Raw genomic sequence first — 109,137 nt, 5'->3', positions numbered from 1 at the left:
AAGCATTTGAACTGGAGGCGGATCAACTGGGAACGATCATCACCCACAACGCCGGGTACAATCCCTTGATCGGCGCAAAGTATTTCGACCGCCTTCCTGATCCGGGGGATAGGTTTCTGGGCACACATCCCCCAAATGCAGCGCGGGTTCAGATCGTTCAGGATACAGCAAGACAGTTGGGTCTGACACAATGACGTCTTTGACACGACTGGGCGTGATCTTGACGGACCGGGGATCCAAATATGCAGTGACGGGTGCACGCGTCAGAACGCGTGCGGATGTTGACGCGGCGTTGCAGGACCTCAAGTCGGACAAGGCCTATGCCAAGGCCACGCACAACACCTGGGCGGCTGTTTTGCCTACGGGTGCGCTCAAGGCGGATGACGGCGAAAGCGGCGCGGGCATGGTGATCCTGCGTATGTTGGAACGTGCAGGGATGGATGATCACGTGGTGATCGTCACCCGCTGGTATGGCGGAAAGAAGCTCGGTGGGGACCGTTTCCGCCGCGTGCAGGATGCCACCCGGGCCTATCTGGATCACATCGGAATGGGGTCTTGACCTGAGTCAAAGGCCCGTTTGGGGCGTTGAGCTATCCTGTTCTGGACGCGTGACAGAAAGGATCTTCGATGCCCAACCGAGAAGTTCTAAAACTCCATGCCGGTCTGGTGGACCGGATGGCCTCCAAACTGGGGGTGGATTTGCAAGAGGCGGCTATCGGTGGCGACGTGTCGATCGACCAGTTGTCCGACGCTGTACTGAATTGCACGGACTGCCCGAACCCCGGTCATTGCCTACGTTTTCTGAACCAGCCCGCCTTGGTGACCCGAACGCCGGAGTACTGTCGTAACCAGGAACTGCTCGGTAAACTTGCCACCTAACTACCGGAGAACTCGATGCCGCATCTCGGAGAGATCATGACCCATCTGCGTCTTGTCCTGCATATGGGACGGTTGACCGGAACGGATATGGTCGAGGCGCACCAGAAAGGGCACCTGACCCAGCAGGACTGGGCGGAGATGATTCAATATTGTAGGGGCTGCAGTTGGGCCAACCGGTGCCCCGACTGGCTGGATCAACATGAAACCGTTGCTGGCGCTCCGCAAACCTGTAAGAACCGACAACGGTTTTCGGCGCTCAAAGCAAGACTAGTGCAGGAAAACGCATGAAACGGGTTGCTCTGGGAGATGTTGAGAAACACTTTTGGCTCAGCCGGTCTGTGGCGAGGTGTATGAATATCTCGCTGACCGAAGCAATGGCCGAAGGTCGGTTGTCACCGGACCGATACGCTGAATTGGTGACACGCTGCCGGGCATCGAACTGCAGTGGCCCATGCGCAATCTGGTTGTCTGAACAACAATCCGAGGCCCACGCGGCCCCGGATTTCTGCGCCAATGCCGATCTGTTGAACGCGCTGAAGTCCTGATCAGACCTTGGAGTGAGTCCCGTCGCACAGCGGTGGATTTGCGCTGTGTTTGCACCCACAGAAAAAGACCTTTTTGCTGCTGTCTGCGGTGTACTTGACCGGTTCGAAGCCGGTCCCCTTGTGCGATCCGTCGCAAAACGGTTGCCGTTTGGATTGGCCGCACGCGCACCAGAAATAGCTTTTTCCTTCGGTTACCTCGACCGGGAAGGGGCCTTTTTGCGCGATGATGGGGCTGTCTGACATGGGGCTACTCCGTCTTTGGCTGATGTAATCCCAAGAGTGTAGACCGATGCGTAGAAAACGGTAGCTTTTGCTCATTAATCCGCTGTTTCTGAGGGGGTTACCAGCGTGGTTCCGCCTTTACTCACAAACCTGTGATTGAATTCGTTGCAATAATACCATCAAGGCCCTATTCTATGCCCGGCCCCGAATTCTTGGGCAATATCAGGAAATTAATAGAGGAACGACGGACATGAAACTAAAATTTGCTGCCGTAGGTGCATTTGCCCTTGTTTTGGCTGCTTGCTCTCAGCAGGAAGAGCCGGCACCGGTATACATCACGCCTGAGTATGACAAATACGGCACGCCGAGCTGCCCGGCAGGGACCGAGTTGGCCACGACTGAAGCTGGTCAGACCGTCTGTAACCCGGTCGCTCAATAAGAACTTCGCGGGCGGCTTATTGCCAAAGCCGCCCGCACAAACATCAGCGACATGGCCGCCGTTGGGCGGTTTTTTCTTGTCTGCCGCGCACTATTCCGGTTTCTGTTTCAGCCATAAAAAGTCGAGGGCAGATGAGAACATTTATTACCCGTCTCAAGGACCGCACCCGTTGGAGCTGGCAGGGCGTCGTCGCCACATGGCATGCAGAATACTCGTTCCGGTCGTGGGTCTGGGCGAACCTTGTGTCCGCAGCATTGGCGCTGTGGTTGCCGTTTGCCGATGGATTACGCGCATTGATACTGGCTTTGGGGCTGCTTGTTCTGGTGACCGAATTGCTCAACACCGCGATTGAGCGTGCCGTTGACCACACCTCAACCGATCACAGCGAACTGGCCGGTCAGGCAAAGGACGCAGCCAGCGCAGCAGTTGCCTTGACGGCTGTTGCCACAGGGGTGGCCTGGATAGTCGGGTTGGTCAGCCTTTTCTGAGGCAAGCCGCAGCTTTCCTACCAGCCAAAGCGGTAACCCTGCCGCTGAATGCCATAGTTTTGTGGAATGTGGTAAGGCGAGGTGTGTCTCTTTGGGAACCCTCGCGCCGAGCGGTGGTGTCGTTTCGTCGGTTTCAGGTAATACGCTTTGGGCTTGGTCTTTTGGTAGTAGACCTTGGGTTTCGCCTTGTGATGATAAATCTTGGCCTTAGGTTGATGAACCCTGGCCTTGGAATGGTAAGCCTTGGGCGCGCCATAGAATCTATGCACGTGGTGCTTGCTGCGAAGATGAAGGCTCAGCTGTTTGGAGCCGATGATAATGAACCCGCCCGAGCTGACGCTATCGGCAATGGCGGGCACAGGACAAAGCTGGGCGGCAAGGATCGCTGCTATGCATTTCAGGCCGAAGGGGCGCGGACAGGACATCGAACCCTCCTTCACACAAGGCGGAATGTCCTTTCATCATCCACGAATCGCGTTGTAAACGCCAATAAACTTGGCTCACGCTTTGTACAGACAGGGTGAATGGATCAGACCAGTTTGCCCCACAGGTCGTATTCGCCGGACTCATCGACCTCGACCGAGACGATATCGCCGGGTTTGAGGGTTTCAAAGCCTTCGTCGATGAACAGATTGCCATCAATTTCGGGCGCGTCCGACTTGGTCCGGCAGGTGGCGGACTCGTCATCGACCTCGTCCACGATTACATTGATCGTCCGGCCAACCTTTGCGGCCAGCTTGGCCTCAGAGATTGCTTGCGCCTTTTCCATGAACCTTTCCCAACGATCCTGCTTGACCTCGGTCGGAACGTGATCAGGCAAGTCGTTCGACCGCGCACCATCCACGTTTTCGTATTGGAAGCACCCCACACGATCCAGTTGCGCCTCGTCCATCCAGTCCAGAAGGGTCTGGAACTCGGCTTCGGTCTCGCCGGGATAGCCAACGATGAAGGTCGACCGCAAGGTGATGTCGGGGCAGGTCGCGCGCCACGCGGCGATTTCGTCCAGCGTCCTGGCGGCCGCAGCAGGGCGGGCCATGCGCTTTAGCACGTCCGGGTGGGCGTGCTGAAAGGGAATATCCAAATAGGGCAGGATGTTGCTGCCCGCATCCGCCATCAGCGGAATCAACTCGCGTACATGCGGGTAGGGGTAGACGTAATGCAACCGGACCCAGGCATCGAGTTGCCCAAGCTCACGCGCGAGATCCGTGATGTGGCTGCGCACCTCACGGTCTTTCCACGGGTTCACATCGTATTTGCGGTCGAGCCCATAGGCCGAGGTGTCCTGCGAGATCACCAGCAATTCACGCACGCCATTGTCGACCAGCTTTTCAGCCTCGCGCAGCACCGCATGAGCCGGACGGCTGACCAGTTTGCCGCGCATGTCCGGGATGATGCAGAACTTGCACTTGTGGTTACAGCCCTCGGAGATTTTTAGGTAGCTGTAATGGCGCGGGGTCAGTTGCACGCTGGCGGCGGGCAGCAGGTCCACGAAGGGGTCTGGGTCGGGTGGAACAGCGATGTGTACAGCATCCAGTACCTGTTCGTACTGATGTGGCCCCGTCACGGCCATGATACGGGGATGATGTTCGCGGATGTAATCCGGCTCGGCCCCCAGACATCCGGTCACGATGACCTTGCCGTTTTCCACTAAAGCTTCACCAATAGCATCCAGAGATTCAGCCTTTGCGCTGTCGAGGAACCCGCAAGTGTTCACAATCACGGCATCAGCCCCGGAGTAATCCGGCGAAATACCGTATCCTTCTGCCCGCAGGCGGGTCAGAATCCGCTCGCTATCGACCAGCGCCTTGGGGCAACCCAGTGACACCATACCAATGGTCGGCTGGTTCAGGCGCGGCGTGTCGGTGATCCGGGCAGTAGGTGCCAGGTCGGGGCGGAGGTTTGGAGGGTTCGAGCTCATGGCGCGGCATATAGTGGGGAAAGCTTCCCCTTGCAAATGGGGGTTAGGCTTTGAATGATCTTTTCAACGCATGCCCAATAAGCGGAGAGCAGAAAAATGAAGTGGCTGTTGCGCATTCTATTCCTGTTTGTGATCGCCTTCGGCCTTGTCATCGGCGTATTGTTGCTGATGCCGGGCGACAAGCTGGCCGCGATCCTGGTAGAACAGGTCAAAAAGGAGACGGGCCGCGAGTTGACCCTGTCCGGGGATGTTAACCTGTCTTTTTGGCCGGTTCTGGGGGTTGAGACCGGCCCTGTTACGTTCGGCAATGCGCCTTGGGCAGGGCCGGACCCGATGCTCAGTGCCGAAAGCCTGGCGGTTGGGGTTGATGCTGCCGGATTGTGGAATGGTGATTTCCGGATACGACGAGTCATTGCAGCCAAGCCGGTCCTACGGTTGGAACTGTCAGACGGGCGTGGGAATTGGGAGCTAAGCGCCCCAAGCCCTCAGCCGACCTCTGGTGGCGGCACTGCATCTTCCGAAGCGACTTCGCAAGGGGTGGTGACTCTGGACCGCTTGGAACTGACCAACGCGCGCCTTCTTTATATCGAGGATGGCACGACGACGTATGATTTTTCGAATGTTGATCTGTCTGCCAACTGGCCTGACCCGACGGCTCCCATGATAATGGAGGCGCGGATGGCCGTTCCGGGCGGCAAGGTGAAGGTGAATTTGGAAATCCCGGACCTGCCCTCCTATGCCTCGGGCGCTGTAACGCCGCTGCAACTGGCCCTGACAGCGCCGGGAGGGGAGTTCGGGTTTGACGGCCGCGTCAACATTGCAGGTGAGATGGACGGCAATCTGGAGGTTAAGACCAAAAGTACAGAAAAGATGCTGGCCGCATTCGGGCAGGACGGTGTTGGTGTGCCACTGGGGTTGGGTCGTGCCGCCGATGTGTCAGGGCATATGACCTATACGGGTGATGGCCGGATATCGTTGCGAAATTTGGTGGCGCAGCTGGATCACAACCGATTCACCGGTGAGGCAGATATCGAGATTTCGGATCCACCCAAAATCACAGCACGGCTGAAGGGCGGCGATATCGACCTGTCCCGCTACAACGACGCACCTGCATCGACCGGGGGTGGATCCGGTAAGACTTCAGCGCCGGAAAGCGGTTGGTCAACCGATCCAATCGATGCTTCAGCCTTGGCCTTGGCGAATGGAGAGATCCGCCTGACGGCTTCATCCATTGCCGTACCAGAGCTGACGTTGGGGCCAAGTGACCTGACGCTCAGCCTTGATCGGTCCCGGGCGGTGCTGCGGATGAGTCCGGCCACTTTGTTTGCGGGTCAGGTGAACGGGCAGGTGGTTGCCAATAACAGGAACGGTCTGTCCGTCGGCGGTAAGCTGAACGCCCAAGGCATCGACCTGCAACAAGCCCTGTCCGCAGTGGCCGGGATAAACCGTTTGACGGGTGCAGCTTCAGGTGAGTTCGAGTTTTTGGGCGTCGGGCAGACCGAGGACCAAATTATGCGATCCCTCAGCGGCCAAGGTAGCCTGAATGTAGGACAGGGTGTAATTTCGGGCTTTGACCTGGACCGCCTGATGGGGCGGGGCAAGGGGGCCGGCGGGACGACGGTGTTCAACAGTCTGACAGCCAGCTTCATCATCGATCAGGGTATTCTGACCAATAATGACTTGTTGATGTCGCTGGATAATTTCCGGGCGGACGGAACCGGGCAGGTCAATATAGGGGCGCAAACGATTGACTATCTGTTCACGCCTACCGCTCTCAGGGCCAATTCCGGGCAGGGCCTGTCGGTACCGGTTCGTGTTGTAGGACCGTGGAGCGATCCGTCCATAAAGCCTGACCTGACCAAAGTGATCGAAGCCGCAGCCGAGGGGCAACTCAAGGATCTGGAAGACGATGCCAAGCAAAAGGTGCTGGACAAGGTCAGCGATGAACTGGGCACCGTGGTGACCGACACCGAAAGTGCCGAGGACGCTTTGAAAAACAAGTTGGAAGAAGAGGCCAGGAAAGGCCTGCTCAAACTATTGGGCGGAGACTAAAACGGGGCGCCCGCAGGCGCCCCAATTCTGTTTCGGATCAGATAGTCTGGTCGTAATCGCCGACGCCGGGTTCGGTACGGATCACGGCATCGATATCGGCGAAGATGGCACGCATTTCGTCTTCACTGTCGCTGCTTTCGCAGACCACAACTAGGTTGGGTGTGTTCGAAGACGCGCGCACCAGACCCCAGCTGCCATTGTCCAGAATGACCCGCGCGCCGTTGACGGTGACGACCTCCTTGATCGCGCGACCCGCAAACGCCTCGCCAGCGTCCGCCTTGGCGACCAGCTTGTCCACCAGTCGCTTGAGAATGTCGTACTTTTCGGTGTCGGCGGCATAGGGAGACATGGTCGGGGTCGACCAGGTTTTCGGAAGCGCCTTGCGCAGGTCCGACATGCTCTTGTCCGGATTGCGATCCATCAGCTTGCAGATTTCAACTGCAACCCGCATGCCGCAGTCGTAACCGCGCCCGATCGGCTCGGCCAGGAAATAATGTCCCGATTTCTCGAACCCGGCCAGAGCGTTGATTTCCTTGACCCGGCGCTTCATGTGGCTGTGACCGGTTTTCCAGTAGTCCGCCTTGACGCCATGCGCCTGCAACTCGGGGTCGCTGGCGAACAGGCCAGTCGATTTCACGTCGGCCACGAAGGTCGCGTTGGGATACAGCTTGGCCAGATCGCGGGCCATGATCACGCCGACCTTGTCGGCAAAAATCTCTTCACCCTCGTCATCCACAACGCCGCAGCGGTCGCCGTCACCATCAAACCCCAGCGCCAGATCGGCGTTGCTGGATTTCACGGTACCGGCCATGTCGTGCAACATCTCCATGGCTTCGGGGTTGGGGTTGTAGTTGGGGAAATTGTAATCCAGCCGGTTGTGGCTTGGCACCACTTCAACGCCCATCCGTTCGAAAATCTCAGGGGCAAAGGCCGAGGCCGTGCCGTTGCCGGTTGCGCATACAACCTTGAGCGGGCGGGACATTTTGAAGTCCCCGACCAGATCGGCGATGTAAGCCTCTTTCACGCCATCGACGAATTCGTACGAGCCGCCCTCGTGCGGAACACCTTCGCCGTTCAGAACGATATCGCGCAGTTCCGACATCTCGTCCGGGCCATGGGTCAGCGGACGGTCAAAGCCCATTTTAACACCGGTCCAGCCGTTCGGATTGTGGCTGGCGGTGACCATGGCCACCGCCGGAACGTCCAGGTGGAATTGGGCGAAATAGGCCATAGGGCTAAGCGCCGGGCCGATATCCTTGACCTGAATACCGGCCTGCATCAGGCCCAGGATCAGCGCGTTCTTGATCGCCAGAGAATAGTCGCGATAGTCGTTGCCGACTGCGATCACAGGCTCGATCCCGCGTCTGCGCATCTGTGTGCCCAGGCCCAGACCCAAAGCCGTCATGCCAGGCAGGTTGATCTCTTCGGGGTATTTCCAGCGGGCGTCGTATTCGCGAAATCCCGTAGGTTTGATCATCGCGTCGCGCAGAAAGCTCCAGGTGTTCGGGGTCACCTCGGGGATGGGTTTGGTCATACTATCGCTCTTAATTAAATCTGAATTGGATTGGCTTTGGCCAATGCATCAAAGCGCATCAATGTGTCAATTAATTGAGGCATTTGGTCCATATAGATCATGTTCGGACCATCGCAAGGCGCGTTGTCCGGGTCCTGATGCGTTTCCATGAACACAGCGCCAGTACCAACGGCGACCGCGGCCCGTGCCATGACCGGAGCGAACTCTCTTTGACCGCCAGACGAACCACCCTGTCCGCCGGGTTGCTGCACCGAATGGGTGGCGTCCATCACCACCGGGTAACCTGTCTGGGCCATCTGCGGCAGCGAACGCATGTCGGCAACCAGCGTATTGTATCCAAACGACGAGCCGCGTTCCGTCAGCAGGATTTTTGTGTTCCCGGTGCTTTCGATCTTGGCCACGATGTTTGGCATTTCCCACGGGGCAAGAAACTGACCCTTCTTGACGTTTATCACAGCACCGGTGTTGCCCGCAGCCAGAAGCATATCGGTTTGGCGGCACAGGAAAGCAGGGATCTGCAGTACATCAACCGCATCGGCTACAATGGCGCACTGGGCCTCGGTGTGAACGTCGGTCAGAACCGGAATGCCCATCGTTTTACGAATGTCGTCCAGAACCTTCAGCCCGGCATCAATCCCCATACCGCGCGCGCCGGACAATGATGTCCGGTTGGCTTTGTCATAAGAGGCCTTGAAGACATACTGCGCACCGGCGGCATCGCAGGCCTCTTTCATTTTACCGGCGATCATCTGGGCATGATCCGCGGTTTCAAGCTGGCAGGGACCGGCAATGATCGTCAGAGGCAGATCATTACCGACCGTGAGATCGGAGATTTTTACATGTTTCATGTGTCTTACGAGGATACCTGTTCACGAAGGACTGACGCGGTAAGCGAGATCATCAGGTAGATACCAGCAAACAACAGGAAAGCCAAAATCGTATTTTCGAACTTGCGCGGATAGGTAGGTTCTTCGCTGGCGACGGGGTTCACCGAAACAGTCAGGTAACGCACTTTGCGGTTTGCCTCGGTACGCGTGGTTTCCATCTGCTCCATTGCGGTTTGCAGCATCATATCGCGTGCCACAAGATCGGCCTGGGCCATCTGAATCCGTACACTCAATCGCGCCAAGGAGTTTTCGCCCGCCGAAACGTCCAGCATTTCTTCGTTCAGCTCAGCCAATACGACCTCAAGCCGTTTGATGTCCGCGCGGACACCGTCAACCTTGGCCTGGTTCGGCCGCAGGTTGTCCAGAAGGGCCGCCAGCTGCAGTTCCTTTTCCTGCAACTCGATTTCGATCGCATTGATCCGCGCCCGCAGGCCGGCCAGGACATTTTCCGGGTCCAGCACTGCCCCCTGCAGCTGCAACTCGATCAATTGTTCCTGCGCTTTTCTGCGTTCTTCCTGCGCCAATTCAAATCCGGCGCGGGCGTCGCGCATCTGGTCTTCACGCTTCAGTTCAGTCAAACCGTTGATGGTTTCCTCGGCGTAGGACAGCAGAAGAGAGGACAGCTCGACCGATATTTCCGGGCTTGGGGCCGCTACCTCCATACGGATGATGCCGTCACTTGGGTCATACCCGATGGTGATCATCCGTTTGTACAGTTTATAGGTATCCTCCAGCGTCGCGTCCTGAGGCAGGCGCTGAATCGGGTCTATCCACTCCTGCTTGAAAATCTCCGAGAAATTGGTGTCGTTCTCAAGCCGGACCAGCGCGTCTTTGGATTCCAGAAATTCCTGTGTGGCGACCGAGTCTTGCGCAGTGGCGTATTGGGTGCCTGCCAGAAACCCGCCAAAGGACGCGCCACCGCCATCTGCCTGCAGGATCGAAAAGGCCGAGTCGCTTGCGTACATCGGTGTCGCTACCCGGTAGAAATAGACGCCGACGATCACGGTCGGAAGCAGAACAAACACCGCCAGCCGAGCAAAAAGCGCAAACAGTTTGCGTCTGCGGCGGCGTGCGATGTCCTTTTGGATTTCACCGATTTCCAGATTGCGCCGTTCCGCAGGGCTCAACTCGGGGCCCGGCAGGGTTTGGGGCGTTTCCTTGACCGTCTGCGGCAGCTGGATGGTGATTTTGTCCCTGGCCTTGTCTTCCACATCTTTTTTTTCGGCCGCCAAGTCCAGCAGATTGGCTCTCTCGAAGGGGTCGATGCCCTTTTGACGCAGCAGTCGCACCGCGTCGTAATCCGACGTCGCCGCAAGGCCGTTTTTCTGGGCCAGGCGCCGCGCTACACGCAGTTGCCGCCCGGTCAGGCCCTCGCGCTTGATCGCATTGATATCGGTCGAGGGCTGAGGATCATTTGCAACCTCAGGTGATTGTGTTGCTTTTCTGATGCGCGAAATAGCATCGGCACGCGCGGCCGCTGAGCTCGCGCCCTGACGGTCGCGTCGCCAGCGGTATTTCTTAGCCTTGGGCTTGGTAGTCATATAGCTGTCGTGCCTCTTCCAAGGTTTCGAACATGTAAAGCTGGCCGTCCAGAAGAACGGCAGCCTGCTGTGCAAATTTCTCAAGAACGGTGGGGCTGTGCGATACAATGACCAGAGTCGTGGTGCGCAACCGCTCTTTCAATATGTCGCCCGCCTTTCGGTTGAATTCCACATCCGTTGTTGCCGGCATCCCTTCGTCAATCAGGTACATGTCGAAATCCAACGCCAACATCAGGGCAAATGTAAAGCGTGCCCGCATACCGGATGAATAGGTTCCAAGCGGTTGGTCGAAGTATTCACCCAGGCCACAGAGCCATTTACAATACGCTTCGACATAATCAGGGTCCATTCCATAGATTTTCGCGATGTAGCGGGCATTTTCCAGGGCGGAAAGTTTCTTTGCCACGCCGCCGGAGAACCCCATTGGGAACGAGATTCGGCAGGATTTGCGGATTACACCCTCGTCGGGTTTTTCCAGTCCGGCCATCATGTTGATCAGCGTGGTCTTGCCGGTGCCATTGGGGGCCAGAATGCCAATCGATCGGCCAAGCTCAATCCGGAACGAGACCCGGTCCAGGATCACCTTGCGGCGTGTCCCGGTCCAGAAGGACTTGCTGACATTCTCGAACTCAAGCATTCAAAGCCTGCTGCTCTTGCATTTGTTGCACCGATCCGGCCGGTGAAGGAACGGAAAACTTACCGATCCATGTTGGCTACATTATGTCGAATTATGAAACAAATGATCAATGCGCGTGAAAGCGACCAATCGGCACTGTAACTAATGCATCGGTTGGACCGGGGCAACGCGTTGACTATCTTTCACTTCGACCGTCAACCAGTTTGATACAGGGAATCTTGCGATCTGATGAATTCGCTGCAGAAAGAGATTGAAGCCTGTCGCATCTGCGCGGACAGATTTCGGGCCACGCAAACCGCGCATGAACCGCGCCCAGTGGTCTGGTTTCGACACGGCACACCGCTGCTGGTTGCAGGGCAGGCGCCGGGCGCGCGGGTCCATGCCTCGGGCCGTCCGTTCACCGACCCGTCCGGCGACCGCTTGCGCGACTGGCTGGGGATCGATGCGGCGGTGTTCTATGACCGTGCCCGTGTGTCGATCGTGCCGATGGCGTTCTGCTTTCCGGGGTATAACGAACGCAAAGCCGACCTGCCGCCTCCGCCGGTCTGTGGGCGAACGTGGCACAACAGGGTGATGGACGAACTGGGGCAGGTACCGTTGACCATTCTGGTCGGTGGTCACGCGCACAAGTACCACCTTGGTGCACGCGGTTCGGTTACGGATACGGTGCAGCGCTGGCAAGACTATGCGCCGCAGGTCTTTCCCTTGCCTCATCCGTCCTGGCGGAATACGGCATGGTTGAAGAAATACCCGTGGTTCGAAACTGAATTGTTGCCGGTTCTGCGCGCGCGGGTGCAAGAGGTTCTGAATGACTGACACAACCGCCCTTGATACCGCCCACGCCGCTATGGAAGCCAATCGACAGGACGATGTAGCGCGGTTGCGCTTCTTCGAACGGCTCGCTGACAGCGAACTGTTTTTGTTGCTGGCCGAAGAGGCACAGGGTGAAAACATCACGCCCGAGCTGTTCGATGTCGCCGATGGCCGGTTCGTTCTGGCCTTCGACCGCGAGGACCGGCTGGCCCGCTTTGCCGAACGCCCGGTGCCCTACGTGGCGCTTTCGGGGCGGGTTCTGTCCGGGATGCTGGCGGGGCAGGAGGTCGGTCTTGGGCTGAACCTAGAGGTCGCGCCGTCCTCGATGCTGATCCCGGCCGAAGCGCTGGGCTGGCTGGCTACAACGCTGGAACATGCGCCGGAAGAGGTGCAGCAACGTCTGGCCGAATTCCTGCCTCCGACCGGCCTGCCGGATGACTTGCTGAAAGCGCTGGACACGAAGCTGGCCACCGCCGTTGGTTTGGCCGAGGCCGCGTTTCTGGTTGGAACTATATCAGAGGATGGAGGCGCGGGGCATTTGCTGGGCATTGTCGGCGCGGTTGAAGGGGCCGAGCCTGCGCTGGCCAAAGCGGCTTCGGAGGCGCTGACCTTTTCCGGTATCGAGGCCGGGGCGATGGATGTCGGGTTCTTTGGCCCGCATGACCCCGCCGCGGCGGCATTGGCACGAGTCGGTCTGAAGTTTGACCTGCCGCAGCCCGAACAAAGGGTAGTTCAACAGATCACACCGGGCCGCGACCCGGACAAGCCGCCAATTCTGAAATAGGCAAACCCCGCAACCCGTTGGGTCGCGGGGCCGCGTGTTGTTATTCTGCGGCGGCTTCGAGTTTGTCCTGCGTGCGGGTTTCAAAGTCGCTGGCGTCGTGGCGCTCGTGCAGCTGAGTGTGCGCCTCACCAAACGCGCGGTTGACCATACGACCCCGCTGAACCGCAGGGCGCGCATCGACGGCCTTGGCCCAACGCATCACATTTTTATAGGACTCTACATCCAGGAACTCGGCCGCGCTGTACAGACGGCCCAGAACCAGCTGGCCATACCAGGGCCAGATCGCCATGTCAGCGATGGTATAGTCTTCACCCGCGATATAGGTGTTCTCGGCCAGTTGACGGTCCAGAACGTCCAGTTGACGCTTGGCTTCCATGGCGAAGCGGTTGATCGGGTATTCCCATTTCTCGGGCGCGTACGCGTAGAAGTGGCCGAACCCTCCGCCCAGATAGGGCGCGCTGCCCATCTGCCAGAAGACCCAGTTCATCACCTCAGTCCGCTTGTGGCCGGATTTCGGCAGGAAGGCGTCGAATTTCTCGGCCAGGTGGAACAGGATCGAAGCGCTTTCGAAAACGCGCACAGGCGCGTCACCCGAGCGATCCCACAGCGCGGGGATTTTCGAGTTCGGGTTCGCCTCGACAAAGCCCGAGCCGAACTGGTCGCCCTCGCCGATATTGATCAGCCATGCATTGTATTCAGCACCTTCATGACCCAGCGCCAGCAGCTCCTCCAGCATGACGGTCACTTTGACACCATTCGGGGTCGCCAGCGAATACAACTGCAGCGGATGGCGTCCGACTGGCAGGTCCTTGTCATGGGTGGCACCAGCGATGGGGCGGTTGATATTGGCAAATTGGCCACCGCTTTCGCTATCCCATGTCCAGACTTCGGGGGGCGTATATGGGGATTGCTCGGTCATCTGTCGTCTTTCTCAGCAAAGTTCGAGTGAATTGTCCGTCCGCCATAACAGCTAATGTTGCAATGCCCTGAGTCCAACCCCGGATGTGAAAGAGGTTTTGTAACAATCGGGGGCGAACTTCTCACGATTTTTCATCCGACCTCACAGCGGCGCGAGCAGGACTGCCCATCGGAGCGAAAATACCTATTCTCTCTGCAACGCCATACCCAAAGGACAAAAGGATTGACCCTATGAAACGCTTTGCCCTGACTTTCGCGACTGCTCTGACCCTTGCCGCTCCGGCTTTTGCCGGGGATCAATATGTGGACGGCACCGGCTTTGCCGTGTCAGGTTATGACGTAGTTGCCTATCGCGGACTGGATCAGGTGCCAGTTGGCCAGTCCCAGCCCGATGCGGTGCGCGGCCATGCGGATATCACGGCGGATTACAACGGTGCGACCTGGGCGTTTTCGTCTGAAGAGAACCGCGACAAGTTCCTTGAAAACCCGGCTTATTACGCACCGCAATACGATGGCCACTGCGCCTATGGCGTCTCGAAAGGCGGTAAGGTTCCGGCGAACCCGAACCTGTGGCGGATCGTTGATGACAAACTGTACCTGAACATTACGGATGTGGTTGTCGGGTTCTGGGAAGAGGATGTCCCTGGGAACATCAATCTTGCTGAAGGAAACTGGCCGGGGATCGAAGCCGATGGCGCATCGACAAGCGTTATTCCAAAATTCACCTCGGAAGGTCCGGTTGCGAACTAAACCGACACTGGTTAAAGATTAACCCGGTCTTCACAAGGCCGGGATTTTTTCATTCAGCTGGCCAGCCAAAAGTCATCCCTCATTTGCTGATCCGCATCAAACTTGATGCGCACGCTTTTTGCTCCGGGGAATTTTCGTGCTGTGATCGTTTCCGGAACCACGACCTCACCCGCGCCGGAATCATTGGACTGAAAGCTTAGCACCTCGGTTTCCAATCGCCGGGCCGCAGCCAGAAACGAGGTCGGCAGCGCCACACGATTCGACCCTTCCTGCACCGGGGTCGGAACGAAATAAGTCAGATGACGGCCATAGAAACCGACCGCATCAGGGACATGGTCTGCTTCTGCGATGCCGTGTGGGTCTGGGTTTGGATCGGCACCGTCCGGGCTGTGTGCCAGAGCGGTGTTAAGCAATACGCGACAGGCGTCTATGTCGGTGCTTTCCAGTTCGATCACGCGTTTGCGCAACTTCGGCCGTCGGGGCGCGCCGGCGGTTTTCCCTTTGGTGGTCAGTCCTTCGCGGCGCAAAAAGTCATACGCCTCTTTGGCACGTGCAAAATGGGTGCAGTCGCCATTTCTATGATCTGGATGAGCGCGAAATGCGATGTGGCGCCAGGCGTCCCGGATATCGTCGGAACCTGCAGTCTGGTCCAATCCCAGAGCCGCCAATGCATCAGCACGTGCATTTATCTTCTCAACTGGCTCCATGCCCAAGTAACTCTTTAAACAAACACAACAACCTCAGTTTGAGGAGGCGCAGGGTTTTGTCAAATTTTGCGAAAATTTATTGCGGCTCAAGGGACAGTTTGCCCCAGAGAAGACTATTGTTCTCGCATGAGCTGCGGCTTCCAAACGCGCCGCAACCCCACGAAAAAAGCCCGGAGCCTGAGCGGGATCCGGGCGAAGGTAACTAACAGGAAGACTCAGGCGACGTTCTGCAGTTCGGCCCGTGGTGTGATACCCAGCGCAAAGCACACGTCACGTGTCAGCTCTGGCCGGTTCAGCGTGTAGAAATGCAGCTTGTCCACGCCGCCATCGATCAGGTCGGAACACAGCTCAGTACACAGGGCGGTGGCCAGCAGATCTTCACGATCGTCGCGTACCGCCTTTTCAAAGGCGTGTTCGATCCAGTCGGGAATATGTGTCCCACACCGGCGCGCAAAGTTGCGGGCACCTTTCCAGTTCTCGATCGGCAGGATGCCGGGCACGATGGGCTTGTCGATGCCAGCCTTTTCGCAGGCGTCGCGGAACCGGAAATACGTCTCGGCTTCGAAGAAGAACTGAGTCAGTGCTTCGTCCGCACCGGCGTCCAGCTTGGCCTTGAGCCAGTCAACATCCGCCGCAAAATCACGCGCTTCCGGGTGCTTGTCGGGATATGCCCCAACGCGAATGCTGAACATCTCGGTTTCCGACAGCGCTTCGATCAATTCAACCGAATTGGCGAACCCTTCTGGGTGTGGCTGGAAGCGATCCTGGCCCTTGGGCGGGTCGCCTCGCAGGGCAACAATACTCTGTACTCCGGCTCGTGCGAAGGTATCCGCGATTTCAAGTGTCTCTTGGCGTGACGCGTCAACGCAAGTCAGATGCGCGGCTACCTGCAGGCCAGACGACTTGTGCAGCGTCGCCACTGCCTCGCGCGTCAACTCTCGCGTTGTGCCCCCTGCACCATACGTGACCGAGACAAAACGCGGCTCCAAAGGTGCCAGAGTCTGAACCGTGTCCCAGAGGCGGAACGACGCCTCAAGAGATTGCGGAGGGAAGAACTCGAATGAGATTTCTGGTTTTGTCATAGTTGCCTCACAGGTCCAAACTGAAACACTTGTGCCAGTTTCCGCATTGTGAGACAAACTCATATTACTCAAGAACAACATGAGTCACATTGCAATGCACATTGAATTTCGCCACCTGCGTACGATCAAAGCTATTCATGAATGCGGTGGCCTAGCCCGTGCGGCGGACCAGTTGAATATTACGCAATCGGCTTTAAGTCATCAAATCAAAGGATTAGAGGATCAAGCCGGAGTCGAGCTGTTTCTGCGCCGGTCCAAGCCGATGAAGCTGTCGGCGGCAGGGTTGCGCCTGTTGCGGTTGGCGGAACAGATTCTGCCGCAGGTCGAAGCGACGCAGCAGGAGTTTTCGTCGCTGCGCGATGGCCGCACCGGGCGAATGCATATCGCTATCGAATGCCACGCCTGTTTTGAATGGCTGTTTCCGGTGCTGGAGTCCTTCCGTAAATCCTGGGGCGATGTAGATGTCGATATCCGTCCGGGCCTTGCTTTTGATGCGTTGCCCGCATTGCAGAAGGAAGAGGTCGATCTAGTCGTCTCATCCGATCCCGAGGATCTGCCGGGCGTCGAGTTCATCGAACTGTTCGACTATGACGCGGTTTTTGTTGCGGCTTCGTCGCATCCTTTGGCGCAGAAGGATTTCATTGAGGCCGAGGATTTCCGTGGCCAAACCCTGATCACCTATCCGGTCGAACGCACCCGTCTGGATATCTTCAGCCAGTTGCTGATCCCCGCACGGGTCGAACCTGCCGCGATCCGACAGGTCGAACTGACTGCGGTAATCCTGTTGCTGGTGGCGTCGAACCGGGGTGTTTCAGTGCTGCCCGATTGGGTCGTGCGCGAAGTAAAGTACAATTCCGACTACGTCACCCGCCCGCTGACAAAAGATGGAATCACCCGCAGGCTTTACGCTGCGGTGCGCACCGAAGATCTTGAAAAACCCTACGTGCAAAAGTTAATCGAACTGGCGGGAACCGAGGCGCGCAAACTACAGAAGCAATAGGTGCGAAATGCGGATCTGCTATGCGCATCATTCCTCTTGGCAAGGGCGCATTGCCCCAGTATACGCGCGGTTTGACCGAACAGGAGCCGTTGGACAATGGTAGGCAGTGCAAACCTCAACATCATGATCAAGGCCGCGCGTAAGGCGGGGCGTTCGTTGGTCAAGGATTTTCGCGAAGTCGAGAACCTTCAGGTGTCGATGAAAGGCGCGGGTGACTTTGTCTCCAAGGCAGATATTGCAGCCGAGGAAATCCTGAAAGAGGAACTGCTGGGCGCGCGGCCGACCTACGGCTGGCTGGCCGAAGAGGGCGGTTCCATCGCTGGCGAAGATCCGACCCGCCGCTGGATCGTTGACCCGCTGGACGGCACTACAAACTTCCTGCACGGCCTGCCGCATTGGGCGATCTCGATCGCGCTGGAGCACAAGGGCAAGATTGTCGCCGGTGTGATCTACGACGCCGCCAAGGACGAGATGTTCTTCGCTGAAAAAGGCGAAGGCGCATGGATGAACGACACCCGAATTCGTGTCTCGGGCCGTCATCGCATGATCGAATCGATCTTCTCGACTGGCCTGCCGTTTGGTGGCCGTTCGGACCTGCCTGCCACGCTGCAGGATCTGGCCCGCCTGATGCCCGTGTGCGCCGGTGTGCGCCGTTGGGGCGCTGCGGCGCTGGACATGGCCTATGTGGCCGCGGGTCGCTATGAAGGGTTCTGGGAACGTCGGTTGAACGCCTGGGACGTGGCTGCAGGGATCATCATCGTGAAAGAGGCCGGTGGCTTTGTGCAGGCCCTGAACTCTGAAGGCAGCGTGCTGGAGGATGGTGAGGTGATCTGTTCGAACGAACCGATCTTCGATCAGTTCTCCAAGGTGATCCGGGGCTAATACCCCGATATACCCGTTGAGCAAGCGCGCCCCGTTGGAGGTGCGCTTTTTCGTTTCAGAGTGTGGCGCGCAGCGCCGGGCCTGTCGCATCCGCAAAACGCGCGGCACCGGAGGCGATGGTTAGGCCCTTTAGCCCGACGCCGGTTCCATCAAACAGGATGATCTCACCCTAGCTTGTCCGCCCGGGGCGATCGCGACCGATGACCGCGTCGGTGGGGTAACTTGCGCGGCCTTCAGGTCACCGCTGCCGACGACATGTTGTGCCTCGCTGATGGATATCGATTGGACGACCTCGTCGGCGAATACAGAGGCGTGCGCCACTGGTGCGATGTCGACCATATGCTTGCCTTTTGTGCCGGTGATTTAGCCTCCAAACTGAATTGGTCCACCGCTGTGTTTCGTAAACGGAGGACCAAGAATGGCAAACAAGCGACCACAGCTCGAAGGGATTGTCTTGAAGGTAAGGCAAGTTGAGGTGCCGATAGGGCAGGATATGTCCCGACTGGACGCGATCGGACAGATCGGAGTTGTGGATCAAACTTATTAACGCTGGTGTAAACAATATGGTGGAATGGGTGAAGATCAACTGATGGAACTGAAGTGCCTTCAGCTGGGGAATGACAGGTTGAGGTGATTGGATTTGAGACCGGCGCTCGACAAGTTGATCTTAAGGGAAGCTGCGAAGGGAAAATTCTGAGCCCCGCTCGTCGTCGCGCTTGCATCGATCATGTGCGCAGCCAGTTAAAAGAGTCTGAACGCAGGGCCTGCCATGTTATGGGGCAACATTGTTCGACAAAGGTGCATGTTCCAAGAGACCGAGCAGATGAGGATCGGTTGGTTGCCGATGCGATCGAGCCGGCGAGACAATATGGTTGCAATGGCTACCGTCGGATTACGGCCAGAGTATCGAAACTAAGTCTGGACACATGGTTTCGTTCATTGCCGGTTAGATGATGGGAAGGTGTTCCGCAATAAAAATGTCCTTGATGGACACAGCCGGGAATGTCTGGCGAACCAGTTGAAGCGCAGGCTGAACTCCACTGATGTAATTGATGTTCTTTCAGACCTGTTCATCCTGCGTGGCGCTCCCGACTTCCTCCAGTCAGACAATGGCCCTGAATTCGTTGCACATGCTGTCCGAAATTGGATCGCCGCCGCCTGCGCAATGATCGCTTGCATAGAACCAGGGGCACTTCGGGAGAACGGATATTGCGTGACCTTCTACAGATTGCTCGAGGCTCAATTTCTGATCGAATTATTAGGGAAACACATAGCAAAAAAGTGCGAAGTGCATTGGGCTGCCGCCCACCGGCCCCTGAAACCGACATCCTGATAGAACTGAGGCCAATCACACACAAAAACCAGTTTGGACCACTCAGATGAGACCGCTCATTGAAGGCCCCGGCCTCCTGATAGTTCTCGCTTTTGAAGAACCGTTGCGCGCCGGTTAGCTCGTCCGGATAGTCGGACCGCAGGGCAGATGTGCGGTTGAAATGGGGTTCGATCCGCTCATTCGCCTCGTGAAATTAGGAGAGCGTCAGGCAGCCGACAGTGGTTAGCGCGTTCAAGATTAATCTCTTTTTTACGCCGCCCGGTTCGATAGGTTAGTTCAGATCGGCCATGGTCATTTTGATCCTAGCGAGGCCGGACAGCACCATAACGTCCGTCAGGTTGCCCAGATCGCAGATGCGGAAGGCCTTGCCATTCATCTCGCCCAGCCAGATGCTAAAACTGACGCCATCCGCGTTGAAGGCATATTCAGTCGGGTATTGCTGTTAAAGTCCTCAGGGTTGACGCAGAGAATTGCAAACCTGTCGCTAGAAGGAAGCCCTTTTGCGATGCCGGCAAAGCGATATCGATGCCCAAGTCATCATAGTCGAACGGCATTGAGGGCAGCGAGTTGGTGCAATCCACGAACAGGATCGCAGGTTGGACACTGGCATCCATCGCCCTGCGCTTCGCTGCCATGTCTGAGCGCACCCAGGGGACTGTTTCGCTATGGGTGACCAGGACTGCCTTGATCTCATGGTCCGTGTCTGCTGCCAGAGCATCGGCAAACTTCTCCGCCGGCGCTCTGCTGCTCTAGGGGCTCCCGATGATCCGCACGTCCAGACCGTGATGCTGGCACAGATTGATCAAAGGATGGATGTACATCCCATACCGTGCCATCAGAACCGCATCCTTGGGGCTGAGTGTGTTGATCACCGCAACCTCCCACTCACTCGTTCCGCTGGCAGGTAAAGTGATGACCTGACCCGTGGTTGTTTCAAAAACCTTTTTCTGTCCTCTAGCGGCGGTGAGAATGTCCCAACAAAATCCGGAGTGCAGAGGTCCTGGGTCTGAACGTGTATCGCCTGCCGCAGCCGGTTCGGGATGTCCGCCGGGCGCGCGTAAGACGATACTGGCTGCGATGAATCCGCATGCGGCCAGTATGTTCCTCAGTTCGGTCAATCCCGATCGTTTTATGGGCCGCAGGCAGATGCCAGGCTCGGACCTGACGGTGGATTTAGACAAGTTCGTGGCTGGGGATGGTCGTAGGACCACGAAGAACAGTACGAAGGAATGCTCGGTATCGGAGCCGTCATCAACAACGACCGTGCCGCACCCTGCGCCGGGATTTCCGTTTCTGGCCCGTCTGTCCGTATTCACGGGAACAGGGCACTGGAATTTGGCGCTTTGGTGAAAGATGCGGCGCAGGAAATCACGCGCTTCAGCGGCGGCTGAGTACCGTATCAAGCAAAGGGTTGCCCTTTATTTACGCGGTATCCGCGGGATACGGGATTGCGACAGTTTGTAATTGTGCTCGGGGTGGGGCGGGTGGCCGTGGGTACGGCTCCAATATGCCGGCCCACCGCGTTTCAACCAAAGCGGGATGCACAGGATCAGGCCGACAAGGAAGCCGCCGGTATGCGCCCAATAGGCGACGCCGCCTTCGTCCGGGTTGCTGGCGAAGCTGCCGACGAACTGGATGCCCAGCCAGATGCCCAGCATGATAAAGGCCGGAATTGTGAAGACCCGGAAATAGACGATCAGGATCAACAGGACGTCCACGCGGGCCTTCGGGAACAAAAGGAGATAGCCCCCCATCACTCCGGCGATAGCGCCTGACGCGCCAATCGTCGGCACCACCGAGGCCGGAGCGGTGATGACGTGGATCAACCCCGCGCCTACGCCGGCGACCAGATAGAACAGTAAGAAGGGCAGGTGGCCCATCTCGTCTTCGAGGTTGTCGCCGAAAATCCACAGAAACAGCATATTGCCCGCCAGATGCATCCAACCTCCGTGCAGGAACATCGAAGTCACGAGTGTTTCCAGCGCAAACCCGTCAGTGATCCGCGACGGGATGACCGCGTAGTCGAAATAGAGCCGACTTATCAGCCTCTCGTTACCCATGAACCCCACATAGCTGAGAAAAATCAGGATATTGGCCGCCATCAGAAGATAGACGACATATGGCGTACGCCCCGAGGGGTTATGGTCACGGATCGGAAACATGCGGCGACGCTGGGCTTTTCGCAGCCCAGCGTCAAGATACGGTTACGCCGCACCTCCCAACAGGGCGGCGTTACCGCCTGCGGCGGTAGTATCGACGCAGACGTGGCGCTCGCCCAATACGCGCGCGCGGTCAGGGTGCCCCGGGATCAGCGGCAGGATGGGACCGTTGCGGCGGGCCAAGCGACGTTCGATTTCACGCGCTGTGTCTTCGTCGCCCCACCAGAGTACACCTGAAAACCCGGTGGCGTTCTCGAGCCGGTGCAGATCCATCATGCCAGTTGCCTGGATGGCCGTGCCACCCAGAGATTTAACGGCCTCGGCTTGTGCTCGTGTCGCGTCCGGTCCCGGACCCATACATAGTAGGGGTGCACGAGGGGTTTCGCTCAGCCGGTTGGATTCGCCCGTCGGGCCGGGCAGGGACTGAGTGCGGATGGCGACGGGTTGGCCCTGCGGGGCGGGCAGGTCACCCATGGTACTGTCCCATTGCGCCGTGCTGTTCTGCCGATCCGGCGCGCAGAAGCGGGCCATGTAGTTCGGTCCACCCGCCTTGGGTCCGGTGCCCGACAACCCTTCGCCGCCGAATGGCTGAGAACCGACGATGGCCCCGATCTGGTTGCGGTTGACATAGATGTTGCCCGCGTGAACGGCCTCGGTGATGTGCTGCACACGGTCGTCGATGCGGGTGTGCAGGCCAAAGGTCAGCCCATAGCCGGTTGCGTTGATGTCGGCGATGACCTGATCGATCTCTGACGCCTTGAATCGCGCCACATGCAGAACAGGGCCAAAGACCTCGCGTTCCAGCGCAGCAATTCCAGAGAGTTCGATCAGGGTAGGGGCGATGAAGGTGCCCTCGGGCGGCGTGGCTAGTTCCTTCAGAACCCGCCCTTCTGCACGGGCCTGTGCGATGTGATCCGCGATTCCCTGCAATGCGTCCTGATCAATGACCGGGCCGCAATCGGTGGTCAGCATCCATGGGTCTCCGACCTTCAACGCCCCCATCGCACCGGTCAGCATGGTCAGCAGGTCGTCGGCGATGTCTTCTTGCACGTAAAGGCATCGCAGGGCCGAACACCTTTGCCCCGCCGATTGAAATGCGCTTTCTATGATGGACTGTACGGCCTGTTCGGGCAGCGCGGTACTGTCCACGATCATCGCATTCAACCCACCGGTCTCGGCGATCAAAGGCGTTCCGGGCCGCAGGTTGTCCGCCATGGCTGCGCGGATTTTCATCGCCGTCGCGGTCGAGCCGGTGAACGCCACGCCTGACACGCGCGGGTCAGACGTCAGCGCAGCACCAACCGATGGTCCACCAGGCAGCAATTGCAGCACGTCGCGTGGTACGCCAGCCTCGTGCAGCAGTTGCACGGCCCGGTGTGCGATCAGAGGGGTCTGCGGCGCTGGTTTTGCGAGAACGGCGTTGCCAGTGGCCAATGCGGCGGAAATCTGGCCGGTGAAAATCGCCAACGGGAAGTTCCACGGGCTGATACATGTGAACGTTCCCGCCGGTTCGGCCTGCGGGATGTTGGCCGCATAGTACCGAAGGAAATCCACAGCCTCGCGGAGTTCGGCCACCGCGTCGGGAACGGACTTGCCTGCCTCACGCGCCAGCAGGGCGAACAGTTCACCGTAATGCGCTTCGTACAGATCAGCGGCGACGTTCAGGACGCGCGCGCGATCCGCGGCAGGAACCTGCCACAGGCTGGCCGAGGCCAGAGACAGTTCGACATCTTGTGCGCTGGCCGCAGCGACGGCACCGGGCCGGTCCTGCGGGTTTGCAGGGTTGGTAACCGGCTGGTCTTCTCCGGGACGCGCATCTTCCGACAGCAGCGGTTGTGCGTACCAGTGATGGGCCCGGAATTCGTCCCGGGCTGCGTCGATCCGGTCGAGCGTCGGCGTATGGTGCAGGTCGAATCCCATGGAGTTCGGACGTTCGGGCTGAAACAGTTCAGGCCCGGTTGGCAGGCTGGGTTTCGGTTCCTGAATGGTAACGAACGGGTCCGAAGCGACCTCTTCCGGCGGCACGGCCTCATCCACGATCTGGTTCACGAAAGACGAGTTCGCACCGTTTTCCAGCAGGCGCCGGACGAGATAGGCCAGAAGGTCCCGATGCGCCCCAACGGGGGCGTAAATCCGGCAGCGCGTGTTGCTCTGGTTCTTGACGATCTGGTGCAGGGTTTCGCCCATGCCATGCAGGCGCTGAAACTCGAACGGCTGATCATTGGCCATATGCAGGATGGCACTGACCGTATGCGCGTTGTGAGTGGCGAATTGCGGGTAGATTCGGTTGGTCATTCCCAGCAGTTTGCGCGCATTGGCGATGTACGAGATGTCGGTCGCCTCTTTGCGGGTAAACACGGGGAAGCCTGTGACACCCTCGACCTGAGCGCGCTTGATTTCGGTGTCCCAATAGGCACCTTTGACCAGCCGCACCATCAACTTGCGGTCATGGCGCTCCGCCATGTTATAGAGCGTATCCAGCACGATCCCGGCGCGCGGGCCGTAAGCCTGCACCACGATCCCGAACCCGTCCCATCCGGCGAGGGCGGGCTCGGCCATCACCTCTTCGATCACCTGCAAGGACAGCGACAGACGGTCGGCTTCCTCGGCATCGACGTTCAGACCCATTCCGGCCGCCTTGGCCAACAGGCAGAGCGCGCGCAGGCGGGGCACAAGCTCATCCATCACGCGCTGTTCCTGTGCGAGTTCATAGCGAGGGTGCAGCGCCGAAAGTTTTACTGAAATTCCGGGATTGGCGCGAATGTCATCATGGGTACACGCATCTGCAATGGCGGCAATCGCGCGCGAGTAAGACAGGTGATAGCGGGCGGCGTCGGCCTCGGTGCGTGCTGCCTCGCCCAGCATGTCGTAGGAATAGGTGTAGCCCTTGGCTTCCATCGCGTTGGCGCGGTCCATGGCAGATCGGATCGTCTCGCCTAGAACGAATTGGCGGCCCATCTCTTTCATCGCACGGCCTACGGCGGTGCGGATCACCGGCTCACCCAGTCTTTTGATCGCCCCGCGCAGAGCACTGACCGGCGAGGCTCTGCCCTCATCCAGTACCTTGCCCGTCAGCATCAGCGCCCAGGTCGATGCGTTCACCAGAGACGATGAGGACTGACCAAGATGCTTTCCCCAATCCGACGGCGCGATCTTGTCCTCGATCAGCGCGTCAATCGTGTCGGCATCCGGGACCCGCAGCAGCGCTTCGGCCAGACACATCAGCGCGACGCCTTCATCGGTGGACAGGCCATATTCAGCCAAAAACACCTCCATCATACCGGGTGAGGTGCTGGACCGGATATCGCGCACCAACTGCGCTGCCGCCGCGCAAATCGCGACGCGGTCGGGTTCGCTCAGTTCCGACTGTGCGATCAGGACATCCAGAATTTCGGACTGATCGGCATAGGTCCGGCTGTCGATATGGGTGCGCAGGCTGTGTGTCATGTATCCTCCGAGCTTTTGTTAAATATAGGATCGATTTTGCGGGATGATTGCCTTAATTTTGAGTTGAGAGAGGCGAATGGACTGAAATTTTGTGAGGTTTCGATGCAAATGAACCGCCCCGATCTGGACCGGTTTGACCGGGCGATCCTGACGATTCTGGCCGAGGACGGGCGTATCTCGGTCGCAGATCTGGCGCGACGCATCGGGTTGTCGAAATCCCCGACTCAAGCCCGCGTAAAAAGGCTTGAGGCCGAAGGGATCATCACCGGATACCGGGCTCTGCTGGACCCGATCCGTCTTGGGCTGGACCATGTCGCCTTTGTCGAGGTGCGCCTGACCGACACGCGCGAAAAGGCATTGGCCGAGTTCAACTCGGCGGTACGCAAGGTCGCCGAGATCGAGCAAGCCCATATGATCGCGTCGAATTTCGATTATCTGCTGAAAATCCGCACCGGTTCGATGTCGGAATATCGCGCCGTTCTGGCCGAGAAAATCTCCTCCCTGCCGCATGTGGCCAATACTTCTACTTTCGTGGCCATGGAGGCCGTTAAAGAAACCGGTGTATCAGGGGCCCTCGAAGGGATGGGTTGACGAAACGTTCGGTGGCGCCACCATTGGATCATGAAACAGATCGCTTTCGCCTTCATCCTGTTGACCGTTTATACACCCGCGCAAGCCGGGGAATGCCCGGCTGCACCAGATCACAGCGCGGGTGTCAGCGGAGTTATCGCGCAAATCCAGAAGGCCGAGACCGAGCGGGCCGCCCGAACCCTATCGAGTCAGTTGTGGGAGTTCTGGGCGGACGCGCCTGATGCAAGTTCACAACGGTTGCTGGACCGTGGAATGGCGCGTCTCAGGGCGTCGGACTTGCTGGGTGCGATTGAGGATTTCGACAAGCTGATCGCCTACTGCCCTACCTATGCCGAAGGGTATAACCAGCGCGCCTTTGCGTATTACCTCGGGCAGGATTTCGCCGCCGCCCTGCCCGATCTGGACAGGGCTATCGAACTATCGCCGAACCATGTGGCCGCGATCAGCGGGCGTGCGTTGACCTTGTTGGGACTAGAAAGGTTGGATGAGGCGCGAGAGACTTTGAATAATGCGCTGCAACTGAACCCGTGGCTGTCGGAACGCCATCTTTTGGGGCCGGGCGGTCCACTGGAGCCGCCCGGTCAGGATATCTGAGGAAAAAACGCCCCCGAACCGCTAGGTCGGAGGCGTTTTCGTATGGCTTACCCAACCAGACCGCTGTCGGCGCGTTTGATCGTGATCACCGAGGAGCGAGGTGTGCCGCCATCGGGCCAGTTGCTTCCCGGGTGCTGGATACCGACAAACATGGTGCGCAGGTCACTGGACCATGCCAGACCGGTGACTTCGCAGCCATTCGGGCCGGTCATGAAGCGCGCGATCTCGCCGGTGACCGGATCACCAACCAGCATCTGGTTGTTGCCGTGACCTGCAAAATCATCCTCGTTGTCGTCATTGCCGTCGGTCTGGATCCAGACCAGGCCGGTCGAGTCGATGGCCATGCCGTCGGGCGAATTGAACAGGTTGCCCTCGTTCACGTTCTGCGAACCGGCGCGATCGTCGGAATGCACGGTCGGGTTTCCGGCCATGACATACAGGTCCCAGTCAAAAGTTTCGGCGGCGTGGTCGTTATTCGCCGGGCGCCATCGCACGATCTGACCGTATTTGTTGGCCTCGCGCGGGTTAGGTCCGTTGACCGAGGTATCGTCACCCCCGGCATTCGGCTTGACGCCCCGGTTCTTGTTGTTGGTCAGGCAGCAGTATGCCTCGACCACGACCGGGCTGGAGGCGACCCATTCCGGACGATCCATGGTGGTGCCGCCGGCCTTGGATGCGGCCATTCGGGTAAAGATCGCGATCTCTGCCTCTTCCATGCCGGTTGTTTCCGGTGTCAGGGGCAACCACGCACCGGTCGCGTCATCAATGAACTTGGCAACGTAAAGCGTGCCATCGTTCAGCAGACTCTCGGTCTCGCCACCCGGCTGGTAGGTGCCGTTCGAGACAAACTTGTACAGGTATTCACCGCGCTCATCGTCGCCCATATAGACAACCACGCGGCCATCGGCAGCAAGTGTCACTTCGGCATTTTCGTGCTTGAAGCGGCCCAGACCGGTGTGCTTGACCGGTGTGCTGTCCGGATTGGTCGGGTCAATTTCAACGATCCAGCCGGCGCGGTGCGGCTCATTGGGGTTTTTCGAGGTGTCGAAACGCGGATCAAAGAATTCGTAGCCGTTCCAGCTTTCGGCCTTGATACCGTACCGTGCCATGCCATCCGCGACCTTCTGATCATAGCTGGCATTCCCGTCAGACGAGCCGAAATAGCCATTAAAGTTCTCTTCGCAAGTCAGGTAAGTGCCCCAAGGTGTCTTGCCCGCACCACAGTTATTCATTGTCCCCAGCGATGTGGTCCCGGTCGGGTCGGCCTCGGTCTTCAGCAGATCGTGACCAGCCGCCGGGCCAACGATCTTCATGGGCGTGTTATGGTGGATGCGACGATTGAAGGGGCTGTCCTTTACAACTGACCAACCATCGGGGCCTTCGGTGATTTCCATGACGGTGACGCCCTGGATGTTTTGCAGCTTCAGAACGTCATCGGCATTGGCTGGCACGCCTTCATTCGCGGCGGGCAGGTTGATCTTGCGGTTCGGGTATTCGTGGTTGATCGCGATCAGTTCGTGACCCTGGAACGAGAACGTCTCCATTCCGTCGGTGTTTTCACCAAACACGCGGTCTGATTTCTCGATCGCACCACCGTCGGTCAGGTCATAACCATCGGCGTCGGAAAACAACGGGTCGCCCCAACGCATCAGCATTTTCCATTCGTACCCTTCCGGGACGTGCACGGTGCCGTCGGTTTGCGCTGCAATCGGAGTGAACGCAAAGCGCGAGGCGGTTTGCGCCTGCGCCGAGGTGGACCCCATCAGGCCCGCCCCCATGGCCGCTGCACCCGAGCCAAAGGCCAACACGCCGCCCAGAAAACCACGCCGCGATATGGCGCTTTCAACAACGTGGTCAAAGTCGTTTTCTTTTGGGCGGGGAAAGTGCAGTTCGTCCCAGTCGTCGGCAGACAAAGTGGTGGGGTCAACGTTGTTCATGGATGGCTCCTGGCGGTCATATGAAAAGTGTTGAATCGGATGTAGTGCGTCTTTGTGACAAGTTGTTGACAGCACTAGTTAGGACGCTGCTTGGGTCATCGGGAAAGGGGTTCTTTCAGGTTTATAAAACAAGCCAAAACCCACCCACTGCATGGTGGATGAGGGCATCGGACAAAGATCACCTTTGCGCGTAGCCGCTTCTCGGCGCAGTTGTTGGTCTTCCGGGGCGATTCGATAGGCCTTGTCGGCCGAAATGCCGAATCTCAGTTCCTGACTTTCCGCGATTGCGAGTTGACCGAACCGTTGTGCCGTTGCTGTATGGTCCCGCAACCTTGTGATGACGTTTGTGTCTCTTCTCAGTTTTTCGGCATGGTTTACGCAAACAGCCAACGGACCTTCATCGAACAGGAACAAGTCTTCGGGTTGGCTGCCGATGGTGTTCAGCCTTTCAGCAGCCATTTGGGCAGGAAGTTCCTCGACAGAGACCTCGGAAAACCGGCAACAAACTGGTTGGAGAGGTTGTTGTACAGCTCCGTCAGGTGCCGACCTGTGCCACCCGCCCGTCTTGTAGTACGACCAGCGTCATTAACTTGGTTCGGTCATGGGTGACACAAATCATGGGGATATCCAATGCTCAGTACTGGTTCGCAAATTCGATCCGCGTTCACACACAAAAGCTGGATTTGCCGCAGCCCGACAAAGACGACAAGTTTTCCGTCCTCGACCGTCAGGAATATGTCCTTCAGGACATGCACATTGCCGAAGCTTTTTTCACGTTTGTCCAGGCCAGAGTGGGCATGATTTGTACACTTGTAGAGAAACGGGTTGACCGGCGCGGGTACCTTCATCGCCGCCCAGACAAATGGAGAGGGATTGGACGGTGTCAGTCTATGGCGCGTCAAGTCGTTGTTTACAGCATTGGTGCGCAGAAAACTGGCCTGCTCGGCGTCACTCAGTTTCTGATGGTCGGGTTCATCGGGTATTTCGATGGTACGGTCTCGGTCGATTTTGTGGATCAGCAATCTGCCGACCTTGGTATGGTTGTTGATATCGGTCGATGCGCCCTTATTGCTGACGGTGATTGAAACAGAACCGTTGGTCTAGGCAATACCTGTCACGAGAAATGCGGCCTCTGACATCACCAGGGACCTTCTGGCCTCGTACCAACCGACCGAGCTTTTATCGAAGGCCATCTGGAACGGGCCGCGCGTCGGTGATCTGGTTCATCGTGTCCACATAATGCACTTTACAGGCCACGGCAGGCGAGGCGGTTTGCATCAACGCGTTTCGCAACTCCCGATCCGGACTCGAGGATTGTTGATTCCGGTACAGGCGGAATATCAGGGTCTGCATAGATCGCATGCCTTGGCGATCAGGCGCATCCACGAGGGATGGTGGCGCAGGATATACCCTACGCCGGCTTGCGGTTCAGCCAAATGGATGTTTCGACCATGCGCCGTGCACGCCATGTCGGAAAAATCTCAGCGGCTTTGAATTTCTTGGTGTCTTCGTTCATGCCGATACAGATTTCGGTGTTGTCCGAGAAACAACAGGTGACACCCGCATCGCGGATCAACGGCTTGAATGCGCCATACTGAAATCGGCCTTCGTATTGAAGCCCAAGATTTGCCACGACCCGGCGGGAAAGATTGCAGCCCGGTCCTTATCGGTCATTATTTTGCTAAGCGGTGAACAGCACCTGACGGCTTGCCTCGCCCTTCCATTCGTTCGGGCCGATGGCGGTGGAGATGGGTTCCGTTCTCAGTGATCTTGTCAAGTGCGGCAAAGAACTCATCCTCAGTGGTGCTGGGAACTTCACTGTGGATTTCGGCGAGGGCATTCCGGTAGATGAAACCGTGGATCGCCGAGGCCATCGGAACGCAGATACTTACTGCGCATCATCTGTCTGTCACGCCAATTTCGCCACGTCCGAGAGATTGCTCATCGCCTCGACCTCGGACAGATCGATCAGGTGGCCGCCCCAAACAGTGCCAGAAAGATTTAGAACGGGCGGCAGGTGATCAGGCCGCCGACCGAATCCGCGTCGCGTTTCGAGTTCAGAACGGCGTTGTATTCTGCCGGGGCCGAGGGGATGAACTGATCCTAGATGCCGGGGTGTTTGGCTTCGAATGCGGGGAGTATCTGGTCCTGCCGCGGGGTCAGGTCATCGTTGCGCCAGCTTCCGTTGGTCAACGTCAAGTCCTTGGCAAATGCGCTTGTGGTCATCTGGGTTGTGTCCAGCGAGGCCAGCATAAGGCTTCAGTGTGTCATTGTCCTTTGGATTTGCTTGTCGTTTTCAGTTTTGCGCCAGTAATGCGGACACAACCCCGTCGGGTACTTGCAATAGCATACAGGCATCCGTGGGCGACAAGCCTACGCGTCACGGACGTGGTGGCCTCAGCGATCTGCGACTCGGTCAATGCGCGCCATGCGCTGACCAGATTGCATGAGGTCAGCTATTTTTCGTCAAGGTGCAGGTGTCCAAATTGCGGGGGCATCAAGTGCCCCCGTTTGTTCGCCATAAGATATCTATGTGACACCACCTGTCCTGGTTCTTCTTTCTCCTTGAAATTTTGGAACTATTTTTGCCAATTTTCGGGAAAAAAACTGTGGCTTTCGGGACGCGTGGGCATTCTTAGTCTTAAAAGGTATTGTAATGGTATTGTTCTGGCCGAGTCTTGAGATAGGGCGGAATTAGCGGTTGATGGCGGCGGAAGGCGCTGCCGGGTGGCTTGTGAGGTTAATGACATGAACCGTTGTGTTGAAGCCGGGGCCGCCAATGTCTCACCCAGTTTTGACAGGATGCTCGCGCATATTCGGGGCGGGCTTGATGCCTTGTCCCGGCAGATCGGTGGGGTTGCTGCCGCAATCTCAGCTGCCGCACAGGCTGGTAACTCTGTTGCCGTAGAGGTTTTGCAAGCCATGGCCGATTGCATCACCGAAACCGCGAAATGGCAGGGCTGGCAATCGGGTGAGGCGATCTGCCCGGCCGGTGGCGGAATCCCGGAAAAAGCCCGCTTTATGTCCAGTTGCGTCTCCGGCTGCAAGAGGGGCTCGATACCAGAGTGCTGGCTCTGAACGCCGAGCTGCCCTCGGAACGGTAACTGGTAGAGATCACCGATCTGTCACGGGTTACCGTGCGCAAAGCGATAAAGGACCTGGTTCAGAAGGGCGTGACTGAGTAGCGGCAGGGCTCGGGCTCGTTCATTCGTGAGCGCGCGCTGCGGGTGGAGCAATCGCTGACGCATCTGACATCTTTTTCCGAGGGCATGTCGATTCGAGGTGCGCTACATCCTCGTAATGGCAGGAGCGCGGTGTCTTTACGCCCCCCCCGGAGAAGTTGAGGCGTTGAGCCTGAAAGACGGTGAACAGATTTTCCACATCCATCGCCTGCGTGAGGCCGAGTTGCTGCTGAACCTGCTTGCTGCCCCGGTCGGGCCGTCGGTCAGCTCGATCTAGGGTGTGGGTCTGCGGGTCAAGGGGCGTTGTGCCTGTCGGTGCCCGGTTGGGACAAAGCAAGGGTTTTTTAGGCATGACACGGTTCTTGAAATCCGGGGGCGGGTAATCGTCGCCATCACCAATGACGAAAGCTCGCGACTGGCCGGGATGACCGACGCGGTGCTGCCTGTGCACGAGGGGCCGGAACTGAGCGTGGCCGCGACCAAGACTATTGTCACCCCTTTGGTGGTTGGGCTTTGGTTACAGGCAGAGATCAGGGGCGACAGTGAATTGTCCGGCGCGATCCAGTCCATACCGGGGCATTTGGCGCGGGCCGCGCCATGTGACTGGACGGAGGTGGCCGAGGCGATAACGGGTGTGTCGCTGTTCACGCTGGGCTGCGGTCCGTCCTTTGCGATGTCCAACTAGGCCGCGCTGAAAATCAAGAAAACCTTCCAGATTCAAGCCGGAAGTTATTCGGTCGCCGAAGTCTTGCATGGGCCGGTTTCGATCGCGGAAAACGGGCTCCCCACTATTGTCTCCACTGCATGAGATGCGGCAGAACAGACTACAGCCGATGCTGCAGATACTCTGGTGGTCAAAGGGGCTGCGGTTATTGCGTCAACCGACAAGGCGAAACGCTCTCAGAGCCTGCCAGTCACACGAACCGATCATTGGCTGACGGATCCCATTGCCACCATCACCTCTTTTTACGGTATGGTCGAGGCCTTGGCCCGCGCCGGTGGAATCGACCCTGACGCGCCGCGCCATCTGAGAAAGGTGACAGAGAAAGTATGACCTCAGGTTCAGTGACATTTCGCAATGGGGCCCTGTTTGATGGCGGGCGCCTGCATTTCGGCCAGGCGATTGTTTTTCGCGACGGTGCGCTGGCCGCGCTAGTGCCTGAGGAGCAGGCAACATCCGAAGGGCAGGTTATTGATCTGAACGGGGATATCCTATGCCCCGGGTATGTCGATCTGCAGGTCAATGGCGGCGATGGGGTGATGTTCAACGACGACCCCTCGGTCGGCACGATCCGACGAATTGCCGAGGCGCATCGCCGGTTGGGTGTGGCGTCTTTGCTGCCTACCCTGATTACAGACACGCCCGAGAAGACAAGGGCCGCCATCCAGGCCGCGATAGAGGCGGTGCATTCGGATGTTCCGGGCGTGGCCGGGCTGCACCTGGAGGGGCCGCACCTGTCCGTTGCGCGTAAGGGAGCACATGACTGGGCGATGATCCGCCCGATGGAGGATGCAGACGTGGCGGCCCTGATCGCGGCGGCGGGGGAACTGCCGTGCCTCATGGTGACCGTCGCGCCCGAATCCGTGTCCGAGCAACAGGTAAAGGTTTTATTCGATGCGGGTGTTCTGGTGTCGTTGGGCCATACCAACGCAGATTTCGCGACGTGCCAGCGTTATGCCATGGCAGGTGCGCGCTGTGTGACGCATCTGTTCAATGCCATGAGCCAACTGGGCAGCCGCGAACCGGGTCTGGTCGGTGCGGCACTGGCCAATGGCGGCTTGTCAGCGGGGCTGATCGCCGACGGTATCCATGTTCACCCCGAGGTGATGCGCGCTGCGTGGGCCGCTAAAACCGCGCCAGGTCAAATCTTTTTGGTCAGCGACGCGATGGCCGTTGCGGGCACGGATCAGAACGCGTTCGAACTGGAAGGCCGCCGAATTGCGCGGACAGATGGGCGGTTGACGCTTGGGGACGGAACACTGGCCGGGGCCGATCTGGACCTGACTACGGCCATCCGCAATCTTGTTACTCAGGTGGGGGTGCCACTGCAGGAGGCGCTGGTCGCTGCAACGACCTATCCGGCGTCACTGATCGGCCAAACGGCTGCGCAGCCGCTGCAATATGAGTCGATGATCCGGATTTCGTCTGATCTCGACACATGTGACTGGCTTCCGGCGCAGGCGTAGCACGGCCACTATTCACGGTTCGCCAAGGCTGTGCACAGAAATTGGAATCCACCGTCGAACGGCGCTTGACGGCGTCAGGCGCATCGCTTAAACCGACCTGCGCTGAGCGGGCGTCGTATACTGGCTATTACCTCAGCCTTCCAAGCTGATGAAGCGGGTTCGATTCCCGCCGCCCGCTCCAAGTCAGCCCTGAAATTCTGCGTCAAATGGCCCTGAGAAGGGATCAATTTGCGATGCGCAGCTTGACCCGGCGGTGCGCTGCCGCCAAGAAGCGGGCAAACGAACGCGAACATGAGTTAAGGGCCAAGCATGGCAAGAAGAGCCTCAGCCAGTCCAGCACAACAATCCGCACCGGGCGCCAGCGAAGAGCGCGCGGGCTCCAAGAAAATTGGCGTTCTGGCTTCACTCTGGCCGTTCATGCGGCCATACCGGTTGTTGATGATCGGTGCGACGCTGGCGCTGGTGTTGACCGCCAGCATGACGCTGACGCTGCCGCTGGCCGTGCGCCGCGTGGTCGATAATTTCCGTATCGAAGATGGAGAACTGCTGGATTGGTACTTTCTGGCGGCGCTGGGCATTGCCGCCGTTTTGGCCGTAGGCACAGGCTTGCGCTATGCGCTGGTGACCCGTTTGGGGGAACGCGTGGTGGCCGATATCCGCAAGGCGGTGTTCGATCGCGTTATCGGCATGAGCCCCGAGTTTTATGAACGCATCATGACAGGAGAGGTTCTGAGTCGGATCACCACCGACACGACCCTGATTCAGTCGGTTTTGGGCTCGTCCGTCTCTATCGCGTTGCGGAACGTGCTGTTGTTCCTGGGCGGTCTGGTGCTGATGTTGCTGACTTCGGCCAAGCTGACCGGCATGGTGATGTTGCTGATCCCGATTGTGGTGGTGCCGATTCTGCTGCTGGGGCGGCGTCTGCGCGTGATCAGTCGGGAAAACCAGGACTGGATCGCGGCCTCGTCCGGCAACGCGGGCGAGGCGCTGAGCGCGGTGCAAACGGTGCAGGCCTTCACCCACGAGCAAGCCAGCCGCAAGCAGTTCGATGACATGACCGAGACCTCTTATACTGTCTCGCTGCGCCGAATTCAGACCCGCGCGGTTCTTACGGTCATCGTAATTTTTCTGGTGTTCACCGGCATCGTCGGCGTGCTGTGGATGGGTGCGAATGACGTTCGCAACGGCGTAATGACCGAAGGTGTTCTGATCCAGTTCGTGATCTACTCGATCATCATGGCGGGGTCCGTCGCAGCCCTGTCGGAAATCTGGAGCGAGTTGCAGCGCGCCGCCGGCGCGACCGAGCGTCTGGTCGAGCTTCTGAACACGCAGGACACGGTCAACGACCCGGCCAACCCGACCGCGCTGCCGTCGCCGGTTCGTGGCGAGATTCGATTTGACGATGTGACTTTCCGCTATCCGTCGCGCCCCGATGTCGTGGCGCTTGAGCATCTCACGCTTCAGGTCAACCCGGGTGAGACTGTTGCGTTTGTTGGCCCATCTGGGGCGGGTAAGACAACCGTCATCCAGATGATTCAACGGTTCTATGACCCGGCCTCGGGGCAGGTCAGGCTGGATGGCGTCGATTTGCGAGACATCGACCGGGCCGACTTCCGCCGCTATATGGCGCTGGTGCCGCAGGACCCGATCATCTTTGCCACCTCAGCGCGCGAAAACATCCGCTTTGGCCGTCTGGATGCCTCGGATGCCGAGGTCGAGGCCGCCGCCCGGGCCGCGGCTGCGCATGATTTCATCTCGGCGCTGCCCGAGGGCTATGACAGTTTCGTCGGTGAGCGCGGCGTTATGCTGTCGGGCGGGCAGAAACAGCGTATTGCCATCGCCCGCGCGATCCTGCGCGACGCGCCGGTTCTGCTGCTGGATGAGGCAACCTCGGCGCTGGATGCGGAAAGCGAACGTGCCGTTCAGGGGGCCGTAGATCAAATGCGCGCGGGCCGTACGACGCTGATCGTGGCACACCGGTTGGCCACGGTGAAAAAGGCCGACCGGATCGTAGTGATGGAGGCAGGCCAGATCGTGGCACAAGGTACCCATGACGATCTTGTGGCGCAGGATGGGCTCTATGCCCGTCTGGCGCGCCTGCAATTCACCGACGGATTGGCTGCCGAATAAAGTGACGCTGGGGCAAAACGGCTAAGTCCGCAGCGTCATTCTACCTCTTTGCTGCCTTCACAGCTAATGCCTTTCTTGAACCTGCGTGGTTTTGCTTCCATCTTGGCGTGGATACGAAACCCGTGCGGGACACGGGAGAGATAAGGGAGGAACCACATGGCCTTTGTGGGTTTGGAAGACAAGGCGAGGATGGAGCAGGAAATGTCGTGGGAGGACCGCGATGTTCCGGTCACCTTCCACCAGTTGCTGTCGCGCACAGCAGACAAGTTCCCCAACAGCAACGCGATCAGTTTTCAGCTTTTGTCCGGCCCGACCGACAAGGCTGAGACGCTGACATGGTCCGAACTGCTGGGCAAGGTCAACCAGGCCGCCAATCTGTTCCGGTCGCTGGGTGTGGGCGAAAAGGACGTGGTCGCCTACGTGCTGCCCAATTGTAACGAGACGCTGATCACCATGATGGGCGGCGCGGTGGCCGGGATCGTCAACCCGATTAACCCGCTACTGGAACCCGAACAGATCGCCGCGATCCTGCGCGAGACCGGCGCCAAGGTGGTGGTGACGCTGAAATCCTTCCCCAAGACCGATGTGGCGCAAAAGGTCGAAGAGGCGGTGCGACACGCACCCAAGGTCAATACCATTCTTGAGATTGACCTCAACCGGTATCTGACACCGCCGAAATCCTGGCTCGTGCCTTTCCTGCGCCCCAAGATGGGTGACAAGGAACATCTGGCCCATGCGGATTATAAGAATTTCAATCAGGAGCTGGCCAAGCAACCCACGACGCTGACCTTCGAAGACAGCAAGGAAGACCGTGTTGCCTGTTACTTCCATACCGGCGGTACCACGGGTATGCCCAAAGTGGCGCAGCACAAGTATTCGGGTCTGATCTATAACGGCTGGCTTGGTCATACACTGCTGTTCTCGGACGAAGACGTCATCATGTGCCCGCTGCCCATGTTCCACGTGTTTGCCGTCCATGTGATCGTGATGGCGGCGGTGTCGTCGGGCGCGCATGTGGTCTTCCCGACCCCTGCCGGCTATCGTGGCGACGGCGTGTTCGATAATTTCTGGAAGCTGATCGAACGCTGGAAAGTGTCCTTCATCATCACCGTGCCCACAGCTATTGCCGCCAAGATGCAGCGCCCGGTGGACGCGGATATCTCAACCGTGAAAACAGCGTTCTCGGGCTCGGCTCCGCTGCCCGTCGAACTGTTCCGCCGCTTTGAAGAAGCCACGGGCGTGACCATCGTCGAAGGCTATGGTCTGACCGAGGCAACCTGTTTGGTGTCATGCAACCCGGTGGATGGGGAAAAGAAAATCGGCTCGATCGGGATTCCGTTCCCCTATACGGATGTCAAAATCCTACAAAACGGGCCGGACGGCCCCAAGGAATGCGATGCAGATGAGATTGGTGAGATCTGTATTTCGAATCCCGGTGTCTATGCGGGCAACACCTATACCGAGGTCGATAAGAATGTGGACCTCTATCATTTCGACAAATACCTGCGCACCGGTGACCTGGGCCGGTTTGACGAGGATGGGTATCTGTGGATTACGGGTCGTGCCAAGGATCTGATCATCCGTGGCGGACACAACATCGACCCGGCTGAGATCGAAGAGGCCCTGCTGGGTCACGACGCCGTCGCCTTTGCCGGGGCCATCGGCCAGCCCGACGCCTATTCCGGCGAAGTGCCTTGCGCTTTTGTCGAACTGGTCGACGGTGCCAGCGTGACCGAGAAGGAGCTGATGGAGTATTGCAGCGTGCATGTCCATGAGCGCGCGGCACAGCCCAAGCACATGACTATTCTGGACGAGCTGCCGAAAACCGCCGTGGGAAAGGTGTTCAAGCCTGAGCTTCGCAAACAGGCAATCACCCGCATCTATAACGGCGCGCTTGAAAAAGCCGAGTTGGATGCGCGCGTTGTCTCGGTGATCGACGATAAGAAACGCGGGCTTGTCGCGCAGCTTGACGCCAACGGTTCATCGGACGACGATGTCGGGAAAGTGCTGGGATCTTTCACCCGGCCATGGGAATGGGCTACCTGACCGCGGAGGGACAATGGATTATGAACGTCTGATCGATGAAGAAACCTGGGCGTTCATAAAACGAACGGCTGAAAGCTATCCTGACAACGCGGTTGATCTAAAAATCGAAGATCAGCGCCGCGTCTATAACGAAATGTGTCAGGAATTTTGCCAACCCCGGCCTCCGGGTCTGGATGTGCAGGACGGGTCCGCTGATGGCGTGCCTGTCCGGGTTTATACCGCCGGAGATCCAACACGAACCGTCGTCTATTTTCATGGCGGCGGTTTTGTTGTCGGTGGGCTGGACAGCCACGACGACGTCTGCGCCGAGATTTGCGTACAGACCGGGTACCGGGTTGTTGCCGTCGACTACCGCCTCTGCCCCGAGCATGTGCATCCGGCGCAGTTTGAGGACAGTTGGACCGCTGCAAACTGGGTGGTCGCGGAATTCGAAGACCCTCTGGTTCTGGCTGGAGACAGCGCGGGGGGCAATCTTGCGGCTGCGGTTGCACATTATGGCCGCGGGCGGCTTGAGCATGTGCTGGGCCAGGTTCTGATTTACCCCGGATTGGGCGGAGATACATCAGCGGGGTCTTACATCGAACACGCGCACGCCCCGCTATTGACGCTTGAGGAAATCAAGTTCTACGAGAAGATACGCTGTGGCGGCACGGTTCCGCACAATGACCCGACCTTTGCGCCCTTGTGCGATACGAATTTCTCGAACTTGCCACCGACCATTGTCGTGACGGCGGATTGTGATCCGTTACGCGATGACGGGCCGATCTATTGCGAGCAGATCACAGCAGCTGGAGGACGAGCACAATGGATCAACGAACCCGGACTCGTGCACGGTTATCTGCGGGCGCGAACCTCGGTGAAGCGCGCCGCAGACAGTTTTGAACGGATTTCGATCGCTATCGAAGCGTTGGGCCAAGAGGTTTGGCCCTACGACTGATCCCCTATTTCAGGAATGACACGGCCTTCATCGTTTCGGCAATCGGTGCGCCCATGCGGTTCAAGATCGTGGGGGCCAACTGTAGCTGGTCGATCACAGCGTCCACCTCGGGGCCTTTGGCATCGCCAAAGTAATACAGCGCGGTTTCCTGCTGCAACGGGCTGCGTCCGCCGTGGTGGCCGCGCTCATCCTGGCCGTGGTCGGCGGTGACGATGACCTCGTAGCCCAACTGCCGCCAGCGGGGGATGAAAGGGGCCAGCATTTCGTCCGCAACGAAACAGGCGTGGTCCATCTCTGCACAGTCGTGGTGGAATCGGTGCCCCATGCTGTCCAGTGTGCAGGTGTGCAGGATGCCGTAATCCAGACCGAAGCGCAGGCAAAGGTTGGTCAGAGACGCGAACAGGTCCACATCACAGGGCGTCATCTGATTGGCATTGCCGTAGCCCGTCATGGAGTGGAACCGGCCGTGGTTGATGGTTTTGCTGTCGGGCTCGTCATATTCGACATCGCGGACGTAATCGAACGGGTGGCGGTTGAAGAATTGCGACCAATAGCTGTGGGTGACCGCGCCGGTCACGCCGCCGGCCTCACGCACTTGGCTGAAAACGTCCTTATGGCTGAGGCGGAAGACATTGCCATTGCCGGTACAGCCATGCTCCTGCGGTGTAACGCCGGTGTGGATCGAGGCATAGCAACTGGCCGAGGTCGACGGAAGCACCGAACGCAGTTTCCAGACCTGCGCCTCGCCACTGTCGACCCAGCCTTCGAGGTTGCCGAACAACCGGCGAAAGTTGCGCCACGGGACGCCGTCCAGAATGATGAGGAGGAGTTTGCGGTCCATATTCTGACCCTTTTCTTTAACACTTCAGGCGAGCCTAGGGGATTCGCAAAGTATGGGCTGCCAATTCGCGCCCCGAATTGCAAAATCCCGACACCTGTTTGTGACACGTGCCGGGATTTCGAAGCTTTTATGGGGACGGGGATCAGTTCCCGGCGCTCTCCATTTTGCGGTGGGCGACCACCTCTTCCAGCCAGCCCAGATGCATCTCGGGCACCGAGCTGAGCAACAGGTCGGTATAGTCGTCGAACGGTGGGCTCAGCACCTCGCTCTTAGACCCGTACCGCGCCACGCGGCCCTGATACATCACTGCGATGCTGTCACTGATCGCGCGCACCGTCGCCAGATCGTGGGTGATGAACAGGTAAGCCACATCCTCGATCTGCTGTAGATCCAGCAACAGCTTGAGGATGCCGTCCGCCACCAGCGGGTCCAACGCCGAGGTGACCTCGTCACAGATGATCAACTTGGGCTTGGCCGCCAGCGACCGCGCGATACAGACACGCTGTTTCTGACCGCCAGACAGCTCTGCCGGATAGCGATCAATGAACTTTTCGCCCAGTTCGATCTCATCCAGCAACTCGATGACCCGCTTGCGCTTTTCGGACCCGCGCAGGTTGAAGTAGAACTCCAACGGGCGGCCGATGATTGTGCCAACGGTCTGACGCGGGTTCATCGCAGTGTCTGCCATTTGATAGATCATCTGCAGCTCGCGCACGTCTTCGCGGGAACGCCCTTTCAAATCGCGGCTCAGCTTCCGTCCGTTAAAGGTGATCTCTCCATCGCGCGGGGGCAACAGGCCGGTGATCACACGAGCCAGCGTGGACTTGCCCGAGCCGGATTCACCCACGACCGCCAGTGTCTGCCCCGGATGAAGCTCGACATTGACGTTGTGCAGCACGTCGAAGTTCAGACCCTTGTAGCGCGCGGTGATACCATCAACGCTCAGCACCGGTTCCGGTGTGGGCTTTTTCTCTTCGTGCTCAATCGACCGCACCGAGACCAGCGCCTTGGTATAGTCTTCCTGCGGGTTGTTGATGATCTGATCGGTGTTGCCGTATTCGACCGTATTGCCCATCCGCAGCACCATGATGTCGTCGCTCACCTGCGCCACAACTGCCAGATCGTGGGTGATGTAAAGCGCGGCAACGCCGGTCGCTGCGATGGCTTCCTTGATGGCCATCAAAACATCGATCTGAGTGGTCACGTCCAGAGCCGTGGTGGGTTCGTCGAACACCACCAGATCAGGCTCGGGGCACAGTGCAAGCGCCGTCATGCAACGCTGCAACTGACCGCCCGAAACCTGGTGCGGGTAGCGATCACCGATATTGTCCGGGTCAGGCAGACCCAGCTTGGCGAACAGCTCACGCGCGCGGCCTTCGGCCTCTTTGCGGGAGAATTTCTTCTGTTCGACTGCCGCTTCGACCACCTGATCCATGATCCTTTTGGCCGGGTTGAACGACGCGGCGGCGGATTGGGACACATAGGTGACCTCACCCCCGCGCAGTTTGCGGATATCCCCATGAGATGTTTTGAGTATATCGCGCCCGTTCACCCAGACCTCGCCACCGGTGATTTTCACACCACCCCGTCCATAGGCCATCGAGGCCAGACCGATGGTGGATTTTCCGGCACCGGATTCGCCGATCAGACCCAGCACCTTGCCGCGTTCGAGGTCAAAACTGACCCCGTGCACGATCTCGATGTCATGGGGCTTTTCGCCCGGTGGATAGACGGTCGCGCCGATCTTGAGGTCGCGGACCTTGAGAAGGATATCACTCATCCCCGGCCTCCTTTCAGCGATGTGGTACGGTTCAGGACCCAGTCAGCCACAAGGTTGACCGAGATGGCCAGCGTCGCGATGGCCACAGCGGGGTACAGCGCCGCGCCGATGCCATAGACGATGCCGTCCTTGTTTTCCTTTACGATGCCGCCCCAGTCCGCCAGCGGTGGCTGAACGCCTAGGCCCAGAAACGACAGGGTCGAGATGAACAGGACCATGAAGATGAACCGCAGCCCGAATTCAGCGACCAGAGGCGACAGGGCGTTGGGCAGGATTTCCCGGAAGATGATCCAGCCGCGACCTTCACCGCGCAGTTTGGCGGCTTCGACATAGTCCATCACGTTGATGTCTACGGCGACAGATCGCGACAGGCGATAGGGACGCGTGGCGTCCAGCAGGCCCATTACAAGGATCAGGATCGGAACGGTCACCGGAACAATCGCCAAGATAACCAGCGCCAGAATCAGCGTCGGGATCGACATGACCAGATCAACCGCCCGGCTGAGCACCTGATCGGCCCAACCGCCCAGCACGGCCGCTAGCAGACCCAGAGAGGTGCCGGTGACAAAGCTGAGGATCGTGGCTGCTGCGGCGATAAAGATGGTCGTGCGGCCACCGTAGATCATGCGGGTCAATAGATCGCGCCCGATATTGTCGGTGCCCAGCAGGTGCTCGGCGCTTGAGGGTTCCCATACATCGCCGACCACTTCGGCCATGCCGTAGGGCGCAATCAGCGGTGCGGTGAATGCCACGAAGAAGTAAAGCCCGGTGAAAAACAGACCGATCATGGCCGAAATAGGAATATTCTTCATCATTTCGGATGCCTCAGTCTTGGGTTGGCCAGGATCGACACGATATCGGCCACCATGTTCAGCCCGATATAGACAGCGGCGAAGACGACACCGCAGGCCAGAACGACCGGCACGTCACGTTTGGTCACCGAATCCACCAAGTATTGCCCCATGCCGGGGTAGACGAACACCACCTCGACCACGACGACACCCACGACCAGATAGGCCAGGTTCAGCATCACGACGTTGACAATCGGGGAGATTGCGTTGGGAAAGGCATGACGTGCAATGACCTGAAAGTTCGACAGGCCCTTCAGTTCGGCTGTCTCGATATATGCCGACTGCATCAGGTTCAGGATTGCAGCACGGGTCATTCGCATCATCTGCGCCAGAACCACCAGAGTCAGCACGAAAGCCGGTAACGCGATGGTATAGAGCTTTTCCCCGAAGGACATTGAATCATTGATCATAGCAAGCGAAGAAAACCATCCCAGTTTCACCGAGATGAAGTAGATCACCAGGTAGCCGATTAGGAATTCTGGGATCGACACTGTTGTAAGCGTGACGGCAGAGATCAATTTGTCCGGCCAGCGGTCGCGGTACCGGACGGCCAGCAAGCCCAGAAAGATGGCAAGCGGAACGGAGACGACAGCCGCCACACAGGCCAGAAACAGCGTGTTCCCCAGTCGTTTTCCAATGCTTTCCGCGATATCGAGTTTGTTGGTCAGGGACTGACCCAGATCACCCTGAAGAATGCCGCCCAGCCACTCGAAGTAACGGGTCAGGGCAGGGCGGTTGAGGCCCATCTCTTCGCGCAGGTTTGCCAAAGATTCGGGGGTTGCGGATTGACCAAGGACGGCTTGCGCGGCGTCCCCTGGAAGAGCTTCGGTGAGGCCGAAAATCAGAGCCGATGCGCCGAAGAGAAGCAGGAGACCCAGCGCAAGGCGCTGGGAAACCAGTTTGATGATGGGATGCATTGTCCTTGGCCTGTATTAGGCAAACCACATTTTTCGTGTGGCCTGGCCACCCATCAGTTCATCATACGGATCCGGCTCCCAACCAGCCAGTTGGTCGCTGACACCGTCAATGAACTGGTTGAACATCGGACAAATCAGGCCGCCTTCTTCGTTAAGCAGTCGACCCATCTGAGAGTAGATCTCTTTTCGCTTGGCGGTGTCGAGCTCACCTTTCGCCTGATTCAGCATATCGTCGAACTCGGGCCGTTTCCAACGTGTGTCGTTCCAGTCGGCGGTCGAGAGATACGCTGTGGTATACATCTGATCCTGTACCGGACGGCCCGTCCAGTAAGAGGCGCAGAACGGTTGGACATTCCAGACCTCGGACCAGTAGCCATCACCCGGCACACGTTCGATCACAAGTGGGATACCGGCCTGATTTGCCGTCTGCTGGAAGAGCGCCGCAGCGTCAACTGCACCCGGGAATGCAACATCCGAGGTGCGCAGAACGATCGGTGATCCGTCGTGGCCGGACTTCTTGTAATGTTCGGCCGCCTTTTCAAGATCGAACGGGCGCTGTGGGATTGTATCGTCAAACAGCGGGTAAGCCGCATTGATCGGCATGTCGTTGCCAACAGACCCATAACCCTGCAGGATCTTTTCAACCAGCTCTTCGCGGTTGATCGCATATTTCAGAGCCAGCCGCAGGTCGAGATTGTCGAACGGAGCGGTATCCGAATGCATGATGAATACGTAATGTCCGCGACCAGTCGTGGGCTGCACGCTCAGACCCGGAGCGCGGCCCAGAAGGCCAGCGACCTTGGGCTCAACCCGGTTGATCAGGTGAACCTGACCGGACTGAAGCGCCGCGGTACGTGCGGTTGCATCGTTGATGGCAATAATTTCGACACTGTCAAAATGGCCGTCATCCGCCCAGTAATTGTCGAACTTCGTGTAAACGTGACGCACACCCGGCTCGTTTACTTCCATCTTGTATGGCCCTGTGCCGATACCCGCGCCCGGATTATCGAGGCCACCGTCCGGCTGAATGATCAGGTGGTAGTCTGCCATGAGGTAAGGCAAATCAGCATTTGGGCTGTTCAACGTGACTGAGAACACGTCGCCGTCTGTCTTCATCGACTCGATCTCTTTCATGATGCCCAGGGCACCGGATTTAGAGTTCTCGTCCGAATGGCGTTGCATTGTTTTTAGCACGTCTTCGCTAGTCAGCGTCTTGCCGTTGTGAAATTCAACGCCGGGACGAATTTTGAAGTTCCAAACCTTGGCATCCGCGCTGGCTTCCACGCTTTCGGCCAGACGTGATTCAATCGAACCGTCCGGCGCTACAACCACCAGCGTGTCACCGAATTGGCGACCGTTGAGCGCGGGCACTTGGCTGGCGTAAGTTGCGGGGTCCAGCGAGTTCGTCGATTCGCCACCGACAGAGCCAATCTTCACGTCGCCGCCCTGTTTCGGGCCAGCCGCGCGCGCGGCGTCTGCAAATATGGTGCTGGCCATGGCTGCAGAAACACCCAAAGCCGCTGCTTTCCCCATGAATTCGCGGCGGGTGAGCTTGCCAGCTGTGACCTGTTTGGTCATGTGAGTGATTTGTTCGTTCATTATGGTCTCCCAGTTGATTGGATTGTTGCCCTTTTGGGCTTTTTATTGACGCATGAGTCAAAGTAGGCGGAATTCGGTCGGACGGGCAAGAACAAATGTCTGACACTTGAGCGACCCGCATCACATTTGGTCACGAGGTACGGTATCCCCCAATTGCTTAGTCGAAACTAGTTTTTCGGCCTCAAAAGCATCCATGCGGGCCTTGAGGAAAAAGGAATTCAAATCCGCCCACATCTCGCAGGAGGTCTCTTTGCGCAGGTCGATACCGTTCCGGCTGATTTCTTGTGTCCATTTGCAATATCCCCGAGCAGAGAGGGGATCATCCGGGTGAATTGTCCAGCGTTCATACGCCGTTCCACCATGTGTCAGGCTGTGGTTATTGTTGGTGACCAGACCAAAATCATCCTCGATGATCAGGTGGGTTTCGCCCGAGTTCATGTCCATTTCCACCCGCCGCGAATTGTTCGGCGCACGCAGGGATGACTGACCCAAGGCCGGGGCCGACTCGGGCGGCGGAAACGTGTGTTCGTCATCAACGGACGGGCGTTGCGGTATGGTGATGTCACCTTGCGTCAGGTGCAGTTCGGTACGTTCTGGCGACGGCCAGATCAGCGGCAAATATGCGCTGGAGATTGCGACTCGCAGCCTGTGCCCCTTGGGCACGCGATAGGCAATGTGATCCAGTTTCAGCGCAACGTCATACACGGCGCCTGGTGTCGGCGGCGTTGGTTCCGCATGGCTGTCGAGATGCGACAGGTTCAGCACACCATAGGTAATGCGTGTCGAAGCCCCATCCGGGTGCACATGGTTCAGCCGGACAGCAATCTGTGCCTGCGGGCGGTCGGCGCTCAGACGCAGGCGGATGCGCGGCGCGCCCACGATGTCCATGTCTTCAGCCAGCGATGCGCCATCGAAACAGGCCGATAGCGCATCTTCCGAGCGCTGATCTCCGGGCATGTCAGGACCCAGCCAGGTGGCGCAATACTCTCCGCCCTCCATGCCGCAGGTTTGCGGGGACTGCACCCCAATGTCCAGTGGGCCGTCCTGCCCCAAACCGGCATCGGACAAGCCCAGCGTCAGGCCGGGCAGGTGGGACGTGGCGCCATCAGCCTCGGCTATCCAGCGCCCCGGCCGTTCGTTGTACCCGCGCTGCGGCCACACGCCATCCATCAGATAGGCACGAAAATCCGGGTCGTTTTCGACGCCGGTATCGACACCTTTCAGCCAGTGATCCCACCAGCGCAGAGCTTCCTGCAGGAATCCGATCCGCAGTTCGGGCACCGCGAAATGAGGGTATTTATGCACCCAAGGCCCAACGATCCCTTCGACCCGGACCTTCAACTGCTCAACCAACAAAGGTACTTTGTTCTTACAGGCATCCCCCCAGCCACCGATGGCCAGGGTCGCCGCCTGAATCGCACTAAAATTTTCGCAGACCGAGCCGTGCCGCCAATATTTGTCCCGCCGTTGGTGGCGCAGCCAGACCGAGGGTGGAAACGGCTCATGCTCCAGCCGTTCCAGCCACAACTCACGCCAGTTCGACCGCAGCTCCGGGTCCGGCGGTCGGGAAGAGTACGACCACATCGTCGCGCCCCAGCCCAGGTTCTCGTTCAGCAGGCAGCCACCTTTTAAATGGATGTCGTCCGCACAGCGGTCGGCAGTGGAACACAGGGTGATGATCGCCTTCAGCGGTTCGGGCTGCAGCGCCGCGACCTGAAGCGCGTTGAACCCGCCCCAACTGATCCCCATCATTCCAACCGAGTTTGTGCACCAGCGCTGCTGCGCCAGCCAATTGATCGTTGCGACGGCATCGTCAAGTTCTTGCTGGGTGTATTCGTTCTCCATCAGCCCTTCGCTGTCGCCATTGCCGCGCATGTCGACGCGGATGCAGGCACAACCGCGCTCGGTGAACCACGGATGAGTCAGCGCGTCGCGCACTGTCGTTCCATCGCGCTTGCGATAGGGCAGGAATTCCAGAATGGCAGGGACGGGGTTGTCCGTTGCATCCGTCGGACGCCAGACGCGCGCGGACAAGCGGCAACCATCAGGCATCTCAATGCCGACGTCGGGATGGTCTTCGATGGTGCGTAGCGCGTTGGCTGGCGGCGTCATTTCAACACTGTCCGGGGGAATTACAAATCAGGTTGGGTCAAAATCGTCAGTTCAATTGCGGATTGCGACAAGCAGATCCATTACGTTCGTTCCCGTCGGCCCCGTCACCAGCAATGCGCCTGCGCGATCCAGATAGCTGCCACTATCGGCCTGCTGCAGAGCCTGTTCCGCGCCTTCCCCCCAAGTGGCGCCGTCAATGATCGCTCCGGCCGCATCGGTTGGGCCGTCTGTGCCATCTGTTCCACCCACGACCACGGTGAGTCCTTCGGTTCCGGCAATCTCGCGGGCCAATGCCAGCGCCAGCCCCTGATTTCGCCCACCGCGCCCCGGGTTCTCGGGCAGGACAACCGTCGGCTCTCCGCCAAAGACCATGACGCCGCTTGGCATGGATCGGATACGCGCGCCCAGAGATTTGGCGACGTTCAGAAAGTCGTCGTGCAGGCATTCTTCGTTGGAAAGAACCGTCAGGCCTTCGTCCTGCGCCAATTCCGTAGCGGCCGCGCGAGCATGTGCATTTGACGCCACGATCTGCGTTGTTGCCTCAAAGTCGTAGCTCTCCGGCAACGCTCCGATCCCCGAGCCGACAACATTCAGGTCATCCCCGGGCACATCCGAGATCGCCAGAACGGTCGCTGTTTCTCCTTTGAAATGAGACAGCAGGCCACCGCCTTTGATCCGCGATAGCTTGCGACGTTCAGCGTTCATGGCTGTGATGTCCAGCCCTTCGGCCAGCAGCTTCTTGTTCAGCTGTTCAAGATCGGACAGGGTTTTGCCCGGCAGCAAATCCTCGGCCAGCGAGGATGCCCCACCGGAAACCAGCAAGAGCAGATGCGAGCCGGGCTGCATGGCTTCGACCGCTTCACGAAGGGCTTGACCGCCCTGAAGGCTGCGACTGTCGGGAACGGGATGAGAAGCCTCAATCACCGTGACGTGATCCGGCAGGTCGCGCCCGTGGTCGTCCTTGGTGACCACAAGTGCCGGGCACGGGCCGAAATGCTCTAACGCAGCGCGTGCCATGGCCGCTGCGGGTTTGCCTACGGCCAGAATCTGGTCGGGTGCGGGGACATCGTGCAGCACTTTGCTGGTTGCAGCGTGGCCGCCCACTGCATCGACGCCGGCCTGCCAGATGCGAATTGCCTGTTCTTTTTTGTCCATCAGCTTTCCATCCAAATTGTGACCGGTCCGTCGTTGACCAACTCTACCGCCATATCCGCCCCGAATTCACCGGTTTCGACCGGCACGCCATGCGCAACAAGTCGCTGGGCAAAAACCTCATACAGGTGCTTGCCAAGATCCGGTGCGGCGGCTTCCGAAAAGCCTGGCCTGTTGCCGCGCGATGTATCGGCGGATAGCGTGAACTGGCTGATAACCAAGGCGGATCCTTCGATATCTTTCACCGAGAGATTCATTTTCCCTGCGTCATCCTTGAAAATCCGCAGTTTTGAAACCTTGGCAGCCAGTTGATCCGCCTTGATCTCGTCATCGCCTTGCATTGCGCAGACCAGGATCGTCAGCCCGGGCCCGGTCTGGCCGATAACCTGACCGGCCACCGATACGCTGGCGCGTGAAACTCGTTGTACTACTGCGCGCAAATTTACTCTCCGCTAAGTGCGTTTGTTATCCGACCCATTCGACGATCTCACCCAGATCGGCGCGATCGGTGCGAAAGCCATTGGCTGGATGGTCCTTATCTGCATAGCCAAAAGAAATCGCGCATAAAATCACTCGGTCATCCGGGATGTCGAAATAGCGGCGTAGGAACGGGCTGTAAGTAGCCACCGCTGCTTGTGGGATCGTGGCCACGCCCCGAGCCTGAGCAGCCAGTGAAAACGCTGTAACGAACCCGCCGCAATCCAGCGCGCCATAAGCCCCAAGCTCTTTCGGGCTGGTGATGATGGCACAATGCGGTGCGCCGAACAGAGAGAAATTCTCCATCATCTGCTGGGTCGAGGCCGCGCGGTCGCCGCGTTCCACGCCCACTGCCTCATACAAAGCCCAGCCGCACGCGCGGCGGCGGTCCTGATAGACCCCAGTGTAGGAGGTCGGAAACGGCAGGTCCGGGGCAGGTGTGCCTGTAGTCGCTTCTTTCTGCAGTGCCGCTCGAAACCGGTCGGTTTCTTCGCCGCTGGTGAGGATCACGTGCCACGGTTGGGCATTGCACCAGCTGGGTACACGCGCGGCGCTGGTCAGGATTTGTTCGATCTGCTCCTTCGGAACCGGGTCGGGAAGGAATGCCCGACACGAATATCGTGCTGTCAGCAAGTGGTTCAGATCGGATAGTTTCACACAAGCCTCCCCGCTCGGCGTTGACGCGTCGCAGAGTGGCGTCTGATCAAGCGGAGTTCAAGCGCCAACAATTGCGGATTTCGAGGACGCCTTACCCTTGTTGGCCGGTGGCCATCAGATATCCGACACCAGCCGCCACAAGCATACCCAGAATAACGGCGATAGTGATCTTGATGGCTGACCAGGGGCGCTCCCCCTGAACGCGGCCGGTTTGTCCGTTGACGACGAAACGATACGTCTGACCGCGATATTTGTAGGCCGCCATCCACACCGGCAGAAGGATGTGCTTGAAAGTCACATCCCGTACATCCGTGTCGATTGCATGTATCCGCTGGCGATCGCCACCGATGTCAAAGCGCACGTCCCGCTCGATAACCCGCGCCATATACCCGCGCGCTTCGGAGTATCCTTCCTGCAATTCGACCGTATAGGCTTCGGCCCGAAACCCAGCCAGGTATTCAGGCTGATAGGGCTCCAACGCTGGCAGGTCCCAGGGTTCCAGCGCGTCGGTGTAGCTTTTGGGCAAAGACCGTGAGGCTAGCACAAGCACGTCGTCAAAAAACCGCTTCACCCGCCCGGATTTCGGAGACCACCGCACCTTGGGTACCTGCTGCTGCACGCGCTTGCCGTCACGCATGACAGTTCGGGTCTCATAGTAGACGGTGCCGCGCTCTCCGCGATAACTGGATTGCGTGTCGGCATCAAAGGTCCAGTAGGGTACATAGATGCCCTGCATCTTGCGACCTTTGCGGGCGTAATCCTTCAGCCCGTTCGGTGCAAACCACAGCCGTCCCAACCAGTCGCCCATCGCCTTGTGCGCCGCGCGTTCATCCAGCGCAAAGGGTAGCACGCCGCGCGGTTTGATGTGCCGGTTGACCCCCGTATCGGTCACAACCGGTGTCGCACAGAACGGACATTCAGCCGCGTGTGTGGCAGGATCGAACTCGACCTGAGCCGCGCAGTTGGGGCAGGACAAAACCCGCGTTTCCTCGATCTCACTGTCCGGAAGCCGATCCGCAATGGCCGCATCGAAGTCCAACTCTTTCAGGCTGCCACCGCCCCAGGGGCCGGCGCCGATTGCCTCGGAATGCCCGCAGTGGTCACAAGTCAGGCTGCCGTCACCGGGGTTGAAACGGTAGTCCGCACCGCATTGTTCGCAAGGGAATCTGTGTTCTTCGGTCATCGTGCCACCCTATTCTTGCGCTGACGCCTGAAAGGTTAGGCTCCCGGCGGCGGCGGTGGCAGGATGGTAAACAACTGCGCCAGCTCCTGTACATCTCCGGCCTTTTTCCAGCCATCCTGACCGGCGGTCCAGACATAGGTGTCGCGGGTGATTTCCCCGTCCGTTGCCATACGTCCCATCTTGGCCTTCGAGAAGGGTCCGCTTGTCTGCCCATCGACCGCGATATGCCACACGTGCTCAACTGGCGGAGGAGGGGGCGGTGCCGCATGCGTTGCCGGTTGCGTGGCAGCGGCGGCGGAACTGCCCCACGGGCCGCTCGGTTGACCCGCTGCCATGTTTGCCATCTGGTTGGCCATCGCCATTCCCATCCCCATACCAAGTCCGGCACCCATGCCGCCGCCTTGGCCGGGATTGCTGGCGGCCGCCGTCATCGCCTCGGCCGCTGAATACTGGGTGAACTTGCCCAGATCACCCGCCAACCCCATCGAGGTCCGCTTGTCCAGCGCTGCCTCAACCGCGGGCGGCAACGAAATGTTTTCGATGTAGAATTCAGGCATCTCCAACCCATAGCCGTCCAGAACGGGCGAGACCTCGGCCGCGATCAGCTTGCCCAGATCGGCGGTGTTGGCGGCCATGTCCAGAACCGGGATACCCGACCCGGCGATCACCCGGCTGAATTCCTGCACGATGATGTTGCGGATCTGAAAGCTGATCTCATCCATCGTGAATTCACCATCGGTGCCCACGATCTCAGTCAGGAATTTCGCCGCATCCTTTACACGCACGGTATAGGTGCCGAAGGCCCGAATACGCGTGGGCCCGAACTCGGGATCGCGCAGCATAATCGGGTTCTTGGTGCCCCATTTCAGGTCATTGAACCGGGTCGTATTGACGAAATAGATCTCGGACTTGAAGGGCGACTGAAAGCCGTGATCCCAGTGCTGCAAGGTCGTCATGATCGGCATATTGTTGGTCTCAAGCATATAGAGACCCGGCGTGAACACATCCGCCAACTGCCCTTCATGCACGAACACAGCGGCCTGACCTTCGCGCACCGTCAGCTTAGCGCCGTACTTGATTTCATGGCCCTCACGCTCGAACCGCCAGACCATCGTGTCTCGGGTGTCGTCGACCCAGTGAATGACGTCGATAAATTCTCCGGTCAGAAAATCGAAAATACCCATTTGGGGTCTCCTTTCCTCGGGCTCAGAGCTGCTGGCCCATCAATTCGCGTGCTATGATCCGCACCACGGGGCGGGCGTCATCCGCGGTCACTCCGGGCTGTAGACGCGGATCGTAAAGCATGGTCAGTAGTTTTTCGTCATGGCTGGTCAGCAGCGCAAACTCATCATCATCGTTGAAAATCGACGGTCGGGCTGAGGGGCTATCATTTGGAAGGCCGAATCCCTGTGCAATTTCCTCATGGATGCAACTCAAACGCAGCAGGTTGGGCAGTTCTGCACGTATGTAAGCTACGGCACGGATTACGGTATTGGTGTCCTCTTGGCCGGAAAACGTAAAGACAAAACAATAAAACGGCCTGTCCAGCGTTCTCAGCAGGTCCAGCCTGTCGTCCGGTATACCCGGAACAAGTGATTTCAACCTGTCCTGAGCATAGGCCACATCATCCTGACCTGCTACGAAAACAAGAAAGTTCCCGTCACCATTTACACTTCTAACGCTGTGCCCGGTCGCTTTCTGTAGCCGCTTGGCATAGTTTTGAATGGTTTGCCGATCAGCTTCACGGCTTTCCATAGAAACGCTCGGACCAAACTCAGTCCTGATGCGGATCGGGCTCTTCCAGCGATTTAACTTAATCTCGCTTGGGCCGCTGACAAATGCGGCGGATTTGCCAGAGTGTTCGTTGATGAAAGCAATTTTCCCAAAATTACGCGCTAAATCATCAGCGTCATACGGTGTATCGGGGCCTCCTCCGTCCGTCCGCAACAACCCGCGGGTCAACAGGTCACGTTCGACCCGCTGATAGAACCGGGCCAAGTCCTGACTGGCTGCAGACGGTGGCACATAGGCGTTGGGTGCAGGTGCGGGCGCCGCGGGACGCGGTTGCGGGACAACCGAAGACGTCAGAGTTTCATCGCAGTTGGCCAAAGCTAACAGAACGACAAAACCCAAAAGGGGCTTCAGATATCCCGATACCTTCACGCGCAGCCCGCCGTCAGCCCGGAACTGCCGTTCCGGCGTTGTCGCCGATACCGTCCCGGCGCGCCTTGGCCGAGGCCAGCGTGTCACGCAATTCGGCCTCCATCTTCTTCAATTCCTGCTCGGCGGCGGCGCGCTTGGCTTTGCCTTCGTCCGCGATCGCAAGACTTTCGTTGATAGTGCCGATCAGGTCGGCGTTGGCTTGTTTGACCGCTTCGATATCGAATACACCGCGTTCCATTTCCTCGCGGATCATCTTGTTCGACTGACGCAGGTTCGCCGCGTTCGAGGTCAGCAGCTCGTTCGTCAGGTCATTCGCATCGCGCACGGCCGAGGCCGCCTCGGCGCTGCGCTGGATGGTGACGGCCTGCGCCAATTGCGTCTCCCATAGGGGTACGGTGTTGACGAGGGTCGAGTTGATCTTGGTTACCAGCGACTTGTCATTTTCCTGCACCAACCGGATCGAGGGCAGGGATTGCATGGTTACCTGACGGGTCAGCTTCAGGTCGTGCACGCGCCGTTCCAGATCGTCCCGCGCAGCGCGCAAGTCACGCAGCTCTTGCGCCTTCATCACTTGTTGGTCTTCGGGCGCGGCCTGAACTTCGGCTTCTTTTTCGGGGATGTTCTGGCTGTCCAGCTCGGTCAGCTTTTCTTCACCTGCTGCGATGTACAGCGCGAGTTCGTCATAAAATCCCAGCGTTTTTTCATACAGCAAGTCCAGCGACTTGATGTCTTTAAGCAGCGTGTGTTCATGGCCCAGCAAGTCGTCTGTAATCCTGTCGATCTGTCCCTGAACGTCTTCGAATTGCGCAGTGAATTTGGCGAATGGCGCGGCCTTACCAATCAGCTTTTCCCACCAGCTGCGTTCGCGGCGTACATCCAGTTCACTGACGGAAAAGCCGCGGATCGTGGTCACGATGTTGCGCAGACTGTCCCCGGCGGGACCCACATCCTTGTTGCGGACATCCGCCAGCATGGCCTGGCTGATCTCTTGCAGTTCGGCCTGGGCGGATGATCCGAAGGAGACGATCGAGTTGGTGTTTTCCATGTCGATTTCGTCCATCCGCTTGCGGATCTCGGCGCTGACGGGTTCGTCTGCTTCCTCAAGCGAGATGACCTCGGCGGTGGGGTCGGGTAAGGCAACGGCCGTGACCTCCTGCACCAGCGTTTCAGCTTCGACCGCCTTGTTCTTGATCGCATCAGACATGGGGTAATCCTTTCTCAAACAACTGTCCGGTCAGTCCAACCGGACGCCTTCGCGTTGCAGGCGTTCGCGCAACACGTCAATTTCAACCGTCAGATCGCTGCGGTCATCCAATAGCATCTTGCGAGTACGGGCCGCGAAATTCTGTTCCAGATCGTCCAGCAAGGCGGTGTAATCGGCCAGCGCCTGTGCATCGCGGGTGCGGGCAAAGACATCGGCAAACTTCACCGTCGCATCACGCGCGCCCTGCAGGTAGACGGTCAGGTATTTGCGGGCACCGGCCAGATCGCGCGGGTCTTCCTCGACCGTGCGGAACAGATCGCGGGCGGTGTTCTGAAAGCGTTCGACGCGCGCCTCGACCCGACGGTCCCCGGCGCGCTTGATGGCGTCGGTCATTTCAGACAGGTGGGTTTCGGCATCCTCGACCACCCGGGCCACACGGTCCTGCTGAAAGGTGTCGACGCCTTCCATGCCTTTATCCTTCATCGGGTCCAGCCCGAAAGACACGGAATGCAGCACCGTGGCCACCGCTCCAAACAGGATCGGAGCCAGCAAGCTCGCCTGCGCGGCGGCCTCGGCGTCCAGATACTCGGATCGATACGCGGCCAGCGCGGCACCCAGCCCAGTCAAAACGCTTGCGAAAACCTTGCGGGGAAAAGCAGGACGGCGCGCAGAGCGGCGCGCGTTATAGGCGGCTTCGGCGCGCAAACCCTCGCGCAGAAGAAAGGCGGCGCCGGTTAGCAGGCCCGCTGCGATCAGCCCGATCGTCATTCCGATTGCGCCGTCGTTCAGAGACAGAAAAACCAACGGAATGGCGGGCAGAAACAGGATATTCACCCGCGCGCCTGCCGGTTCGACCCGCGCGCCGTGGAATTGCCCGCGCGGCTGTTGGTCGTCGTCAGACCCACCGCCTTGTGGGCTAAATTTTCCGCCATATCGCTGTGACATGCGTTACAAGCCCCCCAGCACGCCGGTGCAGACACCGAACAACAGCACCAGAAGGGCCGCGTAGGCCAGTTTTTGCACTCCGGTCCCTGACATGGCGCCCCCCAATGGCTTTCCTTTCGGAAAATTTAGGCGATACGAGGGCTTGGCGCTAGGGGGAAGGTTGCCAAACCCGCATCACTTGCGAGTTTTCTTGCCGATGGGTGCCCGTTTTCGTTGCGGTCGCGCGGGGCGTTTCGGCCGGGCTTCGGGTTCTGCGTCCAGTCCCAGCTGATCGCGCATCACGCGGCGGCGGATTTCCTCGACCTCGCCGGGCTTGAGGCTGCCCAGTTGAAACGGACCGTAGGATACACGCAACAGCCGGTTCACGGCAAAACCGATGTCCTCCATCGCACGGCGGATTTCACGGTTTTTGCCTTCGCGCAGGCCGATTGTCAGCCAAGCGTTCGCACCCTGCTGGCGATCCAGCGAGACCTCCATCGGCAGAAACCGCTCGCCGTCGATCACCAAACCCTTGCGTAGCGGTGCAAAATCTTCGTCCTTGGGGCGGCCATTCACACGCACACGGTATTTGCGCAGCCATCCTGTAGAAGGTAATTCCAGCTTGCGCTTGATGCCGCCATCGTTGGTCAGCAGCAGCAAGCCTTCCGAGTTCAGGTCCAACCGACCAACGCTCATGACGCGGGGCATGTCTTCGGGCAGGTTGTCGAATATGGTCGCACGGCCTTTTTCGTCGCGTGTCGTCGTCACCAGACCGGGCGGCTTGTGATACAGCCACAGGCGCGAGGGTTCGGGCTCAGACACCGGTTTGCCGTCCACAGTGATCCTGTCTTTGCCGGTGACGTTCAGGGCAGGGCTGGCGATGGTCTTGCCGTTCACGGTCACGCGACCCGCTTCGATCATGCGTTCAGCTTCACGGCGCGAGGCAACGCCTGCGCGGGCCAGTACTTTGGCGATCCGGTCGCCGGGAGGAGGGGTTTTGGTCATCCGCAGCCCATAACGCATCCCGCCCGCTTGCGAAAGACAGGTTTCTGATGCAGTCAGAGGCATGAAGTTCAAATCGCATATGGACAAGGCGCTGGTCGAGGCGCGCGCCGCAGCAGATCGCGGAGAGGTTCCGGTGGGGGCCGTGATTGTCGCAGCCGACGGCCGGATCGTGGCCGCAGCGGGCAACCGGACGCGCGAATTGAACGACCCGACCGCCCATGCTGAGATTCTGGCACTGCGCGCGGCCTGCGCCGAGGCTGGTTCCGAACGGCTGCCGGATCATGATCTTTATGTCACGCTGGAACCCTGTGCGATGTGCGCGGCGGCATTGGCTGCGGCGCGCATCCGGCGCATCTACTATGGCGCCGCCGATCCTAAATCCGGCGGAGTGGCCCATGGTGCGCGGGTGTTTACACACAAACAGGCGCACCACGTCCCTGAGATATACGACGGCATCGCAGGGCGGGAGGCCGCCGATCTTCTGAAGGAATTCTTCGCTGCGCGACGCGATCCTAGAGAGTGATGGGTTTCATCAGTTCGGGTTCGACTACGTCGACCCCCGGCAACCCATCGATCAGCGCATGGGCGGATTGTTCCAGAATCGGAAAGGTTTTGTAGTGGCAGGGAATCACGGTCTTGAAGTTGAAGTACCTCTTGGCCGCATAGGCCGTCGCTTTCATGTCCATGGTGAAATGGCCGCCCGCCGACAGGATGCCGATATTGGGTTTGTAGTAATCCCCCATCCATTCCATATCCGCCATGATATCTGTGTCGCCGGAGACGTATAGCATGTGCCCTTCAGAGGCGATCATGAAACCAACTTCGCTGCCACCGGTGCGCAGACCGTCTGGCGTCGAGAAGGTCGAGCTGTGAGACGCCGGAACCATCGACACCATGACCCCGTTCAGGTTCACCGTGCCGCCCTTGTTGAAACCTATGGTCTCAAGCTCTTCGGCCTCGCTCCAATACCCCATCAGGTCATACTGACCCACCACCGGCACCTTGAGGTGCTTGGCCAGTGACATTACGTCAGCGACGTGATCGAAATGCGTGTGCGTCAGAAGAATATGCGTTGCACCGTCCAATGCGGCGTCGTGCTGATCTTCGGACAGCACCGGATTGCCGGTCAGCCACGGGTCAATCAGCAGAACCTGCCCTTCAGTTTCGATACGAAAACTGCCGTGCCCCAGCCAGATGATGTTCATGAAAACGTCCTCCCAAAACAAACTCTTGGCATCAACCTAGCATCGGATATGTAAAAGTTCATGGACTGGTTTCAGGAAATAGACGGATATTGCGAGCGCCTGTCGCCCGCCTATTGGGCCGAGCCGATCAACGCGGTGACAAACGCAGCATTTCTGATCGCGGCGTTCATCATGTGGCGGCGCGTGCGCGGGCAGGGGGTGCCTCTGGCGATGGGGCTGGTGGTCATCCTCGCGGTGATCGGGGTGGGTAGCTATCTGTTCCACACCCATGCGCAGGTCTGGGCCGCAATGGCCGATGTCGCGCCGATCCTGCTGTACATTCTGGTCTATATTTTTGCGATCAATCGGGATGTCTGGCACATGCGGCCAGTCTATGCTCTGATCGTCACCGTCCTGTTCGTGCCTTATGCCGCAGCTACGGTCCCTTTGTTCCAGTTCATTCCGGGTCTGGGTGGATCGTCGGCATATGCTCCGGTGCCGCTGCTGATTCTGATCTACGCATTTTTGCTGCGCAATCGCGTCCCCGAAACAGCGTGTGGCTTTGCGATCGGGGCGGGCATCCTGATCGCCTCTATCACCTTCCGGGCACTGGACGAACCCCTTTGCGCCCAGCTTCCGCTGGGCACACATTTCATGTGGCACATCCTGAACGCCACAATGCTGGGCTGGATGATCGAGGTCTATCGCAGGCACATGGCCCGCGCGTCTCAGTCTTGAAACGCAGCTACCAAATGCTCCGGCAGTTCGAATTCAGACAAGACCCGCGCCCGGCCCTCGGTCGACATCTTGCGGGCGGTCTTTTCGACGATCCTCTGGATTTTTTCGGCTGAGTGTTTCTCGGCAAAGGGCGCAAAATACCATTTGAGGAAGACGAAACAGATGACGTCTTCCAGTGCCTGAACATCGTCATCTCGCTTGATGCCCTGTTTGCGCAGCATGCGCCCTGCGGCTTCGACCTCATCGTTGCTGTAACCTGCCTGTTCCATCATCGCCATAACGACCTCGGCGTGATGGACAGCTTGCGCCTTGCGCCAGGCGAGGTATCCGGCCCGGCCTTCGGGGTATTCGCTGCGTGCCAACTTCCAGCGTTCGACGTGCTGGCCCCGGGCAGCTATCTGCAACACATCTGAAGCATCTGGGAAAAGTCGGTCCAATTCGGTGCTCATGCGCTGGCCGTACAGCAACTCGACCGGTTGGCCGTCTTCAAGGTTGGGATCTTGGGTATTGGCCGCATCAATTGCGTCCAGAACTGCTTGTTTGCGCGCGCTCATCTACTGCTCCGTTGGCTTGCCGAACCTGATTTTTGTTCGACGGATCACTTTGATCACCCTAGCGGTTGGACGCAATATGCGCAGCAGTCAATTGCAGTTTTTCCGGGCCGGACGTCGAATACCCGACCCGGACAGGGGGTCATATCATTTACCCAATTTGGCCTGATCCTGCGTGACAGGCTGAGAGACAGTCTCGGGGAAAGTCAGGTCGCGCGTCAGGGTGTTCATGGTGGGGCCAAAGGCCTGCGCCTGGGCAACAAGAACAGTGGTGGACAGTACTAATGCAGTCATGAACGTTTTCATTGTCTTTCTCCGTTTGAGGCTGTGCCGTACCTCATGAAATGAACCGTTCAGTATACATTTTCAATGGCAAAAATGAACTAAACGGTTTACTTTTGCGCATAGGGGGTATGCAAAATTGAATGGCAGCTGCGGTGATCTGCACGAACGAGGCCATATCCTCCCTTCCATGCCCTTGCGACCTGAGCATCGGACAGGTAAATGCCCCTTAACGCATATGAGGTTTTCCGATGTCGATTGACCAAAACACCGCCGCCAAGGTGGCCAAACTGGCCCGGATCAAGGTCGAGGATGACGCGCTGCCCGCGCTGGCGTCCGAGTTCAACACCATCCTCGGCTTCATCGAACAGCTGAACGAAGTGGACGTCGAAGGTGTCGAACCGATGGTCTCGGTCGAGCCGATGCGACTGAAGCGTCGTGAGGACGTGGTCACCGACGGAAACCAGCAGGACAAGGTTCTGGCCAACGCCCCCGACGCGCGCGAGGGCTTTTTCGCAGTCCCCAAAGTGGTGGAGTAAGACATGAGCGATCTGAACAAACTGGGCCTGGCCGAGGCCCGTGACGCGCTACGCAAGGGTGACGTGACCTCGGTTGAGCTGACGGAATCCTGCCTGAAGGCCATCGACGAAGCCGACGCACTAAACGCTTTTGTCCACAAGACCCCCGAGATCGCGCTGGAACGGGCCAAGGCCGCGGATGAGCGGATCAAGGGTGGTGACGCACCTTCGATGTGTGGTTTGCCGATTGGCATCAAGGATCTGTTCTGCACCAAGGGTGTGCCGTCGCAAGCGGCCTCGAAGATTCTGGAAGGCTTCAAGCCGGAATACGAATCCACCGTGTCACAGCAGCTGGCCGACGCTGGGGCCGTGATGCTGGGCAAGCTGAACATGGACGAATTCGCCATGGGCTCGTCCAATGAAACCTCTGTTTACGGCAATGCGGTCAGCCCGTGGCGCCGTGGCAATGACGATGCACAGCTGACACCGGGCGGTTCGTCCGGCGGGTCAGCCTCGGCTGTCGCCGCCGACCTGTGTCTGGCCGCAACCGGCACTGATACCGGCGGATCGATTCGTCAGCCTGCAGCGTTCACCGGCATCACCGGCATCAAGCCGACCTATGGTCGTTGCTCGCGTTGGGGCATCGTAGCGTTTGCGTCCTCGCTGGATCAGGCCGGACCGATGACCAAGAATGTGCGTGACGCGGCGATCATGCTGGAAACGATGTGCGGTCACGACCCCAAGGACTCGACCAGCGCTGAACTGGCCGTGCCGAACTTCGAGGCGATGCTGACTGGTGACATCAAGGGCAAGAAGATCGGTATACCGAAAGAATACCGTATGGATGGTATGCCCGCCGAGATCGAAAAGCTCTGGGCTGACGGTGCCGAGATGCTGAAAGCTGCGGGTGCCGAGATCGTCGATATCTCGCTGCCGCACACCAAATACGCTCTGCCTGCGTATTACGTGATTGCCCCGGCCGAGGCGTCCTCGAACCTTGCGCGCTATGACGGTGTCCGCTATGGCCGCCGCGCGCAGCTGGCGCAGGGTGACGGCATCACCGAGATGTACGAGAAAACCCGCGCCGAGGGCTTCGGCCACGAGGTGCAGCGCCGCGTCATGATCGGCACCTATGTGCTGTCCGCAGGTTTCTACGATGCCTATTACAACCGCGCGCGTCGTGTCCGTACCCTGATCAAGAAAGACTTCGAGGATGTCTTCGCCGCAGGCGTCGACGCGATTTTGACCCCGGCCACGCCGTCCGCCGCTTTTGGCTTGGGCGAAATGACCGAAGCCGATCCGGTTCAGATGTACCTCAACGACGTCTTCACCGTGACAGTGAATCTGGCCGGTTTGCCGGGTGTCTCGGTGCCTGCCGGATTGGATAAGCAAGGTCTGCCGCTTGGTCTGCAACTGATCGGGCGCCCGTGGGAAGAGGGTGATCTGCTGAACACGGCATACGCGCTGGAGAACGCAGCCGGGTTTGTGGCCAAGCCGGGCAAATGGTGGTAAGCCTCGGGTCAGGCAAGACAACGCAAGACGGAGCAGCTGGATGCGCTTTACGCTTCTGATTCCCGCAATCGGATTGGTGGCCGCCTGTGATACGGTGGCGCCGGTGGGTGGCCCGGATTTCAACACGCCGACTTATCAGGCGCAGCGTGAGGCGCAGTTGGCGGGGCAGGGATATACCGGAAACCCGCTGCTTGGCCCAGTTGAGGTGTCCGAGCAGCAGCTTGGCGCGCCCGGGGCTGGTGCTCCGTTGCCAGCCGGCGAGAATGCTGACCTTGCCTCGGCAACGGCGGCAGCTTTGGCCAGTACGTCAGGGCAAAGCACTTACGAACCGTCACCCGTTGAGGACCCCATCAACAACACCATTTCGGACGAACAGGATTTCGAGGCGGTCTCTGGCCGTCGCACCATCGAATCTGACGCAGCGCTGATCGAACAGAATCGCCAGACCTATGAGGTTGTTGCGCCGACCGCCGTTCCGGCACGGGGTTCGGATGGTCAGCCCAACATCGTGCAATACGCGCTGAACACGTCGAACCCGGTCGGAACGCAACTCTTTAGCCGTGCCGGGTTCAACCTGCAGGCCAAGGCGCAGCGCAATTGCGCGCGCTTCCCGTCGGCCGACCAGGCCCAGATTGAGTTCCTTGCAAATGGCGGCCCCCAGCGTGACCGCAAAGGCCTCGATCCGGATGGTGACGGTTACGCTTGCGGCTGGGACCCCAGCCCGTTCCGCAGTGCCGTTAACAACTAAGCCGCTGACGCCGATCTGGCACCCGTCCCCCAATTTCGGTGAGCGCAGAGATGGGCTTAATCCCACCTTGATCGTGCTTCACTACACAGCAATGGACAGCGCCAGTGCTGCTCTGGATCGATTGTGCGATCCTGCTCATGAAGTCTCGGCACATTATCTGATCGGCTCTGACGGCACGCTCTGGCAGATGGTTCGCGAAGAAGACCGCGCCTGGCACGCAGGCGCGGGCGAATGGAACGGCCAAAGCGACATCAACTCCCGCTCAATCGGTATCGAACTAGACAATACCGGGGCACATCCGTTTTCAGAGCCTCAATTGGCAGCGCTTGAAACCCTGTTGCACCAGATACAGAAGCGGTGGTCGATCAGCCCGGATCATGTGATCGGCCATTCCGATATGGCTCCGGGTCGAAAATGCGACCCTGGCCCCCGATTCCCATGGCAACGAATGGAGCGTTTGAACCTCGCAGGCCGCCGCGGTGAAGGTAAGGGGCCGCAAAACGCAACGATCCAATCGTTCCGGGCTTCGGCCCGCGCCGCAGGGTATTCCTCTGAGGTGGACGATGACACGCTGTTGGCTGCAGTACGGCTCAGGTATCGTCCCTGGGCCACCGGCGGTCTTCACCCCGCCGATTTCGCACCACTTGTTACGTAAGTCCTGATCCGCCTTCATCTGGTCCCTTATTGACCTAACCTCTTGACGCCACCCAGACCACAGCATACCCACCGCACTGCGCGGAGGGCCGGATGGCCGCTGGGGTGTACGCCCGAGAGGAAAGTCCGGACTCCACAAGACAACGGTGCCGGGTAATGCCCGGGCGGGGCAACCCGACGGAAAGCGCCACAGAAAACAGACCGCCGCACCTTTGTTGAGGTTCGCCTCCGGCAAAGCGCGGTAAGGGTGAAACGGTGGGGTAAGAGCCCACCGCGCCGCTGGCAACAGCGGCGGCACGGCAAGCCCCACCGGGAGCAATGCCAAATAGGGTCCCCGCGCGGGCCGGTCGGCGTCCGCCGATACCGCCGCTAAGCGCGTCTTGGCCGAGAGGGACCGGGTTGGCAGCTTGAGCCGCGCAGCAATGCACGGCCTAGAGGAATGGTCATCGAAGGGGGCAACCCCGGAACAAGATCCGGCTTACAGGCCCTCCGCGCGTCTTTCCGATCACTTGCCCGGTGGCTTATAGGCGCCGGTCAGTTTTGCGGCTTTCTTGGTCACGGTGACAAAGTCCTTCGCCCTCCAGGCGCGTACCGTTTGGACTTTCGACACCGCGCCTGATGCGGCAACGGCCATCCCAACAGCCACAGCATCCGTACCGTCCGGGGCTTCGCTGATGACCACCACGTCATTTTCACCCGTCGTCATATAGAATCCCAAAAGCTTACCGCCGACCTTTTTCAGCAAAGCCCTGACAGGGGCCGTACGGTCCACAGGCTTTTTCAGCATCCCCTTGACGCCATCCTGCGAATAGGACGCATATGTAATGAAAATTGGCATGTCTACCTCCTGTAAAAAGTTGATCCAGGACCTTTAATCAGGCTGGTCCTATAGCCCTCTTGCGATTGTCAGCCTGTCGCAGTCTGTTGGGTCCGCGATCAGTCAAACGTCCACAGCGTTAAATGCGGCTCCGGTACCAGGTGCACGCCATGCTGCCCCGGGAGATTGAGGGCAGGCTGATAGCTCTGTCCGCCCGTTTCCACGCGATGGCATTCAAGCCTGATTGGCAGGAGAAAAGGTGTCCGGTGGGGCACCACGGAGGCGATAATCTGGACCGGGCACGCCCTGTATGTTCTTCCCGGTTCCAATTCCGGCCGATCGGGGCAATCCACGACATGCCACGGCGCCATCTCGTCGGTGTCTTCACCTGTCATGCCCCCCAAGTGATCATTAAAACTCTGCTGGCAGAGCGTCTCGCCTGGACGTGGCGCCTCGGGGTGCGAGCCTGTTATCGGCTTCTTTACTGGGGTTTAATCGCGCGACCATATCACAGAACCGTGAGCCAGCCAAACAGGGGCAAACCTCAAGCGCATGATTTGTGCGCTTTACGGGCGGAATTCGGTTGACTCAGCCGCGCGACCGGGTAAAAGCGCACGCTCATAGGAATTCAACCGAAAGGCCCCTGCCTTTTCGGACGCAGGAGATAACCATGGCGAAGCCGACGACAATCAAGATCCGTCTGAACTCGACCGCGGGCACGGGCCACTTCTACGTGACCAAGAAAAACGCACGCACCATGACCGAGAAAATGACCGTTCGTAAATACGATCCGGTCGCTCGGAAGCATGTCGAGTACAAGGAAGGCAAGATTAAGTAATCTGCCGTCCAGCTTGGACATTTTCAAAGGGTTCTGCCTTGGCAGGACCCTTTTTCATTTCGGTTCATTTTGTGGACGGTTCTTCATGGCGTCTCGCGCCGTTGCAACGAAGCATCAGCGGGCAGGGCAATCGGTTTTGCGGTGGGTTGCTTTTTGCAGGGGCTTACCCCTACGCTTCAACAAACTGTTCCAAAATGTTGGCCGTCATGAAAAAAATCTTGTTATCCACAATAACCGTTCTGGCCCTAGCGGCCTGCGAGGACCCCTATAACCGCGAAGGCGTCGGGTTTACGGGGATCGATGGTGAACCCCGCTCCATCTCGGATGTGCCGGGTGCGGCGGCCTTCCTGCCGCCTGCGACGAACGTACCGGCTGAACTGGCCGTGCTGCCTGCAGTTCCCGTGGTGACCGACCAGACCGATGCCGAGAAAGTTGCCCGTGTCGCAATCGACAACGGCGGACGCAGCGACACCGACGCGGTGGTACTGACCGGGTCTGACACCAACCTGTTCCTGAGCACGGTCAACGTGAACGGTACTCTGTTCGGCGTCCTGCGCACAGCGAACAACAGCACCCGCGTGGACAACAAGGTCGGCGCAACGTTTGGCCGCGATGCCGAGCAGTTTACCGGCTGCCTGCCAGCGGGTGACGTATTCCGCAAGGGATCTTCCGAGCGCAGTTCGGGTTTTGCAGTGGCGCTGAACTGCAGCTAAGCGACTGACAAATGTTGGGTTGAGGTCCCGTTTGGACGGGGCCTTTTTTGTGCAGGCGCCTTAGCTACAGAACTCGGCGCGTTTCAGGCGGACGGATGTTCGACAAAAAGAAAGGGGCGGGCCGTTGCGGGCCCGCCCCATTTGATTCTGTACTGGCGGCCAGCTTTATTCTTGCTGCCCCATGAACATCAGCAGGAACTGGAACATGTTCAGGAACGAGATGTACAGGCTCAGCGCGCCGTCAATAGCCGCTTTGTCCAGCCATTCCTGATCACCGTGGGTTGCATGTGCAACGTAGGTGTTCTTGATGTCCTGCGTGTAGAACGCGGTCAGCCCAGCAAAGATCAGAAGGCCAATCGCCGAGATTGCCAGCATCATCGGTCCCGACTGCAGGAATAGGTTGATGACCATAGCAACCAGCAAGCCGATCACACCCATGATCAAGAAAGTACCCATGCCGCTCAGGTCACGCTTGGTGGTGTAGCCAAACAGGCTTAGGCCCGCAAATGCGATAGCCGTAACAAGAAAGGTCTGCGTGATCGAGTAGGGGGTGAAGATCATGAAGATCGAGCTCATCGACACACCCATCACTGCGGCGAAGACGAAGAAACCCAGTTGAACCGCAGCGGCGGAGCCACGCCGCATCAGGGCGCCCCAGCCAAACAGCAAGAAACCAAGCGGCGCGAACATCACGACCCATTTGAGCGGGGTCAGAAACAGAGTCTGTCCCAAGCCGGTCAGGTAACGATCCGTGCCGATTTGAATACCGGTGGCGGTCGGGTCTGCGGTCACTGCAAGCCCGGCAATCGCCCAAGCGGCGAGTGCCGTGATCAGCATGCCCACGGACATCGTGCCGTAAACTTTGTTCATATGGGCGCGCAGGCCCTCATGGATCTGGGCAGCGCGCGCGCCGGCCGCCGTCCGGATCGTGTCAAATTGTGCCATAAAAGGGTCTCCCTTCACATCATTCTTGTCGCGGTTCGAAATTCGAACCCCGTTCCACGCAAATATCGGCAACTGCGGGTCACGTTTCAAGGGTTTAGCGCCGGAATCCAGCTAAAACACGAAACAAAAATGGCGACCTGCGGGTGCGGGTCGCCATTCATGGGGAAAAGATGAATGTCAGAGTCATTTTTGCCAGAATTCCGGCGCATCCCAAATGGGGCGGGCCGCTTCTGCTTCGGCCTGTTCGCGGGTGATTCCGATATCTTCTAGCGCCCGGGCGTCCAGCCTTGCCAGGGTGCGTCTCTGACGGCGCAGGGAAAACGCATCTCGTAGCAGGGTCAGGCCAAATCGGCGGCGGGGCGGGCAGTGTCTGTCAATTGCGATTTGGGTCATAATGTTTGTCCTTTCATCGATCCTCGATGAGTTTTCGCTGTCTCATCAAGTTCCTTGATTTATATGGCGCGTTATGACACATTTTGAAAATGAATATTTATGAAGTGATACATAAGGATTCGTGAAGATGCGAAATCTGGACATTACGACTTTACGCTCGTTCGTGGCGGTGGCGGATCAGGGCGGTGTGACGCGTGCTGCAGGTTTCCTGCACCTGACGCAATCCGCTGTTTCGATGCAGTTGAAGCGGCTTGAGGAGCTGCTGGGGCTTGAACTGTTGGATCGCAGCGGCCGGACCATCGCGCTGACCGCGTCAGGTGAGCAGCTGCTGGCCTATGCCCGCCGCATGATCGCGCTGAATGATGAGGTGATCTCAAAACTCACCGATCAGGCGTTTGAAGGTGAGGTGGTTCTGGGCGTGCCGCATGACATCGTTTACCCGGCGATTCCCCGGGTGTTGCAGCGATTCAACGCGGACTTCCCGCGAGTGCGGGTGCAGTTGGTGTCTTCGTACTCAATGCAACTGAAGGATATGCTCAAGCGCGGCGAGTGCGACTTGATTCTGACGACCGAAGCAAACAGGGGAGATGGCGCTGAAACTGTCGCGGAATTGCCGCTGCGCTGGATTGGTGCGCCCGGCGGTTCGGCCTGGCGTAAACGGCCGATCCCCATTGCGGTGGGTCGTCGCTGCATGTTCCGGCCGCAGATGATCGCGGCACTGGATGAGGCCGGCCTTCCGTGGGAGCTGTCGGTGGAAACTGAAAACGACCGCACCATCGAGGCTACCGTGTCTGCCGACCTGGCGATTCACGCCATGCTGGACGGAACAGAAGCCGCGCATCTGGTGCAAATCGACGACGGCGGCGTGCTGCCCACCCTGCCTGCGCATATGATCAACCTGTACGGAGGTGAACCCGGACGTGGCCCTGTGGTTGAGGCGCTGGCCGACCTCGTCCGGCAGAATTTCCGCATGCTAGGCAGTAGTCCTCTGAAGGCGGTTGTCGGCTAGGGCGTAATCACAACCTTGCCGGTTGCCGTGCGGTCGCGCAGCAGTTTCAGGCCTTTTTCGGCGTCCGACAGGGGCAGCACGTGGCTGATATGCGGCGTGATTTTCCCTTCGATGTGCCAGCGGAACAGCGTTTCAAAGCTGTTCTGCACGATCTGAGGCCGGAAGGTCAGGTATCCACCGATATAGAAGCCAATCACCGTCAGGTTTTTGACCAGTAGGTGGTTGGCGGGAATCTGCGGAACCTCTCCGCCTGCAAAGCCGATCGGCAGCAGGCGCCCTTCGGGGTTGGTGGCGCGGAAGGCGGCTTTGAAAACATCCCCACCGATCGCATCGTATACAACGTCCGCGCCGCCAAGTTCCTTGACGCGCGTGCGCAAATCTTCGGACGCGTCGATCAGGTGATCTGCGCCGGCTGCATGCGCCACGGCCAGCTTGTCCGCGCCCCGGGCCTGAGCGATCACGGTTGCGCCCATCAGCTTGCCGATCTCGACCGCTGTCAGGCCGACACCACCCGCGGCGCCCGTAACCAGCAGGGTCTCGCCGGGTTGCAGGTGGGCGCGGTGATCCAGTGCAATGTGGCTGGTGCCATAGGCGATCTGCATGGCCGCAGCGTCCTCGAAGCTCATCGAATCGGGCAGGGGAATCGCACGCTCTGCGTCGAACACTCCGAATTCCGCCAGACCGCCCTGACCGGAATAGACAGCGATCCGGTCACCTGGTTTCAAGTGCGATACGCCGGGGCCGGTTGTATCGACCACGCCAGCGATTTCCATTCCCTGCGTAAATGGGGCGGGGGGTGTATCCTGATATGTACCTTTCTGCATCAGCAGATCGGCAAAGTTTAGTCCGCAGGCTTTGATCGCCACACGCACCTGGCCTTCCAGGGGTTGCGGGATGTCAATATCACAAAGCTGTGCGACCGCACCTTGGGACGGAATTCTGTAGGCCAGCATGAAAGCACTCCTGTGGTTTGGCGCATAGGTTCGTTCCGCTCGGGGATTGTCAATCTCTTACCCGGTAAGCCCCGCAAGAGGGTGTGGCGGCCATGTCAGGCTTTCCCAATGGCAAGGACGTGTGCCAGACAGATTTGGCACAACCTTAAATCTCTGTTCGTGGAAACAGATTCAACCTTCTTGAAAAAATACTGAAAAAGCGCAATATTGTCTGGGGTGCTGATTTGGGGGCATGTTCCTGATTAGGGAGTGGTTAAGGGCGGCTTGCTAGTGTTGCGGTAGTAAAGGCATGTCGCGCACCCGAATTGGTTGTGTGTGTATTAGAGGAGTTTACCAATGACCCATCACGTCGATGTCCATGTGGGCAAGCGCGTCCGGCATCGCCGCTGGCTGATTGGCATGACCCAGCAGCAGTTGGCGCAGCAAGTTGGTATTAAGTTTCAACAGATTCAGAAATATGAGACGGGTGCCAACCGTGTCAGCGCATCCCGTCTGTGGGACATTGCCGAGGCATTGGACGTACCTGTCAGCTTTTTCTTTGAAGGTCTTGAAGAGGCTGAAAAAGAACCAACCGGCAAGAAATCGGTTCCGGCCGATCTGATGGGGGACAAGGAAGCTCTGGATTTGGTGCGTTCCTACTATGCAATCCCTGAAAATCAACGCCGCCGCCTGTTCGAACTTGCCCGAGTGCTGAGCGACGTCGCCTGAGCAAACGGGGTTGACTCTGGCACGCGCGAACCGCACGGGTAGCGCATGCGAGAGACGACATTGAGCGATCTGGATGTTGCCGAAGAAATGGCCGACGCTGCGCGCGAGGCCATTCTTCCATTTTTCAGACAATCCAATCTTGAAACCGACAACAAACTGGCAAAGGGTTTTGACCCGGTAACGGTTGCAGACCGGAACGCCGAACAGGCCATGCGTGCGGTTCTGGCCAAACACCGACCCAATGACGGTATCTTTGGGGAAGAGTTCGGCCAGGTTCCGGGCAGCAGTGGACGGACATGGGTTCTGGATCCGATTGATGGCACCCGCGGTTTCATCAGCGGCACACCCACATGGGGCGTATTGATTGCGCTGAGCAAACAGGACGGTCCGATCATGGGCGTCATCGACCAGCCCTATATCGGAGAGCGTTTCGTGGGGGCTGCCGATATCGCGCAAGTGACCGGCCCAACCGGCACGGCACAGCTGAAAACGCGTCCGACATCCAGTCTGGATCAGGCGATCCTGTTCACTACGTTTCCCGAGGTCGGCACCCCCGAGGACCGTGCCGGGTTCGAGGCTGTGGCGCAACACGTGCGCCTGACGCGTTTTGGTATGGATTGCTATGCCTATGCCCTGCTTGCTGCGGGGCAGGTTGATCTGGTGATAGAGGCGGGGTTGAACGCCTATGACATCCAGGCGCCGATTGCGGTGATCGAAGCTGCAGGTGGTGTTGTCACCGACTGGCAGGGCGGTCCGGCGCATGAAGGCGGGCGCGTGCTGGCGGCAGCGAATACCGTGTTGCACGCGGCGGCGTTGGAGGTTTTGCGCAAGCACTGAAAGTTATTGCCGGGTCTGAACCTGTCGGGTAGGGTTTGTCGGGCTGGTTCTTGTGCCCGTTTTCCGCCAGCAAATGCTCTTCTTGCACGAAACGGGTGTATCGCAAGGGGGGCGGAATGACCGAAATCCTGATCAAGAATGCAGGCACCATCCTGACGATGGACGATTCGCGCAGTGAGCTTTCTGGCGCGGATATCCTGATCCGCGGCGGACAGATCGAACAGATCGGCCACGGCCTGCAGACCGCCGGCGACGTTCACGATGCAGCCGGGTGCGTCGTGACGCCGGGCTTGGTGAACACCCATCACCACCTTTACCAAACCTTGACGCGCGCGGTGCCCGGCGGACAGGATGCGCTTTTGTTTGGCTGGCTGAAAACGCTCTATCCCATCTGGTCCCGCTTTGGGCCGGAGGAGATGTACGTCTCGGCCCAGATCGGCCTGGCCGATCTGGCTTTATCTGGATGCACGCTCAGTTCCGACCACCTGTACCTGTACCCGAACGGAACGCGGCTGGACGACACGATTGCCGCCGCCGCCGAGATTGGCCTGCGCTTTCACCCCACACGCGGTGCCATGAGCATTGGCGAAAGCGATGGCGGCTTGCCGCCGGACTCGTTGGTCGAAGGCGAGGCTGCGATCCTCGACGACATGATCCGAGTTGTTGATGCGTTTCACGATCCCTCCGAGGGTGCGATGTGCCGGGTAGGGCTGGCACCGTGTTCCCCGTTCTCGGTCAGTCGTGATCTGATGCGTGATACGGCGATCCTGGCGCGCGACAAGGGGGTGATGCTACACACCCATCTGGCGGAGAATGACGAGGACATCGCCTATTCGCAGGCGCAGTTCGGCTGTCGCCCGGGGCAGTATGCCGAGGATCTGGGCTGGACCGGCGCGGATGTCTGGCACGCCCATTGCGTCAAGCTGGACGGGACCGAGATTGACCTGTTCGCCAGAACCCGTACTGGCGTTGCCCATTGCCCTTGTTCCAATTGTCGACTGGGATCAGGTATCGCACCAGTCCGCGCCATGCGCGACCGCGGTGTTCCGGTCGGTCTTGGCGTGGATGGGTCGGCCAGCAACGACATCGGCAACCTGATCCTCGAGGCGCGACAGGCCATGTTACTGCAACGGGTCGCGAACGGTGCGGATGCGATGTCGTCCCGCGAAGCGCTGGAGATCGCGACACGCGGCGGCGCCGACGTTTTGAATCGCCCCGATTGCGGACGGTTGGAACCCGGCAAACGCGCCGACATTGCAGTCTGGGACACCCGCGGCATCGAAAGCGCAGGCAGTTGGGACACCGCGGCTCTGTTGTTGGCGGGTCCTGCGAAAGTGAAGCACCTGTTCGTGGAGGGACGTCAGATTGTGCGTGATTGTCAGATCACGACGATAGACCTGCCACGGGTCATCGAACGTCAAAACCATCGTGCAATGGCGTTGCAGCGGTAAGCTGGCATTCCTTGACTTTACCGCGCTCGGTTCGGCGAAGGATTTTTAGAGGACCGCACATTTGTGGTATCTCTCCGCCCTTTTGAAGGAGTGGGTAGATGAGTTTTCAAGCAATTTCTGTTGGCGCTGCCGTTCTGACCTTTCTGAATTCGGCGATAGCTTGGGCGGACCCGAAACCGCAGGGCGCGAAACCTGCTGATCCAAACACGGTTGCCCAGCTTTACGCGGGAAAAACTCAAATTTGGAAAGGATGCGAGGATGGCATGTACTTTGGCTCAGGCTGGCAGGCGAGTGCCTGGTGCAAAAAGCACAGCGACAACGTAGCCCTTGGTACATGGAAAGTTGATCGAAAGGCGCGTGTTTGCCGTGAATTGGTCTGGTACTGGCCAAAGGGTGATTCCACGGGGTCTAAACCGGATGACCTCGAATGCATCTAGCAAGTTGTTGCCCCAGATGGCGCAATTTGGCGCAGTTGGCCGAATGAAAACGAGTGGTGGTCTATGACCGATGACAGCAGCCTCGTGAAAGGTGACAAATTCAAATCCAATATAAGGAAAAATAAGAAGAAACTGGGTCTGTAGGGCTTACCCGTCTGGCTGGACAATTTAACGGTCCGGGCAGCGTTCGCAAACTGCCTGCACGATCAAGCCGAGTACTAAGTGGAGCCTTGATCCAAGAATGTGCACCGAATTGGGTGAGGCCATTCTTTATTGAACGACGGGCTCGCCTCCAATCCAAACGGCAGAGATCGCTCGGTCATCGCCCATCATGATGGTAGGGAAGATGGCCTCCCACAGATCGTCGGCGCTGGCTTCGCGCTGGGCGATGGCGGGGGTCGAGGCGAGGTCAAGGACGATCAGATCAGCCTCCATCCCCGGTGCGACGTTGCCGACGCAATCGTCCATCCGCAATGCGCGCGCCGACCCGACGGTTCCCAACCACAACAGCTGTGCGGCGTGCAAAGGTGCGCCCCGTAGCTGTCCGATCTCGTAGGCCGCAGCCATCGTACGCAGCATTGAAAAACTCGACCCGCCGCCGGTATCCGTGGCCAGTCCGATCCGGTGGCCATCGCGCATCAGCCCTGTCATGTCGAACAGGCCCGAGCCGATGAAGGTGTTCGAAGTCGGGCAATGGACCAGCGCTGCATCAACCTCGCGCAGCCGGTCGCGTTCGCGCGATTCGAGATGGATGACGTGGCCGTAGACGCCATGCGCGCCCAGCAGGCCGAATTTCTCATATGTATCCAGATAGTCCCGCGCTTCGGGGAACAGCTCGCGAACCCAGGCGATCTCGTCGGTCTGCTCGCTCAGATGGGTTTGCATTAGGCAATGCGGGTGCTCGGCCCAGAGCGCGCCCATCGCCTCAAGCTGTTCGGGTGTGGAGGTGGGGGAAAAGCGCGGAGTGATGGCGTAAGATAACCGGTCGACCCCGTGCCATTTCCTAAGCAGCGCTTCGGACTGGTCATAAGCTGTCTGCGCCGTGTCCCGCAGCCCCTCGGGCGCATTGCGGTCCATGCAGGTTTTACCGGCGACCACACGTTGATTGCGCTGTTGCGCGGCGGTGAAGAAGGCATCAACGCTTTCGGGGTGTATGGTGCAGAAACTGCACATTGTCGTCGTGCCATGCGCCGCCGTCAGGTCCAGATACCGGTGGGCGATCTCGGACGCATAGGCGGGGTCGCCGAACTTCATCTCTTCGGGGAAGGTATAGGTGTTAAGCCAGTCGATCAGGCGCTTGCCCCAACTGGCAATCATGGCGGTCTGTGGATAGTGGACATGGGCGTCTACAAAACCCGCCATGATGACGCGCTGGCCGTAGTCGGTTACGCTGGCGTGCGGATGGGCTGCACGCAGGCCGTCGGCATCCGCCACGGCCGATATACGGCCATTTTCGACCAGAACCGCTTCGCTGATTTTGACGGCTTCGGTCGGCTCATCGTCGAACGGCGAACCAGTGAAGCTCAGAACACGTCCTTTCAGCAGCGTTTTTTGCGCCATTATCCTTCATCTCCACCTGTATGGGACTGCGAAACAGCATAGGCGCGCGAAACTTGTCGGTAAATCGCCGCATTGTCATTGTTTTCCGGTAGCAGCTTCTTCTAATTAGGGGCCAATGACCGAAGAAACGGGGGCAGACATGACGACAGGCTTTGATGAACCCGTAACCGAGGCGACCAGCGATGAGGACGTCTATGCGCTGGATCGCAAGACCGTAGCGGCCATTCTGTATGCAGTCGATGTAGACGACCGCAATAAACTGATTGAGTTGATGGAGCCGCTGCACCCGGCCGACATCGCCGACCTTCTGGAGCAGATCAACCCCTATGACCGCGCGCGTCTGATCCGTCTGTATGATAAGGAGTTCGACGGCGATATCCTCTCGGAACTCGATGAGGCGGTGCGCGAAGAGATTATCGGCATCCTGAATCCCGACGTTCTGGCTGACGCCGTGCGCGAAATGGAAAGCGACGACGTTGTCGACCTGCTGGAAGACCTCGAAGAGCCACAGCAGGAAGCCATCCTTGGCGCACTGGAGGCTTCCGAACGGATTGCAGCGCAACAGGCGCTGGCCTACCCCGAGAACTCGGCTGGTCGTCTCATGCAGCGCGAGGTGGTCATGGCGCCCGAGCATTGGACGGTGGGGCAGGCCATCGATTTCATGCGCGCCAATGATGATCTGCCGGAACAATTCTATCACGTGGTTTTGGTCGATCCGCGGTTGAAGCCCGTGGCGCAGGTCACGCTGGGCAAGTTGATGGCCACCCGGCGCGATGTGTCGCTGCATGACATTGCCGAAGAGGAATTCCACTCTATCCCCGTTGATCAGGACGAAGAGGATGTGGCCTATGCTTTCAACCAGTATCACCTGATCTCGGCCCCCGTGGTGGATGCGGACGGGCGGCTGGTCGGTGTGATCACCATCGATGACGCCATGGTGGTTCTGGATGAAGAGCATGAAGAAGACATCCTGCGTCTTGCGGGTGTGAGTGACGAAAGCTCGATTTCGGACAGTGTGGCGGCAACCAGTCGGCGGCGTCTGCCGTGGCTGGCGGTGAACCTGTGTACGGCGATCTGTGCCTCGCTGGTGATTTCGCAATTTGAGGCAGCGATTGATCAGTTAGTGGCGCTGGCGATTCTAATGCCGATCGTGGCGTCGATGGGAGGTAATGCGGGAACACAGTCATTGACGGTTGCAGTGCGGGCGCTGGCAACGCGTGACCTGACCAATGCAAACGTCATGCGCGTAATCCGGCGGGAATTGCTTGTGGGGATGCTGAACGGGCTGTGTTTTGCCATCGTGCTGGGAACGGTGGGCATGATGTGGTTTGATTCTCCGATGCTGGGTGTCGTGATCGGGTCGGCCTTGGTCGTGAATATGATCATCGCGGGCTTTGCAGGTACGGTAGTACCGGTGGTGCTGGACCGCATGGGTGTTGACCCCGCGCTGGCGTCGGGAACCTTCGTGACGACCACAACGGACGTCATGGGGTTCTTCATCTTTCTTGGGCTTGCCAGCGTGGTGCTATTGTGACCGACCTGACTGAAATCAAAGCTGCCGCACGCAAGGCGGCTTTCGCTCGCCGTAAGGCTGCGTTTGACACCCGTTTGCCCGGAGCCGCCGGGCGATTGTCCGAAGTGCTGGCCGGGCATCGGGGTGTGCCCCTGTCGGGTTATATGCCGATCCGCACCGAGATTGACCCTGTGGCAGCGATGGCCGAAGCTTCGGCCTATGGCCCGGTCGGCGTACCGGTGATCCAGGCCGCCGGTCAGCCACTGAAGTTTTCCCGCTGGACACCCGAAGGCGCGCTGAAAGATGGCCCTTTCGGAGCCAAAGTGCCCGAGGTCGATGACTATTTTGACCCCGAGATTCTGATCGTACCTCTTGTCGCCTTCGATGCGCAGGGCGGGCGGCTGGGCTATGGCGGCGGGTTCTATGACCGCACGCTGGAAGGGTTGCGCGCCAAGCGCCCGACGCTGGCCATCGGGTTTGCCTTTGACGCGCAAGAGGCCGAAGGGCTGCCGCTGGAGCCCACCGATCAGCCGCTGGACATGGTGATCACCGAAAGCAGGGTGCTGACCTTTTCGAGCTGATTACCTCAGGTCGGGCTGTTTTCGCGAAAGAACTCCCAGGCATCGACTTCGCGCCCGTCGGATAGAATGCAGACGCCCGATTGCCCGTTGTCACCATCCCTGATTTCGTATTTCGCACCGCTTTCCACACAGAACGTCGCCGCGGGGTTTGCCAGTTGCGGTGCGGACTCAGGCGGCGTTACTGGCTGACAGGCGGACAAAATCGCAAGACCGGCGGCGGTCAGTACAAATCGGTGCATCAAATTCTCCGTTCGCAAGCGCGTAGATGGATTTCAGTGCAGCTTAACCGCTTGTGCTTGAGCATTACCACACTTAGGACAGGTTGAATGAGGATACTTTTTCTGGGTGACGTCATGGGCCGCGCGGGACGCACGGCCATTCAGCAACATCTGCCGCGTTTGCGCGACGAATGGCGGCTGGACTTCGTTGTTGTCAATGGCGAGAACGCCTCGAACGGGATGGGCCTGACCGGAGATCACGCCAAGCTGCTTCTGGACGCCGGTGCGGATTGTCTGACGCTGGGCGATCACGCTTTCGACCAGAAAGACATGTTGCAGTTCATCGAGAAAGAGTCGCGTATCATACGCCCGGTGAACTTTGCCAAAGGCGCGCCGGGGCGGGGGCATCGCCTGTTCAACGCACCCGGAGGCCGCAAGGTGCTGGTCGTGCAGGTGCTGGGGCAGGTGTTCATGAAACGGCCCTTCGATGATCCGTTCTCGGCCATTGAACCGATCCTCAAATCCCATCCGCGCGGGGGGCAGGCGCAGGCGATCATCGTTGATATGCATTGCGAGGCGACGTCCGAGAAGATGGCGATGGGCCACTATTGCGACAAGCGCGCCAGCCTTGTGGTGGGGACGCATACCCACGTGCCAACGGCAGACGCGCAGATCCTGCCTGGCGGTACGGCCTATCTGACCGATGCAGGGATGTGCGGGGACTATGACTCGGTGATCGGCATGGACAAAATTGAACCGATGCGCCGTTTCATCACCGGAATGCCCAAGGCTCGGTTCACTCCGGCCAATGGCGAGGCAACGCTGAGCGGTGTGTTTGTCGAGACCGATGACCGCGACGGGCAGGCAAAATCTGTGCAGATGGTGCGCGTTGGCGGACGACTGCAGCAGACCGGGCCGCAGTAAGGCTTGCTCTGCCGCGCGCAATGCGGGAAACTGCCCGACGGGCGCGCAAGCCAGGTCAAGGTTCGGACACAAAACCAAGAATGCAATTCCTTCAACTGACAGAAACGGGCAGCGCGATCGTGGCGCTGATGGTCGTTGCAGGCATGTTCGTCATGTTCTTGCGCGAAGTGTACCCGACCGAGGTTGTCGCCATCGGTGGCGTTGCCATCATGCTGGTGACTGGCATCCTGCCCTATCAGAGTGCGCTGGCCGTACTGTCTAACCCCGCGCCCTGGACCATTGCGGCGATGTTCATCATCATGGGCGCCATGGTGCGGACCGGGGCGTTGGATGCGTTTACCTCGACCGCGCAAAAGCAGGCGCAGGTGAATCCGCGCTTTGCCATCGGTCTGTTGATGGCGTTTGTCGTGTTGGCCTCGGCCGTGGTGTCGAATACGCCGGTTGTGGTGGTTATGATCCCGGTCTTTGTGCAGATCGCGCGCACGTTGAACGTTCCAGCCTCGAAACTGCTGATCCCGCTGAGCTACGCGGCGATTCTGGGCGGTACGCTGACTCTGATCGGGACCTCGACCAACCTGCTGGTGGATGGTGTGGCTCGGGCGCAGGGGATGAAAGCGTTCTCGATTCTCGAGGTCACGCCGCTGGGGATTGCGCTGGTGATCTATGGCATGTTCTACCTGCGTTTCATCGCGCCGCGCCTGTTGCCGGACCGCGACAGCATGGCCTCGCTGCTGTCCGACCGGTCCAAGATGAAATTCTTTACCGAGGCCGTCATACCCCCGGAAAGCAACCTGATCGGGCGCGAGGTGACAGGGGTTCAGTTGTTCAAACGCCCTGGCGTGCGCCTGATCGACGTGATCCGGGGCGACGAATCGCTGCGACGAAACCTGAAAGGGGTTGAGCTGAAGGTCGGTGACCGTGTGGTTTTGCGTACCCAAATGACAGAACTGCTGAGCCTGCAAAGCAACAAGGAACTCAAGCGCGTCGATCAGGTTTCGGCGGTTGAGACCAAAACAGTTGAGGTGCTGATCACACCGGGCTGCCGAATGGTGGGTCGGACGCTTGGCGCGCTGCGTCTTCGTCGCCGGTATGGTGTCTATGTGTTGGCGGTGCACCGGCGGAACCAGAATATCGGGCGTCAACTGGATGATCTGGTCGTTCGCGTCGGCGATACGCTGCTGCTGGAAGGGTCTCCGGCAGATATCCAAAAACTGGCGTCTGACATGGATATGGTCGATGTCACCCAACCCTCGGCCCGTGCATTCCGGCGTAGTCATGCTCCGATTGCCATAGGCGCGCTGGTAGGGATCGTCGTGCTGGCCGCGCTGGGTGTGGCGCCGATCCTGCTGCTGTCGGTTCTGGCTGTGGCCGTGGTGCTGCTGACCCGCTGCATCGACGCGGATGAAGCGTTTTCCTTTGTCGAAGGCCGCTTGTTGGCACTGATCTTTTCCATGTTGGCCATCGGCGCGGCGCTGGACAAATCAGGAGCCGTTTCGCTGATCGTCGAGGCGATTGCTCCGGGCCTGAGCGTGCTGCCACCCTTCCTGATCATTTGGGCCGTCTACCTGCTGACCTCGGTGCTGACCGAACTGGTGTCGAACAATGCGGTGGCCGTGGTGGTGACGCCGATTGCAATCGGTCTGGCGCAGGCGGTCGGGATTGACCCGCGCCCGCTGGTGGTGGCGGTGATGGTGGCGGCCTCGGCCTCGTTCGCGACGCCGATCGGATATCAGACCAACATGATGGTTTACGGGCCCGGCGGCTACAGGTTTACTGATTTTCTCAAAGTCGGTGTGCCGTTAAACCTGACGGTCGGCTTGCTGGCGTCCTTACTGATCCCCTTTATCTGGCCCCTTTAAGGTCGGCGCGGAACCGCCGGTTTTTAGGGGCTTAGCTTGTAATCTCTGATCCCGCCCCAATGTTTCTCTTCAAAGCCCTTGAAGAGAAAGGACAGGATCATGCCTTTTCCAAAGATCGGTCAGGCCATCGTTGCCAGTGCAGTTGTATTGGGGTTGTTGGGCGGTCACAGCACGGCCCAAACCACAAACGAACCAGTGAGTCTTGAGAATACCAAATGGTCCGCCATCGGGTTGAATGGAGGTGTTCTGGATATGGAAAAACGCCCCGAGATCGCGTTTGAGTCCGGCGGAGCTTTTGGTGGCAGCGGAGGTTGCAACCGCTTTAAAGGGCAGGCTGAGATGTCGGGTGGGCAGATCGACTTTCCAGACAATATCGCGGCAACCCTGATGGCCTGCCCGCCCGAAATGGAACAGGTCGAGCGTCAGTTTTTAGATGCGCTGCAGAATGTTGTGTCCTACGCGGTCGCCGGAGACAGTTTGGTCATGCTGGACAGCGCCGGTGAGCCGGTGCTGAAATTCGTGAGAATGCAATAAAGCCGGGCGGTCAGGCCACTGCCCGCGACCGCCCCGCATTGCGGCCGGAGAAGATACAGCCGCCAAGGAACGAGCCTTCTAGCGCGTTGTAACCGTGATAGCCGCCGCCGCCGAACCCGGCGACCTCTCCGGCCGCGAACAGGCCGGGGACGACCTGACCATCCGCGCCGATCATCTGGCTGTCGAGATTGGTTTGCAGCCCGCCCAGCGTCTTGCGTGTCAGCACGTGCAGCTTCACCGCGATCAGCGGGCCATTGGCCGGATCAAGGAATTTGTGCGGCTTGGCGGTGCGGATCAGCTTATCCCCCCGATAATTGCGCGCGGCCAGAATGGCCGCCATCTGCGCGTCCTTGGTGAAGGGGTTGTCGACCTGACTATCCCGCGCCTCGATCTGGGCGCGCAGGTGAGATTCGTCGATCAGACCGCCGCCCAACTGGTTCATGCCACTGACCAGCTCGGTCAGGGTATTGGCGACGATGAAATCCTCACCGTGTTCCTTGAAGGCCTCAACCGGTGCGGTGGCTTTTGAACCCGTCAGGACGCGCTGGAACAGCACCTCGCGCCAGCCGCCATCGGTCATGTCGGGGTTCTGTTCCGAGCCGGACAGGGCGAATTCCTTCTTGATCACCTTCTGGGTCAGCACAAACCAGCTGTATTCATGACCGGTTTTCAGGATTTCTCTCAAGGTGCCCAGCGTGTCGAATCCCGGCATACAGGGCGGTTTCAGCCGATTGCCTTGTGCGTCGAACCACATTGAGCTGGGGCCGGGCAGAATGCGGATACCATGCGAGGGCCAGATCGGGTTCCAGTTGCGCACACCTTCAGTGTAGTGCCACATCCGGTCGCCGTTGATCACGTGGCCACCAGCCTTTTCGCTGATGCCGATCATACGACCATCGACATGAAAGGGTACGCCCGCCACCATATCCTTGGGCGGCTGGCCCAGCCGGTCGCGGGGCCAGTTCTTGCGCACCATTTTGAAATTGCCACCGATCCCGCCCGAGGTGACGATGACCGAGGGCGCATAGACCTCGAACTCACCCACCTCATCGCGGTTGGTCTTTGCTCCGTGAGCGGCAGTGTCATCGGCCAGAATCTCGCCCGACACACCCTTGGCGCCGCCGTTCTGCATGATGATATGGCTGACCTGGTGGCGGAATTTCAGTTCAATAAGCCCGGCGCTGACATGGTTCTGCACACGGCGGATGAAGTGTTTCAGAACGCCCGGTCCGGTGCCCCATGTGATGTGAAACCGTGGCACCGAGTTGCCGTGACCATCCGCATAGGACCCGCCGCGTTCCGCCCAGCCTACGATTGGGAACCAGCGCAGACCCATCTCGTGCAACCAAGGACGCATTTCACCGGCTGCGAACTCAACATAAGCTTCGGCCCATTTGCGCGGCCAGGCATCTTCAGCGCGGTCGAACTGCGCGCTGCCCATCCAGTCGCGGAGCGCCAGATCGTGACTGTCTTTGATGCCCATCCGCCGCTGTTCCGGGGTGTCGACCATGAACAGCCCGCCAAGGCTCCAGAACGCCTGTCCGCCCAGAAAATGCTCGGGTTCCTGATCCAGCACGATCACCTTCTTGCCGCGATCCCCCAGTTCAGCCGCAGCGGCCAGCCCAGCCAGCCCGGCGCCCACAACGATAGCATCAGCAGTATTGTTGGTCATGTCTTGTCCTTTCAGCGGCTGCGAAGCCAGGCGATATACGGCAGGGCCACGACATACATCATGATACCGTATACGGCCGAGGGCAGGGCCAGCGGGCTGAATCCGCTGTCGGTACCCGTGATAAGCGCCGCGAGAGTGATCCCCAACGTCGAGTTCTGGATGCCAGTTTCGATTGAGACTGTCTTACTTTCATTCCACGACAGTTTCGCGGCACGCGCCAGCCCCAACCCGATTGCAAGCAGAGCGATGTTCAAAGTGACCAGCCCAGCACCCATGATCCCAAGGTTGTCGATGAACAACCGCCAGTTCCCGGCCAGCGCCGCGAGGACAATCAGGACAAAAAGGACAGTCGAAACTTTGGATAGCGGTGCGTCGATCCCTTCTGCGAACGTTGGCGCGAAATGGCGAATACTGACGCCGATGGCCACGGGCAGGGTGGTGATCAGGAACATGGCGACCGCCAGACCTGCGATCGAGACCTCGGGTGCGTCTTCCCCCATGAAGTGATTGATCGACCAAGCGGCCAAGACAGGAACGGTCATCATCGACAGCAGGCTGATCACGGCGGTCAGACTGACCGACAGTGCAACATCTCCCTTGGCCAATTTTGTCAGGATATTACTGGTCACACCGCCGGGGCAAAAGCTGAGCAGCATGAAGCCCACGGCAATCTCGGGCTGCAGGGCAAACAGCTTGACGGTGAAGAAAGCTGCAATCGGCAGCAGTACCACCTGACTCAGCGCGCCGATGGCGAAAGGGTAACCCCGAGTCAGAACTCGGCGAAAATCGGCAATATGCAGCCCGATACCCAGAGACAGCATGATAATGGCCAGCGACAGCGGCAGGCCGACATTGATAAGCAGATCCAAGAACAACTCCTCCCAAAGCCGTTCGGACCAGCCTATGCGAGGGGCGAAGTTTGAGGCAACCGCGCCGTTGGGTCACGCATAGCGCTGAGCAAAACGGCGCAGAATTTCGCCGGGCTGGGTAACGTCGGCCGCGTGGCAGATATCGATCAGGCGCTGCGCGTCGTCAGGCGGGAAATAGCCGTGGTGTTTGTAGATATTGATGCGTTCTTCGAAATCCTGCGCGTTGGCCTCGGGGTGGAACTGCGTGGCATAGACGTTCTGGCCCCAGCGGATCATCTGAAACGGGCAAGGGTCCGAGGCCACAAGGTGAACGCACCCGGCAGGCAGGGTCTGCACAGCCTCTTTGTGGCCAACGAAAGCGTCGAAGGTCTGGTCCAGCCCGGCGGTCAACGGGTCGCGGGCGCCGTCCTCGGTAAGGTGGCAGGTCGAGGGGCCGACGGGTTCTCCGAACTGGTCCTTGCTGACGTCTCCGTTCAGGTGTGCTGCCAGAATACCCAGGCCATAGCAACAGCCCATGAACGGGTGATCCTTTGCGGTGATCTGCGGCATCAGGCCCATGATGGCGGCTTCGATGCGGGCATCCATCGCAGACTTTCTAGCGGGATCGTCACTGACGCAACCGGGGCCGCCGCCGACGATCACTCCGGCATAGGCGGTGACGTCTAGCCCTTCGGGCAGGTCCTCGCGATCCAGACGGATGCGGTGGGTCCGGTCCGGCGACATGCCGGTCTTGTCCAGGATCGAGGCGTATTCGGCATCCGACGCCTCGGTCTCAGGGCGCAGTTGCAGGATCAGAAATCGTTTCATGCAGTGCCTTTACCCGTCAAAGCGGCCAAAAGACAAGAATGGCGGGGATGGAAACCGCGACGATGAGGATTTCCAGCGGCAGCCCCATCCGCCAATAGTCGCCAAAGCGATAGCCGCCCGGGCCAAGGACCAGCGTATTGTTCTTGTGTCCGATGGGGGTGAGGAACGCGGCTGAGGCCGCCACGGCGACCGTCATCAGGAACGGATCCGGTGAGACCTCAAGCGTGCGCGCCATCTGAATGCCGACCGGGGCGGCGACGATGGCGGTGGCGGTATTGTTCAGAACATCCGACAGGGTCATTGTGACGATCATCAGCACTGTCAGAATGGCCCAGGCGGGCAAGCCGTCGGTCAGTTGCACCAGCGCATTGGCGATCAGTTCGGTACCGCCCGAGGTTTCTAACGCGCTGCCCAATGGGATCATTGAACCCAGCAGCACAACGACCGGCCATTCAATATGGTTATAGAGATCGGCGATTGGCATGATTTTGGTCAGGACATAGGCGACCACGACCAACCCCAATGCAATTGGCAGGTAGATCAGCCCGACGCTGGCTGCCAGAACGGCGGCGGCGAACAGACCGATGGCCAGCCACGCCTTGTCATTGGCGGTGACGTTCAGCCCGCGCTCGGCCAGTGGCAGGCAACCCAACCATTCGGTCACATCGGCGCTGCGGTCGCGCGGGCATAGAAGAAGAAGGATATCGCCGGCCTCAACCTCGGTCTTGCGGACCTGTTCGGTGATGCGACGGCCCTGGCGTGAGATACCCATCAGCACAGTGCTTTGACGCCATGCCAGACCCAGCCCCTGCGCAGTGCGCCCGGTAATACGGGCGCTTTCGGGGGCGACGACCTCAATCACCTCCAGCCCATCGCCCTCGGCGGTCAGCAATTCCTGACGGCGTGTGTCCGAAAAGTCGAGGTTTAGCGCGGCGCGGAATTCATCCAGTGCCTCGGGCCGGGCTTCCAACACCAGCGCGTCGCCCTGTTTAAGCGTCGCATGGGCGGATCGGCCATAACGCCGCTTGCCATCGCGGATCAGGCCGATGATGGCGACGTCGGATTTTTCGGCGGCCTCATAAAGCTCGCTGACCCGCTTGCCGATATGGGCCGACTCCGGCGGGATGGTCAGTTCGGCAATATACTCGGCCAGCGCCTCCGAAGTCTCCTTCTGCGGCCCGCGGTTCGGGATCAATCGCCATCCGATCAGCGACACAAAGGCCAGCCCGGCTATTGCCGCCAATCCACCGACGGGGGCGAAGTCGAACATCCTGAACGGCTCGCCCAGTGTTTCCTGCCGAATTGAAGCGATAATGATGTTCGGCGGCGTACCGATTAACGTCGCCATGCCGCCCAGAATGGTGGCAAAGCTAAGCGGCATCAGGGTCAAGCCCACTGACCGCCCAGCCTTGCGCGCGGTCTGGATATCGACTGGCATTAGCAGGGCCAATGCGGCCACATTGTTCATGAAGGCCGACAAGACTGCGCCAATCCCACCCATCAGCGCGATATGCGCACCGAGGCCCCGCGAGGCATCGACCAATGTGCGGGTGATCAGGAACACGGCGCCGGAACGGACCAACCCGGCCGAGACCACAAGGACCAAGGCTACGATTATGGTCGCTGGATGGCCAAACCCGGCAAAGGCGTTATCGACGGGTACCACCCCAAGTACGACACCAATCAACAGCGCGGAAAAGGCTACGAGATCATAACGGAAGCGCCCCCAAAGAAGCATTCCAAATACAGTTGCGAAAAGGGCAAAAAGAATAATCTGGTCTGTCGTCATGCCGCCACCATACCCACAAGGCGGTCTTGAACAAGCCGCTCTCTTGATCCTATGCCCTGCAAACGTCTATATGAGCGCCGAATACGCAATCACTATTACGAGGACGCAACATGGCAGGCCATTCCAAATGGGCCAACATCCAGCACCGCAAGGGGCGTCAGGACGCCGCGCGGTCCAAGCTGTTTTCCAAACTGTCGAAAGAGATCACCGTCGCTGCCAAAATGGGCGACCCCGATCCCGACAAGAACCCGCGCCTGCGTCTGGCTGTCAAAGAGGCCAAGTCGAATTCGGTCCCCAAGGACGTCATCGACCGCGCGATCAAAAAATCTGTTGCAGGTGAAGGCGACGAATACGAAGAAATCCGGTACGAGGGCTATGGCCCCAATGGCGTCGCTGTCATCGTCGAGACGATGACCGACAATCGCAACCGGACTGCCTCGACCGTGCGTTCGACCTTTTCCAAGAACGGTGGCAATCTGGGCGAGACCGGCTCGGTCGGATTCATGTTCGAACGCAAGGGTGAGGTAGTATACCCTGCATCCGTGGGTGATGCCGACACCGTGTTCGAAGCAGCCATCGAGGCGGGTGCCGAAGACGTCGAAAGCTCGGAAGAAGGTCACATCATCTGGTGCGCCGATACCGACCTGAATGACGTTTCGAACGCGTTGGAAGCAGCGCTGGGCGAGACCGAGTCGACCAAGTTGGTTTGGAAACCTACCACCACGACCGAGTTGGGTCTGGACGACATGCAAAAGCTGATGAAGCTGGTCGATGCGTTGGAAGACGACGATGACGTGCAGCGCGTTACTACCAACTTCGAAGCCACGGACGAGGTCATGGCGCAGCTCTGACACGCGCCAGATAGCAGTCTTTGAAAACCCGGCCGTTGGCCGGGTTTTTCTTTTGCGACTCATGTGGTTCTTGGCCGGTGGCCCGTATCCCTATAGGCTTGCAGCCAGGCAGTTCTCTTCGCAGCGTAGATGACCCAAATGAGCGCATGACGGACACCGCACCCAAACGAAATATTCCGGTTCTGGCCGGGCAAAGTATCCTGTCTCAGGTTGCGTGGACACTAGGCAGCCCCTCCGTGGTTCTTCCGTTTCTGGCCGTTTCGCTGGAACTGCCAATGTTCATTGCCGGGGGACTGGTGTCGGTCCGAATGGTCGGCAGCATGATCTCGGACGTGTTCCTGGCGCAGCCAATTGCGGCGCGGGATCGGAAGAAACGCGGGATTGCCCTGACTGAAATTGCCATCGGTGCCTGCCTTGTCATGGCGGTGGTGGTCGCGTCGACCGGGGTGGTTCCAGCCATCGGAATGGCTTTCGTCGCGGCGTTTTTTCTGATTGGTCTGATCGAAGAGATTCAGTCGTTGATGTATACCGACCTGCTCGGCGACCACGTACATTCCAAGTCGCGGATGGTCTTGCACTACTTGCAGCTTGGCATTGGCGGGTTGGGGGCCATCGGATTGGTGTTGCTGGTGCATGAGATCACCAAGGAAAACCCGCCCTTTTCACGCCATTCTGCGGTGATTGCCGTTTCGGTCACGTTCTTCGTTCTGTCGGGCCTGTGCATTCTGGCAATGTCCGAGATCGACAAGGACGCACCAACTAACGCCGGCGCGCCGTCAGCGCGGAAACGGAAATTCTTTGAAAACTTCACCGATATTTTGGCCATGTTCGATCAAGCTTGGTTCCGCCACTACATGGTCATGCGCATACCATTGGTGGTGGTGTCCCTTTCGGTGCCGTTCTTTGCCCTGATCGCGGCCGAGGCGCATCACGCGTCAGCCAAAGGTTTGACAGCCATGATCATCTCATCCGCGTCAGGGTATCTGGTCTCAGCTCCGTTGTGGCAGTTGGTGAACATGAAGTCGCACCGGGCCGTGATGGTGGTGGGCAACCTGATGGTGGCCGTTACCGGAGGCGCATTGTTGGTGGTGCATTTTCTGGGGGTCGATCACGCGGTGCATCTTCATGCGGTGGCGTTGTTCATCGTGACGGTGGCCGTGACGGGCATCAGCGGGGCGAGAAAGCTGTACTTTTTGGACGTGGCCCCCAAGGATCAGCGCGTCAAAGGGGCCGCTGCGATCAAAAGCATCTGTCGGATCACGGCGGTCATCCTGTCGGCCGCATTGGCTGCCATCGCTCATATGCACGAAGTTGCTTGGGCCATTTTCTTCATTGTTCTCGTCAGCTTGTTTGCCGCTATTACCTGTTACCGGGTGGTTTTACCCAACGTGAAAAAGTCTGAGCCGACCTGACACGCCCAGTCAGGGCTGAGTTGGCAGGAGTGCCTGCGTTGCAACCCGTCTGACTGCATCACTCAGCGGGGCCAGCGCAGCGGAAAGAATGCGGCCCACTTGCCATGTCAGAGGCACGTCAAGGGGCGCATTGTGTAGCAGGGGAACCAACCTTCCGTCATCTAGCGCCTGCTGTGCCAGCCCGATCGGGTTCATGCCCCAACCCATCCCGGCCATTGCTGCGCCCACGAAGCCCTGTGGTGAGGGCAGGAAATGCGAGGGCGGTTTAATGCTTTGGCCGGTCTGTTCGGTGATCCATGATTTCTGCAGGCTGTCCTTGCGGTTGAAGGTCAGGCAAGGTGCCCGGGCCAGCGTGCGCGCGTTCACCCCATCGGCGAACCACTTGCGCATATAACCTGGGCTTGCGGTTGCGATGTAACGCAGTGCCCCCAAATCAGAGGAATCGCAGCCTGCAACCAGTTGACTGCCCACCGTGATGGCGGCGCTGACCTCTCCGCGCCGCAACCATTCTGCGGAATGGTCCTGATCGTCGACCACCAGATCGAACAGTATTCCGTCAACCTGTGCCATTGCATCGATGAACCACGTCGCCAATACGTCAGCGGGAACCGCCACACGGGCTCGTGCAGGACCAGTCGCTTGATCCAAGGTCAGTTCCCGGGCCAGTTTTGCCTCAAGAAGCCCGATATCCTCTGCATGTTGAGCGATACGCAACCCCGCCGGAGTGCCTGTGCACGGCGTGCCGCGATGGATCAGGGCGGCACCCACGCGATCCTCCAACGCCTTGATCCGTTGCGAAATGGCCGAGGGCGTCACGGCCAGCTCGGCAGCGGCTGCCTCAAAGCTGCCATGGCGCAGGATGGAAGACAGTGCCGAAAGGTGATTGGGATCGAGCAACATTAGCCAAACTTAACTGAGGTCAACATCTTTAATTTGATAGAGGGCGGCAATACCCGTAGTCAATACCTCGGAACCACAGGAGGTCACATGTCTACATCCCTGATCGCAGGCTTTGCTTTGGGCTTCAGCCTTATTCTAGCCATAGGTGCGCAGAATGCCTTTGTGCTGCGTCAGGGGTTGCGGCGCGAACATGTGCTGCCCCTGTGCCTGACCTGTGCAGTGTCGGACGCCATTCTGATCGCAGCAGGTGTCGCGGGGTTCGGCGCGCTGGCGGCGGCAGCGCCCTGGTTTGAAACGGTGATGCGATACGGCGGGGCAATTTTCCTGACGTGGTACGGCCTGCGCAGCCTGCAATCAGCATGGCGTGGGGGAGCGGTGATGGATGTGGCCGAGGGGCAGCGCGCCAGCCTGAGGTCCGTCCTGCTGACGGTTCTGGCCTTCACCTGGCTGAACCCGCACGTCTATCTGGACACGGTCGTGCTGATCGGATCGATCTCGGCTCAGTATGATGATCGGCTGGCCTTTGCGCTGGGCGCAATGCTGTCTAGCTTCGTGTTCTTCTTTTCCCTCGGCTACGGGGCAGGCATCCTGTCCCCTGTCTTTGCCAAGCCGCGAGCCTGGCAGGTTCTGGACGCGGTGATCGGCGTGGTCATGCTGGGGATTGCTCTCAAACTCGTGGCTATGTGATGGGTTGCCCCGGTCGGGGTTTCGGTGTTCAACCGTTAACATGACAACTCATGCGCCCGCATATCGCCCCCTGGTGGGCATGTTCTGGATGTTTGCCGCCGGGGTGTCCTTTGTTGTCATGACCGCGCTGGTCAAGTCGCTGGGTTCGACGATGGACCCGATTCAGGCGGCGTTTCTTCGGTTCGTCTTTGGTCTGATCTTTCTGCTTCCAGCCCTGAAGCTTGTTCTGACAACGCACCTGACACGCCGACATTTGACCCTGTTCGGTGTGCGCGGGATCGTGCATGCCGTGGCTGTGATGCTGTGGTTTTTCTCGATGACGCAGATCCCCTTGGCCGAGGTCACGGCGATGAACTACATGACGCCCGTCTATGTGACTTTGGGCGCGGCGTTGTTTTTAGGAGAGAAACTGGCTTTTCGCCGGATAGCGGCGATCTGTGTTGCAGTTGTCGGCGTCCTCATCATCCTGCGCCCCGGATTCCGCGAAGTTTCGGCAGGTCACCTGGCCATGCTGGGCACGTCTCTGGCGCTCGGCGGCTCGTATCTGATTGCAAAGGCGCTTGTACGGGATATTCCACCTTCAGTTGTTGTCGCACATATGTCGATGTGGGTGACGATTGCCCTGATCCCGTTTGCGGTGGCCGTCTGGACACCGCCAAGCCTGCGCGACCTGGGCGTACTGTTTCTGGTCGCCAGCTTTGCCACGGCGGGCCACTATTTCATGACGATTGCGCTGAAAGCGGCACCGGTGGCGGTTACGCAGCCGGTAACCTTCCTGCAACTGATCTGGGCCACGTTGCTGGGTGCACTGGTCTTTCATGAAAGCATCGACATCTGGGTTGTCGCGGGCGGCTCGCTGATCCTGTCGGCCGTCAGCTTCATCGCCTGGCGCGAGGCGATTTTGAACCGCAGCTACCTGACCACCCCCAGTATTGCGCCCAAACTATAGCGACATTCAGCGCGTCAAAGTGGTTATTAATTGACGAGTCAATAAAAACCCCGTAGCGTTTTCCCCACTTAACGTTGGGAGAGGACAGCTATGCCGAAACTCGGAATGGAGCCAATCCGTCGCGACGCTATCGTTCGCGCGACAATTGCCGAGCTTGGGTCGAAGAAGTCCCTTGACGTAACCGTCAGCCAAATTGCCAAGCGGGCCGGAATGTCCAGCGCCCTGGCGCATCACTATTTTGGCGGCAAGGATCAGATTTTTCTGGCCGCGATGCGACGCATCCTGTCTGATTTTGGTGCCGAGACCCGGGGCGAGCTAAAAACTGCTGCGCCGAAGGAGCGGGCGCAGGCCATCATCCGCGCCTCCTTTGCACCATCCTGTTTTACGCCTGATGTTATCGCCGCGTGGATGACGTTTTACGTTCTGGCTCAGACAAACGACGAAGCCCTGCGTCTATGGCAGATTTATCAGTCGCGTATCCGGTCCAATCTGATTGACGCCCTGCGCCCATTGATGAAGGACCCGGTCGAAGCGGCCGAGAATATGATCGCTCTGATCGACGGGTTGTATATTCGCGCCGCGCTCAGCGCGCCTGAAGACCCCCAACTGGCCGTGCAACACGCGATGCGTGTTCTCAACACTCTGCTCGAGGCTGAAAAATGACAAAACCTAACATTCTGATCCTGATGGTGGATCAGCTCAACGGAACCCTCTTTCCCGACGGTCCCGCAGACTGGCTGCATGCTCCGAACCTGAAGAAACTGGCCGAGAGATCGACACGGTTTGCCAACACCTACACGGCCTCGCCGTTATGTGCGCCCGGGCGGGCTAGCTTCATGTCCGGCCAGTTGCCCTCACGCACCGGCGTTTATGACAACGCCGCTGAGTTCAACAGTGACATCCCCACCTATGCGCACCATCTGCGTCGCGCAGGCTATTACACCTGCCTGTCGGGTAAGATGCATTTCGTCGGCCCTGATCAGCTACACGGGTTCGAAGACCGCCTGACCACCGACATCTACCCCGCCGACTTTGGCTGGACTCCCGATTACCGCAAGCCGGGTGAGCGGATCGACTGGTGGTATCACAACATGGGTTCGGTGACTGGCGCGGGTGTGGCAGAAATCTCGAACCAGATGGAGTACGACGACGAGGTTGCCTATCACGCCAAAGCCAAGCTCTATGATCTGGCGCGTGGCAATGATGACCGCCCGTGGTGTGTGACTGTCAGCTTTACCCATCCGCACGACCCCTACGTTGCGCGCCGGAAATACTGGGACCTCTATGAGGATTGCGAACACTTGCTGCCCGAGGTCGCAGACCTGGGTTATGACAACCAGGACCCGCATTCCAAACGCATCTTCGACGCCAACGACTGGCGCAGTTTCGACATCACTGAGGAAGATATCCGCAAGTCCCGCCGCGCGTATTTCGCCAACATCTCGTATCTGGACGACAAGATCGGCGAGATTCTCGAGGTGTTGGAAACCACGCGGCAGGAAGCGATCATCCTCTTCGTTTCGGATCACGGCGATATGCTGGGCGAGCGCGGCCTGTGGTTCAAGATGACCTTCTTCGAAGGCTCGTCGCGCGTGCCGCTGATGATCTCGGCACCGGGTATGCCTGCAGGGCGTATCGACACGCCGGTTTCGACGATTGACGTGACACCTACTTTGGGCGCGCTGGCGGGCGTGGACATGGCCGAGATAGCGCCGTGGACTGATGGTGAAGACCTAGTGCCTTTGGCGCAAGGTGGTGGGCGGACCACGCCGGTGGCGATGGAATACGCAGCCGAGGCGTCCTACGCCCCGCTGGTTTCGCTGCGCTATGACAAGTGGAAGTACAACCGTTGTGCGCTGGACCCCGATCAGTTGTTTGATCTTGAGGCCGACCCGCTGGAACAGGTGAACCTCGCCGAAGACCCCGCGCATGCCGGAACGCTGGAATCGCTGCGTGCGAAATCCGAGGCCCGCTGGGATTTGGATCAGTTCGACGCAGAAATAAGGGCCAGCCAGGCCCGTCGCTGGGTCGTGTACGAGGCGTTGCGGCAGGGTGGTTACTACCCGTGGGACTACCAGCCGCTGCAGAAAGCGTCCGAACGCTACATGCGCAATCATATGGATCTGAACACTGTCGAGGAAAGCCAGCGCTTCCCGCGCGGCGAATAACCTCTTCGTTTTTGAGAATTACTCCTGCCGAACAGTTCCAAACGTGGTTCGGCGGGCTATGGAGACCTGAATATGGAAGCAGATTTCGTCATCGTTGGCGCAGGGTCCGCAGGCTGCGCGATGGCTTACCGCCTGAGCGAGGCCGGGGCCTCAGTTCTGGTGATCGAACATGGCGGCACCGACGCTGGACCGTTCATCCAGATGCCCGCTGCGCTGAGCTATCCGATGAACATGGCGCGGTATGACTGGGGTTATGAGTCTGAGCCCGAACCGCATCTGAACAACCGCCGTCTGGCTTGCCCACGCGGCAAGGTGATCGGTGGGTCGTCCTCGATCAACGGTATGGTCTATGTGCGCGGCCACGCGCGCGACTTTGATACCTGGTCTGAAATGGGCGCGGATGGCTGGTCTTACGCCGATGTTCTTCCGTACTACAAGCGCATGGAGACCTGGCATGATGGCGGCCATGGCGGAGATCCCGAATGGCGCGGTAAAGACGGCCCGCTGCACGTATCACGCGGCCCGCGTGAGAACCCTCTGTTTAAGGCGTTTGTCGATGCGGGCCAGCAGGCGGGGTATGAGGTCACCGGCGACTATAACGGTGAAAAGCAAGAAGGCTTTGGCCCGATGGAGCAGACCGTCTGGAAAGGGCGGCGCTGGTCGGCGGCAAATGCTTATCTAAAGCCCGCCCTCAAGCGTGACAATTGCGAAGTCGTGCGCGGCTTGGCGTCTCGGGTCGTGATGGAGGGTGGCCGTGCGACAGGCGTTGAGTTGATCCGTGGCGGCAAAAAGGAAGTCATCCGTGCTCGGCGCGAGGTGGTTCTGGCCGCGTCCTCGATCAACTCACCCAAGTTGCTAATGCTGTCGGGGATCGGTCCGGCAGCGCATCTGGCCGACCACGGGATCGAAGTTGTCGCGGATCGTCCCGGTGTGGGCGCGAACCTGCAGGACCATCTGGAGCTTTACATCCAGCAGGCCTCGCTGCAGCCGATCACGCTGTATAAGCATTGGAACTTGGTCAGCAAAGGTCTGATCGGGGCGCAGTGGCTGTTCACCAAGACCGGCCTTGGTGCGTCGAACCAGTTCGAAAGCGCGGCCTTCATCCGTTCGAACCCGGGTGTCGAGTATCCGGATATCCAGTATCACTTCCTGCCCATAGCTGTGCGTTACGACGGCCAGGCCGCGGCGGAAGGGCACGGGTTCCAGGCGCATGTGGGGCCGATGCGCTCGCCATCGCGCGGGGCGGTTACGCTGCGTTCGGACAACCCTGAGGACGCACCGGAGATCCGGTTCAACTACATGAGCCACGAGCAAGATTGGGAGGATTTCCGCAAGTGTATCCGTCTGACCCGCGAGATTTTCGGGCAGGATGCGTTCAAACCCTATGCTGGAAAGGAAATCCAACCGGGAACGGACGTGCAGAGCGATGAAGAACTGAACGGGTTCATCGCCGAACATGCCGAAAGCGCCTATCACCCCTGCGGCACCTGTCGTATGGGGCGGGCCGATGACAAAAACGCGGTTGTTGATGCAGAGGGTCGGGTGATTGGTGTAGACGGGCTGCGGGTCGCCGATAGCTCGATCTTTCCGCAAATCACCAACGGCAACCTCAACGCGCCGTCGATCATGGTGGGCGAGAAGATGTCGGATCACCTGCTGGGTAAAGAAGCCTTGCCAAAGGCCAATGATCGCCCGTGGATTCACCCGGCATGGGCGACTGCCCAGCGGTGATTTGATCCGCGTCAAAGCGGGGTGTGGGAAACATGTCTAGACCTGAATCGCAACGACATATTTTAGGAGCGAACAGGAATGTCCCACACCCCGCATGAACTGGCCGAAGAGTTTCCGGAAAAAGTCGAACTGATGAGCCAGCTCAAGCAATCGGATGCACATTTTGCCCGCCTGGCGGATGAGTATCACGAAGTTAACCGCGTCGTACACCGCGCGGAAACCAACATCGAACCGATGGAAGATCTGGCCGAAGGCGAGCTGCGCAAGAAGCGCGCTGCACTTAAAGATGAGATCTGGTCGATCCTGTCCAAGGCTTAAGACCCAAGGGCGGGGGCTCTGCCCCCGTCGCGACGGACTGCGGCTTCCCCGGGGCATTTTCCGGCCGGATATAGTCAGGTGACTTCGTAGGGCAGGGTGCCGCGGGTATGGGCGTCAATGGACAGGCGGCGTTCCAGAGGCGGAACCGAGCGTTGGTGGCAGTTTTGCCGCTCGCAGATACGGCAGGAAATGCCAATGGGTTCATAAGCGCTTGCGTTGGTGATATCGAGGTTATCAGCGTAGACCAGCGCCTCGGCGTGACGGACTTCGCACCCTAGGGCGATGGCATAACGGCGCACGGGCGCGCCGTAAGAACCACCCGATTTCGACACATCCCTTGCCAATGAGATATAGCGGACACCATCCGGTGTTTCCGCCAGTTGCCGCAGGAAGTGGCCGGGTGTTTCAAAAGCACGGTGGACGTTCCAAAGGGGGCAGGCGCCGCCAAACCGGGCAAATTGCAGGCGCGTGGCCGAGTGGCGCTTGGTGATGGTCCCGGCCTGATCGACGCGCACAAAAAAGAATGGGATGCCCTTGGCGCCGGGACGCTGCAGTGTCGAAAGCCGGTGCGCCACCTGTTCAATGGATGCTCCGAATCGATTGCTGAGAAGCTCGAGATCGTGGCGGTACTCCTGCGCGGCGGTCAGAAACGCATCATAGGGCATCAGCGAGGCCCCAGCGAAATAGTTGGCCAGGCCGATTTTGGCGATGGACCGGGCCTCGTCGCTTTGAAACTTGGCGAAGTCCAGCGTCGCGTCGAGCAGCTTGTCCTGGCTGATCAGCGCCACCTGCAGCAGCAGTTGAAACACCTGTGTTTGCGGTGCCGTTCGGGATGAGAGCTGCAGCGTTTTGCTGTCAGCATCGTATTTCCGAGTCTCGGAAATATGCACGAACTGCACCCGAATGCCGCGCTCACCGAGGCTGTTGATCGCTGCGGCGCGAATACCGCCGGCTTCTTCGGCGCGGGTTGAAAACCGCTCGGCGGCGCGATCGACAGCGTCGATATAGTTGTCGCAGTAATGGAAAAAATCGCGCACTTCCTCCCACGGGCTGGCCTGAATTTGCGCGTCTTCACGGCCCAGGGCCTCGTCCAGAGAGGCAAGCCGTTCGTGAGTTTGGCGATAGGTTCTGTGCAAGGCGATGAATGCACGGGCCAGAGCAGGGGCGTTTGAGGCAGTGAGGCGTAGATCGGCCAGCGGGGGCATGTCGTCGAACACCGGGTCAGCCAGCGCCTCTCGCATGTCCGAGACCAGACGCTCACTGTCGCCGGTGCTCAGTTCGGTCACATCCATGCCGAATTCTTGCGCCAGCGCCAGAACAACCGTGGTCGAGATCGGACGGTTGTTGTTTTCCATCTGGTTTAGGTAGGGCAGAGAAACGCCCAGTTTTGTGGCGAATTCTTTCTGCGTCAGGGTCAGGCGCGTGCGCATTTCGCGCAGTTTCGCGCCAGCATAAAGCTTTTGGGTGGCCATGGCGTGCCTTTGCAACTTTTCTGTTGTCGCAGGCTAACTTTGCAAACCAATCGGTGCAAGCCGTGTTACAGGCCCAATTTCCGTTCGCGGCGGATGACCGAAACGATGGCGCAGATTGCCAAAACGGATGTCGCCAGCATCAGCCAAAGCAGTGGCATCGCTCCGGTTTCGTGGGTCAGAAGGGTTCCAGCCAGGGCGCTGAGACCAGCACCGCCGCCCAGCATGATCGCGCCACTCAGTCCCGAAGCGGTGGCGGCAAGATGAGGGCGTACCGACAATGCGCCTGAAGTGGCATTGGGAATTGTCATGCCGTTTCCGATCCCCACAAAGGTCATGAAGCCAAAAAAGCTGAGTGCCGTTCCAAAGCCAGCCAGAAACAGGATAGCTGACAGAGCAACGCCGATTGCGTTCAGCAAACACCCCCAAAACACCATCCGGTTGACGCCAAAGCGGGTCGAATAGCGCCCGCTGACGAAATTGCCGAAGAAATACCCAATCGCTGGCGCGCCGAAATAGATACCGACCTGCGCGGCGCTGAGGCCAAAGAGTTCGGTGCCGATAAAGGGGGCCCCGCCCAGATAGGCAAAGAATGCGCCAGAGGAGAGGGCGGACGACAGCGAATAGCCCCAGAACCGGGGGGAGCGCAGCAATTCCGGGTATTCGCGGAACTGCTGTATCAGCGTTTTGCCGCTCTTGGCCGAGGTTTCGCCAAAGTCGACGTAGGTCAGCGCCAGTGTCATTACACCTAATGCAAAGGGAAGCCAGAAATTGGCCTTCCAACCAAAGCTCTCTTCCAGCAGACCACCAATCGCCGGACCAATCATGGGCACAACCGCCATGCCCATCGTGACATAGCCTATCATTGAGGCTGCTTGATCCTGATCGTACAGGTCGCGCACCGCCGCCCGGCTGAGCACCATGCCGACTACCACGATGGCCTGGCACATCCGGAAGGCCAGAAAAACTTCGATGCTCGGGGCGAAGATGCAGCCCAGAGTTGCGATCAGAAACAATGCCAGCCCCCACAGCATGACGGGCCGGCGCCCGGCCTTATCCGCGATCGGGCCGATCAGGATCTGCAATATCGCATTGACCAGAAGGTACAGCGCAATCGACAACTGCATCACCTTGTAGTCGGCCTGAAAATGTATCGCCATGTTCGGCAGGCTGGGCAGGAACAGGTTCAGGCTGAGCGCGGACAGCCCAGAAAGCAAAACCAACGTCGATATCGTGGGGGGCGAGCGGTGCGGCCGGGAAGAACTAAACTGCATGGTTCACATGTTAAGTGACCGTTTCAGGGAATGCTATCCAAGACTGCGTCTCACTGTGAAACTTAGCAAATTTACAGTTTTCCATAAGTTTGTTGCGGTAACTTTGCAAATTTGCCGAAAGATGCTTTGGACCTGAAGCGTATGCGTATAGTGTCGCGCGAAATCTCACAGGGAATGAGCGCCATGAAAGATATCCTTACCGAGCTTGAAGACCGCCGCAACGATGCCCGGCTGGGCGGCGGACAAAAGCGTATCGACGCGCAGCATGGGCGTGGCAAGCTGACCGCGCGCGAGCGGATCGAACTGCTGCTGGACGAAGGCAGCTTTGAAGAGTTCGACATGTTCGTCAGCCACCGCTGTACCGATTTCGGGATGGAAAAACAAAAGACTGCGGGCGATGGCGTGGTCACCGGATGGGGCACGATCAATGGCCGAATGGTCTATGTGTTCAGTCAGGACTTCACGGTGTTTGGTGGTTCGCTGTCGGAAACCCACGCGCAGAAGATCTGCAAGATCATGGATATGGCGATCCAGAACGGTGCGCCGGTGATTGGAATCAACGACTCGGGCGGTGCGCGAATCCAGGAGGGCGTGGCCTCGCTGGCGGGCTATGCCGAAGTGTTCCAGCGCAACATCATGGCCTCGGGCGTGGTACCGCAGATCAGTGTAATCATGGGCCCCTGTGCCGGTGGCGCGGTATACAGCCCGGCGATGACCGACTTTATCTTCATGGTCAAAGACACCTCCTACATGTTCGTGACCGGCCCTGACGTTGTGAAAACCGTCACCAACGAGGTCGTCACCGCCGAGGAATTGGGCGGTGCTTCGACCCACACCAAGAAGTCTTCGGTTGCTGATGGTGCGTTTGAAAACGACGTCGAGGCGATGGCCGAAGTGCGCCGCCTGGTCGATTTCCTGCCGCTCAACAACCGCGAGAAACCTCCGGTGCGCCCGTTCTTTGACAGCCCGGAGCGGATCGAGACCTCGCTGGACACGCTGATACCCGACAATCCGAACACACCCTATGATATGAAAGAACTCATCACCAAAGTGGCGGATGAGGGCGACTTCTACGAAATCCAGGAGGATTTCGCCAAGAACATCATCACCGGTTTTATCCGTCTGGAAGGGCAGACCGTAGGTGTCGTAGCCAATCAGCCGATGATTCTGGCTGGCTGTCTGGACATCGACAGCTCGCGCAAGGCGGCACGGTTCGTGCGCTTCTGCGACTGTTTCGAGATTCCGATCTTGACGCTGGTAGACGTGCCGGGCTTCCTGCCGGGCACCTCGCAGGAATATGGCGGTGTGATCAAGCACGGTGCCAAGCTGCTGTTCGCCTATGGTGAAGCGACCGTCCCGAAAGTCACCGTGATCACTCGTAAAGCCTATGGTGGTGCCTATGACGTTATGGCCTCCAAGCATCTGCGTGGTGATTTCAACTATGCCTGGCCCACGGCCGAGATCGCGGTGATGGGCGCTAAGGGCGCGACCGAGATTATTCATCGTGCCGATTTGGGCGATGCTGAGAAGATCGCGCAGCACACGCAGGATTACGAGAACCGGTTCGCCAACCCCTTTGTCGCCGCCGAACGTGGCTTCATCGACGAGGTGATCATGCCGCAATCCACCCGCCGCCGTGTGTCCCGTGCGTTTGCCAGCCTGCGCAACAAGCAGCTGAAAAACCCGTGGAAAAAGCACGACAATATCCCGTTGTAAGGGGTGTCCAAACGAACCACCTGCCGGGGGCCAATCCGTCGGCGGATCATGGCGTAACTGTCGAGCGGAAGTTTGACTTTGAGACCAATGCTGATAGATGACTGACCTTATCAGACATAGAAAAGCGCGGGCCACAAGCCATGCGCGCGCGACCCCGGAGAGAGGAGCCCGCGTCAATCGGGGCTGGGGTCGCGCCTTTATTCTGATGTGTCTGGGATGGTCATCTACCGCTGTTGCGCAGCCCGAAAACCTGTTGCCGGTTCCGTCGGGTCAACCCGTGCATCTGAGCGATGTTCTGCTGGACAACACCCCGGGCGAGCTGTGGGTCAGGTTCCGTTTTGTGGCGCCCAAGATCGGCTACACCGCTGGACGAATTGGCTATGATGTCGCTTCGAACGACATGGAACACTTGTGCCAAACCCTAGCGGTTGCCTATTTGGCGCACCATGAGCTTGATCCGGCGCGTGTCGTGATTTCGTTGTCTGACCGGCCTGTCGAATTCGGGCGATCCGCGCCTGACGCCACGCAGTTTTTTGAAGCCTACCGGCTGGAGCAATCCCAATGTATCTGGGAGGCGCTCTGACCATGAAATCCCGTTTTCACCACCTCAGAGCGTTTCTGAATACCTATGCGGCTTTGGAGGTGCGCGATATGATCCCGTCTGCATTTAGGGGCGATTCTGTTTCCCTACTCTCAGTGAATAGCGAGGTGCCGGTATGCTGAAGCACCGCGGTTTTCCCGGGCGCCTTCCGGGGACGGATTTTCAATTCACCATTCGCCGGGCCAATCCCAAAGGGGTCACGCCGATTACGCGACGCGAGCGGTTCCGTGATCGCAAACCGGCAGACCGTCGTGCGGATACCGCGTTCATGGAAGCGCTGTGGCAGAACTTCGGGGATCAGCCTTTCGAGCGTGGCAATCTGGACGCCGGCCGCCTGAGCTGGCTGTTCGAGCGCGAAGTGATCCCGGCCGAAGACCCGTTTGATCCGGCCAACTATGACGCCTTGCTGATCATTGATGTGGACGCGGCGCGGATGTCGTTCCCCGATGTCTTCGACGGGGTGCGCTGAACCGTGCAGGCCACTGTCGCGCATATCCATCCGGGGGCACCTTCGGAAAAAACCCTGCCCAGTTGCGGGCAGGGCGGTTCAGTGCGTTCAGAAATTCAGCTGCGCGGCGACCTGAATACGGTTGCCGTCAAAGGTCCGGCCCGTGGGTTCGTCGTTCCGCTCACCATAGATGTACTCGGCGCTCAGCGTCAGGTTCTCGGTGGCCTGATAGAAAGCGTTGACGTGGATCGTCTCCAACTCGGTGAAGGACAAAGTGCCGGTCGAGGTCGGCAGGTCATAGTCTTCTTTGCCGTAAGCGATGCCGACATTCCACTTTTCTCCCAGGTCCTGACGGAACTCGATGGTGTATCCATCCACGTCGTTGGCCTGACCGCCAACAACAGCATCACCAAGGCCGATCAGATAGGGGCCAAGGGCCTCTCCGTTGACATAGTTGACCTGAAACAGCCCGCCCTGCCACGGACGCACCGATCCGGACAGGGTAAAGCCGGTCTGGTCCACCTCGACGCCTCCGCCTTCGGCCTTGCCATAAAGGGCCGACGCGCGGGCGATATAGGTGCCGTCATTGTATTCAGCCGAGGCGGTCAGCACCGGATCATCCGAGTTCGACCCGCTGACGTTTTCTTCGACCGAAACGGCGAAAGACGTGTTGGTCCCGAAACTGTTGGTGTAGCGGACCTGTGGAACACGGGCGAAAGCGATGCCAACCGGTCCGTTGAATTCGACCGAGGTCGGATAGGTGTCCAGCGGCTGGAAGTTGGTCCAGTACTGGCCGATCAGCCAATTGTCCCCGATTCGGATATTGGCATGGCGCAATCGAAACTCGGCGGTGCCGTTCGAGGCGAAAAGGTCAACCTCCAGTTGGCCGCCGATGTCGCCAATGGCGCTGGGCGTGGTGGTAAGCAAACCGATCCGCGATTGGCGTACAGTGGCGCCGAAGGTGCCGTCGGTGGCTGCCGAAGGCTCACCGATGACGTTCACGAAGGCGGTGTCGCCCTGGTCGAACTCGAAGTCATAGAAGAAGTCGGCTTTTACATAGCCATAGACGTCCAAAGTGGTGTTGCCGATCCTGAATTCTCCGGGGGTGGTGCCCGGTCCTGTAGATTCCAGCGCTTCGATCCGGGCACGCAACGCATCCAGTTCAGCCTGAGTTTCAGCATCTTGGGCAAAGACCTGCGTACCGGTCACGCTAAGAGCATAGGCAGCGAGCAGGAATGCCTTTTTTCTCTTTATAATCATGTGGGTGTTCCCTTGTGTGCAGAAGTGCAAGGGCAAGGTTTCACGCAAATGTCAGCGTGGGAAATCACGAGAACGGGATGGGAATCGCGTGATTTCTCAAGAAGAATTGTGCGAGGGCTCAGTAGTTTTCACAGCCGGGTGAACAGATCGGTTAACCCTACGGCTGTGAACGGAGATTTGAAGCGGTGGCCGGTGCCAGGCCGTGATGCTGCATGTGCAGAAACGGGTGTCGATGGTGAGCTTTGTAACGCCAATGTGACTGTGCGGGCCATCGGTTTCGCGCACCCGATGGTGCAGCGTGTCGGCGCAAATTTGCGCGGGAATTCACCGTATGGGCGAATTCCAGCCGGAATCTCTCTTGGAAACAATACTTTGTTTGCGGCCTTGATTGTGCCGTGCAATGTGAATGAGCCGTGCGGCTCTACTTTGCCTGCGCCGCACAAGCACCTACTATTCCGTACCCCTTCCTTCCGCGGGCAGGTTTGTGAAACTCACAATACCTCGCCCGCGTTTTTCTTTGAGCGCTCTTTGCGCTTAAAGCGGCATAATTCTGCGCAAAATGCAGATTTGGGGGGCCTGTTATTGAATAACAGCCCCCACTTACGCCATCAGCGCCCCGACGCATCAAGAAACCAAAAGGGGCAGAGCGTATGCGAATCTCAAAAATCATCCTTGCCGTGGCGACCTGTGCTGGGCTTGCGGCCTGTGGCGACTCGTTCGGCGAGCAGGCCTTGCTTGGCGGCGGCGCAGGGGCGCTGGGTTCGGCGGTCCTGGGTGCCGATCCGTTCGTCGGAGCGGCAGTCGGTGCCGCGGGCAACGTGCTTTACTGCAAGACGCAAAAGAACTGCTACTAACTTAAACTACGGGGCGCCCGTCGCCCCGACCGTCATCGCGCAACACGCCGTCGTGGGGTTCAAGCCCCGTGGCGGCGTTTTGCGTTTCCAGAACACCAAGACAAAGGACGTTCCATGTTCAACAAGATCCTGATCGCCAACAGGGGCGAGATCGCTTGCCGAGTCATCAAGACCGCTCGTAAAATGGGCATTGGCACTGTTGCCATTTACTCGGACGCGGACAGAAACGCGTTGCACGTGTCGATGGCGGATGAGGCCGTTCACATTGGGCCCCCACCCGCGAACCAGTCCTATATCGTGATCGACAAGGTGATGGACGCTATCCGCCAAAGCGGAGCGCAGGCCGTTCACCCCGGCTATGGTTTCCTGTCTGAAAACTCGAAATTCGCCGAGGCGCTGGAAGCCGAAGGTGTGGCGTTCGTCGGTCCTCCGGTCGGGGCTATCGAAAGCATGGGCGACAAGATCACCTCGAAGAAAATCGCACAGGATGCGGGGGTTTCGACGGTGCCTGGATATATGGGCCTGATCGAAGACGCTGATGAGGCCGTGAAGATCTCAAACGAAATAGGCTATCCGGTGATGATTAAGGCCAGCGCTGGTGGCGGTGGCAAAGGCATGCGGATCGCGTGGAACGATGACGAGGCGCGCGAGGGTTTCCAATCCTCGAAAAACGAGGCTGCGAACTCGTTCGGCGACGACCGGATCTTTATCGAGAAATTCGTGACCCAGCCGCGACACATCGAAATTCAGGTCCTGTGCGACAGCCATGGCAACGGCATCTATCTGGGCGAACGCGAATGCTCGATCCAGCGCCGTAATCAGAAAGTGGTGGAAGAGGCCCCGTCGCCTTTCCTCGACCCCGAAACCCGCAAGGCGATGGGGGAACAGGCTGTGGCTCTGGCCAAGGCCGTGAACTATGCCAGCGCTGGCACTGTTGAGTTCATCGTCGATGGCGACAAGAACTTCTACTTTCTCGAAATGAACACCCGCCTGCAGGTGGAACACCCGGTGACCGAGTTGATCACTGGCGTCGATCTGGTCGAACAGATGATCCGCGTGGCCGCCGGTGAGAAGCTGACGATCACTCAGGATGACGTGACTCTGACCGGTTGGGCGATTGAAAACCGTCTGTATGCCGAAGACCCGTATCGCGGCTTCCTGCCGTCGATTGGACGACTGACCCGCTATCGTCCGCCGCAGGAAACGGCTGCTGGTCCGATGTTGGTGAACGGAAAATGGCAGGGCGACGCGCCTGAAGGTGAGGCTGCGGTGCGTAACGATACCGGCGTCTATGAAGGCGGCGAGATCAGCATGTATTATGACCCGATGATCGCCAAGCTGTGCACTTGGGCGCCGACCCGCGAACAGGCGATCGAGGCGATGCGCGTGGCGCTGGACAGTTTCGAGGTCGAAGGTATCGGCCACAACCTGCCGTTCCTGTCTGCCGTGATGGACCACCCGAAATTCGTCAGCGGTGACATGACCACCGCGTTTATTGCCGAGGAATACCCTGACGGTTTTGAAGGCGTTCAACTGTCTGCAGTTGATCTGCGCCGGATCGCGGCGTCCTGCGCGGCGATGTATCGTGTGGCCGAGATCCGCCGCACGCGTGTTTCGGGCCGCATGGACAACCACGAACGCAAGGTCGGCAAGCGCTGGAACGTGGCGCTGCAAGGGCAGGAGTTCGACGTCAAGGTCAAGGCCGACAAGGAAGGCGCGACCGTCAAGTTCGCCGACGGTGAAAGCTTGCGCGTTGTGTCGGATTGGACGCCGGGCGATCAGCTTGCTGTCGTGGACGTTGATGGCAGCCCTCTGGTCATGAAGGTTGGCAAAATCTCGGGCGGGTTCCGTATTCGCAACCGGGGCGCGGATCTGAAGGTGCATGTGCGCCGTCCACATCAGGCCGCTCTGGCCAGGCTGATGCCCGAGAAACTGCCGCCCGATACCTCGAAAATGCTGCTCTGCCCGATGCCCGGCCTGATCGTAAAGATCGACGTCGAAGTGGGGCAGGAAGTGCAGGAAGGTCAGGCGTTGTGCACCGTTGAGGCGATGAAAATGGAGAACATCCTGCGCGCCGAGAAAAAGGGTACCGTCGCCAAGATCAACGCAGGCCCCGGCGACAGCCTCGCCGTGGACGATGTGATCATCGAGTTCGAATGATCATGACCGCGCTTTTGCCATATCGCACTGGGTCCCCGGCGCTTCACGTCGGGCGCTTGGTTCGTGGCGAAGGCGCTCAGCCTCCCTCGCGCCGTTCGCGGATCTCGCGTTCACGCAGGGGTGTCTTGTCAATTGACCGGCCGATCTCGCGCACGCTCCATGGGGACGGTTTACGCAGTTTGACGACGCCGTCCTTGTCGACAAACACCATCTGGAACCCGCGTGGCCGCAATTGCGACCGGATCGGTGATCGCGCTGAAGGGTCGGTGTCGGTCAGTACGACCACGTCGCGGTCGCGCATGGCTGCTTCGCCCTCGACCAGCATGTCGATCTGTTGCTGGAACCGCGGGTCGGCGGGCGTGTCGGCGAATACCACGATGGGCCGATTAACCCAGAGGAACTCGCTGAGTTCGCTATCACCAGCAGAGCGGACGAATTCGTCCTCTGCCGGAGCAGACCCATCGGCAGCCATCGCGGCTAGCGGTAATAGTGCCGAGAAAACAAGGGCAAGCGTTCGTGTCATGGGGCCTCCTGTTGAAATGAATATAGCCCCTGTGCCCACGAATGCGACCGGTGAATTGCGCGAGGCGTTCAAAATCTTGCGTTTGAGCGCGACCGGATTGGGCGCCCAGAGCATCACATCGCGAAGGGAATGCCCTGTCGCGACCCGAATTGAGAAAAGGATATCGCTATGACCGATACGAAGGACTGGCAGGTGTTGGCCGAGAAAGAGCTGCGCGGTCGCCCGCTGGAAGACCTGACCCGGGAGACACTGGAAGGCATCGACGTCAAACCGCTCTATACGAAGGACGATACCGCCGACCTGCCACATATGGGGTCGCTGCCCGGCTTCGGGCCGTTCACGCGCGGGGTGAAGGCGACGATGTATGCCGGGCGTCCCTGGACGATTCGTCAGTATGCGGGGTTTTCGACGGCCGAGGAATCGAACGCCTTCTACCGCCGGAACCTAGCTGCTGGTCAGCAGGGCGTTTCGGTGGCATTCGATCTGGCGACGCACCGTGGCTATGACAGTGACCACCCGCGCGTTGTGGGCGATGTCGGTAAGGCCGGTGTGGCCATCGACAGCGTCGAGGACATGAAGATCCTTTTTGACGGCATCCCGCTGGACAAGGTCTCGGTCTCGATGACGATGAACGGCGCGGTGATTCCGATCCTGGCGAGTTTCATCGTAGCGGGCGAAGAACAGGGGCACGATAAGTCGGTTCTGTCCGGCACTATTCAGAATGACATTCTGAAAGAGTTTATGGTCCGCAACACCTATATCTACCCGCCTGAGCCGTCGATGAAGATCATCTCGGACATCATCGAGTTCACCTCGAACGAGATGCCGAAATTCAACTCGATCTCGATCTCGGGCTATCACATGCAGGAGGCCGGGGCGAACCTGGTGCAGGAACTGGCCTATACGCTGGCTGATGGCCGCGAATATGTACGCGCCGCGACCGAGGCCGGAATGGACGTGGACAAGTTCGCAGGTCGTTTGTCCTTCTTTTTTGCCATCGGCATGAACTTTTTCATGGAGATCGCCAAGCTGCGTGCGGCCCGTACGTTGTGGCACCGGGTGATGACAGATTTCGGCGCGAAATCCGAGCGGTCCAAAATGCTGCGCACCCACTGCCAGACTTCGGGCGTGTCGCTGCAGGAACAAGACCCTTATAACAACGTGATCCGCACCGCCTATGAAGCAATGAGCGCGGTTCTGGGTGGTACTCAGTCGCTGCACACCAACGCTCTGGACGAGGCGATCGCGCTGCCAACTGATTTCTCGGCCCGCATCGCGCGGAACACGCAGTTGGTGCTGCAGGAAGAGACCGGCGTGACCGATGTGGTCGATCCGCTGGCAGGTTCTTACTATGTCGAAAGCCTGACCAGCGAACTGATCGAAAAAGCCTGGGCCCTGATGGAAGAGGTCGAAGAGATGGGTGGCATGACCAAGGCCGTCGCTTCCGGCATGCCCAAGCTGCGGATCGAGGAAAGCGCAGCGCGGCGTCAGGCCATGATCGACCGGGGCGACGAAGTGATCGTCGGCGTCAACAAGTACCGCAAGGAACAGGAAGACCCGATCGACATTCTGGACGTCGACAACGTAGCCGTGCGCGAAGCTCAGGTCGCGCGGTTGGAACGTATCCGCGCAACGCGGGACGAAGCAGCCTGCCAACAGGCATTGGACGCTCTGACCACCACTGCCCGCGAGGGTGGAAACCTGCTGGCCGCCGCCGTCGAGGCCGCCCGTGCCCGCGCATCCGTAGGAGAGATCAGCATGGCAATGGAAAAGGAATTCGGCCGTCACCGCGCCGAGGTGAAAACCCTGGCAGGAGTTTATGGTGCGGCCTACGAAGGCGACGAAGGTTTTGCCGCGATCCAGAAATCCATCGAAGATTTTGCCGAGGTGGAAGGTCGTCGCCCCCGCCTGTTGGTCGTCAAGATGGGGCAAGACGGCCACGATCGGGGCGCCAAAGTGATCGCCACCGCCTTTGCGGATATTGGCTTTGACGTGGACGTCGGACCTCTGTTCCAGACGCCAGCCGAAGCTGCGCAAGACGCCGTGGACAATGATGTGCACGTGGTAGGGATCTCTTCGCAGGCAGCGGGGCACAAGACGCTTGCGCCGCAGCTGGTCGAGGAACTCAAGAAGGCGGGTGCCGAGGATATCATCGTCATTTGCGGCGGTGTGATTCCGCAACAGGACTATCAGTTCCTCTATGACCACGGGGTCAAGGCGATCTTTGGGCCGGGCACTAATATCCCCGAAGCTGCGCAGGATATCCTGCGTCTGATTGCCGAAGCCAAGGGGTGAGCCCAACGAGGTTTTTCGACAAAAAATCTTGTGATCCGGCGTCTTTGACGGAAACATGCGACCAGGCCCTTCGTGGGTCTGGTCGCAATCTTTTGGGAGGATGCACGTGTTACTAGATCATCTGGCAGTGGCGGGTGAGACGCTGGAAGCTGCATCTGCACACATCGAAGGCGCTTTGGGTGTGTCACTGCAAGACGGCGGCAAGCACGACGCCTTTGGGACTCACAACCGTCTGTTAGGGTTGCGGGATGGGCTGTATCTGGAGGCCATCGCAATCGACCCACAGGCGCCCAGGATGGAACGCACACGGTGGTTCGACCTTGACCGGTTTGCAGGCGCGCCGCGCCTGAGCAACTGGATTTGCCGGGTTTCGGATATTGAAGCTTCCGTGTCCATGTTTCCTGATGGTGTGGGGCAGCCGATTGATCTGGCCCGTGGCGCGTTGAGGTGGAAAATGGCGGTGCCCCCGAACGGAAGGTTGCCGTTCGACAATCTGTTTCCCGCCCTGATTCAATGGCACGGCGATCTGCACCCGGCGCAGATGCTGCAGGACAGCGGGTGCCACCTTCGACGCCTTGTGGTCTTCCACCCCGATGCGCTGGATCTGGCCCGATTGCTGGGTGATTTGGAAAACGTGGTGTTTGACACCGGCCCCGCAGCGTTGCGGGCCGAGTTCGAAACGCCGCATGGCCCACGCGTGTTGGAATGATCATTAGAGCGGCGCAGGTTTCAGACGCCCCCTCAGTCGTTGCAATCACCAACGCGATCATTCGCGACACGCTGGTGACCTTCACCACCGATGAGCGCAGCGTGGATGCCATTGCCGCGGACATTAAAACCCGCGGTCCTGCCTATCTGGTGGCCGAATCGGATGGACAGGTTTTGGGCTTCGCCACTTACAGTTTGTTTCGTGACGGTCCGGGCTATGCGCATTGCCGCGAGCACACAATCCAGCTGGCCCCTGAGGCGCGCGGGCAGGGCGCAGGGCGGGCCTTGATGTCTTCGCTTGAGGGTGCGGCGCAGGCAGAGGGCGTGCACGTGTTGGTCGCCGGGATTTCCTCGGCCAACCCAGGGGCGGTCGCGTTTCACGCCGCGCTTGGGTACACGCAGGTGGGTCTCATGCTCGAGGTCGGGTGCAAATGGGGCAAACGGTTGGACCTTGTGCTGATGCAGAAAATTCTTTCGACTGACGAATAGGTTGCACCTGACAGTTGCGATTTGGGGCGCTAGGGTGCGCTCATGTCGATCTGGACTCGTATATCCGACGCGCTGAGCGCGCTTGCCCAAGGCGAAAGCCTGACGGCTGTTTTTGAGAAACTGCGCACGCCGCCCGAACGCTCGGTCGCATTTGCGATTGCCGTGATTGCGCTGGGCGCAAAGATGGCAAAGGCCGATGGTCAGGTGACGCGCGACGAGGTGACAGCCTTCCGCGACGTTTTCCAGATCGCGCGCGAAGACGAGGCCGGCGCGGCAAGAGTTTTCGACATGGCCCGAACGGATGTTGCTGGCTATCAGGACTATGCTCGCAAGATTGCCCGCATGTTCGCCGATGACAGCACCACCCTTTGCGATCTGATGGAGGGGCTGTTTCACATTGCCATGGCCGACGGGTTCTATCACCCCAACGAGAACGAGTTCCTGGAAGAGGTCAGCCGCATTTTCGGTCAGTCAGAGGCGCAGTTCCTCGCCCTGCGCGCGCGGTTTGTGCCCGACGCGCCCAAGGACCCTTACACGGTTCTGGGTGTGCCCCGAGACATGCCGCTGCCCGATATCCGTACGGTCTGGCGGCAATTGGTACGAGACACGCATCCCGACGCGATGATGGCGCGCGGTGTGCCCGAGGAAGCCATCCGTCTGGCCGAAAAGAAGATGATCGACATCAACCGCGCCTGGGACGAGATCAACGGCGCGCGGGCTTAACCGCGATGCGACTGGCGACCTACAATATCGAATGGTTCGCCAACCTGTTCGATCGCAACGACAATCTGGTCGTCGATGACAGCTGGTCCGGCCGCCACAACGTCACCAAAGCGCAGCAGGTCGAGGCCATCGCCAAGGTTCTGACGGCGGTCGACGCAGACGCGATCCTGATCGTCGAGGCACCGAACTCTGGCAAGACTCAGGACACCATCCGCGCGTTGCAGGGCTTTGCCGAGGCATTCGATCTGCGCACCTCGCACGCGATTATGGGATTTGCAAACGACACCCATCAGGAACTTGCCCTTCTTTACGACCCCAATGCGCTGACCGTGCGGCACGATCCGGTCGCGGGCGAAAGAGCGGCGCCGCGTTTCGACGGGGTGTTTCAAATCGACCTCGATATCGACGCCACCGAAGACCATGTGCGTTTTTCCAAGCCGCCGATGGAGTTGGCGGTGCAGATCCGGGCCGGGGCGCAGGTTCGGCTGATCGGAGCGCACCTGAAATCCAAGGCACCGCACGGCGCCGGATCGCGGGACGAGGCGATCCGAATCTCGATTGCGAATCGCAGAAAGCAACTGGCGCAGGCCGTTTGGCTGTCCCGTAGAGTAAGGACGCATATCGCGGAAGGAGAGCAGGTCATTCTTTTGGGGGATTTGAACGACGGGCCGGGGCTGGATGAGTTTGAGCATCTGTTCGGGCGGTCTTCGGTCGAGATTTTGCTGCAGGCCGGATTGTTCGATCCACACGCGAAAGGAGCGGGTCCGGCCCTGTCTACAGCCCGGTTTGCTCGCGAGGGCGGCCAATTCCTCGAGGCGCTGCTGGATTATATCATGGTCAGTGATAACCTACGCGCCCGGCGTCCTGCCTGGCGGATATGGCACCCGCTGAAGGACGCCGGCCTCCGCGCCTTGCCGGACCTGCAACAGGCACTGCTGACGGCATCCGACCATTTCCCGGTTACGCTGGATATCGACCTCTGACCTTTAATCATGGGGCATCACGGCTTATATTTCGGGTCATGAAACTTTTTTTTCCGATCTGCGCGGTAACAGCGGCTCTGGCATTGCCCGCCCATGCCGAGGAAGAAACCGGCAAATCTCTGATGGAGCAGGGCGCCGAGCTGTTTTTTGAGGGCCTGCGACAGGAAATGGAGCCCGCGCTGGATGACCTGCAAGGTCTGGTCACTCAATTCGGTCCGGCGATGCAATCGTTCTTTGAGCAGATGGGGCCTGCTTTGACGGAGCTGGCGGGTGAGATCGAGGATTGGAGCGCCTATGAAGCGCCCGAAATCTTGCCGAACGGAGACATCATCATCCGCAAGAAACCCGAGCAAGATCAACCCGTCCCCCCGGCAAACACCGAAGAGGAAACGGACGAGGGAACGGAAATCTGATCCTCAATCCCGGATGACTACGCGGGTGTTCGACCTCAGCGCGTTTGCCAGTGATGTCAGCCGCGCCTCGGCCACTTCGTTGAACAACGGGCGTGCTTCAGGTGGCAGCAGCAGGTCAAGCTGACGCTTTTTTGGAAAAAAGCGCAAAGTCCCCATAGGGGCGTCATTCTGCATCCAGAGCATGGCGCCAAAGCGCATGGCCTTGCCCAGAACCTCTGCCTGTTTCTGACCCTTCTCGTCCAGCAGCTTGTAAATCGGCTCGAACCTGTTGCCCTCGCGTTTGTTGCGATACCGGTGCTGCAGGGCGAGGCCGATGAAGACCCGTTCAGAGTGCTTCAGCCCGCCCAGATTGGCACGGGTGACATAGTCAAAACAGACTTCGGCCCGGTAATCGGGATGAGCGCGCCAACTGACGTCATGCAGCAAACAGGCCGCTTTGATCAGGCGCACGCGCGCCTCGGGGGCCGATTTGAAAAGTGGCATGACGAAATCGAACAAGTGCTTGCCGAAGCCCGGCAGGCGGGCGTCCTTGGCCTCGGAAAACCGGCTGGCCTCGATCAGTGGGTCGCAGTCGCGCAGGGATTGCGGCATTTGCTCGTAAAGCAACCCCTCGCGTATGCCATAGCTTGAGATCGCAATGTCTTTTGGTTTGAACGTCCGGATCAGACGCGCCAGCACATCCATCGCATAGGGGATCAGCGCCATACGGGAACTGGAAACACCGGCAAGGCTGCGCATTTCGTCCGGGTCGCCCTTTTCGATGAACTTGATGGTCTGGTGAACCTGCTTGGTGGTCATGCGGTATTCATGCAGTACGTTCAGCGGGTAACCCCGGCGCAGCATGTCCAGCCGGGCGAAGGCGCGCCAACTGCCGCCGACAAGGAACAGACGGTCACGTTGCCTGCCCATCTGGTTGCGCAACTCTTCCATGGTGGCCTTGATGTGGGCTTTACGCGCGCGCCGACCGCCCTTGATGTCACGCAGTTTCAGTGGACCCAGGGCAGAGGTCACACGGCGTCCCACGTCACCGGCACCGATCTCGGCCAGTTCCATGGACGAACCACCGATGTCGCAGATCAATCCATAGGCGCCGGGCCAGCCCAAA

Annotated in this window: 112 protein-coding genes, 1 tRNA gene, 1 other RNA gene and 2 pseudogenes (2 of these 116 cut by a window edge); 64 read left to right on the top strand and 52 right to left on the bottom strand. The window is 59.0% G+C overall.

The window, feature by feature from the left end; translation table 11 throughout:
* The 5 genes from ACR0IK_RS07540 to ACR0IK_RS07520 form a co-directional block, all read left to right on the top strand.
* Positions 1-194 carry the 3' end of a M48 family metallopeptidase gene (locus ACR0IK_RS07540; RefSeq protein WP_480641012.1) on the top strand. The gene continues 514 nt to the left of window position 1, outside the view, so the window shows 194 of its 708 coding nt (coding positions 515-708); the start codon falls outside the window, past its left edge; the stop codon is at positions 192-194.
* Positions 191-559: a YigZ family protein gene (locus ACR0IK_RS07535; protein WP_480590190.1), complete on the top strand. Its 369-nt coding sequence runs from the start codon at positions 191-193 to the stop codon at positions 557-559. Before ACR0IK_RS07540 ends, ACR0IK_RS07535 begins: the two co-directional genes overlap by 4 nt.
* Before the next feature lie 68 nt (positions 560-627).
* Positions 628-879: a DUF6455 family protein gene (locus tag ACR0IK_RS07530; RefSeq protein ID WP_480641011.1), complete on the top strand. Its 252-nt coding sequence runs from the start codon at positions 628-630 to the stop codon at positions 877-879.
* A 15-nt stretch (positions 880-894) separates the two neighbouring features.
* The gene (locus tag ACR0IK_RS07525) at positions 895-1,167 is read left to right on the top strand and encodes a DUF6455 family protein (protein ID WP_480590186.1); all 273 of its coding nucleotides are present in this window, start codon (positions 895-897) and stop codon (positions 1,165-1,167) included.
* Positions 1,164-1,424: a DUF6455 family protein gene (locus tag ACR0IK_RS07520; RefSeq protein ID WP_480590184.1), complete on the top strand. Its 261-nt coding sequence runs from the start codon at positions 1,164-1,166 to the stop codon at positions 1,422-1,424. The genes ACR0IK_RS07525 and ACR0IK_RS07520 overlap by 4 nt, the downstream gene beginning before the upstream one ends.
* On the opposite strand, the gene ACR0IK_RS07515 is transcribed toward ACR0IK_RS07520, so the two are convergent.
* Entirely contained in the window at positions 1,425-1,667 is a 243-nt protein-coding gene (locus tag ACR0IK_RS07515; protein ID WP_480590182.1) for a CDGSH iron-sulfur domain-containing protein, read from the bottom strand.
* Positions 1,668-1,896: 229 nt separating this feature from the next.
* Here ACR0IK_RS07515 and ACR0IK_RS07510 point away from each other — a divergent pair, with 229 nt between their 5' ends.
* Together ACR0IK_RS07510 and ACR0IK_RS07505 are read left to right on the top strand one after the other, a co-directional pair.
* Complete coding sequence (locus ACR0IK_RS07510) at positions 1,897-2,085, top strand: hypothetical protein (RefSeq protein WP_170325890.1); 189 nt, start codon at positions 1,897-1,899, stop codon at positions 2,083-2,085.
* 131 nt (positions 2,086-2,216) lie between these two features.
* Positions 2,217-2,573 carry a diacylglycerol kinase gene (locus ACR0IK_RS07505; RefSeq protein WP_480641010.1) on the top strand — a complete coding sequence of 119 codons (357 nt, stop codon included), beginning with the start codon at positions 2,217-2,219 and terminating at the stop codon, positions 2,571-2,573.
* Positions 2,574-2,590: 17 nt separating this feature from the next.
* On the opposite strand, the gene ACR0IK_RS07500 is transcribed toward ACR0IK_RS07505, so the two are convergent.
* Together ACR0IK_RS07500 and rimO are read right to left on the bottom strand one after the other, a co-directional pair.
* A complete protein-coding gene (locus ACR0IK_RS07500) occupies positions 2,591-2,998 on the bottom strand; it encodes a hypothetical protein (protein WP_480641009.1) in 408 nt (135 codons plus the stop codon).
* A 104-nt stretch (positions 2,999-3,102) separates the two neighbouring features.
* A complete protein-coding gene (gene rimO / locus ACR0IK_RS07495) occupies positions 3,103-4,491 on the bottom strand; it encodes a 30S ribosomal protein S12 methylthiotransferase RimO (RefSeq protein ID WP_480590176.1) in 1,389 nt (462 codons plus the stop codon).
* Between the two features lie 96 nt (positions 4,492-4,587).
* Between rimO and ACR0IK_RS07490 the strand changes: the two genes are divergently transcribed.
* On the top strand, positions 4,588-6,543 hold the full coding sequence (locus ACR0IK_RS07490; RefSeq protein ID WP_480641008.1) for an AsmA family protein: 1,956 nt from the start codon (positions 4,588-4,590) through the stop codon (positions 6,541-6,543).
* A gap of 37 nt (positions 6,544-6,580) precedes the next feature.
* Here ACR0IK_RS07490 and ACR0IK_RS07485 read toward each other — a convergent pair whose 3' ends face one another.
* From ACR0IK_RS07485 to ACR0IK_RS07470, 4 genes are read right to left on the bottom strand one after another with little or no spacing between them, the layout of a single operon-like run.
* On the bottom strand, positions 6,581-8,077 hold the full coding sequence (locus tag ACR0IK_RS07485; protein ID WP_480590172.1) for a phosphomannomutase/phosphoglucomutase: 1,497 nt from the start codon (positions 8,075-8,077) through the stop codon (positions 6,581-6,583).
* A 14-nt stretch (positions 8,078-8,091) separates the two neighbouring features.
* A complete protein-coding gene (gene kdsA, locus ACR0IK_RS07480; protein WP_480641005.1) occupies positions 8,092-8,925 on the bottom strand; it encodes a 3-deoxy-8-phosphooctulonate synthase in 834 nt (277 codons plus the stop codon).
* A 5-nt stretch (positions 8,926-8,930) separates the two neighbouring features.
* On the bottom strand, positions 8,931-10,505 hold the full coding sequence (locus ACR0IK_RS07475) for a KpsE/RkpR family capsule polysaccharide export protein (protein WP_480641004.1): 1,575 nt from the start codon (positions 10,503-10,505) through the stop codon (positions 8,931-8,933).
* A complete protein-coding gene (locus tag ACR0IK_RS07470; RefSeq protein WP_480590166.1) occupies positions 10,483-11,142 on the bottom strand; it encodes an ABC transporter ATP-binding protein in 660 nt (219 codons plus the stop codon). The genes ACR0IK_RS07475 and ACR0IK_RS07470 overlap by 23 nt, the downstream gene beginning before the upstream one ends.
* Before the next feature lie 228 nt (positions 11,143-11,370).
* Here ACR0IK_RS07470 and ACR0IK_RS07465 point away from each other — a divergent pair, with 228 nt between their 5' ends.
* The gene (locus ACR0IK_RS07465) at positions 11,371-11,958 is read left to right on the top strand and encodes a uracil-DNA glycosylase family protein (protein WP_480641003.1); all 588 of its coding nucleotides are present in this window, start codon (positions 11,371-11,373) and stop codon (positions 11,956-11,958) included.
* Complete coding sequence (locus ACR0IK_RS07460; protein ID WP_480641002.1) at positions 11,951-12,739, top strand: SseB family protein; 789 nt, start codon at positions 11,951-11,953, stop codon at positions 12,737-12,739. The genes ACR0IK_RS07465 and ACR0IK_RS07460 overlap by 8 nt, the downstream gene beginning before the upstream one ends.
* 40 nt (positions 12,740-12,779) lie before the next feature.
* Here the strand turns inward: ACR0IK_RS07460 and yghU are convergent, their stop codons facing one another.
* Positions 12,780-13,658: a glutathione-dependent disulfide-bond oxidoreductase gene (gene yghU / locus ACR0IK_RS07455; protein WP_480641001.1), complete on the bottom strand. Its 879-nt coding sequence runs from the start codon at positions 13,656-13,658 to the stop codon at positions 12,780-12,782.
* A gap of 230 nt (positions 13,659-13,888) precedes the next feature.
* On the opposite strand from yghU, the gene ACR0IK_RS07450 reads away from it, so the two are divergent.
* Positions 13,889-14,407, top strand: a complete 519-nt coding sequence (locus tag ACR0IK_RS07450) for a YHS domain-containing (seleno)protein (RefSeq protein WP_480641000.1) — start codon at positions 13,889-13,891, stop codon at positions 14,405-14,407.
* Positions 14,408-14,460: 53 nt separating this feature from the next.
* On the opposite strand, the gene ACR0IK_RS07445 is transcribed toward ACR0IK_RS07450, so the two are convergent.
* Both ACR0IK_RS07445 and metF read right to left on the bottom strand, forming a co-directional pair.
* Entirely contained in the window at positions 14,461-15,114 is a 654-nt protein-coding gene (locus ACR0IK_RS07445; RefSeq protein WP_480640999.1) for a DnaJ domain-containing protein, read from the bottom strand.
* 215 nt (positions 15,115-15,329) lie between these two features.
* Positions 15,330-16,196, bottom strand: coding sequence for a methylenetetrahydrofolate reductase [NAD(P)H] (metF, locus tag ACR0IK_RS07440; RefSeq protein ID WP_480590154.1), 867 nt, complete (start codon positions 16,194-16,196; stop codon positions 15,330-15,332).
* Between the two features lie 94 nt (positions 16,197-16,290).
* Here metF and ACR0IK_RS07435 point away from each other — a divergent pair, with 94 nt between their 5' ends.
* The 3 genes and pseudogenes from ACR0IK_RS07435 (at position 16,291) to ACR0IK_RS07425 (ending at position 19,461) form a co-directional block, all read left to right on the top strand.
* A complete protein-coding gene (locus ACR0IK_RS07435) occupies positions 16,291-17,196 on the top strand; it encodes a LysR family transcriptional regulator (protein ID WP_480640998.1) in 906 nt (301 codons plus the stop codon).
* A gap of 96 nt (positions 17,197-17,292) precedes the next feature.
* Positions 17,293-18,078, top strand: coding sequence for an inositol monophosphatase family protein (locus ACR0IK_RS07430; protein WP_480590150.1), 786 nt, complete (start codon positions 17,293-17,295; stop codon positions 18,076-18,078).
* 418 nt (positions 18,079-18,496) lie between these two features.
* Positions 18,497-19,461: pseudogene (locus ACR0IK_RS07425) on the top strand (DDE-type integrase/transposase/recombinase).
* A gap of 375 nt (positions 19,462-19,836) precedes the next feature.
* Here ACR0IK_RS07425 and ACR0IK_RS07420 read toward each other — a convergent pair.
* Both ACR0IK_RS07420 and ACR0IK_RS07415 read right to left on the bottom strand, forming a co-directional pair.
* Entirely contained in the window at positions 19,837-20,046 is a 210-nt protein-coding gene (locus tag ACR0IK_RS07420) for a hypothetical protein (protein ID WP_480640997.1), read from the bottom strand.
* A 114-nt stretch (positions 20,047-20,160) separates the two neighbouring features.
* On the bottom strand, positions 20,161-20,283 hold the full coding sequence (locus ACR0IK_RS07415; protein WP_480640996.1) for a hypothetical protein: 123 nt from the start codon (positions 20,281-20,283) through the stop codon (positions 20,161-20,163).
* 345 nt (positions 20,284-20,628) lie between these two features.
* Between ACR0IK_RS07415 and ACR0IK_RS07410 the strand changes: the two are divergent.
* Positions 20,629-20,802 (top strand): annotated as a pseudogene (locus tag ACR0IK_RS07410) (IclR family transcriptional regulator domain-containing protein); the annotation flags it as partial.
* A 27-nt stretch (positions 20,803-20,829) separates the two neighbouring features.
* Here ACR0IK_RS07410 and ACR0IK_RS07405 read toward each other — a convergent pair.
* Both ACR0IK_RS07405 and putA read right to left on the bottom strand, forming a co-directional pair.
* Positions 20,830-21,573 (bottom strand): rhomboid family intramembrane serine protease, encoded by a 744-nt coding sequence (locus ACR0IK_RS07405; protein WP_480590146.1) that lies wholly within the window; start codon positions 21,571-21,573, stop codon positions 20,830-20,832.
* A gap of 42 nt (positions 21,574-21,615) precedes the next feature.
* A complete protein-coding gene (gene putA / locus ACR0IK_RS07400; RefSeq protein WP_480640995.1) occupies positions 21,616-25,017 on the bottom strand; it encodes a bifunctional proline dehydrogenase/L-glutamate gamma-semialdehyde dehydrogenase PutA in 3,402 nt (1,133 codons plus the stop codon).
* A gap of 102 nt (positions 25,018-25,119) precedes the next feature.
* Here putA and ACR0IK_RS07395 point away from each other — a divergent pair, with 102 nt between their 5' ends.
* Positions 25,120-25,608, top strand: coding sequence for an Lrp/AsnC family transcriptional regulator (locus tag ACR0IK_RS07395; RefSeq protein WP_480590142.1), 489 nt, complete (start codon positions 25,120-25,122; stop codon positions 25,606-25,608).
* Positions 25,609-25,638: 30 nt separating this feature from the next.
* Positions 25,639-26,202, top strand: coding sequence for a tetratricopeptide repeat protein (locus ACR0IK_RS07390; protein WP_480640994.1), 564 nt, complete (start codon positions 25,639-25,641; stop codon positions 26,200-26,202).
* 47 nt (positions 26,203-26,249) lie between these two features.
* Here the strand turns inward: ACR0IK_RS07390 and ACR0IK_RS07385 are convergent, their stop codons facing one another.
* Together ACR0IK_RS07385 and ACR0IK_RS07380 are read right to left on the bottom strand one after the other, a co-directional pair.
* Positions 26,250-28,139 (bottom strand): PhoX family protein, encoded by a 1,890-nt coding sequence (locus tag ACR0IK_RS07385; RefSeq protein ID WP_480640993.1) that lies wholly within the window; start codon positions 28,137-28,139, stop codon positions 26,250-26,252.
* Between the two features lie 78 nt (positions 28,140-28,217).
* On the bottom strand, positions 28,218-28,598 hold the full coding sequence (locus ACR0IK_RS07380; RefSeq protein WP_480640992.1) for a hypothetical protein: 381 nt from the start codon (positions 28,596-28,598) through the stop codon (positions 28,218-28,220).
* Positions 28,599-28,756: 158 nt separating this feature from the next.
* On the opposite strand from ACR0IK_RS07380, the gene ACR0IK_RS07375 reads away from it, so the two are divergent.
* The gene (locus ACR0IK_RS07375; RefSeq protein WP_480640991.1) at positions 28,757-29,224 is read left to right on the top strand and encodes a hypothetical protein; all 468 of its coding nucleotides are present in this window, start codon (positions 28,757-28,759) and stop codon (positions 29,222-29,224) included.
* 326 nt (positions 29,225-29,550) lie between these two features.
* Here ACR0IK_RS07375 and ACR0IK_RS07370 read toward each other — a convergent pair whose 3' ends face one another.
* Positions 29,551-29,772, bottom strand: coding sequence for a hypothetical protein (locus tag ACR0IK_RS07370; protein ID WP_480640990.1), 222 nt, complete (start codon positions 29,770-29,772; stop codon positions 29,551-29,553).
* 470 nt (positions 29,773-30,242) lie between these two features.
* Positions 30,243-30,365, bottom strand: a complete 123-nt coding sequence (locus ACR0IK_RS07365) for a hypothetical protein (protein ID WP_480640989.1) — start codon at positions 30,363-30,365, stop codon at positions 30,243-30,245.
* 522 nt (positions 30,366-30,887) lie between these two features.
* On the opposite strand from ACR0IK_RS07365, the gene ACR0IK_RS07360 reads away from it, so the two are divergent.
* From ACR0IK_RS07360 to ACR0IK_RS07325, 8 genes are all read left to right on the top strand, one after another.
* On the top strand, positions 30,888-31,217 hold the full coding sequence (locus ACR0IK_RS07360) for a hypothetical protein (protein WP_480640987.1): 330 nt from the start codon (positions 30,888-30,890) through the stop codon (positions 31,215-31,217).
* A gap of 384 nt (positions 31,218-31,601) precedes the next feature.
* Entirely contained in the window at positions 31,602-32,006 is a 405-nt protein-coding gene (locus ACR0IK_RS07355; protein WP_480640985.1) for an SIS domain-containing protein, read from the top strand.
* 165 nt (positions 32,007-32,171) lie between these two features.
* On the top strand, positions 32,172-32,375 hold the full coding sequence (locus ACR0IK_RS07350) for a hypothetical protein (RefSeq protein ID WP_480640984.1): 204 nt from the start codon (positions 32,172-32,174) through the stop codon (positions 32,373-32,375).
* Positions 32,372-33,508, top strand: a complete 1,137-nt coding sequence (gene nagA / locus ACR0IK_RS07345) for an N-acetylglucosamine-6-phosphate deacetylase (protein WP_480640983.1) — start codon at positions 32,372-32,374, stop codon at positions 33,506-33,508. Before ACR0IK_RS07350 ends, nagA begins: the two co-directional genes overlap by 4 nt.
* A gap of 106 nt (positions 33,509-33,614) precedes the next feature.
* A tRNA-Gly gene (locus tag ACR0IK_RS07340) sits at positions 33,615-33,689 on the top strand.
* Between the two features lie 128 nt (positions 33,690-33,817).
* Positions 33,818-35,638 carry an ABC transporter transmembrane domain-containing protein gene (locus ACR0IK_RS07335; protein WP_480640982.1) on the top strand — a complete coding sequence of 607 codons (1,821 nt, stop codon included), beginning with the start codon at positions 33,818-33,820 and terminating at the stop codon, positions 35,636-35,638.
* Between the two features lie 156 nt (positions 35,639-35,794).
* Positions 35,795-37,684: an acyl-CoA synthetase gene (locus ACR0IK_RS07330; protein WP_480590117.1), complete on the top strand. Its 1,890-nt coding sequence runs from the start codon at positions 35,795-35,797 to the stop codon at positions 37,682-37,684.
* A 13-nt stretch (positions 37,685-37,697) separates the two neighbouring features.
* A complete protein-coding gene (locus tag ACR0IK_RS07325) occupies positions 37,698-38,621 on the top strand; it encodes an alpha/beta hydrolase (RefSeq protein WP_480640981.1) in 924 nt (307 codons plus the stop codon).
* A gap of 4 nt (positions 38,622-38,625) precedes the next feature.
* Here the strand turns inward: ACR0IK_RS07325 and ACR0IK_RS07320 are convergent, their stop codons facing one another.
* The 15 genes from ACR0IK_RS07320 to ACR0IK_RS07250 all read right to left on the bottom strand — a co-directional run bounded on the left by ACR0IK_RS07320 (position 38,626) and on the right by ACR0IK_RS07250 (position 55,486).
* Positions 38,626-39,462 carry an alkaline phosphatase family protein gene (locus tag ACR0IK_RS07320; RefSeq protein WP_480640980.1) on the bottom strand — a complete coding sequence of 279 codons (837 nt, stop codon included), beginning with the start codon at positions 39,460-39,462 and terminating at the stop codon, positions 38,626-38,628.
* A gap of 142 nt (positions 39,463-39,604) precedes the next feature.
* Entirely contained in the window at positions 39,605-41,242 is a 1,638-nt protein-coding gene (locus tag ACR0IK_RS07315; RefSeq protein ID WP_480590111.1) for an ABC transporter ATP-binding protein, read from the bottom strand.
* Positions 41,239-42,054, bottom strand: coding sequence for an ABC transporter permease (locus ACR0IK_RS07310; RefSeq protein ID WP_170400626.1), 816 nt, complete (start codon positions 42,052-42,054; stop codon positions 41,239-41,241). Before ACR0IK_RS07310 ends, ACR0IK_RS07315 begins: the two co-directional genes overlap by 4 nt.
* Positions 42,054-43,010, bottom strand: a complete 957-nt coding sequence (locus ACR0IK_RS07305) for an ABC transporter permease (protein ID WP_480590109.1) — start codon at positions 43,008-43,010, stop codon at positions 42,054-42,056. Before ACR0IK_RS07305 ends, ACR0IK_RS07310 begins: the two co-directional genes overlap by 1 nt.
* A gap of 15 nt (positions 43,011-43,025) precedes the next feature.
* The gene (locus ACR0IK_RS07300; protein WP_480590107.1) at positions 43,026-44,609 is read right to left on the bottom strand and encodes an ABC transporter substrate-binding protein; all 1,584 of its coding nucleotides are present in this window, start codon (positions 44,607-44,609) and stop codon (positions 43,026-43,028) included.
* A gap of 120 nt (positions 44,610-44,729) precedes the next feature.
* A complete protein-coding gene (locus ACR0IK_RS07295) occupies positions 44,730-46,721 on the bottom strand; it encodes a CocE/NonD family hydrolase (RefSeq protein WP_480640979.1) in 1,992 nt (663 codons plus the stop codon).
* A 51-nt stretch (positions 46,722-46,772) separates the two neighbouring features.
* Positions 46,773-47,876, bottom strand: a complete 1,104-nt coding sequence (locus ACR0IK_RS07290; protein WP_480640978.1) for a glycerate kinase type-2 family protein — start codon at positions 47,874-47,876, stop codon at positions 46,773-46,775.
* On the bottom strand, positions 47,876-48,313 hold the full coding sequence (dtd, locus tag ACR0IK_RS07285; RefSeq protein ID WP_480640976.1) for a D-aminoacyl-tRNA deacylase: 438 nt from the start codon (positions 48,311-48,313) through the stop codon (positions 47,876-47,878). The genes ACR0IK_RS07290 and dtd overlap by 1 nt, the downstream gene beginning before the upstream one ends.
* Positions 48,314-48,338: 25 nt before the next feature.
* Positions 48,339-49,007 (bottom strand): nitroreductase, encoded by a 669-nt coding sequence (locus tag ACR0IK_RS07280; protein ID WP_480640974.1) that lies wholly within the window; start codon positions 49,005-49,007, stop codon positions 48,339-48,341.
* Between the two features lie 91 nt (positions 49,008-49,098).
* A complete protein-coding gene (locus tag ACR0IK_RS07275; protein WP_480640973.1) occupies positions 49,099-50,190 on the bottom strand; it encodes a TFIIB-type zinc finger domain-containing protein in 1,092 nt (363 codons plus the stop codon).
* Between the two features lie 35 nt (positions 50,191-50,225).
* Positions 50,226-51,374, bottom strand: coding sequence for an SPFH domain-containing protein (locus ACR0IK_RS07270; protein WP_480640972.1), 1,149 nt, complete (start codon positions 51,372-51,374; stop codon positions 50,226-50,228).
* Between the two features lie 22 nt (positions 51,375-51,396).
* Positions 51,397-52,188, bottom strand: coding sequence for a DUF2927 domain-containing protein (locus ACR0IK_RS07265; RefSeq protein WP_480640971.1), 792 nt, complete (start codon positions 52,186-52,188; stop codon positions 51,397-51,399).
* Positions 52,189-52,366: 178 nt separating this feature from the next.
* Complete coding sequence (locus ACR0IK_RS07260; protein ID WP_480590091.1) at positions 52,367-53,557, bottom strand: toxic anion resistance protein; 1,191 nt, start codon at positions 53,555-53,557, stop codon at positions 52,367-52,369.
* A 30-nt stretch (positions 53,558-53,587) separates the two neighbouring features.
* On the bottom strand, positions 53,588-54,502 hold the full coding sequence (locus tag ACR0IK_RS07255) for a 5-bromo-4-chloroindolyl phosphate hydrolysis family protein (RefSeq protein ID WP_480640969.1): 915 nt from the start codon (positions 54,500-54,502) through the stop codon (positions 53,588-53,590).
* A gap of 174 nt (positions 54,503-54,676) precedes the next feature.
* On the bottom strand, positions 54,677-55,486 hold the full coding sequence (locus tag ACR0IK_RS07250; protein ID WP_480640967.1) for a pseudouridine synthase: 810 nt from the start codon (positions 55,484-55,486) through the stop codon (positions 54,677-54,679).
* 61 nt (positions 55,487-55,547) lie between these two features.
* Between ACR0IK_RS07250 and ACR0IK_RS07245 the strand changes: the two genes are divergently transcribed.
* The gene (locus tag ACR0IK_RS07245) at positions 55,548-56,009 is read left to right on the top strand and encodes a nucleoside deaminase (RefSeq protein ID WP_480640966.1); all 462 of its coding nucleotides are present in this window, start codon (positions 55,548-55,550) and stop codon (positions 56,007-56,009) included.
* On the opposite strand, the gene ACR0IK_RS07240 is transcribed toward ACR0IK_RS07245, so the two are convergent.
* The gene (locus ACR0IK_RS07240) at positions 55,999-56,691 is read right to left on the bottom strand and encodes a metal-dependent hydrolase (RefSeq protein ID WP_480640965.1); all 693 of its coding nucleotides are present in this window, start codon (positions 56,689-56,691) and stop codon (positions 55,999-56,001) included. The two genes, ACR0IK_RS07245 and ACR0IK_RS07240, sit on opposite strands and share 11 nt — an antisense overlap.
* A gap of 60 nt (positions 56,692-56,751) precedes the next feature.
* Between ACR0IK_RS07240 and ACR0IK_RS07235 the strand changes: the two genes are divergently transcribed.
* Complete coding sequence (locus tag ACR0IK_RS07235; RefSeq protein ID WP_480640964.1) at positions 56,752-57,408, top strand: ceramidase domain-containing protein; 657 nt, start codon at positions 56,752-56,754, stop codon at positions 57,406-57,408.
* Here ACR0IK_RS07235 and ACR0IK_RS07230 read toward each other — a convergent pair.
* Both ACR0IK_RS07230 and ACR0IK_RS07225 read right to left on the bottom strand, forming a co-directional pair.
* Complete coding sequence (locus tag ACR0IK_RS07230) at positions 57,399-57,962, bottom strand: DUF4202 domain-containing protein (protein ID WP_480640963.1); 564 nt, start codon at positions 57,960-57,962, stop codon at positions 57,399-57,401. The genes ACR0IK_RS07235 and ACR0IK_RS07230 overlap by 10 nt on opposite strands.
* Before the next feature lie 144 nt (positions 57,963-58,106).
* Entirely contained in the window at positions 58,107-58,265 is a 159-nt protein-coding gene (locus ACR0IK_RS07225; protein ID WP_480640962.1) for a hypothetical protein, read from the bottom strand.
* 227 nt (positions 58,266-58,492) lie between these two features.
* On the opposite strand from ACR0IK_RS07225, the gene gatC reads away from it, so the two are divergent.
* The 5 genes from gatC (at position 58,493) to rnpB (ending at position 62,170) form a co-directional block, all read left to right on the top strand.
* Complete coding sequence (gatC, locus tag ACR0IK_RS07220) at positions 58,493-58,780, top strand: Asp-tRNA(Asn)/Glu-tRNA(Gln) amidotransferase subunit GatC (protein WP_480640960.1); 288 nt, start codon at positions 58,493-58,495, stop codon at positions 58,778-58,780.
* A 3-nt stretch (positions 58,781-58,783) separates the two neighbouring features.
* The gene (gene gatA, locus ACR0IK_RS07215; RefSeq protein WP_480590077.1) at positions 58,784-60,271 is read left to right on the top strand and encodes an Asp-tRNA(Asn)/Glu-tRNA(Gln) amidotransferase subunit GatA; all 1,488 of its coding nucleotides are present in this window, start codon (positions 58,784-58,786) and stop codon (positions 60,269-60,271) included.
* A 40-nt stretch (positions 60,272-60,311) separates the two neighbouring features.
* Positions 60,312-61,019 carry a hypothetical protein gene (locus ACR0IK_RS07210; RefSeq protein ID WP_480640959.1) on the top strand — a complete coding sequence of 236 codons (708 nt, stop codon included), beginning with the start codon at positions 60,312-60,314 and terminating at the stop codon, positions 61,017-61,019.
* Complete coding sequence (locus tag ACR0IK_RS07205) at positions 61,003-61,674, top strand: N-acetylmuramoyl-L-alanine amidase (protein ID WP_480640958.1); 672 nt, start codon at positions 61,003-61,005, stop codon at positions 61,672-61,674. Before ACR0IK_RS07210 ends, ACR0IK_RS07205 begins: the two co-directional genes overlap by 17 nt.
* An 80-nt stretch (positions 61,675-61,754) precedes the next feature.
* Positions 61,755-62,170, top strand: an RNA gene (gene rnpB / locus ACR0IK_RS07200) — RNase P RNA component class A.
* Positions 62,171-62,178: 8 nt separating this feature from the next.
* On the opposite strand, the gene ACR0IK_RS07195 is transcribed toward rnpB, so the two are convergent.
* Positions 62,179-62,511, bottom strand: a complete 333-nt coding sequence (locus ACR0IK_RS07195) for a GYD domain-containing protein (RefSeq protein WP_480590071.1) — start codon at positions 62,509-62,511, stop codon at positions 62,179-62,181.
* A gap of 649 nt (positions 62,512-63,160) precedes the next feature.
* Here ACR0IK_RS07195 and rpmG point away from each other — a divergent pair.
* Positions 63,161-63,328, top strand: coding sequence for a 50S ribosomal protein L33 (gene rpmG, locus ACR0IK_RS07190; protein ID WP_005630270.1), 168 nt, complete (start codon positions 63,161-63,163; stop codon positions 63,326-63,328).
* Positions 63,329-63,534: 206 nt separating this feature from the next.
* Positions 63,535-64,041 (top strand): hypothetical protein, encoded by a 507-nt coding sequence (locus tag ACR0IK_RS07185; protein WP_480640957.1) that lies wholly within the window; start codon positions 63,535-63,537, stop codon positions 64,039-64,041.
* A 165-nt stretch (positions 64,042-64,206) separates the two neighbouring features.
* On the opposite strand, the gene ACR0IK_RS07180 is transcribed toward ACR0IK_RS07185, so the two are convergent.
* Positions 64,207-64,986 carry a Bax inhibitor-1/YccA family protein gene (locus tag ACR0IK_RS07180; RefSeq protein ID WP_480590068.1) on the bottom strand — a complete coding sequence of 260 codons (780 nt, stop codon included), beginning with the start codon at positions 64,984-64,986 and terminating at the stop codon, positions 64,207-64,209.
* Between the two features lie 183 nt (positions 64,987-65,169).
* The gene (locus ACR0IK_RS07175; protein WP_480640956.1) at positions 65,170-65,379 is read right to left on the bottom strand and encodes a DUF1127 domain-containing protein; all 210 of its coding nucleotides are present in this window, start codon (positions 65,377-65,379) and stop codon (positions 65,170-65,172) included.
* A 127-nt stretch (positions 65,380-65,506) separates the two neighbouring features.
* Here ACR0IK_RS07175 and ACR0IK_RS07170 point away from each other — a divergent pair, with 127 nt between their 5' ends.
* The gene (locus tag ACR0IK_RS07170; protein WP_480590064.1) at positions 65,507-66,388 is read left to right on the top strand and encodes a LysR family transcriptional regulator; all 882 of its coding nucleotides are present in this window, start codon (positions 65,507-65,509) and stop codon (positions 66,386-66,388) included.
* On the opposite strand, the gene ACR0IK_RS07165 is transcribed toward ACR0IK_RS07170, so the two are convergent.
* Positions 66,385-67,341 (bottom strand): NADPH:quinone oxidoreductase family protein, encoded by a 957-nt coding sequence (locus tag ACR0IK_RS07165; RefSeq protein ID WP_480640954.1) that lies wholly within the window; start codon positions 67,339-67,341, stop codon positions 66,385-66,387. The two genes, ACR0IK_RS07170 and ACR0IK_RS07165, sit on opposite strands and share 4 nt — an antisense overlap.
* A 336-nt stretch (positions 67,342-67,677) precedes the next feature.
* Between ACR0IK_RS07165 and ACR0IK_RS07160 the strand changes: the two genes are divergently transcribed.
* From ACR0IK_RS07160 to ACR0IK_RS07145, 4 genes are all read left to right on the top strand, one after another.
* Complete coding sequence (locus tag ACR0IK_RS07160; protein ID WP_480590060.1) at positions 67,678-68,049, top strand: helix-turn-helix domain-containing protein; 372 nt, start codon at positions 67,678-67,680, stop codon at positions 68,047-68,049.
* A 45-nt stretch (positions 68,050-68,094) separates the two neighbouring features.
* The gene (hisN, locus tag ACR0IK_RS07155; protein ID WP_480590058.1) at positions 68,095-68,886 is read left to right on the top strand and encodes a histidinol-phosphatase; all 792 of its coding nucleotides are present in this window, start codon (positions 68,095-68,097) and stop codon (positions 68,884-68,886) included.
* Positions 68,887-69,002: 116 nt separating this feature from the next.
* The gene (locus tag ACR0IK_RS07150) at positions 69,003-70,337 is read left to right on the top strand and encodes an 8-oxoguanine deaminase (protein ID WP_480590057.1); all 1,335 of its coding nucleotides are present in this window, start codon (positions 69,003-69,005) and stop codon (positions 70,335-70,337) included.
* Positions 70,338-70,435: 98 nt separating this feature from the next.
* The gene (locus tag ACR0IK_RS07145) at positions 70,436-70,774 is read left to right on the top strand and encodes a DUF995 domain-containing protein (RefSeq protein ID WP_480640953.1); all 339 of its coding nucleotides are present in this window, start codon (positions 70,436-70,438) and stop codon (positions 70,772-70,774) included.
* Positions 70,775-71,044: 270 nt separating this feature from the next.
* Here ACR0IK_RS07145 and guaD read toward each other — a convergent pair whose 3' ends face one another.
* On the bottom strand, positions 71,045-72,334 hold the full coding sequence (guaD, locus tag ACR0IK_RS07140) for a guanine deaminase (protein ID WP_480640952.1): 1,290 nt from the start codon (positions 72,332-72,334) through the stop codon (positions 71,045-71,047).
* Positions 72,335-72,473: 139 nt separating this feature from the next.
* On the opposite strand from guaD, the gene mgtE reads away from it, so the two are divergent.
* Positions 72,474-73,868 (top strand): magnesium transporter, encoded by a 1,395-nt coding sequence (gene mgtE / locus ACR0IK_RS07135; RefSeq protein ID WP_480590053.1) that lies wholly within the window; start codon positions 72,474-72,476, stop codon positions 73,866-73,868.
* Positions 73,865-74,428 (top strand): 5-formyltetrahydrofolate cyclo-ligase, encoded by a 564-nt coding sequence (locus ACR0IK_RS07130; RefSeq protein ID WP_480590051.1) that lies wholly within the window; start codon positions 73,865-73,867, stop codon positions 74,426-74,428. The genes mgtE and ACR0IK_RS07130 overlap by 4 nt, the downstream gene beginning before the upstream one ends.
* A 5-nt stretch (positions 74,429-74,433) precedes the next feature.
* Here ACR0IK_RS07130 and ACR0IK_RS07125 read toward each other — a convergent pair whose 3' ends face one another.
* Complete coding sequence (locus tag ACR0IK_RS07125; protein WP_480590049.1) at positions 74,434-74,667, bottom strand: putative hemolysin; 234 nt, start codon at positions 74,665-74,667, stop codon at positions 74,434-74,436.
* Between the two features lie 87 nt (positions 74,668-74,754).
* Between ACR0IK_RS07125 and ACR0IK_RS07120 the strand changes: the two genes are divergently transcribed.
* The 3 genes from ACR0IK_RS07120 (at position 74,755) to ACR0IK_RS07110 (ending at position 77,963) form a co-directional block, all read left to right on the top strand.
* A complete protein-coding gene (locus ACR0IK_RS07120; protein ID WP_480590047.1) occupies positions 74,755-75,570 on the top strand; it encodes a TIGR00282 family metallophosphoesterase in 816 nt (271 codons plus the stop codon).
* 80 nt (positions 75,571-75,650) lie between these two features.
* Complete coding sequence (locus ACR0IK_RS07115) at positions 75,651-77,429, top strand: SLC13 family permease (protein ID WP_480590045.1); 1,779 nt, start codon at positions 75,651-75,653, stop codon at positions 77,427-77,429.
* Positions 77,430-77,528: 99 nt separating this feature from the next.
* The gene (locus ACR0IK_RS07110; RefSeq protein WP_480590043.1) at positions 77,529-77,963 is read left to right on the top strand and encodes an META domain-containing protein; all 435 of its coding nucleotides are present in this window, start codon (positions 77,529-77,531) and stop codon (positions 77,961-77,963) included.
* A gap of 10 nt (positions 77,964-77,973) precedes the next feature.
* On the opposite strand, the gene ACR0IK_RS07105 is transcribed toward ACR0IK_RS07110, so the two are convergent.
* From ACR0IK_RS07105 to ACR0IK_RS07090, 4 genes are all read right to left on the bottom strand, one after another.
* A complete protein-coding gene (locus ACR0IK_RS07105; RefSeq protein ID WP_480590041.1) occupies positions 77,974-79,635 on the bottom strand; it encodes an FAD-binding dehydrogenase in 1,662 nt (553 codons plus the stop codon).
* A gap of 11 nt (positions 79,636-79,646) precedes the next feature.
* Positions 79,647-80,504 carry a bile acid:sodium symporter family protein gene (locus ACR0IK_RS07100; RefSeq protein ID WP_480640951.1) on the bottom strand — a complete coding sequence of 286 codons (858 nt, stop codon included), beginning with the start codon at positions 80,502-80,504 and terminating at the stop codon, positions 79,647-79,649.
* 72 nt (positions 80,505-80,576) lie between these two features.
* Positions 80,577-81,311, bottom strand: coding sequence for a glutamine amidotransferase (locus ACR0IK_RS07095; RefSeq protein ID WP_480640949.1), 735 nt, complete (start codon positions 81,309-81,311; stop codon positions 80,577-80,579).
* 16 nt (positions 81,312-81,327) lie between these two features.
* Positions 81,328-83,100, bottom strand: a complete 1,773-nt coding sequence (locus ACR0IK_RS07090; RefSeq protein WP_480590036.1) for an SLC13 family permease — start codon at positions 83,098-83,100, stop codon at positions 81,328-81,330.
* 110 nt (positions 83,101-83,210) lie between these two features.
* Here ACR0IK_RS07090 and ACR0IK_RS07085 point away from each other — a divergent pair, with 110 nt between their 5' ends.
* Entirely contained in the window at positions 83,211-83,951 is a 741-nt protein-coding gene (locus tag ACR0IK_RS07085) for a YebC/PmpR family DNA-binding transcriptional regulator (protein ID WP_480590034.1), read from the top strand.
* Positions 83,952-84,097: 146 nt separating this feature from the next.
* Positions 84,098-85,363, top strand: coding sequence for a permease (locus ACR0IK_RS07080; RefSeq protein WP_480640948.1), 1,266 nt, complete (start codon positions 84,098-84,100; stop codon positions 85,361-85,363).
* A 9-nt stretch (positions 85,364-85,372) separates the two neighbouring features.
* On the opposite strand, the gene ACR0IK_RS07075 is transcribed toward ACR0IK_RS07080, so the two are convergent.
* The gene (locus ACR0IK_RS07075; protein ID WP_480640947.1) at positions 85,373-86,263 is read right to left on the bottom strand and encodes a LysR family transcriptional regulator ArgP; all 891 of its coding nucleotides are present in this window, start codon (positions 86,261-86,263) and stop codon (positions 85,373-85,375) included.
* An 87-nt stretch (positions 86,264-86,350) separates the two neighbouring features.
* On the opposite strand from ACR0IK_RS07075, the gene ACR0IK_RS07070 reads away from it, so the two are divergent.
* The 6 genes from ACR0IK_RS07070 to ACR0IK_RS07045 all read left to right on the top strand — a co-directional run bounded on the left by ACR0IK_RS07070 (position 86,351) and on the right by ACR0IK_RS07045 (position 92,116).
* Complete coding sequence (locus tag ACR0IK_RS07070) at positions 86,351-86,950, top strand: LysE/ArgO family amino acid transporter (RefSeq protein ID WP_480590028.1); 600 nt, start codon at positions 86,351-86,353, stop codon at positions 86,948-86,950.
* 40 nt (positions 86,951-86,990) lie between these two features.
* Positions 86,991-87,899, top strand: a complete 909-nt coding sequence (locus ACR0IK_RS07065) for a DMT family transporter (protein WP_480640946.1) — start codon at positions 86,991-86,993, stop codon at positions 87,897-87,899.
* A gap of 90 nt (positions 87,900-87,989) precedes the next feature.
* Positions 87,990-88,562: a choline-binding transcriptional repressor BetI gene (betI, locus tag ACR0IK_RS07060; protein WP_480590024.1), complete on the top strand. Its 573-nt coding sequence runs from the start codon at positions 87,990-87,992 to the stop codon at positions 88,560-88,562.
* The gene (betC, locus tag ACR0IK_RS07055; protein ID WP_480590022.1) at positions 88,559-90,067 is read left to right on the top strand and encodes a choline-sulfatase; all 1,509 of its coding nucleotides are present in this window, start codon (positions 88,559-88,561) and stop codon (positions 90,065-90,067) included. Before betI ends, betC begins: the two co-directional genes overlap by 4 nt.
* 72 nt (positions 90,068-90,139) lie before the next feature.
* Positions 90,140-91,798 (top strand): choline dehydrogenase, encoded by a 1,659-nt coding sequence (gene betA, locus ACR0IK_RS07050; protein ID WP_480590020.1) that lies wholly within the window; start codon positions 90,140-90,142, stop codon positions 91,796-91,798.
* Positions 91,799-91,876: 78 nt separating this feature from the next.
* A complete protein-coding gene (locus ACR0IK_RS07045; protein WP_480590018.1) occupies positions 91,877-92,116 on the top strand; it encodes an HP1242/YdcH family protein in 240 nt (79 codons plus the stop codon).
* A gap of 74 nt (positions 92,117-92,190) precedes the next feature.
* Here the strand turns inward: ACR0IK_RS07045 and ACR0IK_RS07040 are convergent, their stop codons facing one another.
* Positions 92,191-93,588: a helix-turn-helix domain-containing protein gene (locus ACR0IK_RS07040; protein ID WP_480640945.1), complete on the bottom strand. Its 1,398-nt coding sequence runs from the start codon at positions 93,586-93,588 to the stop codon at positions 92,191-92,193.
* Between the two features lie 65 nt (positions 93,589-93,653).
* On the bottom strand, positions 93,654-94,859 hold the full coding sequence (locus ACR0IK_RS07035; protein ID WP_480640944.1) for a multidrug effflux MFS transporter: 1,206 nt from the start codon (positions 94,857-94,859) through the stop codon (positions 93,654-93,656).
* A 183-nt stretch (positions 94,860-95,042) separates the two neighbouring features.
* Between ACR0IK_RS07035 and ACR0IK_RS07030 the strand changes: the two genes are divergently transcribed.
* From ACR0IK_RS07030 to ACR0IK_RS07020, 3 genes are all read left to right on the top strand, one after another.
* Positions 95,043-96,575 (top strand): acyl-CoA carboxylase subunit beta, encoded by a 1,533-nt coding sequence (locus tag ACR0IK_RS07030; protein ID WP_480590012.1) that lies wholly within the window; start codon positions 95,043-95,045, stop codon positions 96,573-96,575.
* A gap of 97 nt (positions 96,576-96,672) precedes the next feature.
* Positions 96,673-97,158 (top strand): DUF6497 family protein, encoded by a 486-nt coding sequence (locus ACR0IK_RS07025; RefSeq protein ID WP_480640943.1) that lies wholly within the window; start codon positions 96,673-96,675, stop codon positions 97,156-97,158.
* Between the two features lie 133 nt (positions 97,159-97,291).
* Positions 97,292-97,645 (top strand): hypothetical protein, encoded by a 354-nt coding sequence (locus ACR0IK_RS07020; protein ID WP_480640942.1) that lies wholly within the window; start codon positions 97,292-97,294, stop codon positions 97,643-97,645.
* 87 nt (positions 97,646-97,732) lie between these two features.
* On the opposite strand, the gene ACR0IK_RS07015 is transcribed toward ACR0IK_RS07020, so the two are convergent.
* The gene (locus tag ACR0IK_RS07015; protein WP_480640941.1) at positions 97,733-98,884 is read right to left on the bottom strand and encodes a DcaP family trimeric outer membrane transporter; all 1,152 of its coding nucleotides are present in this window, start codon (positions 98,882-98,884) and stop codon (positions 97,733-97,735) included.
* 650 nt (positions 98,885-99,534) lie between these two features.
* Between ACR0IK_RS07015 and ACR0IK_RS07010 the strand changes: the two genes are divergently transcribed.
* On the top strand, positions 99,535-99,738 hold the full coding sequence (locus ACR0IK_RS07010; protein WP_480590004.1) for a hypothetical protein: 204 nt from the start codon (positions 99,535-99,537) through the stop codon (positions 99,736-99,738).
* Positions 99,739-99,852: 114 nt separating this feature from the next.
* A complete protein-coding gene (locus ACR0IK_RS07005) occupies positions 99,853-101,898 on the top strand; it encodes an acetyl-CoA carboxylase biotin carboxylase subunit (RefSeq protein WP_480590002.1) in 2,046 nt (681 codons plus the stop codon).
* 76 nt (positions 101,899-101,974) lie between these two features.
* Here ACR0IK_RS07005 and ACR0IK_RS07000 read toward each other — a convergent pair whose 3' ends face one another.
* On the bottom strand, positions 101,975-102,421 hold the full coding sequence (locus ACR0IK_RS07000; protein WP_480640940.1) for a DUF4174 domain-containing protein: 447 nt from the start codon (positions 102,419-102,421) through the stop codon (positions 101,975-101,977).
* Positions 102,422-102,589: 168 nt separating this feature from the next.
* On the opposite strand from ACR0IK_RS07000, the gene scpA reads away from it, so the two are divergent.
* The 6 genes from scpA (at position 102,590) to ACR0IK_RS06970 (ending at position 108,032) form a co-directional block, all read left to right on the top strand.
* The gene (gene scpA, locus ACR0IK_RS06995) at positions 102,590-104,716 is read left to right on the top strand and encodes a methylmalonyl-CoA mutase (protein WP_480640939.1); all 2,127 of its coding nucleotides are present in this window, start codon (positions 102,590-102,592) and stop codon (positions 104,714-104,716) included.
* Positions 104,717-104,822: 106 nt separating this feature from the next.
* Positions 104,823-105,425, top strand: a complete 603-nt coding sequence (locus ACR0IK_RS06990) for a VOC family protein (RefSeq protein ID WP_480640938.1) — start codon at positions 104,823-104,825, stop codon at positions 105,423-105,425.
* Entirely contained in the window at positions 105,422-105,913 is a 492-nt protein-coding gene (locus tag ACR0IK_RS06985) for an N-acetyltransferase family protein (protein ID WP_480640937.1), read from the top strand. The genes ACR0IK_RS06990 and ACR0IK_RS06985 overlap by 4 nt, the downstream gene beginning before the upstream one ends.
* A 42-nt stretch (positions 105,914-105,955) precedes the next feature.
* The gene (locus ACR0IK_RS06980; RefSeq protein WP_480589993.1) at positions 105,956-106,636 is read left to right on the top strand and encodes a TerB family tellurite resistance protein; all 681 of its coding nucleotides are present in this window, start codon (positions 105,956-105,958) and stop codon (positions 106,634-106,636) included.
* A gap of 5 nt (positions 106,637-106,641) precedes the next feature.
* A complete protein-coding gene (locus tag ACR0IK_RS06975; RefSeq protein ID WP_480589991.1) occupies positions 106,642-107,619 on the top strand; it encodes an endonuclease/exonuclease/phosphatase family protein in 978 nt (325 codons plus the stop codon).
* A 38-nt stretch (positions 107,620-107,657) separates the two neighbouring features.
* Positions 107,658-108,032 carry a hypothetical protein gene (locus ACR0IK_RS06970; RefSeq protein WP_480589989.1) on the top strand — a complete coding sequence of 125 codons (375 nt, stop codon included), beginning with the start codon at positions 107,658-107,660 and terminating at the stop codon, positions 108,030-108,032.
* A 3-nt stretch (positions 108,033-108,035) separates the two neighbouring features.
* On the opposite strand, the gene ACR0IK_RS06965 is transcribed toward ACR0IK_RS06970, so the two are convergent.
* A protein-coding gene (locus ACR0IK_RS06965; protein WP_480641146.1) for a Ppx/GppA family phosphatase crosses the window boundary here: on the bottom strand, positions 108,036-109,137 show its 3' portion. It continues 443 nt past the right edge of the window; only the last 1,102 of its 1,545 coding nucleotides appear in the window; its start codon lies beyond the right edge, outside the window; the stop codon is at positions 108,036-108,038.

The sequence above is a fragment of the Ruegeria sp. BF7 genome (assembly GCF_056538605.1).
This window is presented reverse-complemented; position numbering and strand designations above follow the sequence as displayed.

What these genes read in the sequence shown, in the direction of transcription:
- ACR0IK_RS07535 (WP_480590190.1), top strand. Translation starts at nt 191, where the DNA reads ATGACGTCTTTGACACGACTGGGCGTGATCTTGACGGACCGGGGATCC.
- ACR0IK_RS07530 (WP_480641011.1), top strand. Translation starts at nt 628, where the DNA reads ATGCCCAACCGAGAAGTTCTAAAACTCCATGCCGGTCTGGTGGACCGG.
- ACR0IK_RS07525 (WP_480590186.1), top strand. Translation starts at nt 895, where the DNA reads ATGCCGCATCTCGGAGAGATCATGACCCATCTGCGTCTTGTCCTGCAT.
- ACR0IK_RS07520 (WP_480590184.1), top strand. Translation starts at nt 1,164, where the DNA reads ATGAAACGGGTTGCTCTGGGAGATGTTGAGAAACACTTTTGGCTCAGC.
- ACR0IK_RS07515 (WP_480590182.1), bottom strand. Translation starts at nt 1,667, where the DNA reads ATGTCAGACAGCCCCATCATCGCGCAAAAAGGCCCCTTCCCGGTCGAG.
- ACR0IK_RS07510 (WP_170325890.1), top strand. Translation starts at nt 1,897, where the DNA reads ATGAAACTAAAATTTGCTGCCGTAGGTGCATTTGCCCTTGTTTTGGCT.
- ACR0IK_RS07505 (WP_480641010.1), top strand. Translation starts at nt 2,217, where the DNA reads ATGAGAACATTTATTACCCGTCTCAAGGACCGCACCCGTTGGAGCTGG.
- ACR0IK_RS07500 (WP_480641009.1), bottom strand. Translation starts at nt 2,998, where the DNA reads ATGTCCTGTCCGCGCCCCTTCGGCCTGAAATGCATAGCAGCGATCCTT.
- rimO (WP_480590176.1), bottom strand. Translation starts at nt 4,491, where the DNA reads ATGAGCTCGAACCCTCCAAACCTCCGCCCCGACCTGGCACCTACTGCC.
- ACR0IK_RS07490 (WP_480641008.1), top strand. Translation starts at nt 4,588, where the DNA reads ATGAAGTGGCTGTTGCGCATTCTATTCCTGTTTGTGATCGCCTTCGGC.
- ACR0IK_RS07485 (WP_480590172.1), bottom strand. Translation starts at nt 8,077, where the DNA reads ATGACCAAACCCATCCCCGAGGTGACCCCGAACACCTGGAGCTTTCTG.
- kdsA (WP_480641005.1), bottom strand. Translation starts at nt 8,925, where the DNA reads ATGAAACATGTAAAAATCTCCGATCTCACGGTCGGTAATGATCTGCCT.
- ACR0IK_RS07475 (WP_480641004.1), bottom strand. Translation starts at nt 10,505, where the DNA reads ATGACTACCAAGCCCAAGGCTAAGAAATACCGCTGGCGACGCGACCGT.
- ACR0IK_RS07470 (WP_480590166.1), bottom strand. Translation starts at nt 11,142, where the DNA reads ATGCTTGAGTTCGAGAATGTCAGCAAGTCCTTCTGGACCGGGACACGC.
- ACR0IK_RS07465 (WP_480641003.1), top strand. Translation starts at nt 11,371, where the DNA reads ATGAATTCGCTGCAGAAAGAGATTGAAGCCTGTCGCATCTGCGCGGAC.
- ACR0IK_RS07460 (WP_480641002.1), top strand. Translation starts at nt 11,951, where the DNA reads ATGACTGACACAACCGCCCTTGATACCGCCCACGCCGCTATGGAAGCC.
- yghU (WP_480641001.1), bottom strand. Translation starts at nt 13,658, where the DNA reads ATGACCGAGCAATCCCCATATACGCCCCCCGAAGTCTGGACATGGGAT.
- ACR0IK_RS07450 (WP_480641000.1), top strand. Translation starts at nt 13,889, where the DNA reads ATGAAACGCTTTGCCCTGACTTTCGCGACTGCTCTGACCCTTGCCGCT.
- ACR0IK_RS07445 (WP_480640999.1), bottom strand. Translation starts at nt 15,114, where the DNA reads ATGGAGCCAGTTGAGAAGATAAATGCACGTGCTGATGCATTGGCGGCT.
- metF (WP_480590154.1), bottom strand. Translation starts at nt 16,196, where the DNA reads ATGACAAAACCAGAAATCTCATTCGAGTTCTTCCCTCCGCAATCTCTT.
- ACR0IK_RS07435 (WP_480640998.1), top strand. Translation starts at nt 16,291, where the DNA reads ATGCACATTGAATTTCGCCACCTGCGTACGATCAAAGCTATTCATGAA.
- ACR0IK_RS07430 (WP_480590150.1), top strand. Translation starts at nt 17,293, where the DNA reads ATGGTAGGCAGTGCAAACCTCAACATCATGATCAAGGCCGCGCGTAAG.
- ACR0IK_RS07420 (WP_480640997.1), bottom strand. Translation starts at nt 20,046, where the DNA reads ATGGCAGCGAAGCGCAGGGCGATGGATGCCAGTGTCCAACCTGCGATC.
- ACR0IK_RS07405 (WP_480590146.1), bottom strand. Translation starts at nt 21,573, where the DNA reads ATGTTTCCGATCCGTGACCATAACCCCTCGGGGCGTACGCCATATGTC.
- putA (WP_480640995.1), bottom strand. Translation starts at nt 25,017, where the DNA reads ATGACACACAGCCTGCGCACCCATATCGACAGCCGGACCTATGCCGAT.
- ACR0IK_RS07395 (WP_480590142.1), top strand. Translation starts at nt 25,120, where the DNA reads ATGCAAATGAACCGCCCCGATCTGGACCGGTTTGACCGGGCGATCCTG.
- ACR0IK_RS07390 (WP_480640994.1), top strand. Translation starts at nt 25,639, where the DNA reads ATGAAACAGATCGCTTTCGCCTTCATCCTGTTGACCGTTTATACACCC.
- ACR0IK_RS07385 (WP_480640993.1), bottom strand. Translation starts at nt 28,139, where the DNA reads ATGAACAACGTTGACCCCACCACTTTGTCTGCCGACGACTGGGACGAA.
- ACR0IK_RS07380 (WP_480640992.1), bottom strand. Translation starts at nt 28,598, where the DNA reads ATGGCTGCTGAAAGGCTGAACACCATCGGCAGCCAACCCGAAGACTTG.
- ACR0IK_RS07375 (WP_480640991.1), top strand. Translation starts at nt 28,757, where the DNA reads ATGGGGATATCCAATGCTCAGTACTGGTTCGCAAATTCGATCCGCGTT.
- ACR0IK_RS07365 (WP_480640989.1), bottom strand. Translation starts at nt 30,365, where the DNA reads ATGACCACAAGCGCATTTGCCAAGGACTTGACGTTGACCAACGGAAGC.
- ACR0IK_RS07360 (WP_480640987.1), top strand. Translation starts at nt 30,888, where the DNA reads ATGAACCGTTGTGTTGAAGCCGGGGCCGCCAATGTCTCACCCAGTTTT.
- nagA (WP_480640983.1), top strand. Translation starts at nt 32,372, where the DNA reads ATGACCTCAGGTTCAGTGACATTTCGCAATGGGGCCCTGTTTGATGGC.
- ACR0IK_RS07335 (WP_480640982.1), top strand. Translation starts at nt 33,818, where the DNA reads ATGGCAAGAAGAGCCTCAGCCAGTCCAGCACAACAATCCGCACCGGGC.
- ACR0IK_RS07330 (WP_480590117.1), top strand. Translation starts at nt 35,795, where the DNA reads ATGGCCTTTGTGGGTTTGGAAGACAAGGCGAGGATGGAGCAGGAAATG.
- ACR0IK_RS07325 (WP_480640981.1), top strand. Translation starts at nt 37,698, where the DNA reads ATGGATTATGAACGTCTGATCGATGAAGAAACCTGGGCGTTCATAAAA.
- ACR0IK_RS07320 (WP_480640980.1), bottom strand. Translation starts at nt 39,462, where the DNA reads ATGGACCGCAAACTCCTCCTCATCATTCTGGACGGCGTCCCGTGGCGC.
- ACR0IK_RS07315 (WP_480590111.1), bottom strand. Translation starts at nt 41,242, where the DNA reads ATGAGTGATATCCTTCTCAAGGTCCGCGACCTCAAGATCGGCGCGACC.
- ACR0IK_RS07310 (WP_170400626.1), bottom strand. Translation starts at nt 42,054, where the DNA reads ATGAAGAATATTCCTATTTCGGCCATGATCGGTCTGTTTTTCACCGGG.
- ACR0IK_RS07305 (WP_480590109.1), bottom strand. Translation starts at nt 43,010, where the DNA reads ATGCATCCCATCATCAAACTGGTTTCCCAGCGCCTTGCGCTGGGTCTC.
- ACR0IK_RS07300 (WP_480590107.1), bottom strand. Translation starts at nt 44,609, where the DNA reads ATGAACGAACAAATCACTCACATGACCAAACAGGTCACAGCTGGCAAG.
- ACR0IK_RS07295 (WP_480640979.1), bottom strand. Translation starts at nt 46,721, where the DNA reads ATGACGCCGCCAGCCAACGCGCTACGCACCATCGAAGACCATCCCGAC.
- ACR0IK_RS07290 (WP_480640978.1), bottom strand. Translation starts at nt 47,876, where the DNA reads ATGGACAAAAAAGAACAGGCAATTCGCATCTGGCAGGCCGGCGTCGAT.
- ACR0IK_RS07275 (WP_480640973.1), bottom strand. Translation starts at nt 50,190, where the DNA reads ATGACCGAAGAACACAGATTCCCTTGCGAACAATGCGGTGCGGACTAC.
- ACR0IK_RS07270 (WP_480640972.1), bottom strand. Translation starts at nt 51,374, where the DNA reads ATGGGTATTTTCGATTTTCTGACCGGAGAATTTATCGACGTCATTCAC.
- ACR0IK_RS07260 (WP_480590091.1), bottom strand. Translation starts at nt 53,557, where the DNA reads ATGTCTGATGCGATCAAGAACAAGGCGGTCGAAGCTGAAACGCTGGTG.
- ACR0IK_RS07255 (WP_480640969.1), bottom strand. Translation starts at nt 54,502, where the DNA reads ATGTCACAGCGATATGGCGGAAAATTTAGCCCACAAGGCGGTGGGTCT.
- ACR0IK_RS07250 (WP_480640967.1), bottom strand. Translation starts at nt 55,486, where the DNA reads ATGACCAAAACCCCTCCTCCCGGCGACCGGATCGCCAAAGTACTGGCC.
- ACR0IK_RS07245 (WP_480640966.1), top strand. Translation starts at nt 55,548, where the DNA reads ATGAAGTTCAAATCGCATATGGACAAGGCGCTGGTCGAGGCGCGCGCC.
- ACR0IK_RS07240 (WP_480640965.1), bottom strand. Translation starts at nt 56,691, where the DNA reads ATGAACATCATCTGGCTGGGGCACGGCAGTTTTCGTATCGAAACTGAA.
- ACR0IK_RS07235 (WP_480640964.1), top strand. Translation starts at nt 56,752, where the DNA reads ATGGACTGGTTTCAGGAAATAGACGGATATTGCGAGCGCCTGTCGCCC.
- ACR0IK_RS07230 (WP_480640963.1), bottom strand. Translation starts at nt 57,962, where the DNA reads ATGAGCGCGCGCAAACAAGCAGTTCTGGACGCAATTGATGCGGCCAAT.
- ACR0IK_RS07225 (WP_480640962.1), bottom strand. Translation starts at nt 58,265, where the DNA reads ATGAAAACGTTCATGACTGCATTAGTACTGTCCACCACTGTTCTTGTT.
- gatC (WP_480640960.1), top strand. Translation starts at nt 58,493, where the DNA reads ATGTCGATTGACCAAAACACCGCCGCCAAGGTGGCCAAACTGGCCCGG.
- gatA (WP_480590077.1), top strand. Translation starts at nt 58,784, where the DNA reads ATGAGCGATCTGAACAAACTGGGCCTGGCCGAGGCCCGTGACGCGCTA.
- ACR0IK_RS07210 (WP_480640959.1), top strand. Translation starts at nt 60,312, where the DNA reads ATGCGCTTTACGCTTCTGATTCCCGCAATCGGATTGGTGGCCGCCTGT.
- ACR0IK_RS07195 (WP_480590071.1), bottom strand. Translation starts at nt 62,511, where the DNA reads ATGCCAATTTTCATTACATATGCGTCCTATTCGCAGGATGGCGTCAAG.
- rpmG (WP_005630270.1), top strand. Translation starts at nt 63,161, where the DNA reads ATGGCGAAGCCGACGACAATCAAGATCCGTCTGAACTCGACCGCGGGC.
- ACR0IK_RS07185 (WP_480640957.1), top strand. Translation starts at nt 63,535, where the DNA reads ATGAAAAAAATCTTGTTATCCACAATAACCGTTCTGGCCCTAGCGGCC.
- ACR0IK_RS07180 (WP_480590068.1), bottom strand. Translation starts at nt 64,986, where the DNA reads ATGGCACAATTTGACACGATCCGGACGGCGGCCGGCGCGCGCGCTGCC.
- ACR0IK_RS07175 (WP_480640956.1), bottom strand. Translation starts at nt 65,379, where the DNA reads ATGACCCAAATCGCAATTGACAGACACTGCCCGCCCCGCCGCCGATTT.
- ACR0IK_RS07170 (WP_480590064.1), top strand. Translation starts at nt 65,507, where the DNA reads ATGCGAAATCTGGACATTACGACTTTACGCTCGTTCGTGGCGGTGGCG.
- ACR0IK_RS07165 (WP_480640954.1), bottom strand. Translation starts at nt 67,341, where the DNA reads ATGCTGGCCTACAGAATTCCGTCCCAAGGTGCGGTCGCACAGCTTTGT.
- ACR0IK_RS07160 (WP_480590060.1), top strand. Translation starts at nt 67,678, where the DNA reads ATGACCCATCACGTCGATGTCCATGTGGGCAAGCGCGTCCGGCATCGC.
- hisN (WP_480590058.1), top strand. Translation starts at nt 68,095, where the DNA reads ATGCGAGAGACGACATTGAGCGATCTGGATGTTGCCGAAGAAATGGCC.
- ACR0IK_RS07150 (WP_480590057.1), top strand. Translation starts at nt 69,003, where the DNA reads ATGACCGAAATCCTGATCAAGAATGCAGGCACCATCCTGACGATGGAC.
- ACR0IK_RS07145 (WP_480640953.1), top strand. Translation starts at nt 70,436, where the DNA reads ATGAGTTTTCAAGCAATTTCTGTTGGCGCTGCCGTTCTGACCTTTCTG.
- guaD (WP_480640952.1), bottom strand. Translation starts at nt 72,334, where the DNA reads ATGGCGCAAAAAACGCTGCTGAAAGGACGTGTTCTGAGCTTCACTGGT.
- mgtE (WP_480590053.1), top strand. Translation starts at nt 72,474, where the DNA reads ATGACGACAGGCTTTGATGAACCCGTAACCGAGGCGACCAGCGATGAG.
- ACR0IK_RS07125 (WP_480590049.1), bottom strand. Translation starts at nt 74,667, where the DNA reads ATGCACCGATTTGTACTGACCGCCGCCGGTCTTGCGATTTTGTCCGCC.
- ACR0IK_RS07120 (WP_480590047.1), top strand. Translation starts at nt 74,755, where the DNA reads ATGAGGATACTTTTTCTGGGTGACGTCATGGGCCGCGCGGGACGCACG.
- ACR0IK_RS07115 (WP_480590045.1), top strand. Translation starts at nt 75,651, where the DNA reads ATGCAATTCCTTCAACTGACAGAAACGGGCAGCGCGATCGTGGCGCTG.
- ACR0IK_RS07110 (WP_480590043.1), top strand. Translation starts at nt 77,529, where the DNA reads ATGCCTTTTCCAAAGATCGGTCAGGCCATCGTTGCCAGTGCAGTTGTA.
- ACR0IK_RS07105 (WP_480590041.1), bottom strand. Translation starts at nt 79,635, where the DNA reads ATGACCAACAATACTGCTGATGCTATCGTTGTGGGCGCCGGGCTGGCT.
- ACR0IK_RS07095 (WP_480640949.1), bottom strand. Translation starts at nt 81,311, where the DNA reads ATGAAACGATTTCTGATCCTGCAACTGCGCCCTGAGACCGAGGCGTCG.
- ACR0IK_RS07090 (WP_480590036.1), bottom strand. Translation starts at nt 83,100, where the DNA reads ATGACGACAGACCAGATTATTCTTTTTGCCCTTTTCGCAACTGTATTT.
- ACR0IK_RS07085 (WP_480590034.1), top strand. Translation starts at nt 83,211, where the DNA reads ATGGCAGGCCATTCCAAATGGGCCAACATCCAGCACCGCAAGGGGCGT.
- ACR0IK_RS07080 (WP_480640948.1), top strand. Translation starts at nt 84,098, where the DNA reads ATGACGGACACCGCACCCAAACGAAATATTCCGGTTCTGGCCGGGCAA.
- ACR0IK_RS07075 (WP_480640947.1), bottom strand. Translation starts at nt 86,263, where the DNA reads ATGTTGCTCGATCCCAATCACCTTTCGGCACTGTCTTCCATCCTGCGC.
- ACR0IK_RS07070 (WP_480590028.1), top strand. Translation starts at nt 86,351, where the DNA reads ATGTCTACATCCCTGATCGCAGGCTTTGCTTTGGGCTTCAGCCTTATT.
- ACR0IK_RS07065 (WP_480640946.1), top strand. Translation starts at nt 86,991, where the DNA reads ATGACAACTCATGCGCCCGCATATCGCCCCCTGGTGGGCATGTTCTGG.
- betI (WP_480590024.1), top strand. Translation starts at nt 87,990, where the DNA reads ATGCCGAAACTCGGAATGGAGCCAATCCGTCGCGACGCTATCGTTCGC.
- betC (WP_480590022.1), top strand. Translation starts at nt 88,559, where the DNA reads ATGACAAAACCTAACATTCTGATCCTGATGGTGGATCAGCTCAACGGA.
- betA (WP_480590020.1), top strand. Translation starts at nt 90,140, where the DNA reads ATGGAAGCAGATTTCGTCATCGTTGGCGCAGGGTCCGCAGGCTGCGCG.
- ACR0IK_RS07045 (WP_480590018.1), top strand. Translation starts at nt 91,877, where the DNA reads ATGTCCCACACCCCGCATGAACTGGCCGAAGAGTTTCCGGAAAAAGTC.
- ACR0IK_RS07040 (WP_480640945.1), bottom strand. Translation starts at nt 93,588, where the DNA reads ATGGCCACCCAAAAGCTTTATGCTGGCGCGAAACTGCGCGAAATGCGC.
- ACR0IK_RS07035 (WP_480640944.1), bottom strand. Translation starts at nt 94,859, where the DNA reads ATGCAGTTTAGTTCTTCCCGGCCGCACCGCTCGCCCCCCACGATATCG.
- ACR0IK_RS07030 (WP_480590012.1), top strand. Translation starts at nt 95,043, where the DNA reads ATGAAAGATATCCTTACCGAGCTTGAAGACCGCCGCAACGATGCCCGG.
- ACR0IK_RS07025 (WP_480640943.1), top strand. Translation starts at nt 96,673, where the DNA reads ATGACTGACCTTATCAGACATAGAAAAGCGCGGGCCACAAGCCATGCG.
- ACR0IK_RS07020 (WP_480640942.1), top strand. Translation starts at nt 97,292, where the DNA reads ATGCTGAAGCACCGCGGTTTTCCCGGGCGCCTTCCGGGGACGGATTTT.
- ACR0IK_RS07015 (WP_480640941.1), bottom strand. Translation starts at nt 98,884, where the DNA reads ATGATTATAAAGAGAAAAAAGGCATTCCTGCTCGCTGCCTATGCTCTT.
- ACR0IK_RS07010 (WP_480590004.1), top strand. Translation starts at nt 99,535, where the DNA reads ATGCGAATCTCAAAAATCATCCTTGCCGTGGCGACCTGTGCTGGGCTT.
- ACR0IK_RS07005 (WP_480590002.1), top strand. Translation starts at nt 99,853, where the DNA reads ATGTTCAACAAGATCCTGATCGCCAACAGGGGCGAGATCGCTTGCCGA.
- ACR0IK_RS07000 (WP_480640940.1), bottom strand. Translation starts at nt 102,421, where the DNA reads ATGACACGAACGCTTGCCCTTGTTTTCTCGGCACTATTACCGCTAGCC.
- scpA (WP_480640939.1), top strand. Translation starts at nt 102,590, where the DNA reads ATGACCGATACGAAGGACTGGCAGGTGTTGGCCGAGAAAGAGCTGCGC.
- ACR0IK_RS06985 (WP_480640937.1), top strand. Translation starts at nt 105,422, where the DNA reads ATGATCATTAGAGCGGCGCAGGTTTCAGACGCCCCCTCAGTCGTTGCA.
- ACR0IK_RS06980 (WP_480589993.1), top strand. Translation starts at nt 105,956, where the DNA reads ATGTCGATCTGGACTCGTATATCCGACGCGCTGAGCGCGCTTGCCCAA.
- ACR0IK_RS06975 (WP_480589991.1), top strand. Translation starts at nt 106,642, where the DNA reads ATGCGACTGGCGACCTACAATATCGAATGGTTCGCCAACCTGTTCGAT.
- ACR0IK_RS06970 (WP_480589989.1), top strand. Translation starts at nt 107,658, where the DNA reads ATGAAACTTTTTTTTCCGATCTGCGCGGTAACAGCGGCTCTGGCATTG.